The 109,470-nt window shown below is 69.3% G+C and carries 104 protein-coding genes and 2 pseudogenes; 36 read left to right on the top strand and 70 right to left on the bottom strand.

Annotated elements, in window-relative coordinates; translation table 11 throughout:
* The 5 genes from PROPJV5_RS12935 to PROPJV5_RS09455 all read right to left on the bottom strand — a co-directional run.
* Positions 1 to 459 (bottom strand): DeoR/GlpR family DNA-binding transcription regulator (locus PROPJV5_RS12935; RefSeq protein WP_239018458.1); only part of this gene is annotated, 459 nt, incomplete at its 3' end.
* Positions 460 to 547: 88 nt separating this feature from the next.
* Positions 548 to 1,513 (bottom strand): glycyl-radical enzyme activating protein, encoded by a 966-nt coding sequence (locus PROPJV5_RS09470; protein ID WP_220474400.1) that lies wholly within the window; start codon positions 1,511 to 1,513, stop codon positions 548 to 550.
* The gene (locus PROPJV5_RS09465; RefSeq protein WP_220474399.1) at positions 1,514 to 3,889 is read right to left on the bottom strand and encodes a glycyl radical protein; all 2,376 of its coding nucleotides are present in this window, start codon (positions 3,887 to 3,889) and stop codon (positions 1,514 to 1,516) included. It abuts the gene before it with no gap.
* Positions 3,886 to 4,584 (bottom strand): transaldolase family protein, encoded by a 699-nt coding sequence (locus PROPJV5_RS09460; protein WP_119716106.1) that lies wholly within the window; start codon positions 4,582 to 4,584, stop codon positions 3,886 to 3,888. The genes PROPJV5_RS09465 and PROPJV5_RS09460 overlap by 4 nt, the downstream gene beginning before the upstream one ends.
* Before the next feature lie 45 nt (positions 4,585 to 4,629).
* Entirely contained in the window at positions 4,630 to 6,615 is a 1,986-nt protein-coding gene (locus PROPJV5_RS09455) for a fructose-specific PTS transporter subunit EIIC (RefSeq protein ID WP_119716105.1), read from the bottom strand.
* Positions 6,616 to 7,056: 441 nt separating this feature from the next.
* On the opposite strand from PROPJV5_RS09455, the gene PROPJV5_RS09450 reads away from it, so the two are divergent.
* Both PROPJV5_RS09450 and PROPJV5_RS09445 read left to right on the top strand, forming a co-directional pair.
* Positions 7,057 to 7,389, top strand: coding sequence for a transcriptional regulator (locus tag PROPJV5_RS09450; RefSeq protein WP_119716104.1), 333 nt, complete (start codon positions 7,057 to 7,059; stop codon positions 7,387 to 7,389).
* Positions 7,386 to 8,045, top strand: coding sequence for a nucleotidyl transferase AbiEii/AbiGii toxin family protein (locus PROPJV5_RS09445; protein WP_119716103.1), 660 nt, complete (start codon positions 7,386 to 7,388; stop codon positions 8,043 to 8,045). Before PROPJV5_RS09450 ends, PROPJV5_RS09445 begins: the two co-directional genes overlap by 4 nt.
* A gap of 124 nt (positions 8,046 to 8,169) precedes the next feature.
* Here PROPJV5_RS09445 and PROPJV5_RS09440 read toward each other — a convergent pair whose 3' ends face one another.
* From PROPJV5_RS09440 to clpS, 8 genes and pseudogenes are all read right to left on the bottom strand, one after another.
* A complete protein-coding gene (locus tag PROPJV5_RS09440) occupies positions 8,170 to 9,594 on the bottom strand; it encodes a DNA polymerase IV (RefSeq protein WP_119716102.1) in 1,425 nt (474 codons plus the stop codon).
* A gap of 2 nt (positions 9,595 to 9,596) precedes the next feature.
* Positions 9,597 to 10,145 (bottom strand): dihydrofolate reductase, encoded by a 549-nt coding sequence (locus PROPJV5_RS09435; protein WP_239018457.1) that lies wholly within the window; start codon positions 10,143 to 10,145, stop codon positions 9,597 to 9,599.
* The gene (locus PROPJV5_RS09430) at positions 10,142 to 10,954 is read right to left on the bottom strand and encodes a thymidylate synthase (RefSeq protein WP_119716101.1); all 813 of its coding nucleotides are present in this window, start codon (positions 10,952 to 10,954) and stop codon (positions 10,142 to 10,144) included. Before PROPJV5_RS09430 ends, PROPJV5_RS09435 begins: the two co-directional genes overlap by 4 nt.
* Positions 10,955 to 11,312: 358 nt before the next feature.
* A pseudogene (locus tag PROPJV5_RS09425) lies at positions 11,313 to 11,933 on the bottom strand (non-canonical purine NTP pyrophosphatase); the annotation flags it as partial.
* On the bottom strand, positions 11,930 to 12,688 hold the full coding sequence (rph, locus tag PROPJV5_RS09420) for a ribonuclease PH (RefSeq protein ID WP_119716099.1): 759 nt from the start codon (positions 12,686 to 12,688) through the stop codon (positions 11,930 to 11,932). The gene rph and the pseudogene PROPJV5_RS09425, both read right to left, overlap by 4 nt.
* Positions 12,689 to 12,783: 95 nt before the next feature.
* Positions 12,784 to 13,620 (bottom strand): glutamate racemase, encoded by an 837-nt coding sequence (gene murI / locus PROPJV5_RS09415; RefSeq protein WP_239018459.1) that lies wholly within the window; start codon positions 13,618 to 13,620, stop codon positions 12,784 to 12,786.
* Between the two features lie 134 nt (positions 13,621 to 13,754).
* A complete protein-coding gene (locus tag PROPJV5_RS09410) occupies positions 13,755 to 14,342 on the bottom strand; it encodes a DUF2017 domain-containing protein (RefSeq protein ID WP_119716097.1) in 588 nt (195 codons plus the stop codon).
* Positions 14,343 to 14,651 (bottom strand): ATP-dependent Clp protease adapter ClpS, encoded by a 309-nt coding sequence (clpS, locus tag PROPJV5_RS09405; RefSeq protein WP_119716096.1) that lies wholly within the window; start codon positions 14,649 to 14,651, stop codon positions 14,343 to 14,345. It abuts the gene before it with no gap.
* 358 nt (positions 14,652 to 15,009) lie between these two features.
* Here clpS and PROPJV5_RS09400 point away from each other — a divergent pair, with 358 nt between their 5' ends.
* The 4 genes from PROPJV5_RS09400 to PROPJV5_RS09385 all read left to right on the top strand — a co-directional run bounded on the left by PROPJV5_RS09400 (position 15,010) and on the right by PROPJV5_RS09385 (position 20,324).
* Positions 15,010 to 16,365: a nicotinate phosphoribosyltransferase gene (locus PROPJV5_RS09400; protein ID WP_119716095.1), complete on the top strand. Its 1,356-nt coding sequence runs from the start codon at positions 15,010 to 15,012 to the stop codon at positions 16,363 to 16,365.
* Positions 16,366 to 16,659: 294 nt separating this feature from the next.
* Positions 16,660 to 17,667, top strand: coding sequence for a 1,4-dihydroxy-2-naphthoyl-CoA synthase (locus PROPJV5_RS09395; protein ID WP_119716094.1), 1,008 nt, complete (start codon positions 16,660 to 16,662; stop codon positions 17,665 to 17,667).
* Positions 17,667 to 18,899, top strand: coding sequence for an AMP-binding protein (locus tag PROPJV5_RS09390; protein ID WP_119716093.1), 1,233 nt, complete (start codon positions 17,667 to 17,669; stop codon positions 18,897 to 18,899). The genes PROPJV5_RS09395 and PROPJV5_RS09390 overlap by 1 nt, the downstream gene beginning before the upstream one ends.
* A gap of 189 nt (positions 18,900 to 19,088) precedes the next feature.
* The gene (locus PROPJV5_RS09385; RefSeq protein ID WP_119716092.1) at positions 19,089 to 20,324 is read left to right on the top strand and encodes an isochorismate synthase; all 1,236 of its coding nucleotides are present in this window, start codon (positions 19,089 to 19,091) and stop codon (positions 20,322 to 20,324) included.
* A 5-nt stretch (positions 20,325 to 20,329) separates the two neighbouring features.
* Here the strand turns inward: PROPJV5_RS09385 and menD are convergent, their stop codons facing one another.
* The 5 genes from menD to PROPJV5_RS09360 form a co-directional block, all read right to left on the bottom strand.
* Positions 20,330 to 21,874 (bottom strand): 2-succinyl-5-enolpyruvyl-6-hydroxy-3-cyclohexene-1-carboxylic-acid synthase, encoded by a 1,545-nt coding sequence (gene menD, locus PROPJV5_RS09380; protein WP_119716124.1) that lies wholly within the window; start codon positions 21,872 to 21,874, stop codon positions 20,330 to 20,332.
* A gap of 47 nt (positions 21,875 to 21,921) precedes the next feature.
* Positions 21,922 to 22,941, bottom strand: coding sequence for an o-succinylbenzoate synthase (locus PROPJV5_RS09375; RefSeq protein WP_119716091.1), 1,020 nt, complete (start codon positions 22,939 to 22,941; stop codon positions 21,922 to 21,924).
* Entirely contained in the window at positions 22,938 to 25,175 is a 2,238-nt protein-coding gene (malQ, locus tag PROPJV5_RS09370) for a 4-alpha-glucanotransferase (RefSeq protein ID WP_119716090.1), read from the bottom strand. The genes PROPJV5_RS09375 and malQ overlap by 4 nt, the downstream gene beginning before the upstream one ends.
* Before the next feature lie 96 nt (positions 25,176 to 25,271).
* The gene (locus tag PROPJV5_RS09365; RefSeq protein ID WP_119716089.1) at positions 25,272 to 26,246 is read right to left on the bottom strand and encodes an RDD family protein; all 975 of its coding nucleotides are present in this window, start codon (positions 26,244 to 26,246) and stop codon (positions 25,272 to 25,274) included.
* Between the two features lie 99 nt (positions 26,247 to 26,345).
* Positions 26,346 to 27,704, bottom strand: a complete 1,359-nt coding sequence (locus tag PROPJV5_RS09360; protein ID WP_182858666.1) for an MFS transporter — start codon at positions 27,702 to 27,704, stop codon at positions 26,346 to 26,348.
* A gap of 138 nt (positions 27,705 to 27,842) precedes the next feature.
* Here PROPJV5_RS09360 and PROPJV5_RS09355 point away from each other — a divergent pair, with 138 nt between their 5' ends.
* Positions 27,843 to 28,106: a DUF3039 domain-containing protein gene (locus tag PROPJV5_RS09355; RefSeq protein WP_119716087.1), complete on the top strand. Its 264-nt coding sequence runs from the start codon at positions 27,843 to 27,845 to the stop codon at positions 28,104 to 28,106.
* 81 nt (positions 28,107 to 28,187) lie between these two features.
* Here the strand turns inward: PROPJV5_RS09355 and PROPJV5_RS09350 are convergent, their stop codons facing one another.
* The 5 genes from PROPJV5_RS09350 to PROPJV5_RS09330 all read right to left on the bottom strand — a co-directional run bounded on the left by PROPJV5_RS09350 (position 28,188) and on the right by PROPJV5_RS09330 (position 31,867).
* The gene (locus PROPJV5_RS09350) at positions 28,188 to 29,150 is read right to left on the bottom strand and encodes a cation diffusion facilitator family transporter (RefSeq protein ID WP_119716086.1); all 963 of its coding nucleotides are present in this window, start codon (positions 29,148 to 29,150) and stop codon (positions 28,188 to 28,190) included.
* 107 nt (positions 29,151 to 29,257) lie between these two features.
* Complete coding sequence (locus tag PROPJV5_RS09345) at positions 29,258 to 30,271, bottom strand: SIS domain-containing protein (RefSeq protein WP_119716085.1); 1,014 nt, start codon at positions 30,269 to 30,271, stop codon at positions 29,258 to 29,260.
* A gap of 5 nt (positions 30,272 to 30,276) precedes the next feature.
* Complete coding sequence (locus PROPJV5_RS09340; protein WP_119716084.1) at positions 30,277 to 30,477, bottom strand: Trm112 family protein; 201 nt, start codon at positions 30,475 to 30,477, stop codon at positions 30,277 to 30,279.
* Positions 30,478 to 30,545: 68 nt separating this feature from the next.
* A complete protein-coding gene (locus tag PROPJV5_RS09335; RefSeq protein WP_119716083.1) occupies positions 30,546 to 31,373 on the bottom strand; it encodes an HAD-IIB family hydrolase in 828 nt (275 codons plus the stop codon).
* 131 nt (positions 31,374 to 31,504) lie between these two features.
* Positions 31,505 to 31,867, bottom strand: a complete 363-nt coding sequence (locus PROPJV5_RS09330; protein ID WP_119716082.1) for a DUF3499 domain-containing protein — start codon at positions 31,865 to 31,867, stop codon at positions 31,505 to 31,507.
* 108 nt (positions 31,868 to 31,975) lie between these two features.
* Between PROPJV5_RS09330 and PROPJV5_RS09325 the strand changes: the two genes are divergently transcribed.
* Both PROPJV5_RS09325 and PROPJV5_RS09320 read left to right on the top strand, forming a co-directional pair.
* A complete protein-coding gene (locus tag PROPJV5_RS09325; protein WP_119716081.1) occupies positions 31,976 to 32,560 on the top strand; it encodes an isochorismatase family protein in 585 nt (194 codons plus the stop codon).
* Between the two features lie 72 nt (positions 32,561 to 32,632).
* Positions 32,633 to 33,160, top strand: coding sequence for a hypothetical protein (locus tag PROPJV5_RS09320; protein ID WP_119716080.1), 528 nt, complete (start codon positions 32,633 to 32,635; stop codon positions 33,158 to 33,160).
* Positions 33,161 to 33,368: 208 nt separating this feature from the next.
* On the opposite strand, the gene PROPJV5_RS09315 is transcribed toward PROPJV5_RS09320, so the two are convergent.
* From PROPJV5_RS09315 to PROPJV5_RS09275, 9 genes are all read right to left on the bottom strand, one after another.
* Positions 33,369 to 34,298: a DUF3152 domain-containing protein gene (locus PROPJV5_RS09315; protein WP_147385418.1), complete on the bottom strand. Its 930-nt coding sequence runs from the start codon at positions 34,296 to 34,298 to the stop codon at positions 33,369 to 33,371.
* 100 nt (positions 34,299 to 34,398) lie between these two features.
* A complete protein-coding gene (locus PROPJV5_RS09310) occupies positions 34,399 to 35,892 on the bottom strand; it encodes a flotillin family protein (protein WP_119716078.1) in 1,494 nt (497 codons plus the stop codon).
* Between the two features lie 87 nt (positions 35,893 to 35,979).
* Complete coding sequence (locus PROPJV5_RS09305) at positions 35,980 to 36,516, bottom strand: NfeD family protein (protein ID WP_119716077.1); 537 nt, start codon at positions 36,514 to 36,516, stop codon at positions 35,980 to 35,982.
* A 145-nt stretch (positions 36,517 to 36,661) separates the two neighbouring features.
* The gene (locus PROPJV5_RS09300) at positions 36,662 to 38,017 is read right to left on the bottom strand and encodes an MFS transporter (RefSeq protein WP_119716076.1); all 1,356 of its coding nucleotides are present in this window, start codon (positions 38,015 to 38,017) and stop codon (positions 36,662 to 36,664) included.
* Between the two features lie 73 nt (positions 38,018 to 38,090).
* The gene (locus tag PROPJV5_RS09295) at positions 38,091 to 39,044 is read right to left on the bottom strand and encodes a sugar kinase (RefSeq protein ID WP_119716075.1); all 954 of its coding nucleotides are present in this window, start codon (positions 39,042 to 39,044) and stop codon (positions 38,091 to 38,093) included.
* Complete coding sequence (locus tag PROPJV5_RS09290) at positions 39,041 to 39,709, bottom strand: L-ribulose-5-phosphate 4-epimerase (RefSeq protein ID WP_119716074.1); 669 nt, start codon at positions 39,707 to 39,709, stop codon at positions 39,041 to 39,043. The genes PROPJV5_RS09295 and PROPJV5_RS09290 overlap by 4 nt, the downstream gene beginning before the upstream one ends.
* Positions 39,710 to 39,824: 115 nt before the next feature.
* Complete coding sequence (locus PROPJV5_RS09285; RefSeq protein ID WP_119716073.1) at positions 39,825 to 40,697, bottom strand: L-ribulose-5-phosphate 3-epimerase; 873 nt, start codon at positions 40,695 to 40,697, stop codon at positions 39,825 to 39,827.
* A complete protein-coding gene (locus tag PROPJV5_RS09280; protein ID WP_119716072.1) occupies positions 40,690 to 41,352 on the bottom strand; it encodes a 3-dehydro-L-gulonate-6-phosphate decarboxylase in 663 nt (220 codons plus the stop codon). Before PROPJV5_RS09280 ends, PROPJV5_RS09285 begins: the two co-directional genes overlap by 8 nt.
* A gap of 5 nt (positions 41,353 to 41,357) precedes the next feature.
* A complete protein-coding gene (locus tag PROPJV5_RS09275; protein WP_119716071.1) occupies positions 41,358 to 42,350 on the bottom strand; it encodes a phosphotriesterase family protein in 993 nt (330 codons plus the stop codon).
* 664 nt (positions 42,351 to 43,014) lie between these two features.
* Between PROPJV5_RS09275 and PROPJV5_RS09270 the strand changes: the two genes are divergently transcribed.
* A complete protein-coding gene (locus PROPJV5_RS09270; protein WP_119716070.1) occupies positions 43,015 to 44,931 on the top strand; it encodes an NAD(P)/FAD-dependent oxidoreductase in 1,917 nt (638 codons plus the stop codon).
* 93 nt (positions 44,932 to 45,024) lie between these two features.
* Here the strand turns inward: PROPJV5_RS09270 and PROPJV5_RS09265 are convergent, their stop codons facing one another.
* Positions 45,025 to 46,047 (bottom strand): hypothetical protein, encoded by a 1,023-nt coding sequence (locus PROPJV5_RS09265; RefSeq protein ID WP_119716069.1) that lies wholly within the window; start codon positions 46,045 to 46,047, stop codon positions 45,025 to 45,027.
* 322 nt (positions 46,048 to 46,369) lie between these two features.
* Between PROPJV5_RS09265 and PROPJV5_RS09260 the strand changes: the two genes are divergently transcribed.
* The gene (locus tag PROPJV5_RS09260; protein WP_119716123.1) at positions 46,370 to 47,317 is read left to right on the top strand and encodes a sugar-binding domain-containing protein; all 948 of its coding nucleotides are present in this window, start codon (positions 46,370 to 46,372) and stop codon (positions 47,315 to 47,317) included.
* 96 nt (positions 47,318 to 47,413) lie between these two features.
* Here the strand turns inward: PROPJV5_RS09260 and ilvC are convergent, their stop codons facing one another.
* From ilvC to PROPJV5_RS09230, 6 genes and pseudogenes are all read right to left on the bottom strand, one after another.
* The gene (ilvC, locus tag PROPJV5_RS09255) at positions 47,414 to 48,442 is read right to left on the bottom strand and encodes a ketol-acid reductoisomerase (RefSeq protein ID WP_119716068.1); all 1,029 of its coding nucleotides are present in this window, start codon (positions 48,440 to 48,442) and stop codon (positions 47,414 to 47,416) included.
* Positions 48,443 to 48,472: 30 nt separating this feature from the next.
* Positions 48,473 to 49,000 carry an acetolactate synthase small subunit gene (gene ilvN / locus PROPJV5_RS09250; protein ID WP_119716067.1) on the bottom strand — a complete coding sequence of 176 codons (528 nt, stop codon included), beginning with the start codon at positions 48,998 to 49,000 and terminating at the stop codon, positions 48,473 to 48,475.
* Positions 48,997 to 50,766: pseudogene (locus PROPJV5_RS09245) on the bottom strand (acetolactate synthase large subunit); the annotation flags it as partial. The pseudogene PROPJV5_RS09245 and the gene ilvN, both read right to left, overlap by 4 nt.
* A gap of 296 nt (positions 50,767 to 51,062) precedes the next feature.
* Positions 51,063 to 51,827: an imidazole glycerol phosphate synthase subunit HisF gene (gene hisF, locus PROPJV5_RS09240; protein ID WP_119716065.1), complete on the bottom strand. Its 765-nt coding sequence runs from the start codon at positions 51,825 to 51,827 to the stop codon at positions 51,063 to 51,065.
* Positions 51,828 to 51,886: 59 nt separating this feature from the next.
* The gene (locus PROPJV5_RS09235; protein WP_119716064.1) at positions 51,887 to 52,216 is read right to left on the bottom strand and encodes a putative quinol monooxygenase; all 330 of its coding nucleotides are present in this window, start codon (positions 52,214 to 52,216) and stop codon (positions 51,887 to 51,889) included.
* A 52-nt stretch (positions 52,217 to 52,268) separates the two neighbouring features.
* On the bottom strand, positions 52,269 to 55,010 hold the full coding sequence (locus tag PROPJV5_RS09230) for a DEAD/DEAH box helicase (protein WP_119716063.1): 2,742 nt from the start codon (positions 55,008 to 55,010) through the stop codon (positions 52,269 to 52,271).
* A gap of 209 nt (positions 55,011 to 55,219) precedes the next feature.
* Here PROPJV5_RS09230 and PROPJV5_RS09225 point away from each other — a divergent pair, with 209 nt between their 5' ends.
* Positions 55,220 to 56,086: a Cof-type HAD-IIB family hydrolase gene (locus tag PROPJV5_RS09225; protein WP_182858665.1), complete on the top strand. Its 867-nt coding sequence runs from the start codon at positions 55,220 to 55,222 to the stop codon at positions 56,084 to 56,086.
* A 40-nt stretch (positions 56,087 to 56,126) separates the two neighbouring features.
* Here PROPJV5_RS09225 and tatC read toward each other — a convergent pair whose 3' ends face one another.
* The 4 genes from tatC to PROPJV5_RS09205 all read right to left on the bottom strand — a co-directional run bounded on the left by tatC (position 56,127) and on the right by PROPJV5_RS09205 (position 59,405).
* Entirely contained in the window at positions 56,127 to 57,002 is an 876-nt protein-coding gene (gene tatC, locus PROPJV5_RS09220; RefSeq protein ID WP_119716061.1) for a twin-arginine translocase subunit TatC, read from the bottom strand.
* A gap of 14 nt (positions 57,003 to 57,016) precedes the next feature.
* The gene (locus PROPJV5_RS09215; protein ID WP_119716060.1) at positions 57,017 to 57,304 is read right to left on the bottom strand and encodes a twin-arginine translocase TatA/TatE family subunit; all 288 of its coding nucleotides are present in this window, start codon (positions 57,302 to 57,304) and stop codon (positions 57,017 to 57,019) included.
* A gap of 134 nt (positions 57,305 to 57,438) precedes the next feature.
* Entirely contained in the window at positions 57,439 to 58,449 is a 1,011-nt protein-coding gene (locus tag PROPJV5_RS09210) for a helix-turn-helix transcriptional regulator (protein ID WP_119716059.1), read from the bottom strand.
* Complete coding sequence (locus PROPJV5_RS09205) at positions 58,446 to 59,405, bottom strand: helix-turn-helix transcriptional regulator (RefSeq protein WP_119716058.1); 960 nt, start codon at positions 59,403 to 59,405, stop codon at positions 58,446 to 58,448. Before PROPJV5_RS09205 ends, PROPJV5_RS09210 begins: the two co-directional genes overlap by 4 nt.
* A gap of 70 nt (positions 59,406 to 59,475) precedes the next feature.
* Between PROPJV5_RS09205 and gluQRS the strand changes: the two genes are divergently transcribed.
* Positions 59,476 to 60,405 (top strand): tRNA glutamyl-Q(34) synthetase GluQRS, encoded by a 930-nt coding sequence (gene gluQRS / locus PROPJV5_RS09200; protein WP_119716057.1) that lies wholly within the window; start codon positions 59,476 to 59,478, stop codon positions 60,403 to 60,405.
* Positions 60,406 to 60,409: 4 nt separating this feature from the next.
* On the opposite strand, the gene PROPJV5_RS09195 is transcribed toward gluQRS, so the two are convergent.
* Positions 60,410 to 61,462, bottom strand: coding sequence for an FKBP-type peptidyl-prolyl cis-trans isomerase (locus tag PROPJV5_RS09195; protein WP_147385417.1), 1,053 nt, complete (start codon positions 61,460 to 61,462; stop codon positions 60,410 to 60,412).
* An 86-nt stretch (positions 61,463 to 61,548) separates the two neighbouring features.
* Entirely contained in the window at positions 61,549 to 62,070 is a 522-nt protein-coding gene (locus tag PROPJV5_RS09190) for a MarR family winged helix-turn-helix transcriptional regulator (protein ID WP_119716122.1), read from the bottom strand.
* Positions 62,071 to 62,196: 126 nt separating this feature from the next.
* Between PROPJV5_RS09190 and PROPJV5_RS09185 the strand changes: the two genes are divergently transcribed.
* Complete coding sequence (locus PROPJV5_RS09185) at positions 62,197 to 62,565, top strand: VOC family protein (RefSeq protein ID WP_119716055.1); 369 nt, start codon at positions 62,197 to 62,199, stop codon at positions 62,563 to 62,565.
* Positions 62,566 to 62,685: 120 nt separating this feature from the next.
* Here the strand turns inward: PROPJV5_RS09185 and PROPJV5_RS09180 are convergent, their stop codons facing one another.
* The 8 genes from PROPJV5_RS09180 to PROPJV5_RS09145 all read right to left on the bottom strand — a co-directional run bounded on the left by PROPJV5_RS09180 (position 62,686) and on the right by PROPJV5_RS09145 (position 68,686).
* The gene (locus PROPJV5_RS09180) at positions 62,686 to 63,435 is read right to left on the bottom strand and encodes a pseudouridine synthase (protein ID WP_119716054.1); all 750 of its coding nucleotides are present in this window, start codon (positions 63,433 to 63,435) and stop codon (positions 62,686 to 62,688) included.
* Positions 63,404 to 64,195, bottom strand: coding sequence for an SMC-Scp complex subunit ScpB (scpB, locus tag PROPJV5_RS09175; protein WP_239018454.1), 792 nt, complete (start codon positions 64,193 to 64,195; stop codon positions 63,404 to 63,406). The genes PROPJV5_RS09180 and scpB overlap by 32 nt, the downstream gene beginning before the upstream one ends.
* On the bottom strand, positions 64,192 to 65,115 hold the full coding sequence (locus PROPJV5_RS09170; RefSeq protein ID WP_119716053.1) for a segregation and condensation protein A: 924 nt from the start codon (positions 65,113 to 65,115) through the stop codon (positions 64,192 to 64,194). Before PROPJV5_RS09170 ends, scpB begins: the two co-directional genes overlap by 4 nt.
* A gap of 2 nt (positions 65,116 to 65,117) precedes the next feature.
* Positions 65,118 to 65,426 (bottom strand): hypothetical protein, encoded by a 309-nt coding sequence (locus tag PROPJV5_RS09165; RefSeq protein ID WP_119716052.1) that lies wholly within the window; start codon positions 65,424 to 65,426, stop codon positions 65,118 to 65,120.
* Positions 65,411 to 66,301, bottom strand: coding sequence for a ParA family protein (locus PROPJV5_RS09160; RefSeq protein WP_119716051.1), 891 nt, complete (start codon positions 66,299 to 66,301; stop codon positions 65,411 to 65,413). The genes PROPJV5_RS09165 and PROPJV5_RS09160 overlap by 16 nt, the downstream gene beginning before the upstream one ends.
* 154 nt (positions 66,302 to 66,455) lie before the next feature.
* Positions 66,456 to 67,217 (bottom strand): alpha/beta hydrolase family protein, encoded by a 762-nt coding sequence (locus PROPJV5_RS09155; protein ID WP_119716050.1) that lies wholly within the window; start codon positions 67,215 to 67,217, stop codon positions 66,456 to 66,458.
* Positions 67,214 to 67,798 carry a sugar O-acetyltransferase gene (locus PROPJV5_RS09150; protein ID WP_119716049.1) on the bottom strand — a complete coding sequence of 195 codons (585 nt, stop codon included), beginning with the start codon at positions 67,796 to 67,798 and terminating at the stop codon, positions 67,214 to 67,216. The genes PROPJV5_RS09155 and PROPJV5_RS09150 overlap by 4 nt, the downstream gene beginning before the upstream one ends.
* Before the next feature lie 111 nt (positions 67,799 to 67,909).
* The gene (locus PROPJV5_RS09145; protein ID WP_119716048.1) at positions 67,910 to 68,686 is read right to left on the bottom strand and encodes an SDR family NAD(P)-dependent oxidoreductase; all 777 of its coding nucleotides are present in this window, start codon (positions 68,684 to 68,686) and stop codon (positions 67,910 to 67,912) included.
* A 337-nt stretch (positions 68,687 to 69,023) separates the two neighbouring features.
* Between PROPJV5_RS09145 and PROPJV5_RS09140 the strand changes: the two genes are divergently transcribed.
* The 9 genes from PROPJV5_RS09140 (at position 69,024) to PROPJV5_RS09105 (ending at position 78,184) form a co-directional block, all read left to right on the top strand.
* Positions 69,024 to 70,100, top strand: a complete 1,077-nt coding sequence (locus PROPJV5_RS09140) for a threonine aldolase family protein (protein WP_119716047.1) — start codon at positions 69,024 to 69,026, stop codon at positions 70,098 to 70,100.
* A 192-nt stretch (positions 70,101 to 70,292) separates the two neighbouring features.
* Positions 70,293 to 72,263: a Spy0128 family protein gene (locus PROPJV5_RS09135; protein WP_119716046.1), complete on the top strand. Its 1,971-nt coding sequence runs from the start codon at positions 70,293 to 70,295 to the stop codon at positions 72,261 to 72,263.
* Between the two features lie 154 nt (positions 72,264 to 72,417).
* Entirely contained in the window at positions 72,418 to 73,476 is a 1,059-nt protein-coding gene (locus PROPJV5_RS09130) for a cytochrome P450 (RefSeq protein WP_119716045.1), read from the top strand.
* A 2-nt stretch (positions 73,477 to 73,478) separates the two neighbouring features.
* A complete protein-coding gene (locus PROPJV5_RS12565) occupies positions 73,479 to 73,631 on the top strand; it encodes a hypothetical protein (protein ID WP_182858664.1) in 153 nt (50 codons plus the stop codon).
* Positions 73,632 to 73,679: 48 nt separating this feature from the next.
* The gene (locus PROPJV5_RS09125; protein WP_119716044.1) at positions 73,680 to 74,567 is read left to right on the top strand and encodes a LysR family transcriptional regulator; all 888 of its coding nucleotides are present in this window, start codon (positions 73,680 to 73,682) and stop codon (positions 74,565 to 74,567) included.
* Positions 74,568 to 74,732: 165 nt separating this feature from the next.
* Entirely contained in the window at positions 74,733 to 75,149 is a 417-nt protein-coding gene (locus PROPJV5_RS09120; protein ID WP_119716043.1) for a cupin domain-containing protein, read from the top strand.
* Positions 75,150 to 75,193: 44 nt separating this feature from the next.
* Complete coding sequence (locus tag PROPJV5_RS09115) at positions 75,194 to 76,063, top strand: aldo/keto reductase (protein WP_119716042.1); 870 nt, start codon at positions 75,194 to 75,196, stop codon at positions 76,061 to 76,063.
* A 262-nt stretch (positions 76,064 to 76,325) separates the two neighbouring features.
* On the top strand, positions 76,326 to 76,772 hold the full coding sequence (locus PROPJV5_RS09110; protein WP_182858663.1) for a MarR family winged helix-turn-helix transcriptional regulator: 447 nt from the start codon (positions 76,326 to 76,328) through the stop codon (positions 76,770 to 76,772).
* 5 nt (positions 76,773 to 76,777) lie between these two features.
* Entirely contained in the window at positions 76,778 to 78,184 is a 1,407-nt protein-coding gene (locus PROPJV5_RS09105) for an MATE family efflux transporter (protein ID WP_119716040.1), read from the top strand.
* Positions 78,185 to 78,248: 64 nt separating this feature from the next.
* On the opposite strand, the gene PROPJV5_RS09100 is transcribed toward PROPJV5_RS09105, so the two are convergent.
* A complete protein-coding gene (locus PROPJV5_RS09100) occupies positions 78,249 to 79,091 on the bottom strand; it encodes a LysR family transcriptional regulator (protein ID WP_119716039.1) in 843 nt (280 codons plus the stop codon).
* A gap of 131 nt (positions 79,092 to 79,222) precedes the next feature.
* Here PROPJV5_RS09100 and PROPJV5_RS09095 point away from each other — a divergent pair, with 131 nt between their 5' ends.
* The 5 genes from PROPJV5_RS09095 (at position 79,223) to PROPJV5_RS13045 (ending at position 85,543) form a co-directional block, all read left to right on the top strand.
* Positions 79,223 to 80,092: an aldo/keto reductase gene (locus PROPJV5_RS09095; RefSeq protein ID WP_119716038.1), complete on the top strand. Its 870-nt coding sequence runs from the start codon at positions 79,223 to 79,225 to the stop codon at positions 80,090 to 80,092.
* 52 nt (positions 80,093 to 80,144) lie between these two features.
* The gene (locus tag PROPJV5_RS09090; protein WP_239018453.1) at positions 80,145 to 81,032 is read left to right on the top strand and encodes an aldo/keto reductase; all 888 of its coding nucleotides are present in this window, start codon (positions 80,145 to 80,147) and stop codon (positions 81,030 to 81,032) included.
* A gap of 184 nt (positions 81,033 to 81,216) precedes the next feature.
* On the top strand, positions 81,217 to 81,960 hold the full coding sequence (locus PROPJV5_RS09085) for an NAD(P)H-binding protein (RefSeq protein ID WP_119716037.1): 744 nt from the start codon (positions 81,217 to 81,219) through the stop codon (positions 81,958 to 81,960).
* Between the two features lie 185 nt (positions 81,961 to 82,145).
* Positions 82,146 to 82,883 (top strand): suppressor of fused domain protein, encoded by a 738-nt coding sequence (locus tag PROPJV5_RS09080; RefSeq protein ID WP_119716036.1) that lies wholly within the window; start codon positions 82,146 to 82,148, stop codon positions 82,881 to 82,883.
* 206 nt (positions 82,884 to 83,089) lie between these two features.
* The gene (locus tag PROPJV5_RS13045) at positions 83,090 to 85,543 is read left to right on the top strand and encodes a Cna B-type domain-containing protein (protein WP_147385416.1); all 2,454 of its coding nucleotides are present in this window, start codon (positions 83,090 to 83,092) and stop codon (positions 85,541 to 85,543) included.
* Between the two features lie 68 nt (positions 85,544 to 85,611).
* Here PROPJV5_RS13045 and PROPJV5_RS12415 read toward each other — a convergent pair whose 3' ends face one another.
* On the bottom strand, positions 85,612 to 86,361 hold the full coding sequence (locus PROPJV5_RS12415; RefSeq protein ID WP_147385415.1) for a hypothetical protein: 750 nt from the start codon (positions 86,359 to 86,361) through the stop codon (positions 85,612 to 85,614).
* Between the two features lie 468 nt (positions 86,362 to 86,829).
* A complete protein-coding gene (locus PROPJV5_RS09065) occupies positions 86,830 to 87,345 on the bottom strand; it encodes a basic helix-loop-helix domain-containing protein (protein WP_147385414.1) in 516 nt (171 codons plus the stop codon).
* Positions 87,346 to 87,709: 364 nt separating this feature from the next.
* Here PROPJV5_RS09065 and PROPJV5_RS09060 point away from each other — a divergent pair, with 364 nt between their 5' ends.
* Both PROPJV5_RS09060 and PROPJV5_RS09055 read left to right on the top strand, forming a co-directional pair.
* Positions 87,710 to 89,788, top strand: a complete 2,079-nt coding sequence (locus PROPJV5_RS09060) for a Spy0128 family protein (RefSeq protein WP_182858662.1) — start codon at positions 87,710 to 87,712, stop codon at positions 89,786 to 89,788.
* Between the two features lie 221 nt (positions 89,789 to 90,009).
* Positions 90,010 to 90,711 carry a DUF4253 domain-containing protein gene (locus PROPJV5_RS09055; RefSeq protein ID WP_182858661.1) on the top strand — a complete coding sequence of 234 codons (702 nt, stop codon included), beginning with the start codon at positions 90,010 to 90,012 and terminating at the stop codon, positions 90,709 to 90,711.
* 109 nt (positions 90,712 to 90,820) lie between these two features.
* On the opposite strand, the gene PROPJV5_RS09050 is transcribed toward PROPJV5_RS09055, so the two are convergent.
* Entirely contained in the window at positions 90,821 to 91,804 is a 984-nt protein-coding gene (locus PROPJV5_RS09050) for an alpha/beta hydrolase (protein ID WP_119716030.1), read from the bottom strand.
* 177 nt (positions 91,805 to 91,981) lie between these two features.
* On the opposite strand from PROPJV5_RS09050, the gene PROPJV5_RS09045 reads away from it, so the two are divergent.
* Complete coding sequence (locus tag PROPJV5_RS09045; protein WP_119716029.1) at positions 91,982 to 92,869, top strand: LysR family transcriptional regulator; 888 nt, start codon at positions 91,982 to 91,984, stop codon at positions 92,867 to 92,869.
* A gap of 69 nt (positions 92,870 to 92,938) precedes the next feature.
* Here the strand turns inward: PROPJV5_RS09045 and PROPJV5_RS09040 are convergent, their stop codons facing one another.
* Both PROPJV5_RS09040 and PROPJV5_RS09035 read right to left on the bottom strand, forming a co-directional pair.
* Positions 92,939 to 93,571 carry a response regulator transcription factor gene (locus PROPJV5_RS09040; protein WP_119716028.1) on the bottom strand — a complete coding sequence of 211 codons (633 nt, stop codon included), beginning with the start codon at positions 93,569 to 93,571 and terminating at the stop codon, positions 92,939 to 92,941.
* On the bottom strand, positions 93,568 to 94,671 hold the full coding sequence (locus PROPJV5_RS09035; RefSeq protein ID WP_119716027.1) for a sensor histidine kinase: 1,104 nt from the start codon (positions 94,669 to 94,671) through the stop codon (positions 93,568 to 93,570). Before PROPJV5_RS09035 ends, PROPJV5_RS09040 begins: the two co-directional genes overlap by 4 nt.
* Before the next feature lie 157 nt (positions 94,672 to 94,828).
* Here PROPJV5_RS09035 and PROPJV5_RS09030 point away from each other — a divergent pair, with 157 nt between their 5' ends.
* Genes PROPJV5_RS09030 through PROPJV5_RS09020 form a run of 3 tightly spaced genes read left to right on the top strand, consistent with a single transcriptional unit; the run spans position 94,829 to position 98,103 of the window.
* Positions 94,829 to 95,788 (top strand): ABC transporter ATP-binding protein, encoded by a 960-nt coding sequence (locus PROPJV5_RS09030; protein WP_119716026.1) that lies wholly within the window; start codon positions 94,829 to 94,831, stop codon positions 95,786 to 95,788.
* A 1-nt stretch (position 95,789) separates the two neighbouring features.
* Positions 95,790 to 96,935 (top strand): ABC transporter permease, encoded by a 1,146-nt coding sequence (locus PROPJV5_RS09025; RefSeq protein WP_119716025.1) that lies wholly within the window; start codon positions 95,790 to 95,792, stop codon positions 96,933 to 96,935.
* Entirely contained in the window at positions 96,922 to 98,103 is a 1,182-nt protein-coding gene (locus PROPJV5_RS09020) for an ABC transporter permease (protein ID WP_182858660.1), read from the top strand. Before PROPJV5_RS09025 ends, PROPJV5_RS09020 begins: the two co-directional genes overlap by 14 nt.
* Before the next feature lie 102 nt (positions 98,104 to 98,205).
* Here the strand turns inward: PROPJV5_RS09020 and PROPJV5_RS09015 are convergent, their stop codons facing one another.
* The 6 genes from PROPJV5_RS09015 to PROPJV5_RS08990 all read right to left on the bottom strand — a co-directional run bounded on the left by PROPJV5_RS09015 (position 98,206) and on the right by PROPJV5_RS08990 (position 104,895).
* Positions 98,206 to 99,228, bottom strand: coding sequence for an aldo/keto reductase (locus tag PROPJV5_RS09015; protein WP_119716024.1), 1,023 nt, complete (start codon positions 99,226 to 99,228; stop codon positions 98,206 to 98,208).
* Positions 99,229 to 99,496: 268 nt separating this feature from the next.
* Positions 99,497 to 100,276 carry a ZIP family metal transporter gene (locus PROPJV5_RS09010; protein ID WP_220474398.1) on the bottom strand — a complete coding sequence of 260 codons (780 nt, stop codon included), beginning with the start codon at positions 100,274 to 100,276 and terminating at the stop codon, positions 99,497 to 99,499.
* 598 nt (positions 100,277 to 100,874) lie between these two features.
* Positions 100,875 to 102,137 (bottom strand): ATP-binding protein, encoded by a 1,263-nt coding sequence (locus tag PROPJV5_RS09005; protein ID WP_119716023.1) that lies wholly within the window; start codon positions 102,135 to 102,137, stop codon positions 100,875 to 100,877.
* A gap of 399 nt (positions 102,138 to 102,536) precedes the next feature.
* The gene (locus tag PROPJV5_RS09000; protein WP_220474397.1) at positions 102,537 to 103,325 is read right to left on the bottom strand and encodes a carboxymuconolactone decarboxylase family protein; all 789 of its coding nucleotides are present in this window, start codon (positions 103,323 to 103,325) and stop codon (positions 102,537 to 102,539) included.
* Between the two features lie 45 nt (positions 103,326 to 103,370).
* Complete coding sequence (locus PROPJV5_RS08995; protein WP_239018452.1) at positions 103,371 to 104,231, bottom strand: SDR family oxidoreductase; 861 nt, start codon at positions 104,229 to 104,231, stop codon at positions 103,371 to 103,373.
* 307 nt (positions 104,232 to 104,538) lie between these two features.
* On the bottom strand, positions 104,539 to 104,895 hold the full coding sequence (locus PROPJV5_RS08990) for a winged helix-turn-helix transcriptional regulator (protein ID WP_119716021.1): 357 nt from the start codon (positions 104,893 to 104,895) through the stop codon (positions 104,539 to 104,541).
* A 135-nt stretch (positions 104,896 to 105,030) separates the two neighbouring features.
* Here PROPJV5_RS08990 and PROPJV5_RS08985 point away from each other — a divergent pair, with 135 nt between their 5' ends.
* Together PROPJV5_RS08985 and PROPJV5_RS08980 are read left to right on the top strand one after the other, a co-directional pair.
* On the top strand, positions 105,031 to 105,366 hold the full coding sequence (locus PROPJV5_RS08985; RefSeq protein WP_119716020.1) for a nuclear transport factor 2 family protein: 336 nt from the start codon (positions 105,031 to 105,033) through the stop codon (positions 105,364 to 105,366).
* 30 nt (positions 105,367 to 105,396) lie between these two features.
* Positions 105,397 to 106,035, top strand: coding sequence for an NAD(P)H-binding protein (locus PROPJV5_RS08980; RefSeq protein WP_119716019.1), 639 nt, complete (start codon positions 105,397 to 105,399; stop codon positions 106,033 to 106,035).
* Positions 106,036 to 106,065: 30 nt separating this feature from the next.
* On the opposite strand, the gene PROPJV5_RS08975 is transcribed toward PROPJV5_RS08980, so the two are convergent.
* The 5 genes from PROPJV5_RS08975 to PROPJV5_RS13170 form a co-directional block, all read right to left on the bottom strand.
* Positions 106,066 to 107,067 carry an NADP-dependent oxidoreductase gene (locus tag PROPJV5_RS08975; RefSeq protein WP_119716018.1) on the bottom strand — a complete coding sequence of 334 codons (1,002 nt, stop codon included), beginning with the start codon at positions 107,065 to 107,067 and terminating at the stop codon, positions 106,066 to 106,068.
* Complete coding sequence (locus PROPJV5_RS08970) at positions 107,064 to 107,528, bottom strand: RrF2 family transcriptional regulator (protein WP_119716017.1); 465 nt, start codon at positions 107,526 to 107,528, stop codon at positions 107,064 to 107,066. Before PROPJV5_RS08970 ends, PROPJV5_RS08975 begins: the two co-directional genes overlap by 4 nt.
* 283 nt (positions 107,529 to 107,811) lie before the next feature.
* Positions 107,812 to 108,591 (bottom strand): SDR family NAD(P)-dependent oxidoreductase, encoded by a 780-nt coding sequence (locus PROPJV5_RS08965; protein ID WP_119716016.1) that lies wholly within the window; start codon positions 108,589 to 108,591, stop codon positions 107,812 to 107,814.
* Between the two features lie 175 nt (positions 108,592 to 108,766).
* Positions 108,767 to 109,270 carry a TetR/AcrR family transcriptional regulator gene (locus tag PROPJV5_RS08960; protein ID WP_119716015.1) on the bottom strand — a complete coding sequence of 168 codons (504 nt, stop codon included), beginning with the start codon at positions 109,268 to 109,270 and terminating at the stop codon, positions 108,767 to 108,769.
* Between the two features lie 86 nt (positions 109,271 to 109,356).
* Positions 109,357 to 109,458, bottom strand: a complete 102-nt coding sequence (locus PROPJV5_RS13170) for a GMP synthase (glutamine-hydrolyzing) (RefSeq protein WP_420812729.1) — start codon at positions 109,456 to 109,458, stop codon at positions 109,357 to 109,359.
* Positions 109,459 to 109,470 lie beyond the last annotated feature (12 nt).

Below are 109,470 nucleotides of genomic sequence, written 5' to 3'. Positions count from 1 at the left end.
CGGGCCCACCATCGACTCCGACTCGGTGTCGAATTCACCGCCGGTGAGGGTGATTGACAGTCCGGGAACCTGCCGGGCGTAGGTGAGCACGAGCAGCGAGTTGGTGACGATCTGCACGCCATGGACCGCCGTGAGAAAACGCACGACCTGGGCGGTCGTGGTACCGGCCTCGATCATGATCCGGTCGTCGTCGTGGACCAGCGACGCGGCGGCGCGGGCGATCCGTTCCTTGGCCTGCGGGTGCTGGTGCGCACGTTCGAGGACGGACCGCATGGTGTTGGCCTGGGCGCCGCCGTGGGTGCGGGTGAGCAGGCCGCGTTCCTCCATCTCGCTCAGCTGGGATCGCACCGTGACCTCCGAGACCCCGAGGTCATGGGAGAGTGCCTTCACGGACAAGGACCCGTCACGGCCCAGCAGCGCCAGGATGCGTTTCTCCCTCTCACCACGGTCGACGCTCATCGTGCTCCCTCCCGAACCTGCGCTCATGCTATCGGCCCGGGCGGCATCGATGGCTCAGAAGCGGAAATCCTTGGAGCAGTGCACCATCTCAATCCTCCACCAGGTTCCTCACGCCGGCGTCGGCGGCGATCCGGCGGAAGTGCTCCATCTGCTGCGCCGTGTAGCGCTTCGGGTTCGTCTGCTCCGTGAACAGGAAGGAGTGGCCCGTCACCAGTTCGTACTTCGCGATGGCGAGCGGGTTGTAGTTGAGGAGCTCGTAGTGGACATCGGGGTACAGGTCCGTGATGAAACCGGCGATGCCGGCGATGTTCTCGTCGGTGGCCGTGACGCCCGGGATGAGCGGGGTCCGCACGATCACCCGGTCGCGCCACGGCGAGGTGAGCAGCACCCGCAGGTTGTCCAGGATCCGCTCGTTGGTGTGGCCGGTCCAACGGCGGTGGTCCTCCGGGTCGATGATCTTGAGATCGGCGAAGAACTGGTCGACGAGGGGCGCCGCTTCCAGCACGAACTCGGTGCGGACGTTCAGTGCCGTCTCGACGGCGGTGTGGATGCCCCTGTCGCGCAGCCGGGCGAAGACGGCTGCCGCGAAGTGCGGCACGAGGAGCGGTTCACCGCCCGAGAGGGTCACTCCCCCGCCGTGGCCGAAGAAGGCCCGGTCGGCCATCACGACGTCCACCAGTTCATCGACGGTGTAGGACCTGCCGTTGAGGGCGATCGCGCCGGTGGGACAGACGGCGGCGAGTTCCTCCCACTCGCCCTCGACCTCGAGGTGCGCGACCATGCCGTCCGGTCCGCGTGTCATCTCCCCGTTGCGGGACAGCGGCAGGCACAGGCCGCAGTCGATGCACTTCTTGGCGAAGAAGACCGGGCCCAGACGGGGCCTGATCGTCTCGGGATTCTGGCACCAGCCGCAGGCCAGCGAACAGCCCTTGATGAACACCGTGGTGCGGATGCCCCTGCCGTCGTGGGTGGAGAAACGGCGGATGTCCACCACGTTGGCGCGCAGCAAGCCGTCACGGGCCCGCTGCGCGCCGGCGGAGGCGGAACCATTCATTTACAGTTCCTGGGTGGTGCGAGCGATGATCTCGTCCTGCAGGTCACCGGCGAGTTCCACGAAGTAGGCCGTGTACCCGGCGACCCGGACCGTCAGGCTGCGGTACTGGTCGGGGTGGGCTTTCGCCGCGATGAGGTCCTCGGCACGCACCACGTTGAACTGGACGTGAGGGATCTCCAGATCGACGAAGGCCCTCAGGAACGAGACGAACTTCGCGATGTTCGTCTCCGAGTCGAAGAACTCTGGGAGGAACTTCAGGTTGAGCAGGCCCCCGTTGGACGTCCACGTGTTGTCCATCGCCGACACCGACTTGAGCACAGCGGTCGGCCCTGCCATGTCGCGCCCGTACACCGGGGACAGGCCACCATCGGCCAGCGGCGTACCGGCCCTGCGCCCGTCCGGGGATGCGCCGACGTTCTGGCCCATGGGGACGTGCGCGGACACGGTGTACATGCCGGTGTGGTAGCGCCCGCCCCGCGCGTTGGTGTAGGAGCGCAACTTCTCGGCGAAGTAGTCCGCCCACTTCGCGCCGAGCTCGTCCACGTACGCGATGTCATTGCCGTACTTGGGTGCCTTGTTGAGCATGAGGGCCTGCTCGACCTCGTAGCCCTGGAAGTCCGCCTTCAACGCGGCCATCATCGTCTGGGGGCTGATCCGCCGTTCCTCGAAGACGAGTTTCTTCAGGGCCGCCAGCGAGTCGGCGAGCGAGGCGACCTGGATCATCTGGATGCCGGACAGGTTGTACACGGCTCCCCCGGCGGTGACATCACGCCCGGTACTCAGGCAGTCGTCAATGACGGCCGACAGGAATGCGGTGGGCAGAACGTCCATGTGGGCCCGCTCGACCTGCTCGCAGGCAGCGATCATGGCATCGACGTAGTGGTCGATCATCTTCGCGAAGGAAGCCTCCAGTTCCTCGTAGGAGGCGTAGCTCTCCAGCGAGCCGAGGTCCGGGCCGATCCGCTCCCCCGTCAGCAGGTCAACGCCACCGGTGAGGGTCAGTTCCAGGGCCTTGTCGAGGTTGAACATCGCCGCGTCGCTCCAGCCCAGGTTGTTGCCCTGAGTGGTCAGTTCGACGCAGCCCACCACGGCGTAGTTGCGGGCGTCGTGTTCCGCGATCCCGACGGCCTTCAGAGCCGGTACGACCGACTTGTCGTTGAAGAACTGCGGCATGCCCGAGCCCTTGGCGACCACTCGCACGGCCTCGGTGAGCAGTTCCTCGCTGGTCCCCTCGTGCAGACGCACCGACAGATTGGGCTGGGGCATGCCCAGGTGGGACTGAGCGGCGAGGAACAGATAGGAGACGTCGTTCACCACGTCCTCGCCGTTCACGTCCTGCCCGCCGACGCAGATGTTGAAACCGATCGGGAAGCCGGCGAAGTACTTCGCGCTGGAGGCGTTGCGCATGTACACGATCTCGTTGAACTTCAGCCACAGGCACTCCACGAGCTCGAGTGCGGCCTCGTCGCTCAGTCCGTTCCCGCGGCTGTCCTCCAGGTAGGGCTGCAGGATGACGTCCAGGCGGCCGGGTGAGAAGGACGAGGCGTTGGACTCCATGTGCAGGATGACGAAGAGCATCCAGACGCTCTGGAGGGCCTCGTGGAATCCCTCGGCGGGCCGGCTCGCGAGCCCCTGGCAGACCCGGGCCACCTCGGTCAGCTCGCGCGCCCGCCGGTCCGGGGACTCGGCGGCCTGTGCCCTGGCGAGGGCGGCGTAGCGCTGCAGGAAGTCGCAGGCGCCGGACATGACGATACCGACGGCACGGTAGAAGTCCCTCTGCTCGCCGCTGGCGTCTTCTCCCAGCCGTTCCGCCTGGGCGCCGAGCCCGGCCGGCCCCATCCGCAGCCACAGGTCCACGTCGGGACAGATGTGCCCCTGGGCGTGATCGGTCTGGTTGATCTTGACGACTTTCGAGATCTCCTTGATCCGGGGACCGTGCCGCTCGGCGATGACGTCCTCCAACGAGACACCGGTCCAGAACGGGTAGATGTGCTCGCGGAACTCGTCAATGGTCCCCTGGTCCACGTCGAAGCGATCCTGGGGCCGGGTGGGCAGGGTCTCGATCTCCCGGTCCACCCAGGAGGCCCCGGCCTCGGGAGAGACCACGCCGGCCCTGGCCGTGGGGGTGCGGTTGCCCACGAGCAGTTCCCCGGGCCGGATGGTGATCTCCATCTCCCGCAGTGCCGCCGCCAGGGCCAGGGCCTTTTTGACGATGACCGGTTCGTCGGGGTTGTCCCGGTAGACCCTGGTGGTGATGCGGGCCTGCTCGATCGAGACCACGCGTGGCTCGTCGAGCATGGCGGTGCGCAGCGCGCCGATGCGTGGCGACTGCTCGATGTTCATGATGCTGGGTCGATGGGAAATGGTTGTCGTCATGATGTCTCCTCCGAGCCGACGAGATCGGCGAATGTGTGCCCCGCGCCGATGACGGATTCCAAGTCTGCGCGTTGTTCGGCCACGGCCGCATCGGTGGTGGCGTTGCGGAACAGATTTCTCAGCACCGCCGGCGCCGCCGTGACGGCACCGGCACCGAGCTTCGCGAGTTCGGTGATCTGCTGGGAGTTCTTGAACGAGGCGGCAAGCAGCTGCGTGTCCATGCGGTGAACGTCGAGGAGCGTCTGGATCTCGGCCGCAACCCGCACCCCGTCCGCGCCCAGGTTGTCGAGCCGGTTGATGTAGGGGGCCACATAACGCGCACCGGCCTTGGCGGCGAGGAAGGCTTGCATGGGTGCGTGGATCGCGGTGGCCGTGACGTTCACTCCCTGAGCACTCAGACGCCGCATGGCGACATAGCCTGCCTCGGTCACCGGGATCTTCACGAAGAGGTCCTCGCCCAGTTCTCCGCGCAACGCCAGGGCCTCGTTGACCATGACGTCGGGCTCGGTGCCCACCACCTGGGCGTGCAGCTGCGGGCCGGCGCCCAGCAGCTCGCGCAGCTCACGCAGTGTCCGCAGCGGGTCCCGGTGTTGGCGGGCCAGGATCGTGGGGTTGGTGGTGACCCCGTCCACGGGGAGTGTGGACCAGATCGCGGCCACGTCCTCGAGGTTCGCATCATCGATGAGGATCAGCATGTGTCAGTTCTTCTTCCGTACGGGGATGGGTGTTGTGGGCCGGGTTCACGCCCGGACTCGTCCGCTGAGGACGTCGATGACGTCCTTGGGGGTGCGTGCTGCGTACAGTTCCTCACGCACCCGTTCGTGCATGAGCGTGCGGGCGAGGGCGGCGAGGATCCTGAGATGTTCGTTCCCTGCCGCGGCCTCGGGCACCGCGATGAGGAAGACGAGGTCGACGGGTCCACCGTCGGCTGCTTCCCAGTCGATGCCCGCGGACAACCGGGCGAAGCCCAGGAAGGGCTCGATGGCGGCATCGCACTTGGCGTGGGGAATGGCCAGCGCGTCACCGACCGCGGTGGTGCCCATGGCCTCCCGGTCCATGGCCGTCGCGACGATCTGATCGGCGTCCTTGAGCTGTCCGGTGGCCGTGCCCCTCGCGGCGAGGGCTGCGATCACCTGCTCTCGGCCGATCAGCTTCTCGTCGAGGATGACCGAGTCGGGCCGCAGGTAGTCCGTGAAGGAGACCGCCCGGGTCGCAGGCTCAGCCTTGTCGGCGGTCTCGACTGGCGATCCGGCCGCATCGCCCGGGGCGTCGACGGCATCGGTCCTCGTGTCCTGATCCTGATCGGGAATGGCGCGATCGGTTCGGCGTGAGCGCAGATTGCCGAGGTCGAGCAGCAGGATGGCCAGGACCGCGTTGACGGCGACGCCCACGGCGAGTGCGCAGAAGAACTGGAGCGGCCTGTTCACCACTCCGAGCACGGCGACGATCCCTCCGCCCCACATGACCTCGTTGCTCACACCGAACAGGCCAGCCACCGCGGCGCCCACGGCCGAACCGATGACATTCGCCGGAATCACCTGGAGAGGATGCGCTGCGGCAAAGGGGATGGCGCCCTCGGTGATGCCGAAGAAACCCATGAAGATGGCGGCAATGCCATTCTCGCGTTCAGCATCGGTGAACAGGCGACGACGGACGAGCGTGGCCACTCCCATGCCAATGGGTGGCGTGGCGATGGCGACGGCGACCATGCCCATGGGCACGGAAGTTCCCGAAGCGATGAGACCACCGGCGAACAGGAAGGCGACCTTGTTCACCGGTCCGCCCATGTCGAATCCGATCATGGCTCCGAGCAGCAGGCCGAGCAGCCCCACCTGGGTGCCTCCCATCCCGGCGAGAGCCGTGGTGAGCCAGGTGAAGAACGCCGCGATGGGCGTGCCGAGGGCATAGACGAAGATCAGGCCGACCACGGTCGTGGTCAGCACCGGGATCACGATGATGGGCCAGATCGGTGCGATCCACTTGTGCACCTTGATCTTCTTGATCAGCAGTGCCACACAGCCCGACATGAACCCGGTGACGATGCCTCCCAGGAAACCGGCGCCCGCTTCTGAGTGGTAAAGGGCCGGCGTGGTAGCGATGAAACCAGTGATGAGCCCCGGCGCCAACCCGGGCCTGTCCGCAATCGCCATGGCAATGAAACCGGACAGCACCGGCACCATGAGGTTGAAGGCCAGTGTGCCGATCTGGCTGATCAGGTACCAGAAGCTCCCTTCAGGGATCACCAGGCCCTGCTGGGTGGGCGTGCCGCCGATGCTGTAGGCCAGTGCGAGCATCAACCCACCGGTCACGACGAAGGGGATCATGTGGGAGACGCCGTTCATCAACGCCTTGTAGATGACACCGGCACCAGTGTGCTCCGCCGACTTCGACGCCGACGCCTCACCCTCAAGCGGCTTCGCGACCAGGGCGTCATCGATGAGCCCGTCGGCGCGATTGATGCCCTCGGACACCGTCGACACGACCACCGGCTTTCCCCTGAAACGATCCAGCTCGATGTTCTTGTCGGCGGCGATGATCACCGCATCGGCACGATCGATGCTGTCCTGGGTGAAGGTCCCCTCCACACCGATCGAGCCGTGCGTCTCCACATCGATCGTGAAGCCCCGGGCGGCCGCGGCGTCGGTCAGGGCCTCCGCGGCCATGTAGGTGTGGGCCACTCCGCTGGGACAGGCGGTGATGGCCAAGAGATGCCTGGAATCAGTCATTGACTCCACTTCCTTTGGTCTCACTGCCGATGGCTGGTGCGCCATCGGCGCTCCTGGAAAGGATCCGACAACGAATAAGTTCCGTGTGCCTTACGTTTAATGCAGTTAACGTAACTTATATGAAAGGAATACGCAAATAATCGGGCGTGACGATCGACTGCCTGACATCACCGCGGCCCCACCTCCTGCCTAGCGCTGTGGGTGACACCCCGATGACTCTCGGCGGGCCAACGTTCGATCGGAACCGCTCCGCACGTTGGCCGACATACCCGACACAACGACGCAGCTGTGCTCATCGGACCGGGCCGACAGGACCGCCATGCCGCACGAAACGCACGGTGACGACGCCGTGCCTCCGATCAGCCCGCGGCCCGACACGCTGACTCAGGACAGCCGCCAGGCCCCAGACGAGTACGCTGTGAACGGGAAGGAGACCGGGCCATGGCAGAGACGACGGGGCGTCGGGTGCGGCTCCGCGACACCAAGCCCTACGAGGCCCCCGACTCGCTCGACGAACTGCGCGGTCCTCATGACGGGACCATCGACCTGCCCCACGCCGTGCGCTGGCAGCCCGACCGGTTCGCCGTGAACGTGAGTGAGCCGGGGTGGCGGCGCATGGCCTACCAGGCCCTTCTCGCCGAGGGCACCGCCGAGGAGCAACGCCGGCTCGTGAACCGTACCCGGCTCATCGAGACGTGGCCGATCCTCACCATGGATCCGCGGCTCCGCGAGCTGTGGGAGGACCGGTTCCCCGAGCTTGTGAAATCCTCGTGAGCGGCGGCCACGCCGAGCAGCGACGCGTCGCCCGCATCGCCCTGACGGCGACTGGCGATGGCTCCGGTTTCGCTCTCGCCGGCTCGGGCGCGATACGCGAGCACGGCCTGATCGACCGGTCGACCGAGGACGTCGACCTGTTCACCACCCAGCAGGCCGCGGCCACGTTCGACCAGTCCCTCGACAGGGTCATCGCCGCGCTGCGCTCACAGGGGTATTCCATCGATATCCGCCGTCATCAGGGCACGTTCGCCCAGCTCACGGTGACCGGCGCGCAAGGATTCCTGACGGGGATCAATCTCGCCGTGGACTGGCGGGCACACGAGCCCGTGCGTCTGGGGATCGGTCCCGTCCTCTCCCTCGAGGACGCCGTGGGAAACAAGGTCGCCGCCCTGTTCTCGCGTGCCGAGGCGCGTGACCAAGTGGACGTCGATGCGATCCGCCGATCGGGACGATTCACCGATGAGGAGTTGTTTCGTCTCGCCCGGCAGACTGATCCCGGCTTCGACCTGGAGTGGTTCGCCAGGAGCCTTGACACGGTGGAACGCATCCACCCGGAGGAGGTCCGTGTCTACGGGGTGAGCCCCGAGGAGCTCGACGGCGTGAAAACACGCATGGAGGAATGGGCTGCCGACATCCGCGCGCATCTTCACTGAGCGGCACCACCGGGCAGGGGCCATCGCGTATGAGCTTCCGGTGCGCGATCCGGTGACCGGCGACCTGGAGTGGTTCGCCGCCGTTGTCGACCGGGACGCGTTGTACCCCCGGTTCGGTCGGGCCTCACACGGCCGGGCCCGGGGCCGTGGACCCCAGGTCGTGCACCTGACGGGCCCAGCCGGGCCCGCGCTGCTCCGCCTCGTCGTCCTCGGGCACGGCGAAGGGCAGCGGCAGGGGCTCGACGGGGTGCAGCAGGGGGTCGTCCAGCTTGAAGGAACGGACCGGGCCGACAGGACCGCCGCGCTGCTCGAAGCGGACGGTGACGACGCCGTGCCCCGAGCCCCACACCCAGCCGCGGCCCCACTGCTCGTGCTCGACATCCATGCCGGGCAGGTAGCCGGCGCCGGCGCGGCGCACGGTGACCGGCGGGGCGGGCTCGTCGCGACTGACGAGTGTCCCCGCCGCGGGTTCGGCGTCATTGGTCTCGAACAACTCCTCCTGGGCGGCCTGGGTGAAATTCGAGACGCCGACACCGACCAGCCGTACGCCGGCGCGCGGGTTGAGGGCGGCCGCCAGGCCCTGGGCGACGTCCGCGATGCGTTCGGGGCGGTCGGTGGCGCCCAGCAGGGTGCGGGACCTGCTCACCGTGCTGAAGTCGGCCATGCGGACCTTGAGGGTGATGGTGCGGGCGAACAGGCCGGCCCTGGTGAGCCGCGCGGCGACCAGCCGGGCGTCCTTGGCGATGACCTCCGCGATGACGCTCCGCTGGGTGATGTCCTCCTCGAAGGTGTCCTCGACCGAGATGGACTTGGCCTCGCCGCGCGGGGCGACGGGGCGGTCGTCGCGGGCGAAGGCGATGTCGTGCACGTGCTGTCCCACCGCCTGGCCGAGTTCACGGACGAGCTCGTGCCGGCTCGCCTCGCGCAGCTGCGCGACCGTCTGGATGCCGAGACGGCCCAGTTTCTCGGTGGTCGCCGGGCCGATGCCGGGGATGGCCCGCACGTTGAGCGGTGCGATGAAGTCGAGCTCCTGGCCGGGCTCGACGATGCGGCTGCCGTCGGGCTTGGCGGCCTCGGAGGCGAGTTTGGCGATGAACTTGCTGGAGCCGACGCCGACCGATGCGTGCAGACCCTCGGTCCGCTCGGTGATCTCGCGGCGCAGGCGTTCCACGAGTTCGGTGAGCGCGGCCGGCGAGGTGGCCTGCCCACCGACCGCGAGGTCGGCGTAGGCCTCGTCGATGCTGACGGGCTCGACGAGCGGGCTGAGTTCGCCGAGCAGGGCCATGACGATACGGCTCGACTCGCGGTAGGCGCTGAAACGCCCGACCAGGTAGGCGGCGTGCGGGGCGAGGTGCCGGGCCTGGCTGGTGCTCATGGCCGAGTGCACGCCGAACACGCGGGCCTCGTAGCTGGCGGTCGCGACGACGCCGCGGCCGCCGACGCCCCCGACGATGACCGGCTTGCCGGCCAGCGAGGGCTTGTCGCGCTGCTCGACGGACGCGAAGAAGGCGTCGAGGTCGAGGTGCAGCACGCTGGCCGTCGCCCGCACGGTCAGCCCCCGGTGGTCGGGTCGGGGATCGGGCGCGGGGCGCCGATGCGCTCGTAGCGGACGAAGTCGAACTGCTCCCCGGCGGTGCGCTCGACCTCGCGCCAGGTGGCGGGGTCGATCGCCGGGAAGGTGACCTGCCCGTCGGCGTCGGCGTGCACGCAGGTGATGTCGAGTTCACCGACCCAGTCCATGGCGGCGCGGTAGACCTGCCCGCCGCCGCAGATGAAGACCTTGTCCTGGTCGAGCCCGGCGGCGACCCGCAGGGCCTCCTCGAGGCCGGCCACGGCGATGCCGCGCGCGCCGGGGGGCGGGACGTCGGGGAACCGCACCGAGGCCGGGTCGTGGCTGATGACGATGCTGGTGCGCCCGGTGAGCAGGCCCATGGCCCGGTGCGTGGCGTGCCCGAGGATCAGCGGGTGGCCGAGCGTGGTGGCCTTGAACCTTGCCCAGTCCTCACGGAATGTGAAGGGCTGGGTGTCGCCGTCGCCGATCACCCCGTTGGCCGCGACCATCGCGATGGCGATGATCCTCGGGCCGGGTGTGGCGTTCACACCGCCACCGGGGCCTTGATCGCGGGATGCGGGTCGTAGCCGGACAGTTCGATGTCGCTCAGTTCGAACTCGTCGATGCTGCGCACCGCGGGGTTGAGCCGCAGTGTCGGCAGCGAGCGCGGCTCGCGGGACAGCTGCTCGCGCACCTGGTCGACGTGGTTGTGGTAGATGTGTGCGTCCCCCAGGGTGTGGACGAAGTCGCCGACGCCCAGGCCGCAGACCTGCGCCACCATGTGCGTGAGCAGGGAGTACGAGGCGATGTTGAAGGGCACCCCGAGGAACAGGTCGGCCGACCGCTGGTAGAGGCTGCAGCTCAGCGTGCCGGGCCCGCCGTCGGCGCCTGGGGCCACGTAGAACTGGAAGAGCATGTGGCACGGCGGCAGGGCCATGCTGCCCACCTCGGCGACGTTCCAGGCCGAGACGACCAGGCGCCGCGAACTCGGGTTGTGCCTGATCTGGTCGATCACCTGGGCGAGCTGGTCGATGGTGCCGCCGTCGTAGTCGGGCCAGCTGCGCCACTGGTGGCCGTAGATGGGGCCGAGGTCGCCGTTCTCGTCGGCCCACTCGTCCCAGATGTGGACGTTGTTCTCGTGCAGCCAGCCGATGTTCGTGTCGCCGCGCAGGAACCACAGCAGCTCGCCGAAGACGCCCCGCGTGTAGACCTTCTTCGTGGTGACGAGCGGGAAGCCGTCGTCGAGGTGGAAGCGCATCTGGTGGCCGAAGACGCTGCGCGTGCCGGTGCCGGTGCGGTCGGGCCGGTCGACGCCCTCGGTCATCACGCGGTTGAGCAGATCGAGGTATTGCTGCATGACGTCTCCTTCTGTCGTCTCGTCGCGCACGGGTGAGGCGGCGCCCCTCGTCACCGGCCCGCCGCGGGCCCCGAGCCCGGGCCGACCAGTCCTTGCCCACAAGGTTATGCGCGGGCACTGACAGCTCCGCCGCGCCACTCGCCGGCACGCAGAACCGCCCAGCTCAGGGCTCCAGGGGGGTCACGCCGCTGGACGGGACGCCGGGCGGGGCCGGTTTCGCGCCGCCCTGCTCGGGGCGGCCGATGACGGGGATCTGGGCCGTCCACTCGCTGGCGGGCAGTGTCGGCTCCGGGCCCTCGCGGTCGGCGCCGGGGAGTGCGCCGGGTTCCACGCGCAGGCCCTCGGGCACGGGCAGCCCGAGCTCGCGGGCGAGGATCGGCAGGATGGCGCGCACGGCCCGGCCGCGGTGGCTGATCGCGTCCTTCTCGTCGGCGGTCATCTCGGCCGAGGTGCGCAGCCGGCCGTCGGCGTCGGGCACCTGCTCGTCGGGCACGAAGATCGGGTCGTAGCCGAAGCCGCGCGATCCCTTGGAGCGGTTGGTCAGGTGACCGGTCATCTCGCCGCGGGTGGTGAACTCGCGCCCGTCGGGCATGACGAGGGCCATGACCGCGACGAACTGGGCCTGGCGGCGTCCGCGCGGCACGTCCTCGATCTGGCGCAGGACGAGCTCGAGGTTGGCGATGTCCTCCTGCTCGGGCCCGTTCCAGCGGGAGCTGCGCACGCCGGGCATGCCGCCCAGCGCATCGACGCACAGGCCGGAGTCGTCGGCCAGCGACGGCAGGCCGGAGTGAATCATGCCCTCGCGGGCCTTGATCAGGGCGTTGCCCTCGAAGGTCCACTCGGACTCGACCGGGTCCGGGTACGGGTCGATGTCGCGCAGCCCAACGACCTCGAGGTCGAGGTCGTTGTCGGCGATGATGCGGCGCAGCTCGGTGAGCTTCTTCGTGTTGCCGGTGGCCAGGAGCACTCGCTGGGTCACAGGGAGGCCCTCCCCTCGGGATCGGCCAGCGCCCTGGCCTGGAGGTCCGCCAGCTGGGCGCAGCCGGCCTGGCCGAGGTCGAGCAGACGGCCGAGCACATCCCGGCCGAAGGCGGCGCCCTCGCCGGTGCCCTGCACCTCGACGAAGTCGCCGGAGCCGGTGCACACGATGTTCATGTCGACGTCGGCGCGCGAGTCCTCGGCGTATGCCAGGTCACTCATCGGGACACCGCCGACGACGCCCACGCTGATCGCCGACACCGAGCCGGTCAGCGGCTCACCGGCCAGCGCGCCTCGGGCCCGCAGCCACTCGACGGCGTCGTGCAGGGCGACGTAGGCGCCGGTGATCGAGGCGGTGCGGGTGCCGCCGTCGGCCTGGAGCACGTCGCAGTCGATGACGATCGTGTTCTCGCCGAGGGCCCGGTAGTCGATGATGCCGCGCAGACTGCGGCCGATGAGGCGGCTGATCTCGTGGGTTCGGCCGCCGATCCTGCCGCGGCGCGACTCCCGGTCGGAGCGGGTGTTGGTGGCCCGCGGGAGCATTTCGTACTCGCTGGTCACCCAGCCGAGCCCGGAGTCCTTGCGCCACCGCGGGACGCCCTCGGTGACGGATGCCGCGACGAGCACGCGGGTCCGGCCGAACTCGATGAGGCAGGAGCCCTCGGCGTGGTCGAGCCAGCCGCGGGTGATGGTCACGGGACGCAGTTGATCCAGGGCGCGGCCGTCGGCACGCGCCGTCTTCGCGGAGTCAGACACGCTTGGCAAGACTACCCGCCGTCCCTTTGCCGGTTTGCCCTGCGTCCCTCGTGTGTCATTTCACGGGCACCGCAGGACGATCGGCGGCCAACTCCTCAGCCGATGCGGGTGGACCGCACCTGGTCGACGAAGCTGCCCATGAGCCGCCGTCCCAGGCCCTGGAAGCGCTCGGCGTCACCGGTGGTGATGAACTGGCGGACCGGCTCGTGGTCGAGGTCGTCGCGCAGCAGCCCCAGCCGGGTCAGTTCGGCGAAGACGGTGCGGGCGCACTCGTCCGAGCTGGAGACGAGGGCGACCTGCTCGCCCATGACATAGCTGATGACGCCCGACAGCAGCGGGTAGTGCGTGCAGCCGAGGACGAGCGTGTCGATCCCGGCCTGCTGCAGCGGGGCGAGGTAGTCCCGGACCGTGGCCAGGATCTCGGGCCCGGTGGTGATGCCCTCCTCGACGTACTCGACGAGCTTCGGGCAGACCTGGGTGACCAGCTGCACCGGCGAGGCGCCGAGGGCGTCGTCGTAGGCGAGCGAGCTCGCGGTGGCCTGCGTACAGATGACGCCGACGCGGTTGTTGCGGGTGATGCCGGCCGCCTTGCGGGCCGCGGGGACGACCACCTCGATGACGGGCACGTCGTAGCGTTCGCGGGCGTCGCGCAGCGCCGCGGCAGACCCGGTGTTGCACGCGATGACGAGGGCCTTCACCCCTCGGGAGACCAGATCGTCGAGGGCCTCCAGGACGAAGCCGCGCACCTGGGCGATCGGGCGGGGGCCGTAGGGGGCGCGGGCGGTGTCACCCAGGTAGATGATGTCCTCGTGGGGCAGCAGGTCGACGACCGCGCGCGCCACAGTCAGCCCGCCGAAACCTGAGTCGAAGACGCCGATCGGCGCCTTCGACTCGCCCTCGCCGCACGGTGCGTCGGGCGTGGGCGGGGTCACCGCGTCGAGTTCCGGATTGAGCACGCCATCGATCATAGCCAGCAGGGGTCCGTGGCCCGCCTGGACGGTGGTGCCGTGCGCGTCGGCGACCTGTCCGGGCCCGCGCGGCGCACGGGCCCGCCCCGGTGGGTCCCTCAGTGGAGGCAGTCGAGCAGGGACTCCTGCACCCAGCCGAGCCACTCGTAGACCGAGAAGATCGCGGCCCGCGGCTCGTTCTCGGGCAGCTCGGCGAGCCGGTCGATGTCGTCGGCGGTCAGGATGTCCAGGCGCACGGACAGGGCGAGCCGGACGGCGGTGAGGGTCTTGAGCCAGGCGTCCACGTGTTCGTCGGGCACGGTGCAGCGCATGTCGTCGCCGACCTGGTTGAGGTCGGCGAGCATCTCGACGGCGGCGTCGAACTTGGCGTCGCGCTGTTCGGCCTGGCTGAAACGACGGAACTCCGCCGCGGCCCGCGGATCGTCCTGGTAGGCGTCGGGGAAGAGCCGGCGCAGGGCCGGGTCGACGTCGGGGTTCTGGTTGAAGTCGTCGGTCGTCGCCCCGTTGAGGTCCCTCTCGAGCTCGGCGAACAGGTCCTGCTCCCCCAGCCCGTTCGAGGCCGGCCGGGGCATGCCGTCACCGGTGAGCAGTTCCATGAGCTGGTTGACGAGGCTGGTCATGACGCTGAGCTCGGCCTCCTCGAAGGTGCAGGTGAGCTGACCACGGCGACGACGGAAGGAGTGCACTTACTCGCCCCTGCCCACGGTGGCCCACAGGCCGAAGCCGTGCATGGCGTTGACGTCACGCTCCATGCGCTCACGGCTGCCCGCGCTGACGACGGCCCGGCCCTCCATGTGCACCTGCATCATGAGGCGCTCGGCACGATCACGGGAGTAGTGGAAGTAGGTGCAGAACACGTGCGTGACGTAGCTCATGAGGTTGACCGGGTCGTCCCAGACGATCGTCACCCAGTTCTGCTGGCCAACGGCCTCTTGAGCAGGCCGCTCGACGACGGCAGTGCCGCCGGAGGGCACCTGTGAAGGGGTTTCCGCCATGGCTCCCATTCTGTCGCACGACTCAACAAAAACCACGGCCCGGCCTCGGCCCCGGACCCGCCGCGCGCATCCTTGGGCCAGTCGTCCTCGGCGACTCCAGCCAATCCCCCGATCAACCCGCCATGCACCCGCTGGCCCGTCGCGTCAAGGGGACGGACGTCGCACCCGAGCGCTCAGAACCGCACGCCCTCCGGCCGCACACCCTCCAGGTGTCACCCGGCGGGCCGGCGCCGCATCCGTGCGTACGGGGCCGCGTCCGGCCCGGCCCCTCGGCGACACGACCCGGGCAGAGGAACACCGACTGACAGGTTTTCGACCACCAATCGAATCCAGGCCTGATTGCCCGTATGGTGGGTCCATGGCTACCACGTCACTGCTGACCGACATGTACGAGCTCACGATGGTCAAGGCGGCTCTCCACGCGGGCCGCGCGAACCGTCACGTGCTCTTCGAGCTGTTCCCCCGCCGCCTGCCCTCCGGCCGGTCCTACGGCGTCGTCGCCGGCACCGGACGCGCCCTCGAGGCCCTCGAGAACTTCCGCTTCAGCGCCGAGGAGATCGACTACCTGCTGCGGGCCGGCGTCGCCGACGACACCCTCGCCGAGTACCTGTCCGGCTACCGCTTCCACGGCACCATCGTCGGATACCCCGAGGGTGAGCTCTACTTCGGCGGTTCCCCGCTGCTGCAGGTCGAGGGCTCGTTCGCCGACGCGGTGCTGCTCGAGACACTCCTGCTGTCGATCTACAACCACGACTGCGCGATCGCGGCGGCCGCCTCCCGCATGACGATGGCAGCCCAGGGGCGCCCGATCGCCGAGTTCGGGGCCCGGCGCACCCACGAGGCCTCGGCCGTCGCGGCCGCCCGTGCGGCCTGGATCGCCGGTTTCAGTTCCACGTCGGACCTGGAGGCCGGCCGCACCTGGGGCATCCCCGTGTCGGGCACCGCGGCCCACGCGTTCACGATGCTCTTCGACTCCGAGGACGAGGCCTTCGCCGCTCAGCTCGAGTGGCTGGGCGAGGACACGACGCTGCTGGTCGACACCTACGACATCGACACCGCGATCGTGAAGGCCGTCGAACTGACCGGCGGGGACCTCGGCGGCGTGCGGATCGACTCGGGCGACCTGTTCACCGAGGTGAAGCACGTCCGCGAGCTGCTCGACCGGCTCGGCGCCACCCGCACGAAGATCATCGTCACCAATGACCTGGACGAGTACCAGATCGCCGCCCTGCGCGGCGCCCCCGTCGACGGCTTCGGCGTCGGCACGAGCCTGGTCACCGGCTCGGGCCATCCCACCTGCGGTTTCGTCTACAAGCTCGTCGCCCGCGCCGCCGCCGACTCCCCCGACGCGCCCATGATCGACGTGGCGAAGAAGTCGGCGAACAAGAAGACGATCGGCGGCCGCAAGTTCGCGCTTCGCTCCATCGACGACGACGGCCTGGCCCAGGCCGAGGTGATCGGCGTCAACGCGGCGCCGCGCGCCGGTTCGAAGGACCGCACGCTGCTCGTCGACCTGGTGCGCAACGGCGAGGTGGTCGGCGCCGAGCCGCTCGCCGCCGCCCGCGACCGTCACGAGGCCGCCCGCGCAGAGCTGCCGATCGACGCCCAGCGCATCTCGAACGCCGAGCCGGCGGTCCCAACGATCATCCTCGACGAACTCGGCCGCGAACTCGACAACGTCTACGCCGCGGGCCAGCCGGCGAAGAACATCTGATCGCGGCCGGGAGCATCCGGTCCACGGTGACACCATGAGCGATGAGCGGATCCGGGCCCGGGCTGACGAGGCCGAGGGCCCGGTCACCTGATCGGAAGCAATCCGCGCCGCCTTACGTGAATGGCTGCGCGGTGGCTGAGCCCCACGCTTCCGCCCGTCGACACCATCGGCGCGACCATCTCGGCGGACATCCATGATCCGCCGGCTGAGCCCGCGATGCACGCCGGCCATGACATCGGTTGCCTCCCACGGCGGGCGGCGCCGACTCGGTGGGGGCGGTGATACCTTCACCCCATGAGCAGTCTTCCCGGCGTTTCCGACACCTTCGACGCCTCGCGCTGGCGCGAGGCGACCCCCGACGACGTTCCGCTCCGCGAGACCACCTACCACCGTCTCGTCTCCCGCGGCGACGTCGACGGCGCACCGCAGGGCCACGACCTGCCCGTGGTGCGGATCGCCATCGACCGTCCCGAGCTGCGCAACGCCTTCGGGCCGCAGACCGTCGACGAGCTGTACCGCTGCATCGACGACGCCCGCTCAACGCCCGACGTCGCGGCGATCGTGCTCACCGGAAACGGTCCCTCCCCCAAGGACGGCGGCTACGCCTTCTCCTCGGGCGGCAACCAGCTGCAGCGCGGCGCCGACGGCTACCAGTACCAGTCCGACGAGACCCCGCACGGGGCCGGGCACGAGGGCCGGGAGCAGGGCATGACGCCCGAACGCGCCGCCCGCATCGACCGGGGCCGGCGGGCCCGTATGCACATCCTCGAGGTGCAGCGCCTCATGCGGTCCACCCCGAAACCCATCATCGCGGCGATCCCCGGCTGGACGACCGGCGGCGGGCACTCGCTCATGGTCGTCTGCGACCTGGCCATCGCCAGCGCCGAGCACGCCGTCTTCAAGCAGGTCGACGCCAACGTCGGCTCCTTCGACGCCGGCTACGGCGCGGGGCTGCTGGCCCGCCAGATCGGCGACAAGCGCGCCCGCCAGATCTTCTACCTGGCCGAGCCCTACACGCCGGCCGAGGCCGAGGCCTGGGGCGTCATCAACAAGGTCGTCCCGCACGCCGAACTCGAGGACACCGCCATCGAGTGGGGCCTGACCGTCGCCACGAAGTCGCCGCAGTCGATCCGCATGCTCAAGTACGCGTTCAACATGATCGACGACGGCATCGCGGGCCAGCAGGCCTTCGCCGGCGAGGCCACCCGGCTGGCCTACATGACCGAGGAGGCCCAGGAGGGCCGCGACGCCTTCCTGCAGCACCGCGCGCCGGACTGGTCGCGGTACCCGTACTACTTCTGATGACCGGCTCCCCCGCGCCCGACGTCCTCGTCGCCGACCGCACCGATACGTCGGCCGGGGCGCTGGCGCGCGCCCTGGAACCGGTCCTGGCCGGCGGTGACGGGCCGCTGCTCATGCCCGCCGGGCCGCACGAGGACGCCGGCGCCCTGGCCGGGGACGCCGCCTCGCGCATCGTGCGCAGGCCGCCCGGGGCGCGTCTGGTGGTGCGCACCTCCGGGTCGACGACCGGACGGGGGCGGCTCGTCGGCCTGTCGGGGGCGCAGCTGCGGGCCTCGGCCGAGGCCACCCATGCCAGGCTCGGCGGTGCGGGCAGCTGGGTGCTCGCGCTGCCGCCGCACCACATCGCCGGCCTGCAGGTGGTCGCGCGCTCGCTCGTGGCGGGCCGCCCGCCCCTCGTCGTCGAGGGGCGGGCCACGCCCCGGCTCGTCGGCGAGGCCGTGCGGCGGGCCGCCCGGCGGGACCCGGACGGGCGCGCCTACGTCTCGCTGGTGCCGACCCAGCTGTCCGATGCGCTGGCCGACGCCGAGGCGACGAGGGCCCTGGCCGAGGCGACGGCCGTCCTGGTCGGCGGCGCCGCCACCCCGGCCCCGCTCGTGGCGGCCGCCCGGGCCGCCGGGCTCGCGCTGCGCCTGACCTACGGCATGAGCGAGACCTGCGGCGGCTGCGTCTACGACGGGCGCCCGCTGGCCGGGGTCCACGTGGCGTTCAGCGCCCCGGATGACCGGGACCGCCCCGGGGACGGCGAGGCGGGGCGGGTCTGGCTGGGCGGGCCGATGGTGATGAGCGACTACCTCGACGGCGCCCCGGGCGTGCGGCTGATCGACGGTGAGCGGTGGCTGGCCACGAACGACCTCGGCGCGACGACCGACGGCGTCCTGTCGATCCGCGGGCGCACCGATGACGTCATCGTCAGCGGCGGCCTCAAGATCAGCGCCCCCGACGTCGCCGAGGCGGTGCTGGGCACCGGCCTGGTGAGCGACTGCGTCGTCGTCGGGCTGGAGGACGCCCGCTGGGGCCAGGTCGTCGCCGCCGCCGTCGCCGCACCCGCAGGCCTCGACGCGAGGCGGCTGCGCGAGGCGACCGGACGGGCCGTCGGACGCGAGCGGGCGCCGCGGGTCGTCCTGCGCCTGGACGAGCTGCCCGCCCTGGCCTCGGGCAAACCCGACCGGGCGGCGGTCAGGGCGCTGCTGGCACGGGCCCGGGCCGACGGGGAGGCATGGGAACACGGCTGAGCCCCGGGTCGTCGCGCCGGCCGGCGAACCCGCCCGATCCCACCCCTGTTGAGGGCCGGGCCCGCCGGGGGAATCGGCCGTGACCCGTGGAACGCCGGGCACGGCGGACTCCGACGCCCCCCGCCGCCGAGGGCCGCTGGGACCGCGGGGCGGGTGGTTCGGGCCGCTCCACTAGACTCGGCGGATGTGATGGAGGTGGCCGATGTCAGCGCGCTGACGCGCCGTCGTGCCGCCGCCCTCGACGACCGGCGCGGGCTCGGCAGCGCGCAGTGGCTGAGCGCCGCGCTGAGCCTCGTACCCGCCGACGTGGAACGCCCCTGGGTGTGGGTCGCCCCGGACGGCGGGCCGGCCCTGGTCGGCTGGGGCGAGCTCGCCCGGTTCGAGGCCGTCGGCCCCGGGCCCGTCGCCTCCGCATGGCGGCGCTTCCGAGACTGGGCCGCCGGGCACCGGGCGGGCCCCCTCGCCTTCGGCTCGTTCCCGTTCGACCCGGCCCAGAGCGGTTTCCTCGTCGTCCCGCGGTTCACCCTCGTCCGCGCCGCCGCCGGCGAGCCGACCTGGCTCATCGCACCCGCCGGCGAGCCGGAGCCGCGGCCCCGCGACCACGTGCACCGCGACGCGCCCCGCCTCGAGTTCACCACCGCGCCCGGCGCCGAGCAGGCATGGGCGCGGGCCATCGACGCGAGTCGCGCCGTCCTCGCCGACCCCGACCGGGTCGAGGAGAAGGTCGTCCTGGCCCGCAGCGTCGACGCCGCCGCCGACCGTCCGCTCAGCCAGGTGGGCGTGCTCGACTGGCTCGGCACGCGCTTCCCCGACTGCTGGATCTACGCGGACGACGGCCTGGTGGGGGCGACACCCGAGCTGCTCGTCGACGTGCACGACGGCGTCTTCCGCTGCCGGATCCTGGCCGGCACCCGCAAGCCCGGATGGGTGCAGGAGCTGCTCACCGACCCGAAGGAGCAGCACGAGCACGCGCTGGCCGTCGCCTCCGTCACGGCCCACCTGGAGCAGGCCGGGCTCAGCGCCCCGCTGCTGCACGGCCCCTACCTGCTCGAACTGCCCAATGTGACGCACCTGGCGACCGACATCACGGCGCGCGTGGCGCCGGGGCGCAGCGCGGCCGACGTGGCGGACGTCCTCTACCCCACCGCGGCGATCTGCGGCACGCCGAGGGCCGAGGCCTTCGCCCAGATCAAGGCCGTCGAACGGCTCGACCGGGGACGCTTCTCGGGCCCGGTGGGCTGGATGGGCGCCGACGGCTCGGGCCAGTGGGGTCTGGCGCTGCGCTGCGCCCAGTTCGAGCCGGGCTCGCGCAGGGCGCGGCTCTTCGCCGGGGCGGGCATCCTGCCCGACTCCCGCGCCGAGCTGGAGTGGGACGAGACGGGTTCCAAGATGACGCCGATGCGCCAGGGCTTGGCCCGGGGCTGAGATCCTTACGGTCCCAGCCGGACCTCGACGAGTGAGCAGCCCCGGACGGGTTCGGCGAGCAGCGCACCGAGCCCGGCCGTGTCGTCGACCGCGTGGTGGGCGGCACCGGTCGCCGCGGCCAGGGCGGCGAAGTCGACGCCCTGGCGGGTGGTGAAGTAGCGGGCGAACAGGCCGGGCGGGGCCGCGTCGGCGTGCTCGAGCCGGGTGAAGATGGTCCCGCCGCCGTCGTTGAGCACGACGACCTGCACGTCGGGTTGGGTCTCGAGGGTGCCGTGGAGCAGGCCGAGCCCGTCGTGGGCCGCGGTGAGGTCACCGACGACGGCGCGGACCGGGCGGCCCAGGCCCAGGCCGAGACCGACGGCGGTGGCGACGGTGCCGTCGATCCCGGCCAGTCCCCTGTTCGAGACGACACGTGGGCCGCGTCCGGCGGGGGCGGCGTTGCGGTCGAAGGCGCGAATGACGTCGGAGGCCCCGATCACCAAGGCGGGGGCGTCCGGCGCGCAGTGGGCGACCCAGATCATGGCGGCCGCCTCGTCCTTGGGTCTTCCTGCGGGACGCGCGGCGTCGGCGTCGAGCCAGGTGCGCAGCCAGCCGCCGGCCGGCCGGTGGTTCACCTCGACCGGCCCCGCCACCACCTCGGCTAGGCCTGCGACATCGGTCCAGCGTGAGCCGTCGGCGGCGACGACGACCCGCAGGTCCCGGCGGGCCAGCAGCCTGGAGACGGGACGGGACAGGGTGGGGTGGCCCAGCACGAGGACGGCCTCGGCCGGGTCGGCGAGCCCGTCGTCCAGCAGCCGCTGGTAGTCGCACACGGCGTGCGGGCCGAAGCGGGCGCCGGAGGAGGGCTCGGCCAGCAGGGGCCACCCGCCGGCCCGGGCGAGCGTCTCGGCCCGCGGGCCTGCCGTGTCGCCCGCGACGACGAGGGTGCGTTCGGGCAGGTCGAGGACGCCTGCCGGGCGCTGCGGCGGGGCGGGCGGGCGGCTCGCGCCGGCGGGAGGACGCCCGGTCGGGGCCCAGCCCGAGGCGGGCACCAGGGGTTCGCGCAGCCCCACGTTGAACTGCACCGGCCCGGGGTCGCCGGTCAGCGCGCCGAGGGCCGGCGCGAGGGTCCGGCCGACCGCCGCGTCGAGGCGCTCGTCGGCCGGGAAGCCGGCGGGGATGTCGATGGCGGCGCGGGCCATGGCGCCGAAGAGGCCGCTCTGTCTCGTCACCTGGTTGGCGCCGGTGCCCCACATCTCATGGGGGCGGTCCGCGGTGACGGCGACGAGGGGCGTGCCGGAGGCGTCGGCCTCGGCGACGGCCGGGTGCAGATTGGTCGCCGCCGTGCCCGAGGTGGTGACCACGGCGACGGGTTCGGTGCGTCCGGCCAGCCTGGCCGCCTTGGCGATGCCCAGCGCGACGAAGGCGGCGTCGCGCTCGTCGAGGTGGACGCGCACCCGCAGCCATCCGGCCCGCTCGGCGGCGTCGAGCGCGTAGGCGAAGGGGGCGTCGCGTGAGCCCGGGCAGTAGACGACGTGCCGGACGCCGCCGGCGGCCAGCGCCGTGACCATGCGCCGGGCGAGCCGGGTGGACTCGTTCTCGGCGGTCGCGTCCGGGGTCACCGCAGTTCCCCGCACAGCGCGTCGAGACGCTCGGCCCACCGCTCGGCGAGCCGCCCCGGCGGGGCGGCGGCGTCGCCGACCGGCGTCTCGACCGTGGCCCTGGTGACCGGGATCACCCCGCCGGCGGGCAGGACCGGGTGGTCGGTGACGTCGCCGTCGAACAGTTCGACGGTCGCCAGGCCGCAGGCGTGGTTCAGTTCCGGCAGGCAGCCGGCGAGAGTGGCCGCCACCGAGATGCCGATGGAGGTGTCCAGGGCCGAGGAGACCACGGCGTCCAGCCCGGCCTGCTCGACCACGTCGAGGGCGCGCAGCACGCCGCCGAGCGGCTGCACCTTGACGACGATGACGTCGGCAGCGCCGGCGCGGGCGACGGCGAGCGGGTCCTCGGCGCGGCGCACTGACTCGTCGGCGGCGATCGGCACGTCGACCCGGGCCCGCACCCGGGCGAGTTCCGGCACCGTGGGACAGGGCTGCTCGGCGTACTCGAGGCCGCCCGCGGCGGCGTCGAGTTCGGTGAGGGCGGCCACCGCCTCGTCGACGGTCCAGGCGGCGTTGGCGTCCACCCGGATCCGGCCTTCGGGGCCCAGCGCCTGGCGGACGGCCTCGACGCGGGCGCAGTCCTCGGCCAGGGTGCTGCGCGGATCGGCGACCTTCACCTTGGCCGTCGTGCAGCCGCCGGAGGCGGCGACGAGCCCGGCCGCCTCGGGCGGGCCGACGACGGGGATCGTCACGTTCACCGGGATCTCGTCGCGCAGCGGCGCCGGCAGCGGCGCGGTGGCGGCCTCGAGTCCGGCGTGCAGCCAGGCCGCGGACTCGGTGACGTCGTAGTCCCAGAAGGGCGAGCACTCCCCCCAGCCGTGCGGGCCGTGCAGCAGCAGGCCGTCGCGCACGTCGATGCGGCGGAAGCGGTGCCGCAGCGGCACCCGGAAGACGAGGACCTCGTCGATGCCGGCGCGCGCCAACCGGCCGGGGACGCGCAGCCTCCCCAGCTCCAACCGTCCGCTCCCGGCGTTCATGCCCGTGACGTCCGTGGCAGGCCGTGGCGTCCCGGCGCGGCCCGCAGCGGAACGCGCCGGCTGACGGGCCGCGACTCGACCTCGTCGGAGCGCTCCCACGGCGCCGGCACCTGGGTGAAGCCGTTGAGCACGGCTGCCAGCCGCATCGGCCGCTCCATCGCGTAGATGTCCTCGAGCAGCAGCGGTTGCCCGTCCGGGCCGCCCAGCGGCACCCGCCAGTTCGGGTACTCGTCGATCGTGCCGGGCTGGTTCTGGATGCGTTTCTCGCCGACCGCGTCGACGAGCGTGGCGCACAGCACCCGGCTCGGGGTGCGGGTGAGCATGCGGTACAGGCCGAGCACCCTGGCCTCGGTGACGTCGTCCGGTGACTCGTCGAGGGCCCCGACGGCGCGGAGGTAGGCCATCCAGCGTTCCTGCTCCTCGTCCGCGAGGCGCTCCTCCTCCTCGAGCGACTCGGTGAGCAGACCCAGCCCGTGGCGCAGCCGCACGTGCGACTTGTCGAGGTAGCCGGCCGTCGGGGGCAGGTCGTGGGTGTTGACCGAGGCCATCGCGTACTCCCGCCAGGACTCCATGGCCCTGGGGTGGCCGTCCTCCTCCTCGAACCACAGCACGGATGTGCCGAGGATGCCGCGGCTCGCGAGGTACTCGCGCACCCACGGCTCGACCGTGCCCAGGTCCTCGCCGATGACCATCGCCTGGGCGCGGTACGCCTCGAGGGCGATGATGCCGATGAGCGCCTCGTGGTCGTAGCGCACATAGGTGCCCTCGCGCGGGCCGCTGCCGGCCGGCACCCACCACAGGCGGAACATGCCGATGATGTGGTCCATGCGCATGCCGCCGGCGTGACGCAGGGCGTTGCGCACCATCGTGCGGAAGGGGGCGTAGGCGAGGTCCTCGAGGCGGTCGGGGCGCCACGGCGGCTGGCCCCAGTCCTGTCCCAGCTGGTTGTAGGCGTCCGGCGGTGCGCCCACCGTCATGTTCTCGGCGTAGACGTCGTTCATCATCCACGTGTCGGCCCCGGCCGCGCTGACCCCCACGGCCAGGTCGGTGACGACCCCCACCGCCATGCCGGCGTCGAGCGCCGTCTGCTGGGCCCTGCCGGCCTGCACCGAGGCGATCCACTGCAGCCAGCACTGGAAGTCGATCTCGTCGGCGTGTTCGACGCGGAAGGCGTCCACCTCCGGCGACGTCGGCCGCTGGTACTGCGGCGGCCACAGGCGCCAGTCGCGGCCGAGTTCCTGGGTGAGCGCCGCCCAGGTGGCGTAGTCGCGCAGCATGCGGCCCTCGCGGCGGCGGTACGCCTCGAACATCATCTGCCGGTGGTCGTCGCGCCCGGCCGCCCAGATGATGCGCAGGGCACGCCGCTTGAGGGACCAGCAGATGTCCCGCTCGATGCGCTCGGAGCCGGCCAGCCGCCCGGCCAGCTCGGCCTTCGCGCTCTGGACGCGGGCGCGGTCGGTCTCTTCGAGGAAGGCGTATTCGGCGATGGCCTCGGGGCGGATGTACATCGGGTTGACGAAGAGCCTGCTCGTCGGCAGGTACGGGCTCGATTCGAGTGGTTCGACCGGCTCGGCGGCGTGCACCGGGTTGATGAGGACGTAGCCCGCGTACTGCTGCGAGGCGGACCAGCCGGCCAGGGCGCCGAGATCGTAGAAGTCCCCGGTTCCCCACGAGTCGGCCGAACGCACCGAGTAGAGCTGCGCGGCGTAGCCCCAGATGCGCTGGTCCCCCATGGCGCGAGGGAAGCCGAGGAAGGCGGGTGAGACGATGAGCGTCGTCTCGGCCTGCAGGTCATCGGAGAACAGCTGGATGCGGTGATAGCCCAGCGGCAGGTCCGCGGGCAGCGCGAAACTGGCCTCGCCGATCATGCGTCCGTCGATGGGGCGTGCCGGTTCCCAGTTGTCGACCTGCTGCAGATCGCGGAGGCCCCCGTCCTCGAGGCGGACCCTGACCTGGGCCGGGTGGCCGTCCTCGACGTGCACATTGATCGTCGAGGCGCTCCCGGCGCGCGTGACGACGACCGGTGGCAGCACGCGGCGCCACGGCTTGTCGAGTTGCGCCAGGACGGCCTCGTCCGCGGCCTTGGGCGTGGAGGCGTCGACACCGAGCGCGGCGAGCACCTTGATGACCGTCTCGTCGGTCACGTCGACGCGGCGGCCCTTCCAGTCCCAGAACTGAGTGGCGATGCCGAAGAGTTCGGCGAGACGGTTCAGCGCGGGGTCACTCAGGGCCATGGCCCCACCCTAGCGAGTGCTCCCCCGCAGGCCCCTGCAGGCCCGGCAGGCGACCACGCAGACGGGCGTCCGCCGACGACGAGTCGAGCGGCGGGATCACGGGCGGGTCGAGATGACCTGGGTGCCGGAGAACCGGCAGTGCAGGGTCTGGCGTTTCTTGTTGGCGAGGCCATAGATGACGTCGGCGAGCTGCACCAGGTTGCCCAGGAAACCGATGACGGGCAGCAGGCCGATGACACGGCCGACCCACAGCACGCCGATACGGATCAGGCTGGGGCCCCAGGGCAGGCCGGCGGGCACGCGGCCCCGGTCGACCGGTACGACGCGCAGGCCGAGGGCCTGCTGGCCGAGGGTGGCGCCCCGGTAGTGCGTCAGGAGCAGGAAGTAGACGAAGCCGATGATCAGGACGACGACCTGGAACACGTACCACTGGGTCGTCACGCCGTAGACCGGGTCGAGGGGGCTCGGGACGTCGGTGGAGCCATTGTTGAAGGCGGAGATGACGTCCTGCTGCCATTGCATCATCGCGGTGACGATGTCGCGGAAGAAGAGCTGCAGGACGATGGTCTGGATGACGACCAGCAGGATGCCGTCGATGATCCACGCGACGAATCGGGCGCCCCAGCCGCCGAGCCGCACGCCGTCGGCGGTGACAGGGCCGCTCGGGTAGGCGAAACCCGCCTCGGTGCGCCAGGGCTGCTGGTAACCGCCGACGTAGGGATAGCCGCCCTGGCCGTAGTCGGGCTGGGCCTGGGGGTAACCCGGCTGGGGCTGAACCTGACCCGGCCGGCCCTGGGGATAGCCGGGCTGGGGCTGAGCCTGCTGCACCGGGGCGGTGGGAGCGGCCTCGGCAGGGCCCGCAACCCCAGCGGCGGTGGCCGGATCGGGGCGCGTGCTGTGCGTCCACCGGGCGCCGTCCCAGTACCGCTGGCCGATGCCCTGCGGGTGCGGGTCGGAGTACCACCCGGCCGGGGGCAGCTGCTGGGCGGGCCGGCCGTCCTGCTGACCCGCCTGCAGGTCGTGGCCGTACCCGGAGCCCTGGTTCTGGTCGTTGCGGGAATCTTCGCTCACGCCTCAAGAATGCCATGAGCGAATCGGCCCGCCCCAGTTGTGCACAGGGGCCGGCCGGGAATCCGGGGGCATCCCCGGCCCGGGCGCACGACACCGGGGTCAGGCCGGGTCGTGCACCGGGCCGACGCGCAGGGCGGCGACGAGACCGACGGCCGCGGCGGTGGTCGTCACGGCGAGCACCGAGCCGAAGACGATCGGCCAGTTGCCGCCGGCTGCACCCAGCGCGTAGGCCGAGCCGGCGACACCGGTGATGAGGGAGTTGAGCAGGCCCTCGGAGACCTGCAGCGACGAGGTGGACCGGCCGAGCACCGCCGGGTCCGACAGGGCCATGACGGCCAGCGAGGTGCTGGAGGCGATGAGCCCCATGCCGAAGCCCCCGGTGGCGTAGCCGGCGATGAGCACGGGCACCGGCAGGGCCTCGACCAGGGCGCAGACGAGCATGACCGCGACACCGATCGTGCACAGCCAGGCGCCCAGCACGATGATCCGGTCGCGGCGCATCCGCCCGCGCATCCACTGCTGGGACTGCGCCCACGAGCTGAGGGCCCAGGTGATCGACCCGGTGCACAGCAGGATGCTCGCCCGGCCCAGGTCCATGCCGTGCTCCTGGGTGAGGATGAGCAGCAGATAGGTCTCGGAGGCGATGAAGGCGCCGTTCTCGAGCCCGCGGGTGACCATGACCGAGGGCAGGCCCCTGCCCAGCCGCAGGAAACCGGCCGGCATGAGCGCGGGGATCGCCAGGCGGAGCAGGACGAGCCCGGCCAGGGCGACGACCGCGGCCACCAGGTCGAGCCGGTGCCCGGCGTACTGGATCATCGCGGCACCGAGCGCCGCGCAGACGGCCGCCCACAGCGGGACGGGCGCGTTGGCCGGGTCCTCGTTGCCCTCGTCGATTGCGTCGAGGTCACGGCCGCGCACCCGCATGAGGGGCGCCCAGCCGGTGGCGAGGGAGAAGACGACGACGGGGATCAGGCCCCAGAAGACCCAGTGCCAGCCGAAGTGCTCGGTGATGAAGGCGGCGACCGGTGGGCCGGCGAAGCTCGGCAGGACCCAGCAGAACGAGAAGGCCGACATCATCGCCGGTTTGCGCTCGTCGGAGAAGACCCGGCCGATGAGCACCATGAGGGCGACATTGCTCATGCCGGCGCCGAGGCCCTGCACGGCGCGCGTGGCCAGCAGCATGTGCATCGACACCGAGAGGCCGGCTGCCGCCAGGCCGAGCACGAAGACGACCATCCCACCGGCCAGGGGGATGACGGAACCGATCCGGTCGCACAGGCGCCCGCCGATGACGATGGCCATCACCTGGAAGATCATGAACGTCGTGAACGCCCAGTCGTACAGGTCCATGCGCCCGAACTGCGAGGCGGCCGATGGCATGGCCGTCAGCGTGCCGTAGCTCTCGAACGCGGTCGCCAGGACGGCGGCGAGAATGCCGACGACGAGCAGGGGACTCACCCCCGCAGCGCTGGTTCTGCTGACTCCACCGGTCACAAGGGTCCATCAAAGCACGCCCTGCCGGCATCGTGCACCAGCGCCGGGAAAGCCTCCCGCCGTCCCGGCCGCACCGCTTGGCCGGTGTGGGACGATGAGCCCATGAGTCAGTTGGCACCGGGGTCTGAAACCATCGTCAAGGAACGCACCCAGCCCACCTACGAGGAGGGTGATGAGGAGCGCTTCAGCCACTACGTCCCCAAGGCGAAACTCACCGAGGCGCTCGTGACGGGCACTCCCGTCGTGGCCCTGTGCGGGAAGGTCTGGGTGCCCACCCGCAATCCCGACCGGTTCCCCGTCTGCCCCACCTGCAAGGAGATCTGGGAGCAGATGAAGCCGGGTGAGGACAAGGGGCCCGACCGCTGAGCCGTTCCCGACCCGGGGGCGCCGGACCACAGCAGTGCGGTCCGGCGCCCCCGGTCACCTCCCCGCATTGCCGCGGGGGGTTCAGAACTTGCGTCGGGCCGGGCGGTAGCTCGACCGCCTGATGTCCGGTTCCAGGTAGATGTACTCGCACCGGGGCTCGTTCCAGCGCACATTGCGTTCGGCGACGTCGATGACGGCGGCGATGTACTCGGCGCTCTCGGTTCTCGTGACGGCGATCTTGGCGGCGACCAGGATCTGCTCGGGCCCGGTGTGCACCGTCTTCATGTGGATGACGCTCTCGACGCCGGGCGTGCTCGTCAAGGCGGTCACGATACGGGCCTGTGTCTCGGGGTCGGCCGACTCGCCGAGCAGCAGTGACTGCATCTCGTGGCCGAGCAGGACCGCGACAGCGATGAGCAGCACGCCGATGAGCCCGGACCCGATGCAGTCGTAGATCCCGTTGCCGGTGACCAGGGTCAGGACGATGCCGATGAGGGCCAGGGCGAGACCGGCCAGCGCCGCGGTGTCCTCGAGCAGGACCGCAGGGAGCTCCGGCGACTTGGTGGCCCGGACGAAACCGATGATCCCCTTGCCCCTGCGCTGCTCCCGGGTCTCGGCGAGGGCGGTGCGCAGGCTGAGGGACTCGGCCACCGCGCTGACGAGCAGCACGGCGAGTGGCACCCACCACCAGCGTGAGGCCATCAGCTCGTCCCCGCCCCCGGAGAGCACCTCCGCGGCCTTGTGCAGGGCCTCGTAGAGGGCGAACAGGCCGCCGACGCTGAACAGGATGACGGAGACGAGGAAGGCGTTGACGTAGCGCTGGCGTCCGTGGCCGAACGGGTGCGCCTCGCTGGGACCCCTGGAGCCCTGCCTGCCCCCGACGAGCAGCAGCACCTGGTTGCCGGTGTCGGCCAGCGAGTGGATGGCCTCGGACAGCATCGAGCTGGCCCCGGTGAGCAGCCAGGCGAGGAACTTGGTGAGGGCGATCGCCAGATTGGCGGCGAGCGCGGCGATGGTGGCCCTGATGCCGCCTTCTTCACTCATGCGTGGGAGCCTTCGGTCGTGGTTTCAAGCAGGGCGCGGGGATGTGCCGTGCAGCGAGCACCCATTGTTCCTCATCTCTGTCTCCCTGACGGGCCGTGACGGCCCGATCAGTTCTGGACGGACAACCCGAGTTCGAGATAGGCGGCTCCGTAGAGGCCCTTCTGGCGAAGCGTGACGTAGCGGTCGAGCCTCTCCCCCGCCGTGGCGTTGATGGTGCACACGCGCACCTCGTGCAGGCCCGCTGCGGCGACCAGCCGGTCGCGTTGCTCGTCGATGGATGAGCTGTGCTCGTCGTCGTCGAAGATCACGAGCACGGGCCGCAGCTCGGTGGGGCCGTCGTCGGGGTCGGCGAACCGGTCGCGCACCGGCGCCCCCTCGATGACCGGCAGCAGTTCCCCGCTGACGGCCGACAGCGCCGGACGGCTGCTCGCCCGGCGCAGGGCCTCGGCGACGCGGCGGGCCGCCCTGGCGGCGAGCACGGAACCGCCCCAGGTCAGTGGCATGGCGTCCGCCAGCGCCAGGGCCAGGTCCTTGGCGGGGTTGTCGGACAGGTCGTGGAAGGGGCTGGACTCCTCGGCGACCATGTCGGCGGTCTCCGCGACATCGCCGGGACGCACCAGCGGACCCAGGTCGAGTTCGTGCAGGACACTCATCGCCGCAACGGCGCTGCCGAGGGCGTCGGCGCTGCGGGTACGGATGTGCATCGTCGCGGACGACCCGGCGGCCCGGGTGACCTGCGAGCCCTCGGGGGCCGCGGCGAGCACGGCCGCGCCGCGGCGCACCGCCTCGGAGGCGCTGGAGACCTCGTCGGCGCCGGAACCGGCGGCACCGGCGAGGACGACGACGAGGTCGAGCGGGCCGGTCCAGGCCGGCAGGCCGGCGAAGGGCCAGGCCACGACGGGCACCGGGCAGCAGGGTTCGAGCAGGGCGCGCACGAGACGCGCCTCGGGGCCGACGATGACGACGCCACGCGGGCGATACCCGGCCCCGAAGTCCGGGCGGCCCAGCTCCGCGGCGTCCATGCGGATGCGCGCACCGGTTCCGGCCAGGGCGCGCAGCTGCTCGTCGATCCGGGCCAGGGCGTCCTGGTCGTCGAGGAGGGAGTCGTCGAAGTCGCTCATCGGCCTCACCTGGACTGGGTCGGGCGCGCCTCGTCGATCAGCAGGACGGGGATGCCATCGATGATCGGGTAGGCCAGGGCGCAGTCCGTGCTGGTGCACACGAGCTCACTGTGGTCGTAGTCGACGGCGAGCTTGGCATGGCAGCTCGGGCAGGCCGCGACCTGCAGGAAGTCCGGGGAGAGGGTCACATCGGCCTCAGTGGGCATCGCGCTGGCTCCTAACGTTGTGTTCACGATCAATGATGCCCCGGCCTCCGGGGCGCCCGGCCACCGGCTCAGGCGAGTGGTTCGAGCAGGTCGAGGAGCTCGGCGCCGGGCGTGTCACCGGCGGCGAGCACCGGGATCAGTCGGTTCAGGTAGGCCAGCGTCTCATCATGGTCCGCCACCTGGTGGCATGGCACGTCGAGGGTCCGCACCGGGTAGTCGTTGCCGCCGGGTGCGAGCCGGTCACCGACGAAGAGCATGTCGCCCAGCGCGATGCCGGTCTGCCCGGCCAGCTGCTCGATGCCGTATGCCTTGTCGATGCCGTGCCGGGTGATGTCGATGGACGTCGAGCCGCCGGCCCGCACCTCGAGGGTGGGCAGGTCGGCGGCGATGGCCTCGCGGAGGGCCTCGCGTTTGGCGCCGTCGGGGTCCCACGCCTTCTTGTCGTCGACGGCCGCCTCCTGGCCGAGCGCCGAGTAGGTGATCTGGCTGCCGCGGTCCTCGATGCGGTCGCCTGCGACGGCCTCGTCCGGTTCCCACAGGCCGAGTTCAGCGGCGCGGCGCTCGATCGACTCGATGGCGGCCCGGCGCTGGGCGGGCTCCAGGTCGTGGGCGTACAGCTCGCGCCAGGCGCCGTCGACGAACCGCATGTACCGGGTGCCGCAGGTGGGCATGAGGTGGAGCCCGCTCAGGTCCGTGTCGGCCGGCAGCCGGTCGAGCACCTGGGTCTTGAACTGGCCGAACTGGCCGCCCGAGATGATGCACACGGGGCGTACCGCCAGCAGATCGCGCATCGTGGCGCCCATGGCGGCCGGAAGGGGGGACTTGCTGGGGGCCAGGGTGTCGTCCAGGTCGAAGGCGATGAGGGCGGGGAAGCCTTCGGCGTACTCGTTAACCATGGGGACCACCCTAGACCAGCAGGGCCGGCGCCCCGGCGAACCGGCCGGCGACCAGGGTGCGGTCAGGAACGAGTCCGGGCGTGACCCGGTCCGGCCGGCCGCGCCGATCGCCGGCTGCATGCCGACCCGGCTCAGCGGGGCCGGTCCGCGATGACGCGCAGATGCCCCCGGTGGGCCAGCTCGACGACACCGTCCTCGTCCGGGGTGGCCGGGGCGGGTTCTGCGGCCAGTCCGACCTCGCGGACGGCGTCGGCCAGCGCGAACAGGTCGTCCTCGTCGGGGGCGGGGGGACGCCCATCGGGCGCCTCCACCCGGATGACGTCCCAGCCCCTCGGCACGCTCATGGACTCGGCGTGCCGTTCGCACAGGTCGTAGCTGCCGGGCTCGGCCGCCACGGCGAGAGGGCCGAGAACGGCCGTGGAATCGGCATAGGCGAACGTGAGGGTGGCGACTGCACGCTCGTTGCAGCCATTGCGCGAGCACCGACGATCCATCACCCGGTCAACGGTAGCCCTTCGCGGAGGCCGGACAACTGACCGACCCGCACCGGCCGTCTGAACAATCGTGCTGCCGGCGCGGGGAGACCGGCGTAGGCTCCGGGCATGAACCCACCTCAGACCCGCCGCGCCCTCCTCGTCGTCGACGTCCAGCCGACCTTCTGCGAGGGCGGTTCCCTGGCCGTCGCCGGGGGCGACGCCGTCGCCCACCGCATAGCCGACTACGCCGCTGCGCACCGGGGCGACTACGACCTGGTGGTCACCACCCAGGACTGGCACATCGACCCCGGGGAGCACTTCTCCGAGAACCCGGACTTCGTCGACAGCTGGCCGCCCCACGGGATCGCGGGCAGCGCCGAGGCCCAGCTCCACCCGGCCCTGTCCGGCCTGCGCCCCGACGCCCAGGTGAGGAAGGGCCAGTACGCGGCCGCCTACTCCGGTTTCGAGGGTGTCGACGACGGCGGCACGGCCCTGGACGAGATCCTCACCGGGCAGCGGATCACCGCCGTGGACGTCGTCGGCCTGGCCGAGTCGCACTGCGTCAAGGACACCGCGCTGGACGCCGCCGGACGCGGCTACCGGGTTCGCGTGCTGACCGACCTCACCGAACCGGTCAGCCCCGAACTCGGCCGGGCAGCACGCGAGGCGATGGCCGCGGCCGGGGTCGAGCTGGTCGAGTCGGCCCCCTGACCCGATGAGGCCCCGGACCCGGCAGGTCGGTCCCGTGGATCCTTCCGAGGGCGCAGGAGATGGAGGCGGATCATGATCGTGGGACGCGCCTCAGTAGCCCCCGTCCTGGACCCCTCGCGCCCGGTCGTCGGCCGTGGCTGGTTGAGCCGGGGCGAGGGGCCGACCGCGTCCCTGGTGACCACCCCCGGTGAGCTGCCGGTCGCGGGAGTCCGGCTCGACCGGCCGCTCATGCCGCTGAACCCGGCCCTGCGCTGGCAGATCAGCGGGATGCTGCACGACGGGGTGCTGCGGGTCGACGGCTGCCGGCCGGCCGACCGCCAGATGCGCCCCGACGAGCCCTGGCTGCTCCCGGTCGGACCCACCGCGCCGCTGGCCGAGATGAGCAGGGCCGTCCCCCTGCTGGAGGGCTCGCCCCTGGACGAGATGGCCGGCTGCGGCTGGTCCGTCAGCACACTCGGCGACGAGCACTTCCAGATGGTCACGATGATGTGGTGGATCACCGCGGAGCTGGTGGAGTGGCTCCGGCTGCACCCCGAGGCGACCATCGGGCACCGCATCGTGCCCATCATCGCCAACGACCCCGCCGACCTCATCGACTGATGTGTGGGGTTTTCTGTCAGGTAGCAGGGTCGGGTGCCCCGTGCTGGTTGCGCGGGGGCACCTGTTCGTTGCCGGTGCCGAGGCGCGACATATCGCGCGACGCGTGGGCAGGGATGCCGAATCCAACAGGATCTGGCCGTTTCCTCGCTTCTCGGCCTGAAACGGCCAGATCCTGTTGGAAAAAGCACGCCCCGATGGATCGTTCGTCTCAGGTGTAGCCGACCTCGGCCGGCCACCAGGCCGGCACGCAGCCCTGCAGGTCGATGGTCTGCTGCACCATGATCGGGGAGGGCTGGCCATCGCCGGGACAGGGCACGTGCCCGAAGCCGATGTAGTGGCCGACCTCGTGGTTGACCAGGTAGGTGCGGTAGGCGTCGATGGTCTGGCCGCCGTACGGCGGCGCGGCGAACAGCCAGCGGTCGATGTTGAGGGCGATCCGGTCCCCGTTGCGGCAGTCCACCAGGCCCTCGGTGTCATCGGGCCAGCACAGCTCGTCGACCGTGCCGGCGCTGCCCACGTAGATCGTGAAGTCAGCCCTCGCCGGGTCCGAGACCAGCTGGAAGCTGTTGTCCCGGAACCCGGTCCAGCCCCGCTCGTCGTTGAGGATCGAGGAGATCTGGGTGGCCGTGGCCTCGACGTCCAGCGGAAGGCCCTCCTCGACCTGGACCGCGTAGGTGTGCACGGTGGCGGTCTGCTGGGACGGGGCGACGTCCAGGCCGGCGATCCGCCACTGGCCGGTCGAGGCGATGTTCGAGTGCCAGTAGCCCTGCTCGTCACGGGAGGCCTTGAGGGTCACGCCGTTGATGATGACGGTCGCGGTGGTCGGGTTGCCGGCCATGGCGGAGGGCAGCGGGGCGTCACTGGACCCCACCGAGATGCTGGGGACCGCACTGGCCTCCTGCGGGGCGCTGCTCGCCGGGGCCGCACCCTGCTCCTGCTGCCCGCCGCCCCTGCCGGTGCACCGGACCAGGACGAGCACGACGACCAGGACGAGGGCCAGGGCGACGAGCACGGCCCGGTACCAGGGCCTTCGGGACCACTGCGCACGGAGCGAACCGACGAGGGTGGTGGCGCTGCCGGGAGCAGACCTCTCGGGTCCGCCCCCGGCGCGCCGTCGGGGCTCGCGTGGGGAAGTCACGGGACCCATCTTACGAAGACGGGCCCGCGCCATGAGTCACCCCATGGCGCGGGCCCGCAGGCCGCGACCGGCCGCCCTCAGACGGCCGCCGCAGTGCCGGTCACTGGGCCAGCTGGTCACCCTCGACCCGCTTGCGGGCGTAGTTCGAGGCGAGTTCCTGCAGATCGACGCCGGTGGCGTTCTTGATCATCTCCATGGTCTCGACGACGGTGCCGGTGACCTGCCGGGGGCCGGAGCCGGCGCCGTCGGCGCTGATGACCGTGTACTTGTCGATGTTGCCCATCGGGGCGGCGATCTTCTCGGCCACCTGGGGCAGGGCGTTGACGAGCATCTCGACGATGGCGGCGTCGTTGTACCGGGCGTACGCATCGGCCTTCTTGTGCATGGCCTCGGCCTCGGCCTGACCGGTGGCCAGGATGGCGGCCGCCTGCGCCTCGCCCTCGGCGCGGACCGCCTCTGCCTCGGCCACACGGCGGGACTTCTCGGCCTCGCCCTGCTTGGCGCCCTCGATGGCGGCCGCCTCGGCGAGGGCCGTCCGGCGGGACTTGTCACCGACACCGATCAGGCGCGACTTCTCGGCGTCGGCCTCGGCGGAGGCGATGGCGGCGGCCTTGGCGGCCTCCGCCTCGAAGATCTCGGAGTTCTTGCGGCCCTCGGCCTCGGTCTCCATGCGGTACCGCTCGGCGTCGGCGGGCTTGCGGATCTCGGTGTCGAGCTGGCGGTCCTTCAGGGCCGCCTGACGCACGGCCACCTTCTCCTGCTCGGCGAGGATGGCCTGGTCGCGGTCGGCCTGGGCCAGCGGGCCGGCCGCCGCCGCCTGCGCTGCAGCCGCGTCGGTCTCGGCCTTGATCTCGGCCTGCTTCAGCATGAGCGCCCGCTCGGAGATCGCGATCTCCTGCTGGGCGATGATGCGGGCCTGCTCCGCCTCCTGCCGCGAGGAGGCCTCGGCGACCGCGGCCTGCTGCTGCACCTTCGCCGCCTCGGGGCGTCCCAGGTCGCTCAGGTAGGTGCCGTCGTCGGTGATGTCCTGGATCTGGAAGGTGTCCAGCACCAGGCCCTGACCGGTGAGGGAGGTCTCGGACTCGTCGGCGACGCGCTGGGCGAAGGCCGCGCGGTCGCGGATGATCTGCTCAACGGTCAGGCCGCCGACGATGGAACGCAGCGAGCCGGCGAGGGTCTCCTGGGTGAAGGACTCGATCTGCTCCTGCTGGGTGAGGAAGCGCTGCGCGGCAGCGCGGATGGAGTCCTCGTTGCCGCCCACCTTCACGATGGCGACGCCGTCGAGGTTCAACTTGATGCCCTGGCCCGAGACGGCGCCGCGGATCTGAACCATGATGCGCCGGCTGGACAGGTCCATGATGTACAGCCGCTGGATGAACGGGATGACGAAGACGCCCCCGCCCATGACGACCTTCTGCCCCGACAGGTCGGTGGACACGATGCCGGTCTCGGGATTGATGACCTCCTTGCCGCGGCGTCCGGTGACGATGAACGCCTCGTTCGGACCGGCCACGCGGTAGCGGCTCGCGATGAGCAGGCCGATGAGCACGAGGAGGACGATCACCCCGATGATTGCTGTGACGATGCCTTGCACTGTTCTCCTTCACTGGTGGGTGGTGGACCGGGTCACGCTACTGGACGCCGCGCCCGGCACGCCAGGGGTTGGCGCCCGGAACCCTCCCTAACGTTCCTGCTCCGCGTCACCGGCGGGCAGGGCGTCGATCGGGTGCACGCCGACGGCGGTCGGCGTGAGGACCTCGCTGATCCACACCCGCGAGCCCGCCTCGATGGCGGTGTCGCAGCGCGCCGAGATGGTGACCAGGTGCCCGTTGTGGGACAGCCGGATCTGGCCGTAGCCGTTGGCGGGGATGGCGGTGATGACGCTCGCCTCCGAGCCGACCAGCGAGTCCGTGCGGACGGTGTTGGAGCTGCCCTGGTGGCGCAGCGCCCGGGTGAGCTTCGTCGCCCCGTACGCCAGCGAGACGCCGAGCACCAGACCGCACAGGACGCCGATCATCGTGACGCCGCTGACGCCCAGGCCGATGGCGCCGCCGAAACCAAAACCGCCGACCAGGCCGGCGAGCCCGGCCGTGGAGAAGACGTCCGAGTCGAGGAGGCCCTCGGTGGAGCCGAGGACGCCGTCGAGCACGTCACCGACGATGAGCGCGAGCAGGAGCAGTGCCACGCCCGCGCCGCCGATGATGAGAAATGTCGTCACGTCAGATCGCCCTCCCGCCCTTAGCCTAAGGGGCGCCTCGGCGGCCCAACCAGCCCCGCCGCGAGCTGGACACGGGCCGGGGCCGGGCCACGTCCGCCACAGGACGTGCCCGGCCCCGGTCACACGCTCACCTCAAGGTGGCGACTCAGATCTCCTCCAGCGCGACCCCCTTCGTCTCCTTGGCGAACAGGTAGATGACGCCGCCGAGCAGGAGCAGCCCGGCGAACAGCAGGAAGGCGGGGAACACCGCGTCGAGCGTGACGTTCTGCTGCACGGCGTTACCGCCGATCATCGCACCCATGAGGGCCGGGCCGAAGATCTTGGCACTCGACCCGATGCCGTAGCCCAGGCCCAGACCGGTGGACCGCACCTCGTTGGGGAACTGCTCGCCGCCGAAGGCGTTGAGGATCCCGAAGGCGCCGTCACCGAAGCCCATGGTCACCAGGATGCCGATGAAGAAGATCACCCAGCTCGCCTGCAGGTGTGCCGAGAACGCCACGACGAGCGATCCGGCGGCGCCGATGAGGCCGTACAGGAACATCGTCCAGCGCCGCCCGATCCGGTCGGCGAGCCAGGCCGAACCCAGCCTGCCGAGCAGGTCGGCCAGCGAGACCACCATGAACAGCGAACCCACCGTGCTGGCGCTCTTGGCGTAGCCGGTCTGCAGCAGGGTCTGCCCCCAGGACTGCACGGTGAAGGAGCCGAGGATGAAGCAGAACGAGCCGAGCGTCACGATGACCAGCGGCTTCAGGTGCTTGCGCAGCAGCGTCCCGTACGAGGCGGAGGCCTCCTGCTTGACCTCGGGCAGGGAACCCAGCTCCTCGACGGGGATCTCCAGAGCCCAGGCCAGCGAGGCGCGTGCCTCGTCGAGGCGGCCCTTGGTCTGCAGGAAGCGCGGGGACTCGGGCACGGCGCGGATCCAGATGAGCAGGAACACGGGTAGCGCGCCGAGGCCGATGAGCAGACGCCAGTTCTCGTGGAAGGCCTTCTGGGCCAGGGAGCCGAGGAACAGGCCGAGCGGGATGAACACGGAGGCGAGCCCGGACAGCAGGCCGCGCTGCTTGGCGGGCACGAACTCCTGGACGTACGGGATCGAGGTGATGTTCAGACCGCCGACGCCGATGCCGACGCCGACGCGCAGCACGGCGAGCATGGCCCAGCCGCGGTCGGGGGTGAACACCGAGATGACGGTGAAGGTGACGAACAGCAGGACGCACCAGAAGAAGGTGCGCCTGCGACCCATCTTGTCGGCCAGACGGCCCCACATGATGGCGCCCACGACCGTGCCCAGGCCGGAGCAGGCGAGGATGATGCCGGTCTCGGTGCCGGTCAGGTTCCAGGGCTTGGTGAGCAGGGACACGACGAATCCGATGAGGAACATGTCGAAGAACTCCGAGATGTTCCCGACGATGGCGAGCCCGATGAGGCTCTTCTGATGGCCGGTCAACGGCCTCGAGTCGATCTGTTGCAGAGCGGTCTGCTCCGCATTCACAGCACTCATTGATCAGTTCTTTCTGTGGAAATGGACATGCCCGCCCCGGAACGGCTCCGGGGCGGTCGCCGGGCCAGGTGGCTCAGCGGACGATGTCCGTGGTGGTGGGAATGTCCAGTTCACTCGGCGACAGCCGCGTCAGGTCGCCGTAGTGGGTCAGGGCGAACGCGCTGGTGCGCTGCCCGTACTTGATGCCCTGTTCGACGTCGCCGGCCAGGAAGCCGTGCAGGGTTCCCGCGACGAATGCGTCGCCGGCACCGGGACGGTCGAGGACCGGCACGCGGGTGACCTCGAAGGTCTTGTCGCCTCTGGTCTCGTCCGACAGGTAGACGCCGTCGACCTGGTCGGTGGAGACGACGGTGGGCACCCCGAACAGCTCGCGCAACGCACGGCAGGCGCCCTGCCCGGGAGCCTCCACGCCGAACACGGCCTCGCCGTCACGTCGGGAGCAGAACACGATGCTCGACTTGCGGGCGATCGGCTCCAGCACCTGGCGCGCCCGGTCGGTGTCCCACAGCAGTGAGCGGTAGTTCACGTCGAGTGCGATCTTCACTCCCCGGTCGGCGGCGCGGTCGACGAACTCGGTGATGACAGCCGCCGTGTTCTGGGTCAGGGCCGCGGTGATGCCGGTGACGAACACCAGTTCGGTGTCGAGCATGTCGTCCCAGTTCAGGTCGGCGCTGGTCACCGAGCGGAAGGGCGTGTGCTCGCGGTCGTAGACCACCTTCGCGGGCATCGGGTACTCGCCGGGCTCCATGAAGTAGAGGGCGACCCGGCCCTCGGGCTTGATGACGACGTTGGACACGTCCACGCCCACGCCGCGGAACTCGTTGACCACCCGGTCGGCGAGTTCGCCACGGGGCATCACCGAAGCCCACGAGGCCCTGCGCCCGAGCTGACTGAGCAGGCCGGCGACGTTCGCCTCGGAGCAGGCCGCGGTCATGCGCAGCTGGTGAGCGCTCATGAGGCGCTCGCCCTTGAAGCAGGTCAGGCGGATCTGCCCCTCGCCGATGGTTGAGATCTCGTACTTGCTCATTCGCTCACCCCCGTGGATGCGGCAGCGGTGCCGTAGCGGTTCATGTAACGGTCGTGGTTGGCATCGATGGCCTCCTGGGGGAGGTCCTCGATCTGGCCGACGATCTTGGCGTAGGTGATGGTGCGTGCCACGTCCTCGACCATGACGGCGGCCTTCACCGCCTTCTCGATGGTGGTCCCGATGGTGAACACGCCGTGCTGCTTGAGCAGGATGGCCGGCGAGTCGCCGATGTGCGCCATGATCTGCTCGCCGATCTCCTCGGTGCCGATGTTCGCGTAGCCGCCGCACGGTACGGGGCCGCCGAACTCGTCGGCGACCGCGGTGAGGCAGCACGGGATGGGCTGGCCGGTGGCCGCCCACGCGGTGGCGAAGGTCGAGTGGGTGTGAATCACCGACCGCACGTCCTCACGGTGACGGTAGACGTACAGGTGAGAGGCCGTGTCCGAGGACGGGCCGTGACTGCCCTCGACGACCTTGCCGTCGAGGTCGACGACGACCATGTCGTCGGGGCTCATGTGGTCGTACAGCACGCCCGATGGCTTGATGACGACCAGACCCGTCTGCGGGTCGCGGGCCGACAGGTTGCCTCCGGTCCAGATGACCAGGCCGTGGCGCGGAAGGGCCATGTTGCCCTCGCACACCTCTTCTTTGAGTGCTTCCAGCATGGGAACGTTCCTCCTCGAACGTCAAAACGATGATGGTTGGGGTTTCGGGGTGCGCCCTGCGGCCGGGTTCCGGTCGCCGGCCGCAGGGGCACGAGACGGGGCGCCGTGGGCGCCGTTACAGGACCGGTATGCCGGCCTTCGTGAGGTGCTCGGTGATGAACTCCCGTGCCCGGCTGGAGCGCTCGTTGGAGTCAGGAGCGTCGTCGTTCCACATCTCGATCATCATGCGGCCGGCCCAGCCCTGGGCCTTGAGCAGGTCGAAGCTGTGGTCCCAGTCGACGATTCCGGTGCCCATGTCGACCCGCCGGGGTTCCCCGACGCGCACGTCCTTGGCGTGCAGGGCCACCATGTGGCCGCGTCCGGCCGCCAGCTCGATGTCGGGATCCAGGCCCTGCTCGGCGATGTTGCCGAGGTCGGGGTACACCTGCAGGTACGGGGAGTCGACCTCGCGGACGAACTGCATCGCCTTGCACACGGAGGTCACGTCGGTGCCGTCGACGTTCTCGATGCCCATGACGACGCCCAGCCGGGCGGCCATCGGTACCGCGTCGGCCAGCAGCTGTGCGTAGTGGCGCTCCGCGTCGGGGTTGGGGTCCTCGTAGTAGCAGTAGTAGCCGGCCACCTGCAGGACGCCGATGCCCAGGTCGTGGCAGAGCCGCAGGCCCTGGGCCATGACCCGCCGGGCGTGCGCGCGCACCGCCGGATCCGCCGAGCCGGGGCCGATCCTGCGATGCAGCGACAGGCACAGCCCGCCGATCATCGTGCCGACCGATTCGACGGCGCCCCTGACCATGCGACGCATGTCCTGGTCCCAGTCGAGTCTGGCCTCGCGTTCGGGGCTCTCGTCGATCGAGATGTCCAGGTAGCTGAATCCGGCTGCCGGCACCTGGTCGAGGAAGCGGCACCACTGGTCACTGGTCTGCAGCGGGTTCCCGACGAGTGCCTTCTCGTAGATGCCCAGCGTGATGCCGTCGGCCAGTTCACTCATGCCACACCTGCTCGATGGTGCTCTTGAGCTCGTGGGCGGCCGCGGCGGGGTCGTCCGCCTCGACGATGGAGCGCCCGGCAATGACGATGCCCACCGGGTGCCCGGCGAAGACGGGCAGGTCCTTCGGGGAGATGCCGCCGGTGATCGTGACCGTGAACCCGAGTGCGGCGAGTTCGTCGATCCGGGCGATGTCGTCGGGCTTCCAGCTCAGGTCGCCGGCCGCCTCACGGTCGCGGGAGCGTTTGACGATGACGTGCTGCACGCCCGCCGCGCGCCATGCCCTGGCCCGTTCGACGTCGTACCACTCGTCGGCCAGCTCCACCTGCACCTCGCCCCCGAACTCGGCGGCGACCTTGCAGACCTGCTGGATCGTCGTCAGCGAGGCGCCGGCCACGCAGGAGACCATGTCGGCGCCGGCCTCGAACGCCAGCCGGGAGATCTTCGCGCCCGCCTCGGCGATGCGCACGTCGGCAAGGATCTTCTTGTCGGGGAACAGGGCACGGATGGCCCGCACCGCGTGGTAGCCCTCGCACAGCACCAGGATGGTGCCGCACTCGATGACGTCGACGTCCCCTGCAGCCTTCTGCAGCGGGCCGAGGGCGGACGGCAGGTCGAAGGTGTCCAGGGCGATCTGTAGACGCGGACTGTTCGCCATGTCGGTCAGCCCCTCTGCGGGTCGAAGGCGAAGAACGTCTTGGCGTTGTTGATCAGCAGGTCCTCGACATAGGACTCCTCGAAGCCCTCGTCGTCGAGCAGGCGCGGGGCGAAGACCGCGGGGTCGTAGTCAAGACCCGAGACCGAGCCGTAGACCTTCTGGTACGAGGCCTTGCCGGAGTCCGTGCCGAGCAGGATCTGCTTGCCGTAGCCCTTCTCGCCGAGTACCCGCAGCAGGTTGACGCGGGCGTTGTCGGGCACGTACTTGATGCGGTTGGTGCCGTCGAACTCCACGTAGCAGCCGAGCTTGGTGATCTGCTCGCTGACCCACGGGTCCCAGTTGCGCTGGATGTGGCCGATGGCGATCTTGGCGGGGTCGACGCCCTCGTCAACCAGGAAACGGGCCTGCTCCGGCCCGCAGGTGCCCGCGGTGACATGGGTGTTGATCGGCGCCCCGGTCTCCTTGGAGGCGATGGCGACGGCCTTGCCCGACTTGCGCTCCCAGTCGGTGATCTTTCCGTAGGCGGTGGCCCACTTGATGACGCCGGCCTTGACGGTGGTGCGCTCGACGATCGGGCCCATGTAGTCGAAACGGTCGATGCCCTCGACGATGTCGGCGATGAGCAGGTCGGCGATCTGGTTGACGGTGTACTGGTTGACCCAGCTCTGGCGCCACTCGAGGTAGACCTTCTGCTGGTGGAAGCCGGTGGCCTGCACCACGTGCAGGCCGGGGACCTTCTCGACGACCTCGAGGGTCTTGAGGACGCCGCGGCCGCTGGAGGCCGGACACATGTCGATGACTGTTGCATTGGGCGACCAGCGCTTGGCGGCCTCGACGAAGTAGCGGGCCTCCTGGGCCGCCTTGTCGACGTCGTCGAGCAGGTGATCGGGGTCGATGTAGACCTCGCCGGCTCCGACGCGGATGAGGTGATCGTGGGCATTGACGACACCGAGGCTCTCGGGCGCCACGTCGCCGGTGATCGTACGGACGATGGCCATGGTTTGAGTTCCTTCCTCGCAGTGCGATTGCTACGGCTCCCGCCACGTCGCGGGGCGTGCGCCGCACCTCCTTTATCGCCCGCCACACCTCCTGCCAGCAACACCGACTGTGAACATATGTGAATCCAAACTCATTGAATATTAACGTGACGAGGGGAAAACGCCGATCACTCGGGTGCAGCCCTCTTCAAGAGCCTTCAAATGATGAACATTTGTGAACCAGCTCTCACCCTGGGTCGACCGCCGGCGCGGGGCGGCGGGGTCGCCGCCGCGGAACAGGATGAGCTCGGGACCGAGCCTGCAGCCCACGCGGGGCGGCAGGCTGCTGCTGGAATGGCGAACTGTCTGCGGAGTCCGGGGAGGGATCAGCCGCCACGCGGCACCACGGACCGGCAGGGCCTCGGTCCTCGCCTCGGAAGAGGATCCCGTGCCGGGCCAACCGGGAGTCCTGAGCAACAGGAGCCATCGACCAGCGCAAATACATCGAGAAGAATTCCCCGGGATGAGGAAAGGCTTTTCTGACGTCGAAGAATTGAGCGGAGACGGGGCTTCAGAAGTTTAACAGAATCAGCGGGAATTCTTCGTTCATTTTCGATGCGCAGGAAAACAACCGCGTCTTACCATGCCCACAAGAATGGCTCCGTGCCAGAGGGAGGGGAGAGCCATGAGAACCCTGTTCGACCGCACGCGCATCGGCACAATGAGACTCAAGAACCGGATCTTCATGTCCCCCATGGGAACGACCGGCGAGGCCGACGGCGCCTACTGCAACGAGGGCATCGACTACTTCGAGGAACGCGCGAAGGGCGGCGCCGGCCTGCTCATCACCGGGGCCAACGTGGTCTCCACCCGGTACGAGCCCCGCCCCTGCACGGAGCTCTCGGACTTCCACCACGTGGAACGCCTCAACATGCTCATCGACCGCTGCCACCACTGGGGGGCGAAGGTCTGCGTTCAGCTCTCCCCCGGTCTCGGCCGCCAGCAGTTCACCGATCCCTTCACCCCGCCCTACTCGGCCGGTTCGGTGAGCTCCTTCTGGTTCCCCGACCTGATCTGCAAGCCATTCGCCGTCGACGACATCCACTACCTCGTCGAACGCGTCGGCTATTCCTCGAGCCTCGCCGTCAATGCCGGCGCGGACGCCGTGATGCTGCACGCCTATGGCGGATATCTGCTCGACCAGTTCCACTCCCCCCAGTGGAACAACCGCACCGACGAGTACGGCGGCAGCCTCGAGAACCGCATGCGCTTCACACTCGAGTGCATCGAGGCCATGCGCTCGAACATCCCGGCGGGCATGCCCCTCATCGTCAAGTTCACCCCGCATCAGCGCGTGGAGGGTTTCCGCACCCTCGACGAGGGGGTCGAGATGGCCAGGATCCTGGAGCGGGCCGGTGTCGACGCGCTGCTCGTCGACGCGGGCTGCTACGAGGAGTGGTTCCAGGCGATCACGACCGTCTACTCGGCACCCGGTCACAAACTCGACGTCCAGCGGGCCATCCGCGAGGTCGTGTCCGTTCCGCTGATGGGCGACGGCAAACTCATCGAACCCGACCTCGCCAGGAAGGTGGTCGAGGAGGGCACCCTCGACTACGTCGGTCTCGCCCACCAGCTGCTGGCAGACCCGTACTGGCCGAGGAAGGTCCAACAGGGACGGTATGAGGACATCCGTCCCTGCATCGGCTGCAACGAGTGCCTGCTCGCCGGTTTCTCGGGCAAGCACTACTACTGCGCGGTAAACCCCCAGTGCTACGCGGAGAAGGCCTACGCCCTGCCGAAGCCGGACGGCACCAAACGGTCGGTGCTCGTGATCGGCGGCGGCCCCGGGGGCATGGAGGCGGCCATCACCGCGCGTCAGCGGGGTTTCGACGTCGAATTGCTGGAGAAGTCCGAAAGACTCGGCGGTACCCTGTGGCCCGCCGGCGGCCCCGACTTCAAGCGCGACATCATCCGCCTCATCGAGTCCATGGAGACCCAGTGCCGCAAGCTGGGCGTGACCATCACGCTGGGCAAGGAGGCGACACCCGAGACGCTGGCGGAGGTCAAGGCCGACAAGATCATCCTGGCGACGGGATCGGTTCCGGCGGTGCCGCCGATCCCGGGCATCGAGAACGCCATTCCCGTCACGAAGTACCTCACGCACCAGGCCGAGGTCGGGCGGAACGTCGTGGTCATCGGTGGCGGCTTGGCCGGCACCGAGGCGGCGTGCGCCATCGCACCCGACGCCGACAGCGTGACCATCGTGGAGATGCTCCCCGACATCCTCGCCACCGCTGCGCACTGCCTCAACAACGACCAGCACCTGCGCAAGATGGTGGCCGATCGGGGTGTGACCGTCGTCACCGGCGCCACGGTGTCCGATATCGCGCCCGACTCGCTCAGCTACGAGAAGGACGGCGAGACCGTGACGATCCCGGCCGACACCGTCCTGAACGCCGTCGGTTTCACCGCCTTCGATGAACTGGAGGAGGCCTGCCTGGCGGTCTGCGACGACGTCGCCGTCATCGGTGACGCGGTCGGCCCGCGCAAGATCCTCGACGCCATCCACGAGGGCTACCACGCCATCCGCATCATGGAATGACCCGGCGGACGGCCCCGCCCTGCGCACTACCGCACGGGGCGGGGCCGTCTGTTCCGAGGCCCTCGGAGCCGCATCGGTGGTGCGGAACGGTCCTCACGTGGCCGAGGGTTCGACCACGACCACGAATGTCTCGTCACCGATCGTGACCGGCCCGACGGTGACGGGTGCTGCGGTGTCGGCGGTGGCGGGGAGGACCATCCGGCGGCCGATGACGCGCTGAAGGTTCGTCAGCATCTCGTCCAGCGCGTCGCTCCCGGGCAGCGTCACCTGCAGACGCGCGGGGGCATGGTGTGAGCCGGCCGTGTGGGTGACGGTGCAGTCGTAGTCGTCGCGAAGCGTCTGGATGATCGCGTCGAGCGTCGGCTGGGCGCCGCAGGAGTCGCAGTACCAGGCCTCGTCGCGGCGGGCGGTGGGCAGACCACACTGGTGGCACTCGGGGTTCCCCCGTCGTGCCTCCCAGTCGATGAACCCGTCCGCATGCAGCTCGGCGTGGAGTTGGCGCGCGTCCGCTCCCACCAGTGCCCGCAATGTGCGGACGACCCGCCAGGCGACGAATGTGTCCAGGTCGCGGCACACGTCCTTCGGGTCGAGAGAGCCCTCGAGGTCGCTGGCCTGAACGTGGGGGTCGGGGAGCAGATCGCCGACCCGGAACAATGTGTCGCCCCGGTACAGGCCGCGGAGCGGGTCCTCGATCTCGAGCGCGACCCACGGGCTGTACCTGCTGACGACGTCGTCCTCGTCCTCCACGATCTGGTACGTCATCATGCCGGGGGCGTAGTGCGCCTCCAGGGCACCGATGACGTGCACGACGTCCCGGACGTTGGTGGTGAGCGCCGGTTCGTCGCCGAAGGCCTCGTCGAGCACCTTCCTGAGCTCGTCCCAACTCGGATTGGGGAACGGCACGATCTGCCGAGCCGAGACGATGACCAGCTGGGGGAAGTCGCGCTCGGCCGCCTCGACGGCCTGCGCGACCGTCTCGGCCTCCCGGAGGATCGTCATCGGCAGATCGAGGTAGTAGTGCCATCTCCCGTGCTGTCGACACGGGAGGAGGAACTCCCGCAGGAGCGTCGCCTTGGTGTCGGGTTCGGGGTCGAACGCGATCTCATAGGTGTTCATGTCGATTCCTCCGGCCATGATTCATCGCGATGATCATTATTGCCGCACCGACCCACGAGCAGGTACGCGGCGCCCGGTGCCGCAACGCTCAGGGCCGCGCCCGGCCGGGCACGACGAGGCCGGGGCCGTTCCCGCACTCCGCGGCTGCATTGCCCGCTCGGGGTGGTCGTCGCCTCGCGCCCAGCGGCGGGCACGCGGCGCCGTTTCTCACACACGTGCATCCCGCTGCGGCATGAGAGAGCCAGACCAGCCGGGAACCGCCCTAGACTGGACGGTGAGGGCGTTCGCTCCCCTCACCGACGTGCACACCCGCGAGGCAGACATGGTTGACCGTGACCAGCTCCCCCTGCTGCTGCAGGTGGCGCGCGCCTATTGGATCGACGACCGCAGCCAGGCCGACATCGCCGCCGAGATCGGCTACTCCCGCTCGATGGTCTCCCGCATGCTGCGGCAGGCCCGCGAGCTCGGCATCATCCGGTTCACCGTCGGGCACCCGCTCGAACGCGCCTTCGAACTGGAGCAGGCGCTCACCGACAGGTTCGGTCTCACGCAGGTGCGCGTCTCGGCCGAGGACGCCGGGCAGGACGTCTCGGACGTCTCCCGCCTGGCGGCCGGCCTGCTCGGCGAGGCCATCAGCCCCGACTGCGTGCTGGCCATCACCAACGGGCACTCGGTGCCCCACGTCGTGCATGCGATGGCCCCGCTGCACCGCCCGGACGCGACCATCGTCCAGTCCATCGGCACGATCGCCCAGGACAACAACTCGGTGGACTCCCCCGAGATCTGCCGGCAGCTGGCCCAGCACCTGAAGGCCTCCTACCGGCTGCTGCCGGCCCCGCTGGTCGTCCGCTCCCCCAGGGTGGCCGTCGCGCTGCGGCGTGAGGAATCGGTGTCGATGACCCTGGCCATGGCCGGGCACGCCGATGTCATGCTCACCGGTATCGGCGCCACCACCCGCAGCCACGACGGCGTCATCTTCGACAGCTACATCACCGCCGCCGAGCACGACGAACTGCTCAGGGCCGGTTCGGTGGGGCACATCTGCGGCCACCACATCGACGAGCAGGGCAACCACGTGGACTCCCGTTTCTGCCAGCGCCTGCTCGCGGTGCCCTTCGAGCGGCTGAAGGGCATTCAGAACGTCATCGCGGTGGCCTGGGGCCGGAGCAAGGCCCCCGCCATCCTGGGCTGCCTGCGCGGCGGGCTCATGTCGACCCTCGTGACGGACGTGCCCACGGCCCGGGCGGTGCTGGCGCTGGCCGGCGACTGAGCCGGGCCGCCCGCCCGGGCACGGCCAGGGCCCCGCACCGTCGTGGTGCGGGGCCCTGGCCGGTTGCTCTGCGATCGGACGAACGCCGCAGCGCGGTCAGCGCGCGGCGGAACCCTCGACGTAGTCCTTGTCGATGTCCTCGCTCCAGCTGAACAGCGAGCGGATCTGCTTGCCGACGGCCTCGATCGGGTGCGCCTCGCCCTCGGCACGCAGGCGCTTGAACTCCGGGGCGCCGGCGGCCTGGTCGTCCATGAAGCGCTTGGCGAAGGAGCCGTCCTGGATGTCGGACAGGACACCCTTCATGTGCTCCTTGACCTCCGGGCCGATCACGCGCGGGCCGGAGATGTAGTCGCCATACTCGGCGGTGTCGGAGCAGGACCAGCGCTGCTTGGAGATGCCGCCCTCGTTGATGAGGTCGACGATCAGCTTCATCTCGTGGCAGACCTCGAAGTAGGCCATCTCGGGCTGGTAGCCGGCCTCCACGAGCACCTCGAAGCCGGTCTGGATCAGCTTGGACAGGCCGCCGCACAGGACGCTCTGCTCGCCGAACAGGTCGGTCTCGGTTTCCTCTCGGAAGGTCGTCTTGAAGGCCCCTGCGCGGGTGCCCCCGATGGCCTTGGCGTAGGACAGGACCAGCGGCCAGGCCTGCCCGGAGGCGTCCTGCTCGACGCAGACCAGCACCGGGACACCACGGCCGGCCTCGTACTCGCGGCGCACGGTGTGGCCGGGGCCCTTGGGGGCGACCATGATGACGTCGTGGCCGGCGGCGGGCTTGATGTAACCGAAGTGGATGTTGAAACCGTGAGCGAACAGCAGGGCCGCGCCGGGCTTCAGGTTGGGCTCGATCTGCTCGGTGTAGATCGTGGACTGGACCTGGTCGGGGGCGAGGATGACGACGACATCGCCTTCCTTGACGGCGTCCTCGACCGACTTGACGGTCAGGCCCACCTCCTCGGCCTTCGCGACGGAGCTGGACCCGGCGCGCAGGCCGACGACGACGTTGACGCCCGAGTCGCGCAGGTTGAGCGCATGGGCGTGGCCCTGTGAGCCGTAACCGATGACGGCCACCGTCTTCGACTGGATCACCGAAAGGTCGGCGTCATCCTCGTGGAACAATTCTGCCATTGCTACTCCTGTTGTGTGTGGTTCCCGCGCTCAGCCCTTGTGCTTGGCCAGAGCCGGACGTTTCTTCTCGTTGATGCTTCTGCTCCCGCGGCCCAGGGCGACCTGGCCCGACTGCACCATCTCGATGATGCCGTAGGAGGAGACCATCGCGCTGAAGGAGTCGATCTTCTGCCGCCCCCCGGTGACCTCAATGGTCACAGAATCCGGGCTCACGTCGACGATGTGTCCGCGGAACAGATTGGTGATGTCGATCACGGCCGACCGCGTCGAATCGGTGCAGCTCACCTTGACGAGCAGCATCTCGTGGTTGACCGCGTTGGCCTCGAGCTCGACGATCTTGTAGACCTCGATGAGCTTGTTCAGCTGCTTGACGACCTGCTCGATGACCCGCTCGTCCTCGACGGCCATGACGATGGTCATGCGCGAGACGTCGGGGTGCTCGGTGGTGCCCACGGACAGGGAATCGATGTTGAAGCCGCGCCTGGAGATCAGGCCCACGACGCGCGCGAGCACGCCGGACTTGTTGCTCACCAGAACACTGAGCGTATGAGTTCTCACAGCTCGTCCTCCCCCCAGTTCGGCGCCATGTCGCGCGCGATCTTGATGTCATCGTTGCTTGTGCCGGCGGCGACCATCGGCCAGACCATGGCGTCCTTCTCGCAGACGAACTCCATGACGACCGGGGCGTCGTTGATCTCGGCGGCCCGGGCCAGGACCTCGTCGACCTCGGTCTCGGTGGTCGCCCGCAGACCGACCGCGCCCATGGCCTCGGCCAGTTTCGGGATGTCCGGCAGCTGGTCGGAGTTCAGGTCGGTGTGCGAGTAGCGCTCGTTGTAGAACAGCGACTGCCACTGCCGCACCATGCCGAGAGCGCTGTTGTTGATCACCGCGATCTTCACCGGGATGTGGTTGAGCGCGCAGGTGACGAGCTCCTGGTTGGTCATCTGGAAGCAGCCGTCGCCGTCGACGCCGACGACCACCTTGTCGGGCGCACCCACCTTGGCGCCCATCGCCGCCGGCACGCAGTAGCCCATGGTGCCGGCGCCGCCGCTGGTCAGGAAGTGGTTGGGCTGGTCGACCGGCAGCAGGTGCGCGGCCCACATCTGGTGCTGGCCGACGCCGGTGGCGTAGATGGCGTCGGGGCCGAACTTCTCGCCGATCCGCTCGATCACCCACTGCGGGCTGAGCGTGCCGTCGGCCGAGCGCTCCTTGGCCACCTGGTAGCGGTCCTTCAGGCCCTGCAGGTACTCGTGCCAGGAACTCAGGTCCTGCAGCTTCTTGCCCTCGAGACGGTCGATGAGGCCGGCGAGCACCTTGCGGGCGTCGCCGACGATAGGCACATCGGCGTTGATGTTCTTGCTGATCTCGGCCGGATCGATGTCGGCGTGGATCACCGTGGCGTGCGGCGCGAAGGTCGACAGCTCACCGGTGACGCGGTCGTCGAACCGCATGCCCACGGCGAGCACCACGTCGGCGCGCTGGATGGCGCCGACCGCCGCCACCGTGCCGTGCATGCCGGGCATGCCCAGGTAGAGCGGGTCGGTGCTGGGGAAGACGCCCTTGGCGGTCAGCGTGGTGGCGACCGGGACGCCGGTGGCCTCGACGAAGGCCTTGAGTTCCTTGGCGGCCCTGGCGCGGATGATGCCGCCGCCGGCGATGAGCACGGGCCGTTCGGCCGCGGCCAGCACGCGCGCGGCCGACGACATCTGCTTGGCGTGGGGCGACACGGTGGGCTTGTAGCCGGGCAGCGTGATCTTCTCGGGCCACACGAAGGGCACGACCTGCCTGAGGGCGTCGCCGGCGACGTCGACGAGGACCGGCCCCGGACGGCCCGTGCGGGCGATGTGGTGGGCCTCGGCCAGTGCGGCGGGGATGTCCTCGGCGTGCGTGATGAGGAAGTTGTGCTTGGTGATCGGGGTGGTGATGCCCCTGATGTCGGCCTCCTGGAAGGCGTCGGTGCCGATCGCCGTCGACTTCACCTGTCCGGTGATGGCGATGAGCGGCACCGAGTCCATGTAGGCGTCGCCGATGGGCGTCACGAGATTGGTGGCGCCCGGCCCCGAGGTGGCGATGCAGACACCGACCCGACCGGTCGCGACGGCGTAGCCCTCGGCCGCATGGCCGGCGGCCTGCTCATGGCGGACCAGGATGTGCCGGATGTCCGAGTCGAACAGGGGATCGTACAGCGGCAGGATTGCGCCGCCGGGAAGACCGAACACGGTGTCGACCCCGAGTTTCTCGAGGGACTTGAGCAGCGCTTGTGCGCCGGTGAGCTCGGTCGCGCCTGTCTCGCGCGACCTCGGTTCGCCTGCCATGGCGTTCTCCTTCTCGGCTCGTGAGCCTGAGGCCCACTCGTGGCAGCGCCGCCCCTCAGCGACGCCCGGTGCGTGCCCGCCGCTCGTGGTGGAAGCACGAGCTGGGCGTGAAATGTCCCGACCAACAAAAAACCCCCGCTGCCTGCTGGCATACGAGGGAGCGCTCCGTCTGGACGGACGAAGCGCTAGGCGAGTACGAGAATTCGACTTGCGAGCACGGGCTCATTATTGCACGACTCGTTCACGTGGTGACACGGGGTGTCCGCACAACGGGCTCGCCGGCCCGCTCCCCGCCCGACAGGGGCTCACAGGCGCACCGGGAATCCCGCGCGGTCGAGTTCCTGCTTGACCTGTTCGATGGTGAGCACGCCGTAGTGGAAGACGGATGCGGCCAGCACCGCGTCGGCGCCGGCACGCACGGCCTCGACGAAGTCCTCGGCCTTGCCGGCTCCGCCGGAGGCGATGAGTGGCACGTCGACGGCCTCGCGGACGGCGGCGGTCATCTCGGTGTCGAAGCCGTCCCGGGTGCCGTCGGCGTCCATGGAGTTGAGGAGGACCTCGCCGCAGCCTCGCGAGACCGCCTCGACGGCCCATTCGATGGCGTCCAGGCCGGCCGAGCGAGTCCCCCCGTGGGTGGTGACGCCGTAGCCGGACGGCATTCCCGGTTCGCGCCGGGCGTCGAGGCTGAGGACGAGCACCTGGTTGCCGAAACGGCCGGTGATCTCGTCGATGACCTGGGGGTTCGCGATGGCACCGGTGTTGATGCTCACCTTGTCGGCGCCGCAGCGCAGCAGGGCGTCGACGTCCTCGACGGTGCGTACGCCCCCTCCGACGGTGAGCGGAATGAAGACGGTCGAGGCGCACCGGGTGACCACCTCGCGCGTCGTGGCGCGCCCCTGCGAGCTGGCCGAGATGTCGAGGAAGGTGAGTTCGTCGGCGCCGGCCGCGCCATAGGCCCGGGCCAGCTCGACGGGGTCGCCCGCGTCACGCAGTCTGGTGAAGTTCACGCCCTTGACCACCCGCCCGTCGGTGACGTCCAGGCAGGGGATCACTCGGATTGCCACGGTCATGGGGCCAGCCTATCGAGCGGCGCCCGGCCCGGGACGCGGACCTCAGGGGCGGCGCGGGACTACTCGTCGGGCATGGTGATCTCGCCGAGCGGCGCCCAGCCCTGCTGCTCGGTGGAGACCGAGACCACCTGCGGGCGGCGGCTGACGTACTGGCCCAGCGTGGCCATGGCCTTGGCGAAGTGATCCGACTCAACGTGCGCCGTGCCGGCCACGGCATCGCGGTAGGCCTCGATGAGGATGTACTGGTCGGGCGTCTCGACCGATGTCGACCACTCGAACCACAGGCAGCCGGGCTCGGCGCGGCAACCCTGGGTGAACTCTCTGGTCAGGTTCATGAAGTCGGCTGAGTATTCGGGTTTGACGTCCCATTTGACGGTGATGGCGATCATGGGTTCATTCTCCCCCGATCGGGGCCCTGCCGGGGCGCCGGTGAAGGACTGGTCAGTCCAGGCCGGCCTGGTCGACGTCGACGATGTCGCGGCGCAGCGCGCTGACCACGCCCCGGCACGCGACGACGAGGCCGCCCGGCCCCAGTTCGTCGACCCCGGGCGCGTTCGAGACCTGGGAGGCGAGGTCGATGACCTGCCGGGTCCAGCGGACGAAGTCACCGGCCGTCATGTCGGACGCGTCGAGCACCTGCGCGAGGCCGGCGCCCTGGGCCCACATGTGAACGGGGGCGGCGAAACCCATGTCGAGGCTGCGGGCGCGCTCCACGCGCTCGTCGCGTTCGACGAGGCCGACCTGGCGCCAGACGGCGCGCAGGGCGCTCTGGGCCTGCTCGCTTCTCTCGTCGGGCATGCGGTACGGCGACGGTCCCCCGGCCCGCGCCTCGTAGACGAGGGTGCTCAGCACGGCGGCCAGTGCGGGCACCGGCAGATCGGCCAGGACGCCGGCGCGGATGGCCTCGGCGATCACCAGGTCGAGTTCGCTGTAGATGCGGGCGAGCATCGCACCGGCCCGGGTGATCTCGTCGGGGTGCTCGGGGTCGAGGTAGCCGAGGGCGTCGAGCACCCCGCAGATGCGGTCGAACTGGGCGGCGATGGAGTTGCGCGACTCCCCCGCCCGACGCTCGCCCCCGGCCAGGGACCGTTCCAGGCGCAGGGCGCGTTCGGCCGCCCGGGCATGCTGCTCACGGTCGGGGCAGTCGTGACAGGGGTGCGCGGCGAGCTCCGCACGCAGCTGCTCGACCTGGGCCGCCAGGTCAGCGTCGACCCTCGGCCTGGTCACGGTCCGCGGCCCCTCGCCGAGGCCGGCGAGGCGGGCGTCGAAGGAACGGGCAAGGGCCCGCCGGTCCGCCGCGGAGTGGCGGTCGAAGCGCTTGGGCACTCGCACCCTGCTGGCGGCCGAGACCGGCGCGGCGACGTCGCGGACGTCGAGTCTGGCGAGCTGGTGCTCGGGCGTCATGATGAGCGGGTTCGGCTCCGGCGAGCCGGGGCGGGCCGGCTCGACGACGAGCACCCAGCCGTCGTGCCTGCCTGCGGGCAGCCAGCAGACGTCGCCGGGCTCGAGGCGGGCGAGCGCCTCGGCGATCTCGGCGCGTCCCTCCTGCCTGCGGGCCCGTGAGATCTCCTTCTGCAGCGCGGTGATGCGGTCGCGCAGGCGGGCGTAGTGGACGAAGTCCCCCCGCCCGCAGGCGGCCTCGGCCCAGGCCTGCTCGATCTCGGTGGCAACGGCACCGGCCCGGCGGGAGTGCGCGACGACGTGACGGTCGGTCTGGAACTGGGCGAAGCTCTGTTCGAGGAGCGCTCGTGCGCGCACCCGCCCGACGCTGCGCACGAGGTTGACAGCCATGTTGTAGTTCGGGGTGAAGCTGGAGCGCAGCGGGTAGGTGCGCCTGCTGGCCAGTCCGGCGACGGCGCGCGGGTCCATGCCCGGCTGCCACAGCACCACGGCGTGGCCTTGGTCGTCGATGCCACGACGGCCGGCGCGGCCGGTGAGCTGGGTGTACTCCCCCGGCGTGATGTCGGCGTGCGTCTGGCCGTTGTACTTCACCAGGCGTTCCAGCACGACGGTCCGCGCCGGCATGTTGATGCCCAGCGCAAGGGTCTCGGTGGCGAAGACGATCTTGAGCAGCCCCCTGGTGAAGGCCTCCTCGACGATCGCCTTGAAGGCGGGCAGCAGGCCCGCGTGGTGAGCGGCGATACCACGGCGCAGGGCCTCGACGAAGGGCCCCCAGCCAAGGGCGCGGCGGTCCTCGGCGTCCAGCCCGGCGCCGTGCCGGTGGGCGATGCGTTCGAGTTCGGCGGCCTCGTCGTGGCTGGTCAGGCGGATGTTGGCGTTGAGCAGCTGACGAACCGCCCCGTCACAGCCCGACCGGCTGAAGACGAAGTAGATGGCCGGCAGCAGGTGTGCCCGTTCGAGTCCGACGACGACCGCGGCCCGACTCGGCGTCAGGGTGTTGCGTCCGGAGCCCCTCGCCGCGTACCGGCGGCTGGTGGCGCCGCCGAACCGGCCGGATCCGTAGTTGATGGTCTTCTTGCCGCGTCCGCTGCGCCCCCGGGGACGGCGTGAGTCGTCGCGCATTCGACGGGCCTCGCCCTTGGCGAGTTGCACCAGACGCGGGTTGACCCGGCCGCCCGGCCCGTCGAAGAGATCGATGATCTCGTGCCCCGCCATGACGTGCTGCTGCAGCGGCACCGGGCGCTGTTCCCATACGACGACGTCGACATGGCCGCGGACGGTGTCGAGCCACTCGCCGAACTCCTCGGCATTGCTGACGGTGGCCGACAGCGAGACGATCTGCACCGACGAGGCGAGGCCCAGGATGACCTCCTCCCAGACGGCGCCTCGGAAGCGGTCGGACAGGTAGTGCACCTCGTCGAGGACGACGTAGGAGAGGGTGTCGAGTGAGTGCGAGGCCGCGTAGAGCATGTTGCGCAGCACCTCGGTGGTCATGACGACGATGGGCGCGTCACCGTTGACGGAGATGTCACCGGTGAGCAGTCCGACGTTGTCGGCGCCGTGACGGGCCACGAGGTCGTGGTACTTCTGGTTGCTCAGGGCCTTGATCGGTGTGGTGTAGAAGCAGCGGCGCCCCTCGGCCAGTGCCACGTGACAGGCGTACTCGCCGACGACCGTCTTGCCTGACCCGGTGGGCGCTGCGACGAGCACGCTGTGGCCGGCGTCGATGCTGGCGCAGGCCTCCCGCTGGAACGGGTCGAAGGTGAAGCCGTAACCGGCCATGAAGACTCCCAGCCGTGCGCTGGGCGCTGGGGTCGGGGACTCGCGCGGCTGCTCATCACTCACACGTCAAGCCTAGAGCGGTCCCCCACCGGACCACGGGTACGGGACGGCTCACCCGGCCGGACGTCGCACGCCCGCACCGGACGTCGGCACCAGGGCAGGGCCCGTTCCGGGGGTCTGCCGGGCGAATGCTGTGCGAGGATTGCGGGGTGAGCGCAGTCGAGTTCTCTCCCAGCAGCCTCCCCTCGGCGTCCGACCGCCGTTCGATCCGCGCCGTGATGTCCGACCTGGACGGCACCCTGCTCGACCAGGCGTCCTGGGTCAGTGAGCACACCCGCCGCACGCTGGAGTCCCTGCACGCGGCCGGCATCCCGTTCGGCATCGCCTCGGGACGCGACGTCGTCTCGATCGAGCGGCTCATGGAGCAGTGGGGCATCACCGCCCTGGTCGACTTCGTCTCGGGCCTGAACGGCTCGGAGTTCCACGATCGCCGCACGGGTGAGGTGAGCCGCGGCCACCTGATCGAGGCGGGCCTGTTCCGTGAGGTCATGGACTTCTTCGCCGGCCTGCCCGTGGCGTTCTCGATCATCGAGGACGGCGTCTTCCTCACCCCGAGGGCGACCGAGCTGATGGATGAGATGACGGCGTGGGCGCGCGTGAAGGTGCACGAGGATCCGGACTTCGACCGTCTCCTGGACACCCCGCAGGCCAAGCTCCACATCTTCTGCGACCCGGCCCAGATGGGTCTGCTGCAGGAACGCGCCGCCGGCTGGGACGACCCGCGCGTGGCCTGTCTGCGGACCGGGCCGAACCTCATCGAGTTCATGGCCCCCGACGTGGACAAGACACTCGGCCTGGACGCCATGGCGCAGACCCTCGGCCTGGACGTCGGGGCGATCATGGCCTTCGGCGACGCCGAGAACGACACCCGGATGGTCGAGCGGGCCGGGGTGGGGGTGGCGATGACCAACGGCTGTGACGACACCCGCGAGGCCGCGGACTACATCGCGCCGCCGAACACCGAGGACGGCTTCGCCCGGTTCGCGGGCACCTGGTTCGGCCTCCCCCGGCCCTGAGCGGGGCCGTCCGAGGGGCCGGCGCTGGGTTCAGGGCGGCTCACTCGGCAGCAGAGCCGGCCTCGAGCCGACCGGCGCGGCGCTTGTCGTTGCGTTTGCAGATGATCTCGGCGACGACGTACAGCCCCGACATGGGCACGGCGAGCACGGCCATGGAGATCGGGTCGGTCGAGGGGGTCGCCACCGCCGCGAACAGGAAGCAGCCGAAGACGGCGATGGAACGGTACTTGCCCAGCGCTGCGCCGGTGATGAGGCCGAACTTGTCGAGCATGACCAGCACGACCGGCAGCAGGAAGCTGAGGCCGAAGACGAGCAGCAGGGTGATTTCGAAGGTGAGGAACTCGTTGGCGTCGTTGAGGTTCGTCACGCCCGAGGGGTTGAACTCCAGCAGGACGGCGAAGCCCTTGGGGCAGACCCAGTAGCCGAGCACGATGCCGGCCAGGAACAGCGGGACGGCCGGCCCGAGGAAGGTGAGTGCGGCCTTGCGTTCGTTGGCGAGCAGGCCGGGGGCGATGAACCGCCACAGCTGGTAGAGCCACACGGGGCACGACAGGATGAAGCCGGCGACGACCGGGATCTTCATCCACAGCCGGAAGCCGCCGGTGATGTTCGAGGTGGTGATGGCCACCTGGGCCTCGGGGTTGTTGGCCTGGTAGGTGGCGATCGCGGTGTTGATCGGGTGGAAGAAGACCTCGATCAGCTGGTCGAAGAAGACGAAACAGCACAGGGCGGCGACGATGAGGGCGACGATCGACACGAGGATGCGGTAGCGCAGTTCGCGAAGATGATCGACGAGTTCCATCGAGCCGTCCTCGGCGATCTCGGGAGGACGCCAGGACTCGGGCAGGATGTGGCGGCGCTTGCGCTTGCGGTGCGCAGCACCGTCGGCCTGCCCCTGGTCGATCGACGTGGCCATGTCGCCCTGGCCGGTCAGGCGTTGTCGGTGGTCGGGTTGACGACCTCGCCCTCGACGACCTGACCGTCCTGCTGGGCCGGCGGCTGGGGCTGAACGGGCTGCTGGGCCTGCGGCTGGGCCGGGGCCTGGGTCACGGCAGGGGCCTCCTCGGCCTTCTTCTTGGCGCTGAGACCCTCGGTCTCCTCCTTGAACTCGCGGATGGCCTTGCCCGAGGCGCGGCCGAGGCCGGCCAGCTTGGTACCGCCGAAGAGCAGGACGGCGATGACCAGGACGATGAGGAGCTCCTGCCAGCCGAGATTCATGTCACGTCTCCCTTGTAGGGCGCCGGCGAGCCGACGCGGGTGTTCTGCTGCCACCGACATCGGCGGCTCTGGTGTCCGTCGGCATTGGGAGGGCCGCCCGGGCCCACGCTGCTCACAATGCCTGCACGCCAAGATTACGCGGAATCCCCAAAGAGGTCCCGGTTGATCTCCAGTGCGCGGACCGCCCGGTCACGGGCTCCGCGCGCCGCCTCGGCCGGGTCCACGGCAAGTACCTGGTCGCCCAGACGCAGCAGCACGCCGTCGACCCAGCCGGGGTCGCCCACCGGGAAGACGGCGCGCACGGCCCCGCCGCCCAGTTCCTCGACGCTCGTCGTCGGGTAGTACTCGACGATCCAGCGGGCGGAGGCCGCCAGGTCGAGGGTGACGGTCTGCTGGGCGTCATCGAACCAGGGGCGCTGCACGGGCGCATCGCCGTGGTCCGCTGCCGGCTCGGCGGTCTGCTCGATCCCGTTGATGCGGTCGAGCCGGTAGGTGCGCCAGCCCCCACCCGTCGCGTCCTCGTCCTCGCCCGACGGCCCGCGCCCCGGGTCGTCCTCGGCCAGGGACCAGGCGTGCAGGTAGGCGGCGCCCTCACGCACCTCGATGACGGCCGGGTCGACGAGCGGACGTGTCGTGCGCCCGCGGCGGGCGTTGTCGTAGACCAGCCGCACCCGTTCTCCAGACTCGATGGCCTGCCGCAGCCGGGCCCGGATGGTGTCGTCGCCCGTGGCCAGACGCAGGTCGACGCGGTCGGTCGGCGCCTCGGCGACGAGGTTCTCGAGGGTGCGGCCGGCGCGGACCGCGGCGTCGGCGAGCGCACCGGTGGCGACCTCGGCCACGGCCCTGAGGGCGACGATCAGGCTCGTCGCCTCGTCGGGAGTGAAGCGCATCGGGCGTGAGAGGTAGTCGGCGTTGCTCAGGCGGATGACGCCGGCGTCCTCGACGGCGTCCATGTCGATCTCGATGAGGTCTCCCCCGCCCTGGCCGGGAAGCCCGCACATCCACAGGGCCTGCAGGTCCTTGCCGACCTGCGCCGGGGTGATGCCGAAGGTCCTGGCGACCTCGTCGACGGTGGCGCCGGGGTTGCTCATCAGGTAGGGGACCTCGGCGAGCATGCGCTGGACCTGTTCCGCACTGGTGCTCATGCCGGCCTCCCCGCACTGGTCTTGAGCAGCCGGACGACCTCGGCACGCAGGTCATCCGGCTCCAGGACGACCGCGTCCGGCCCGGCCGCGGCGATCTGCGCGGCGAGGTCGTCGCCGGAGGCGTAGGGGATCCGCCAGCACTGGAAGTCCTCGGGCAGGTCGATGCCGCTGCTGGTCAGGGTCCCGCGCCGCGTCAGCCAGGGCTGGAACCCGCTCCGCACGGCGATGAGGGCACTCGCGTCGGGCTCGGAGGGCTCCAGCGAGCGCGAGAGGGCGTCCACGTCGGTGCCGGCGGGGATGGTGAAGGCCCCGGATTCGCCGATCGTGTCCGGGCCGGAGCTGATGCGTCCGAGTTTGAACATCCGCGGGGCCCGCCTGGCCTCGTCGAGCCCGAGCAGGTACCAGCTGCCGCGGCGCCAGGTGAGTTTCCAGGGCTGGACGGTGCGCAGCTCGTCGCCGCCGCGGTACCGGAATCCGATGCGGGTGCGGTCGAGGGTGGCCTGCCAGCACACGTCGAAGGCCGGTTCACTTGCGCTGATGCGCGGCGCCAGGGCCTCGAAGCGGTGCGAGTCCACCTGGGCGCCGGCTGCGCGCAGCTTCGCGATGGCGCTGATCGTGTCGTCGGCCGCGGTGGCCTCGCGCCAGACGCGGGAGGCCAGCGCCAGGGCCGACAGTTCGTCGGAGTCGAAGCTGACCGGCGGCAGCTCGAAGTCGCGACGGGAGATGCGGTACCCCGGCTCGTCCTTGAAGTAGCCGTCATCGCTGCCGGTGATGATCGGCACGCCCAGTGACCGCAGCGCCTTCTTGTCGCGTTCGAAGGTGCGGTTGAAGTTGGTGGGGCTCATGTCGCGGTAGTCGGAGACGAGCTCGCGCAGTTGGTCCTTGCTCACCCAGTGGCGGGCGCTGAGCAGGGCGATCGTCAGGTTGACGAGCCTCTCGGATGTTCGTTGCGCCACACCGTGAACGGTACCAGCGCCCCTGCCGCAGCATGCGGGGCCCGCACGGCGACCGCCGTGCCACCATGGTCTGGTGAGTACTTCCAGCCGCCGCGGGGCGGGGCGGTTCGCCCCATCGCCGACCAGCGACCTGCACCTGGGCAATCTGCGCACGGCTCTGCTGGCCTGGCTCTTCGCCCGCGCGGACGGACTCGACTTCATCGTGCGCCTCGAGGACCTCGACCGGGCCCGGGTGGCGGCCGCCCCCGGGGTCGCCGACCGGCAGCTGCGCGACCTGGAGGCCATCGGCCTGGACTGGGACGGCCCCGTCGTGCGCCAGAGCGAGCGGCTGGACCTGTACCGGGACGCCACGGCGGGCCTGGACGGCTACGAGTGCTTCTGCACCCGCCGTGAGATCGCCGAGGCGTCCAGCGCGCCCCACGCCGGCCGGCGCCCCTATCCCGGCACGTGCGCGAACCTCAGCGAGGAGGAGCGCCGGGTCAGGCGCCGCACCCGGCCGCCGGCGTTCCGCGTATGGGCCGGCGGTGCCGTCCAGCAGGCCTGGGACCGCTTCGCCGGCACCGTATCGGCCGAGGTGGACGACTTCGTCCTGTGGCGCAACGACGGGGCGCCCGCCTACAACCTGGCGGTCGTCGTGGACGACATGGTCCAGGGGGTCACCCAGGTGACGCGGGGCGCCGACCTGCTCGACTCGGCCCCGCGCCAGGCGTGGCTGACCGAGAGGCTCGGCGGCCGGGCGCCGCAGTACGCCCATGTCGGTCTCGTCGTGAACGCCCGCGGTGAGCGCCTGGCCAAGCGCGACGGCGCCGTGACGCTCACCGAGCTGGAGGCATCCGGCATGGACGCGCGTCGGGTCTTCTGGCTGCTGTGCGACTCCTGCGGGCTGCCGCGCGCCGAGAGCCCCCGGGCCCTGCTGGGGATGCTGGCCGGCGACGCCGGGCGGCTCACCGACCCGGCGCTGGCGCAGCAGTGGGTCGCCCCCGTCCCCGCCGCGCCCTGACGGGTCAGGCGGTCTGCTGGTAGAGGATGTCGACGACGAAGACGAGGGTCGCATTCGGGTCGATCGCCGGGCTCTCGTTGCCGTCCGGGTAGGCCAGTGAGCCGGGAACGACGAGCAGGACACGGCTGCCGACCGTCTGCCCGACGAGGCCCTGCTGCCACCCGTCGATGAGCGAGCTGAGGACACCGGTCTCGGGGGCCGGGTCGCCGTCGTTGTAGGTCGACTCGATGACGTGCCCGTCGGAGTAGGCCACCTCGAGGTAGTTGACGGTGATCGTCGCACTGGTGTCGGCGATCTCGGCCCCGTCGCCCTTGATGAGGGTCTGCACCGTGAGCTCGCTCGGGGCGTCGACGCCGGAGGGGATCGACACGGAGGGCTTGTTGATGCCGTCGCCCCAGGAGACGGTGGGCAGGTTCGCGTCATCGACGGTGACCGTGTCGCCGGCCGGCTCGGTCAGGACGGTCGAGACGATGTCGACGACGAAGAAGAGCGTGTCACCCACCTCGATGCCGGCGCTCGTCGCACCTCCGGCGGAGTCGTAGCCGTCGGCGCCGGAGACGCCGATGAGGACCCGGTCGCCCACGTGCTTGCCGGCCAGGCCCTTCGAGAAGCCGGTGATGACCTGGTCGAGTGAGAAGGTGGCGGTCTGGCCCGAACTGTAGTTCTCGTCGAAGACGTCGCCGGTACGCCCGTTGACCCCGTAGTAGCTGACCTCGACGGTGCCGCCCTCGGCGACCTGTGTGCCGTCGCCCTGCTCGAGGACCGTGCTCATCGTCTCGTCGACGCCCAGCGGCCACGTGGCACTGACGGTCGGGGCCTGTCCGACCTCGCCCTCGACGCTGATCTGGTCGAGGTTGTCGATGATCGTCGGGGGAGCCTGGCTCGTCGACTCACTGGGCTCGGCGCTCGTGGCCGGGGACGACGAGGCGTCCGAGGACTCCTCGTCGCTGCCGCATCCTGAGGCGCCCACCAGGACGAGCGGGACGAGCAGGATCGCGGCGAGCCACCTTTGGGCCCGCGCGCGGCGTGGGTCGGATCCGCTGGGATGAACTAGCACGCGGTCATGCTACTAGCTGCCGTTGGTCATGACGTTGGTAACGGGTGTTGATGTCCTGTGTCGGGCCTTCCGGCAGCGCCGCCCACCTACGCGTGCTCTGCGCAGGAACCCTCGAGCGCCTCGGCGCAGGCGGTCAGCGCCCTGTGGAGGTCACGGCCCTGCTCATCACTGAGCCGGCTTACCATCAGCGCCTCGACCCCTGCCACACGCTGCGCGGCACGCCGCCACAGCTCGTCCCCCTGTGACGTCAGCTCCAGGGGCTGAGCCCGGCCACCGCCCATCCTTCGTGAGTGCGCAACGAGACCCTGGTCCTGGAGGCTGCGCAGCACGACATTCATGGTCTGACGTGACACGAAGGCACCTCTGGCAAGCTCCGCCCCGGAGGCCCCGGGACTGCGGCCCAGCAGCTCCAGACAGGCATACTGCGGCGTCGTCAGTCCCAGTGGGCGCAGCACCGCGTCAATACGGGATCGCAGGGCGGCCTGCACCTGTTTGAGCCGATACCCCACCAGGGCGCCCAAGCCGCTCTCGTCCTCGATGCGGCGGTCACCACCGGCCCGATCGCCGAACCCGGCCCGGCCGGCATCGCGGCGTTCCGTGTCTGCCATGTCGCCATTGTGCATGTCAGTATCTTGACCCAAAATCATCATGTCAGTACCTTGACATGAAGTGAACTGACCGTTCCCGAGCCACATCCAGGCAGGGCTCGGGTCACCCCGGAGAGGAGACCACTCATGACCATCACCGGCCCAGACTTCATCGCGCTGCAGGTCAGCGACATCGAGCGTTCCGCCGCCTTCTACGAAGACCGTCTCGGTCTGCGCCGGGCCCCGGTGTCACAGCCGGGAGCCGTCGTCTTCGACACCACGCCCATCCCCTTCGCCGTGCGCACACCACTGCCCGGAACCGACCTGGACGGCGTCGGCCGTCCGGGCACGGGCGTGTCCCTGTGGCTGCACTGCGCTGACGCGCAGGCCCTGCACGACGCCCTGAGCGAGTTCGGGGTGCCGATTCTCCGTCCACCGGAGAAGGGACCCTTCGGCGTGTTCTTCACCTTCGCCGACCCGGACGGGTACGCCGTCACGGTCCACGACCGGGCGTAGGCCCGGTTCTGCTGCCGTGCCGCCCCACCTCCGATCCAGACCCTGCGCTCGACCCGGGTCGTCCGCGCCGGGAGCCGATGAAGCAAGAACGGCCGTGCGGCCCGCGGACGCGGGCAGGTGTCACATGCCGATGATGTCGAGCAGGGTGCCCAGTTCCTCGCGCGTGAGTTCGCGGGTGTCGCCGCTGGCCAGGTCGCCGAGCCTGACCGGGCCGATCCCGATGCGGGCCAGCCTTCGTACCGGGTGACCGACCGAGTCCATCATGCGCCGCACGATGCGGTTGCGCCCCGAGTGAAGGGTGATCTGGACGAGTGTGCGGGAGGGGCCGCGCGAGACGAGCTTCACCCGGTCCGGTTTGATCGGCCCGTCCTCCAGGCGCAGGCCCTTCTCGAGGCGGCGCAGGGTCTTGCTGTCCATGACCCCCTCTGTCTCGACCAGGTAGGTCTTGCGCACCTCGTAGCTGGGGTGGGCCAGGCGGTGGGCGAACTCGCCGTCGTTGGTCAGGATGATGAGGCCCTCGGTGTCGGTGTCGAGACGCCCCACGTGGTAGAGACGCTGGTGACGGGGCACGTACTGGGCGAGCGTCCCGCGGTCCTGCGACTCGTCCATGGTCGAGACGACCCCGCGGGGCTTGTTGAGCAGCAGGTACATGTGGCGGCGCGGGGCGGGGATGCGGGCGCCGTCGACACGGATCGTGTCGCGCTCGGGGTCGACGCGCATGCCCTGCTCGGTCACGATGCGCCCGTTCACCTCGACGCGGCCCTCGTCGATCATGATCTCGCTGGCCCGACGCGACGCCACGCCCGCCTGCGAGAGCACCTTCTGCAGTCGGATCCCCTCACTCGCCTGGCTGCTGTTGGTCTGGCTCATCGTGCGTTCGCTCCTCTTCCTTCCCCGGCGCGCCCATCGCCGGTCCGGCCCCGGGCGCGCCGGGGCCTGACTCGTCCTCGTGCCCGTCCTGCTCCTCGGTGTCCTCGGCGGGTCGCGCGAGATGGGCGAGTTCCGCTTCGAGCACGGAGGCCTCAGGTAGGAGCGGCGCGATGTCGGGCAGCTGCTCCAGGCTGTCCAAGCCTAGCCGCGCGAGGAAGTAGTCGGTCGTCACGAGCAGGCCGGCGCCGGTGGACGCGTCGGCCCCCTGTTCGTCGATGAGGCCCCGGGCGAGCAGCGTGCGCACGACGCCGTCGACGTTGACGCCTCGCACGGCCGAGACGCGCGATCGGGGCACCGGCTGCAGGTAGGCGATGACGGCGAGGGTCTCCATGGACGCCTGGGTGAGCCGGTTCTGGCCGCCGGAACGCACCCAGGCCGCGATCGTGTCGTGGTGTTCGGGCCGGGTGTGGTAGCGCCATCCCCCGCCGACGCGCCGCAGCTGGAAGCCGCGACCGCTCTCGTCGTAGAAGCGGGCGAGCCCGTCGAGCGCCTCCCTGACGACCTCGGTCGGGGCGCCGACGGCCTCGGCGAGCGCCGTCTCGTCGGCGGGTTCCTCGCTCATGATGAGCAGGGCCTCGAGCAGCCCGGATATCTCCTCCGGGCGTGGCACGCGGTCGCCGCCGGCGGCGTCCGCGGACTCGGCCGCGGTGGTGTCCGGCTGGTGAGCGGTCCCCGGCATCGGCTGTCCCTCATCACTCATGGTCGTGCTCCTGCCAACTCCCCGGGCCCCTCGCCGGGGCCCTTGTCGTCTGCGTCGTCCGTCCCGCCCGGCGCTGACTCGGCCGGTTCCTGGCCGGCCGGCACGTCGAACTCGTCGCTGATGGTCAGTTCCCCGTCGGCCTGGCCGGTCCAGCGCACGGTCAGCTCCCCCAGGGGGGTCAACTGTTCGAAGGCCACCGCGGCCTGGCGGAAGAGTTCGAGCAGGGCCAGGAACCGGGCGACGACGGTCATCCTGTCGGCGTCGGCTGTCAGCGAGCGGAAGCTCGCCTGGCCGAGGCGGCGCAGCCTGTCGACGAGGATCCGGGCCTGCTCGCCGACGTTGACGGTCACGACGTGCAGCTGTTCCAATGGCATCGTCACGACCTCGGGCGGGGAGAAGACCCGGACGGCCAGGCGGGCCAGGCGCTCCGCGCCGCCGGGGATGCTCACCTCGGGCAGCAGCCCGCGGAAGTCGTCCTCGAGCCCGCCGGGCCTGGCGAATCGGCGTGCCTCGGCGTCCATGAGGGCCGCGAAGCGTGCCGAGACCTGCTTGAACGCGCGGTACTGCAGCAGCCTGGCGAACAGCAGGTCGCGGGCCTCCAGCAGGGCGAGGTCCTCGGGGTCGTCCACCTCACCGCTGGGCAGCAGCCGGGCGGCCTTCAGGTCGAGCAGGGTCGCCGCGACGACCAGGAAGCTGCTCGTGCGCTCCAGGTCCCATCGCTCGCCGGCGGCCCTGACCTGGGCGATGAACTCGTCGGTCACCCGGGACAGGGCGACCTCGGTGATGTCGAGCTTGTGTTTGTTGATCAGTTGCAGAAGCAGGTCGAAGGGGCCGTCGAAGTTGTCGAGGCTCACGTGGAAGTCGTGCTCGGCGCCGCGGTCGGCCCTCTGGTCCTGCACGTCGTCGGGGGCCCGGGTCATCCTCAGCCCTTCAACCGCTTGACCAGCTGGGAGTTCTCGCCGTTCTCGGCGAGGTCGGCCAGTGTGATGGCGATGGCCTCGCGGACGACACGGCCCCGGTCCGCCGCGGCCCCGTACTGGGCGCGCAGGCTCAGCCGGGCCTGTTCCAGTTCGAGGAGTTCGGCGCCGGACAGATAGATGGTGATCTTCTCGTCGTGGCGCACGCGCCCGCTCGTGCCTGAGGTCTCCTCGGGCGTGGCGCGGGATGAGGCGGCCCCCTGGGTGGGGCGGAAGAACTCCTCCGCCCCGGGCAGGCTCACCCTTCGTGGCACCGGACCAGCACCTCCTTGGCGAGCGTGCGGTACGCGGCTGCGCCCGGTGAGCTCGAGGCGTAGGTGGTGATGGGTTCGCCGGCAACAGTGGTCTCGGGGAACCGGATCGTGCGCCGGATGACGGTGTGGAAGACGTCATCGCCGAAGACCTCCAGGACCCGGTCGAGCACCTCTCGGGTGTGCACGGTGCGGCTGTCGAACATGGTGGCCAGGACGCCGAGCACCCGCAGGTCGGGGTTGAGCCGGTCGATGACCTTGTTGATGGTGTCGGACAGCAGGGCGACGCCGCGCAGGGCGAAGTACTCGCACTCGAGCGGGATGATGACGCGGTCGGAGGCGGTCAGCGCGTTGATGGTGAGCAGGCCCAGGGAGGGGGCGCAGTCGATGAGGATGAAGTCGTAGCGGTCGCGCACCGGGTCGAGGACACGTTTGAGGGTCTGCTCGCGGGCCACCTCGCCGACGAGCTGCACCTCGGCGGCCGACAGGTCGATGTTGGCGGGCATGAGGTCCATGCCGGGGACATTGGTGGGCAGGACGACGTCGTCGAAGGTGTCCTGGTCGCTCAGCAGCAGGTTGTAGATGCTCTTGTCGAGGGTGTGCGGGTGCACGCCGAGGCCGAGGGAGGCAGAGCCCTGGGGGTCGAAGTCGACGAGCAGCACCGTGCGGCCCAGCTCGGTCAGTGCGGCACCGAGGTTGATCGTCGTCGTGGTCTTGCCGACGCCGCCCTTCTGGTTGCACAGGGCGATGACCGTCGCCCTGCCCGGACCATCGGGCTGCTCGGGCACGACGAGTTCCGGCATGGGCCGGCCCATCGCATCGAACTCCTCGGCCTGGTCGGCTGCCTCATCCAGTCCGGGTAGATTCTCCGATGTCATCAATTGGCTCCTCGTGACGCTCCTGGGCCCAGAGTAGCGGCGCCGGGCGACGGTGCGCACACCCTCAAGTAGTGGGTGACCCTGCGCCCGGCGGCAGCGCCCGGGAACACACCGGGAGAGGCCCGGGCCGGCACGTCCCTCCCCCGCCGGGCAGTCAGCCCAGCGCCGTGACGACCAGGTCGAGGATCGCCCGCTCGGCCGTGCTCAGCGCCTCGCCGTGGAAGCCGTGGCCGGCCCCGGGGATCGACACCAGCCGGGCCCGGGGGTAGCGACCGGCCGCCCGCTCGGAGTACCGGAGCGGGACGGTCTCGTCCTGCTCGCCGTGGACGATGAGGACCTCTCCCTCGTAGCCGGCCAGGTCCCGGTCGGGGTCGAGGCCCCAGGCGTCCGTGTAGTAGCGCCGCCCGATCGGCACGCCGAACAGCACGGGGCGCTCGGGCACGTCGTCCGGGCTCGCGTATCGCTCGTGGGCGTCGTCGGGGATGACCAGCGCCGGGTAGAGCATGACCAGCCCCCGCACCGCGGACGGGTGCCGCGCGGCGACGATGCCCGAGACGTACCCTCCCTGGCTGGCTCCCAGTAGGAAGACCTCGTCGGGCCGGACGAGCGGCTGGGCCCTGATCCCGTCGAGAACGGCCTCGAGGTCGGCGGCCTCGGTGAGCACCGACTGGTCGCTCAGGCTCCCGTCGCTGCGGCTGTGACTGGATCCGCCGCAGAAGTCGAACCGGTAGCCGGCCACGCCGTGCTCGGCGAGGAAGCGTGCATAGGGTTCGACGGTGGCGCTGGTCGCCCCGAAGCCGTGGCTGCAGATGGTGGCCGGGAACGGGCCGTCGCCGGCGGGCAGGTGGAGTTCGCCGCGGATGCGCAGCCCGTCGCGTTCGAAGCAGAGCTCCAGCGCCCGCCGGCCGGTGCTCATCGTGCCGTGCCCCTGGTGTCGACGTCGTCGTCGATGGCGCGGACGACTCGGGCGGGCACCCCGGCCACGATCACGTTGTCGGGGACGTCCTTCGTGACGACGGCCCCGGCAGCGATGACCACGTTGGATCCGATCGTGACGCCGGGCATCACGGCCACGTTGGCGCCCATCCACACGTCGTCGCCAATCGTCACCGGCTCGCCCTTGGCCAGGTGCGCGCGGCGGCCGGCCGGCGAGAGCGGATGGCCGACGGTGGAGATCGTCGTGCCGGGACCGATCATGCAGTAGTCGCCGATGTGCACCGGCATGATGTCAAGAATCGTCACGTTGTAGTTGGTGAGGAAGGCCTCGCCGACGTGGATGTTCTGGCCGTTGTCGCACCGGAACCCCGGCTGCAGGTAGACGTGCTCCCCGGTGGAGCCGAGCAGCCTCTTGGCGACGACCTCCTGGGCCGGGAAGTCAGCGGCGTCCACCCGCTCGAGTTCCTGGCACAGGCGCAGGGCGTTCTCCTTGCGCGCGGCCACCTCCGCGTCGAGGAAGTCGTACTCCTGCCCGGCGTCCAGTTTCTCCAGTTCCGTCATCTCACGTTCCTTGCCCATACGCCACGATGATTCGCCCCACCATGGCCCGTCACCCGATCGCGGGTCACCGTGACCGGTCATGGGTCCCGGTCACGGTGACCCGATGCGAGCTCAGATCGCGGTGTATCCCCCGTCGACCGGGATGGCCGTGCCATTGACGTAGCTAGAGGCCGGTGAGGCGAGGAAGAGCGCCGCCGTGTCGAGCTCCCCGGACTGCCCGTAGCGCTGGGCCGGGATGGTGACCTTGGCGTGCTCCTGGAAGAAGTCGCTGTCGAGCGTCTCCGTGGTCAGGTCGGTGTAGAAGTAGCCGGGGCAGATCGCGTTCACGGTGATGCCGTGCCTGCCCCACTCGGCGGCGAGGGCCCTCGTCAGGTTGACCACACCGCCCTTGGCGGCGTGGTAGGGGGCCGAACCGGCGACCATGTTGCCCACCAGACCGTACATCGAGGCGATGTTGATGACGCGACCGTAGCCGGCCGGGATCATCGCCTTCTTCGCCACGGCGCGGGCCACGCGGAAGGTGCCGAACAGGTCGACCTCGAGCTCATGGGCGAACTGCTCGTCGGTGATGTCCTCGGCGTTACCGATGGCACCGGTGCCGGCATTGTTGACGAGGACGTCGATCCGCCCGAAGTGCTCCAACACCTTGTCGACCACGGCGTCGACCTCGTCGGTGCTGGTGATGTCGCAGCGGATCGGCAGGGTCTCGACACCGAACTCGTCGGAGATCTGCTTGGCGACGGAGTTGATGAGTTCGGTACGCCGGGCCACGGGGACGATCTTCGCCCCGGCCGCAGCGAGGGCCTCGGCCATCTGAACTCCGAGACCGGTCGAGCAGCCGGTGACGAGCGCAACGCGCCCATCCAGGTCGAAGTAATTCCTGTCCATGAAGAACTCCTGTCTCCGCGGAGGGTTCGCGGGATCATCATTCACACTGTGCCACTGGCACCTCCGGCGTCCTTCCGGGCGCCGCGCGCATCATCGCACACCGTCCGGCGACAGAATCGTCAGAACCGCCTGCCCGGCCCGTGTCTCGATGAGTGACGGGATCGGTGCCTCAGGCAGACATATTCGGTGACGGCGGCCGAGCACAAGACCCTGTCCGCAGTTCGGGCGGCAGGACGTGCCGGACGCCCCGACGATGGACAGTCGGAGGAGCCCACGAGCCGGTGCACTATCGTGTCAGGTCGCGACGATGAGGCGGCCGCCGATACGGGGGTGCGCGTTGATCCTGTTCACCAATGACTACAACCGCGGTGCCCACCCCGCGGTCCTGCAGGCGATCGCCGACGCCAACGAGTCGAGTTTCCCCGGTTACGGCGCCGACGAGATCTGCGCCCGCGCAGCCGGCCTGATCCGGGCCGCGCTGGGCGGGGCCGACGCCGATGTCCACTTCCTGGTGGGCGGCACCCAGGTGAACTACACGATCATCGCAGCCGCGCTGCGCCCCTGGCAGAGCGTTCTCAGCGCCGACACCGGCCACATCGCCCAGCACGAGGCGGGGGCCGTCGAACACACCGGCCACAAGGTCGAGGTCGTTCCCGGGGTCGACGGCAAGCTGAGCGCCGCCCAGGTAGAACGCGCCGCACTCGACTCCCAGGAGAGCACCGTCGCCGAGCACATCACCCAGCCGGCGTTGGTGTACCTGTCACAGCCCACCGAGTTCGGGACCCTCTACTCCAGGGACGAACTGGCCGCGATCTCGCGGACCGCTCACGAGCACGGACTGCTCCTGTTCATCGACGGCGCCCGGCTGGCCTACGGGCTCGGCTCGCCGGGCAATGACGTCGCCATGGCCGACATGGCGGCCCTGGCCGACGTCTTCACGATCGGCGGCACCAAGTGCGGGGCCCTGTTCGGCGAGGCAGCCGTGCTCGTCAACCCGGCCATGCGCACCGGTTTCCGCAACCAGATGAAGCAGAACGGCGCCATGCTGGCCAAGGGCTGGCTGCTGGGCCTTCAGTTCGAGGCGCTTTTCACCGATGGCCTCTACCGGCGGATCGGGGCCGAGGCCGACGCCAGGGCCCTGCGCATCGCGCGGGTCTTCGCCGAGGCGGGCGTCCCGGCATTCCTGGACAGCCCGACCAATCAGCAGTTCGTCGTCCTCACCTCGGCACAGCTGGAGGCCCTGTCCGAAGGCTTCGGTTTCGAGTACTGGCAGCGGGTGGACGAGGACCACCACTGTGTCCGCTTCTGCACCAGCTGGAGCACCCGTGACCATGAGGTCGACTCCCTGGCCGCAGCGGTGGCCGCGCTGCCCGCAGACGTCGGCACCCGCGCGATGTCGACTGGCCGTGAGTGACCCGGCGCACCGTCGGCCCCACGCAACCTCTCGGGATCGAATGAGGGGAACACCCTGGTGCACCATCCCCAGACTGCCCCTCCCGGCCAGGGAGTCCCCCGGCTCCGAGCCATGGACACCCTTAATTTTTCTCAGGGTCATTGATAAGATCCTGTGCGGATCATTTCACCGGAGTATCGATTGGCGGATTCTATGAGCTCGACTGGTCGCCGGCTCGCAGCGCTCGCCCGCTCCTGGGCCGCGCGTGCCGGCATCGCCGCCATCACGGTACTCACGTGCCTGCTCGGGGTGAGCACGCCGGCCGCCATGGCTGATCCCACCACTGCCATTTACACCGGCACGGACACCACGACCGCCGCACTCACCGATGGCTCCCTGACGCACACCACGTACTTCACCGCGTCGAACCGCGGCGGCGGCATCGCGGAGTCCAACCGCTCCGCGGCAGCCGGTTCCTCACCGGCCCTGTCGATCGTCGACATCGACGAGTTCGTCGACCTCAACGCCGTGGTCGAGCTGTCGAACACCGGCGACGAGCCGATCGACGACCTCGATGTGGCCGTGGCCCTGCCGTCCTCGTACCCGGCCGAGACTGGAGCCCCCCGGCTCCTCGTCGACGCCGCACGGCTCGGAACCGGCAAGGATGGCCTGAGCCCGGACTCAGACACCACCGGCGTCGAGATCGCCTATGGCTCGTCCACCGAGTCGTTCAGTCCCTACGACGAATGGTCGGCCTCGACCGGTGGCGACTGGTCTGCGCTTCAGGCACTCGAATTCACCGGCACCCTCTCCCCCGGGGAGACGTTCACGCTGACCATCCCCCTGTCACTGGCCAACCAGGATGAACTTGACCTCACTCGCGTCTCGTGGGTCGGCATCGACGAGAGGGTCCTCTCCCCCGCCGGCGCCGATGCGTCGACACGCATCCGTTTCGCCCGCCGCGTGACCGACGCCGAGGGCACCAGTCCCCTCACCAGCACGGGCCAGTACCGGGCGTCCTCCAACGCGCCCGATGCCATCCAGTCCCTCATGCCCACGATGCAGGCCTCTGACCTGACGGTTTCGAACATCGCGACGGACGACGCCTCTGACGCCCATGCCGCCAGCGCCGACGACAGGCTCTTCACCGGCGGGACGGTCTCGCTCGACCTCGCCCGGGTTAAGTCGGCCATCCGCGACGCCGGATGGCAAGTCGAGCCCGACGAGAGCACGAGCGACGGCCTGGCCGCCTCGTACACCTATGCGAGCGACGTCCTTCACTTCACCGACGCAACCAGCAACGGCGCCACGGTGCAGGTGCGCCAGGTGATCAGCGCCGTGAGCAGCACGGTACCGCTCGGCGCCTCGTGGTCTCCCGCGGACAATCTGGGCTGGATCCATGACCACGCCGGATCGGACGTCGGCGTCGACAGCTCCGACGTGCGCGTCGAGACCAACGTCGACACGGCCACGCCCGGGGTCTACCAGGCCACCTACTACTACGCGCCCCGCGCCTACTACGGATCCGGCGGCTACGAGGCCGCCGTGACCGTCGAGGTCGCCGTGACGGCCAGCGCCAGCGCCACCATCACGGGCACGACGACGCTTGAGGGCGGTGAGCTGCAGGAAGGCCAGTTCACCTTCCAGATGACTGACGCGTCCGGCGACCTGGTCGCCACGACGACCAACCTCGCCGACGGCTCGTTCGCCTTCACCCCGCCCCAGTTCGACCACGACAGCATCGGTTCGAGCACCGAGTACACGATCGTCGAGGTCGTCCCCGACGGCGCCGGGGACGCCGGGGACGACGGCACCGTCACCAGGGACCAGATCACCTACGACACGCACACCGAGCATGTCGAGGTGCGCGTGAGCGCCGACGAATCGGGCACCAACCCGGTGGCGACGATCATCACCGATCCCGATGGCGTCGTGTTCTCGAACATCCAGGGCTCGGACACCCCGTCACCGTCGCCTTCGGCCAGCAGTGCTCCGTCCCCGGGCGCGTCCCCCGACCCCGACGCATCCGCCTCAGGCGGCCCCGCGGCCGAGTCGACCCAGGAAGAGCCCTCCGGCGGGACCATCCCGCTGATCAGTGCCGAGAGCTCCGCGCTGGTCATGGGCGCCGGGGTCGTCATGGTGACGGTCGGCACGGCGATGGGCCTGCACGGCAAGCGCCACTGACGCCGCGGCGGACGACGGCGCCCGGTGCGTGGCGAGGCCTCGATTCACGTACTCACCACTGCGTGAGCGTTCCTACGCGGAAGTAATTTCTCCGGTAATCTTAGGGAAAAAGAACCGCAGGTGGCCCGGGCCGGGCCGCACCAGGAGGCACACCATGACCGACCAGCAGACCGAGCGTCCAGTCATCGACACCCATGCCGAGGCCGTCGCCGTGGCGCAGGACCCGGTCACCTACTCGAGTCACGTCTCGCGTTTCCTTCAGGTGCCCAATGGCATGGATGGGACCGAGCACACGGCGATGCGCCGGCTCCTGGCCCCGTTCTTCTCGCCCGAGCGGATGGCCGCGCTGCGCCCGCTCCTGGAGAGGGTCTGCGCCGGCCTGCTCGACCCGCTCTTCGACGGCGCCGCGCTGGACGCGGTGAACGACCTGGGCTCCAGGTACGCGGTCCGCAGCCAGTCGGCGTGGCTGGGCTGGTCGCCCGACCTCGAGGACGAACTCATCGAGTGGATGGGCGCCAACCACGAGGCCACGCGCTCGGGCGAGCTGGCCCGAACCCGCGAGGTGGCCGAGTGGTTCGACCGCATCATCACCTCGATCGTCACCGCGCACCGGGCCCCGGACGCCCCGCACGATCTGACCTGGGAACTCGTCCACCTTCGCGACGGGGATGGCCAACCGCTGCCCGATCCGGCACTCGTGTCGATCCTGCGCAACTGGACCGGCGGCGATCTCGGCTCGCTGGCCCTGTGCGTCGGTGTCCTCGCGCACTGGCTCGTCACCCACTCTCAGATGCAGGACGAGTGGGAGGGCCTCGACGACGCCGGACTCGACGCGGCCATCGACGAGGTGCTGCGGATCGACGACCCGTTCACCTCGAACCGCCGCGTCACCACGCGGGACGTCCACGTCGCCGGCCGCGACGTGCCGGCCGGCACCCAGGTGGTCATCAACTGGACCAGGGCGAACCGCGACCCCGAGGCCTTCGGCGACCCCGACCGCTACGACCCCGAGGGGAACGCCGACAAGAACCTCGTCTACGGCACGGGGCCGCACGCCTGCCCCGGCCGACCGCTGGCGACCCTGGAGCTGCGGGTCCTGACCCGCGCCCTGCTGTCGCGTTTCCGCGTCGAGGCGGCCGGCGAGGGCGTCCGGGCACAGTTCCCGCTGGGCGGCTGGGAGTCACTGCCCATCGTGCTGCGCGCCCGAGGGTGACTGTGGCCGCCGCGCTGTTCGCCCTGCACGTGGCCGGATCGTTCGCTCATGCGAGCATGCCCCTGTACGAGACGAGCATCGTCATGATCGGCGCGCTGCTCGTCACGGCGACCATCGCCTACGCGGTGACCTGGGTGATCGGCTACCGCCGCTAGAACCGCGCCATCGGCAGGTGTCACGCCCCCACCGGTAGATTTGGCGCCATGGAGCTGCGGGTGCTGCGCTACTACCTGACGGTCGTCCGCGAGGAGAACATGTCCCGGGCAGCCGAGGCACTGCACCTGACCCAGCCGACACTGAGCCGCCAGATCGCCTCCCTCGAGAAGGAGCTCGGCACGAGCCTGTTCAGGCGCGGCCGACGTCTTGAGCTCACCGATGCCGGGCGGCGCCTGGCACGGCGCGCCGAGGAACTGCTCGCACTGGCCGACAAGGTCGAGACCGAGTTCCGGGACGGCACCGAGCTGACCGGCACCGTCTCGATCGGCAGCGGTGATCTGTCGTCAACCCGGATCCTGCCCGCCGCGATGGGCACGTTCCGCCGCCGACACCCGGGTGTCGGCTTCGAGCTCTACACGAACAGCGCCGAGTACGTGAAGGAGCGTCTCGACGCCGGCCTGCTCGACTTCGCGATCATGCTGGAACCGGTCGACGTCTCGCACTACGCCTACATCCGGCTCGGCGTCAGGGAGCGCTGGGGGCTGCTCACCCGCAGCGACGACGAGCTGGCGCGCAGGGACTCGATCGTGCCCCAGGACCTGGTCGGCCGGCCCCTGGTGAGCAGTGGCCGCCCGGAACTGGCCGGCGAGATCATCAGCTGGCTGGGCATGCCGGTTGAGCGTCTCGACATCACCTGCACCGTCAACCTGCTGCCCACGGCGCTCACACTGGTCGAGTCGGGCACGGCCTCGGCCCTGACCATCGATGGTGCGGTGACACACCTGGATCCGCGCCGCTTCGCCTTCCGTCCGCTGTCCCCGGCTCTGACCATGAGCTCAGTGTTCGCCTGGAAGAAGGGCGGTCCCGGGGGCGCTGTCCCCACGGCATTCCTCGACCTGCTACGCGTCATGCAGTCCGGGCATGGCGGACTCTAGGACATGGGTATTGGATGCCGGGACACGTGCGTCCCAGAATGGGCTGTGGGAGAGAACCCTCCCGGAACCACCCGACCCGTGACCCGGCCGTCATCTCGGCGCCGTACCTGGCCACGGCGTGAGGGCCCTGCCGGGCAGGATGACCGGCACCGCAGAAAGGCACCCATGATGACCAACGAGATCGACACCGGCCCCTTCCCCCTCGGTGAGGAGAACACGGCATACGCGAAGTACTTCATCGGCACGAGTTACCTGGCCCCGATCTCGACCGAGCAGGTGCAGATCTCGAACGTGACCTTCGAGCCCGGCTGCCGCAACAACTGGCACATCCACCACGCCAGCTCCGGCGGCGGCCAGATCCTGCTCGCCACCGCGGGCCGCGGCTACTACCAGGAGTGGGGCGCCGAACCCGTCGAGCTGCGCCCCGGCGACGTCGTCAACGTGCCCGCCGGCACGAAGCACTGGCACGGCGCGGCGCCCGACTCCTGGTTCACCCACATCGCCATCATGGTCCCCGGCGAGGGCATCGACAACGAGTGGCTCGAGCCCGTCACCGACGAGGAGTACAGCGCTCTCGCGTGAGTCCACCGCCGCCAGTACGTCTGGGCGGCAAGGAAAGGAAGACCATGGCATACGACAAGCAGATCCGACTCAACGACGGCACCTCGATCCCCGCGCTCGGTCTGGGCACCTGGCTCATCGACGACGCCGACGCGGCACAGGCGGTCAAGGACGCGGTGGCCGTCGGCTACCGCCACATCGACACGGCGCAGGCCTACGGCAACGAGACCGGCGTCGGAGCCGGCATCCGCGAATGCGGCGTCGCCCGTGAGGAGTTGTTCGTCACGACGAAGGTCGCGGCAGAGCACAAGTCGTACGACTCGGCCGCCGCCTCGATCGACGAGTCGCTTGCCAGGCTGGGGCTGGACTACGTCGACCTGCTCATCATCCACAGCCCCCAGCCGTGGGCCGAGTTCCGCGCCGACGACAACCACTACTACGCGGAGAACCTCGATGCCTGGCGGGCCCTGGAAGACGCTCAGGCGGCGGGTAAGGTGCGGTCGATCGGCGTGAGCAACTTCCTCGTCGACGACGTGCGCAACATCATCGACAACGCCCGCGTCAAGCCGGCCGTCAACCAGGTGCTCGCCCACGTGGGGAACACCCCGTTCGAGCTCATCGACTTCTGCCAGTCGAACGACGTGGTGGTCGAGGCCTACTCCCCCGTGGCGCACGGCGCGATCCTCGACAACGAGGAGGTTGCGGCCATCGCCGCCCGGTACGGCGCATCGGTGCCGCAGCTGTGTATCCGGTACGTCCTGCAGCTGGGGCTGGTCGCCCTGCCCAAGACCGCCAACCGGGCCCACATGGAGCAGAACGCCGCGCTCGACTTCACGATCGGCGAGGACGACATGGCGGCCCTGCGATCGGTCGGACGGCTCGCCAGTTACGGCGAGCACAGCTTCTTCCCCGTGTTCCGGACCCAGCTGGGCTGAGGCCGAAACCGCCCCGCCGGGCAGGAATCTGTCGCAGCGGTGCACTCGTCGTGGCGCACACTCGGCCCGGGCCATCCGCCCGGGCCGAGTCGTCGCGCCCCCCTTCCACCGCGAGCCGCCGCGTCACGCCGCACGGCGGCTCTTCGGTGACCGTGATGGCTGCGTTGTTGCCATGGGCTTGTGTTCCGGCATCCGCCGCATAGGGTGATGAACCGGATCCTTTATGTCCGAAATCGGACTCGAATGCGGTGGAGAAGACCCCATGACGACAGATCTGATGACTCTGCAGAGAGCCATCAACGCGGCGAGCAAGCGCATCGACGAGGCCTACCACCGCGCCGCCCGCGCGGCAGGGCTCTCGGACAGCTCCTTCGACATCCTCTACGCGCTGCACGTGGCCGGCGAGGGCTGCTCGCAACGGCGGCTGTGTGAGCTGTGCTTCACCGGCAAGCAGACGGTCAACTCGGCCATCAAGAGGCTTCAGGACGAGGGCACCATCCGTGTCGAGCCCGGCGCCGGGCGCATGACGCATGTCTTCCTCACGGCACGGGGCCGGCGGATCGTCGGCGAACGCATCGTCCCGGTCATCGACGCCGAGCTGGCCGCACTGGCCGCCATTCCCAGCGGGCAACGCGCCGCGCTCGTCTCCGCCCTGACCACCTACTCCACCGCCCTGTCGGATGAACTCGACGCGATCTGGAGCGACTGACGGCCATGGACATGTCACGCCACTTCAGCGTCCGCGCCCTGCTGCGCTTCACGCTGCCCTCGATCTCGATGATGATCTTCACCTCGATCTACGGCATCGTCGACGGCCTGTTCGTCTCGAACTTCGCCGGCAAGACGGCTTTCGCCGCCGTCAACCTCATCATGCCGTTCATCATGATCCTGGGCACCCTCGGTTTCATGATGGGGTCAGGCGGCAGCGCGCTGGTCTCCCACACCCGCGGACGGGGTCGCGGCGAGCTGGCCGACCGGTACTTCTCGATGATCGTCTACGTCACGCTCGGCGCAGGCATCGCCCTGGCGGTGGTCGGCGCCCTCGTCATGCGCCCCGTCGCCCAGCTCCTCGGCGCGTCGGGCGAGATGCTGGAGCTGAGCGTGCTGTACGGGCGGATCCTCATGGTCTCGCTGCCGGCGTTCATGCTCCAGTACGCCTTCCAGGCCTTCGCCTCGACGGCCGGCAGGCCCCGGCTCGGCCTGTACGTGACCCTCGCGGCGGGGCTGGCCAACATGTCGCTGGACATCCTGTTCGTCGGCGTCCTCGGCCGGGGCGTGGCCGGCGCGGCCTGGGCCACTGTCGTCTCCGAGCTCGTCGGAGGCCTCGTGCCACTGGCCTGGTTCGCACGGCCGAACCCGAGCTTCCTGAGGCTGGGACGCCCCGCAGGGGATCCGGCCGCGCTCGGCAGGGCCTGCGTGAACGGCTCGTCCGAGATGATGGCCGCGATCTCCATCTCGGTGGTGAGCATCATCTACAACCTGCAGCTGCTGAGGTTCATCGGCCAGGACGGGGTGGCCGCCTACGGCACGGTCATGTACGTCAGCATGATCTTCACCGCGATCTTCGAGGGCTTCTGCATGGGTTCGGCCCCGCTCATGAGTTTCCAGCACGGCGCCGCGAACGATGTCGAGAAGCGCAGCCTCATGCGCAGATCACTCGCCATCATCACCATCACCGGCGCATTCATGATGGTCGCCTCGCAGCTGCTCGCCCACCCGCTGGCGTTCATCTTCGCCGGCTACGACACGAGGCTCATGCAACTGACCGAGACGGCCTTCCGCATCTTCTCGCTCTCGTTCCTGTCGGTGGGCGTGGGCATGTACGGCTCGTCGCTGTTCACCGCCCTCGGCAACGGTCTCGTCTCGGCGGCCCTGGCGGCTGGCCGGACCCTCGGTCTGGAGGTCTGCTCGGTGCTGCTGCTGCCGACACTCATCGGGCCCGTGGGCATCTGGTCCTCGATCATCGTGGCCGAGACGATCGCGGCCCTGGTCGTGCTGGTGCTCATCAGGACGCTCGGCCCCCGGTACGGCCTCGTGGGCCGCAGGTCCGGCCAAGCCGGCCCTCAGACTGCCCCGGTACTGACGGCTGCCACGCCCACGACCGAACCGGCCCTCGACTGATCGTTGGTCGGTGACGGGTCTCGCCCCATCGGGCCGGCCCCGATGGGGCTGGGCGCCTGCCCGGCTACTGGCGGCTGACCCAGTCGAACACGTCGGTGGCCTCCCGGCGCCCGTCGGCCAGCGCCAGCAGGTAGAAGGTGGCGTGCGCCATGGCGTCGCGGATCGGCACCACGACGCGGCCCTGTCGTGGCGCCGAGAGCGAGGGGGCGTCGGTGACGAAGTAGGCCATCTCGGTGCTCAGGGTCAGCTGCTCGAAGACGTCCCGGTCCTCCTGGATGATGAATTCCGAGTGCGGGAAGGCCCGGTCGCACATCTCGCGCCAGAAACCGATGGCGCCCAGCAGAAGGAAGCTCTCGCCGTCGAGGTCCGCGGCGGTGAGGTCCCCGCGGTCGGCAAGACGGTGCTGCTGCGGCAGCGAGACCGACAGGTTCTCGACCATGAGCTGGCGGGAGCGCACGCCGGGCAGTGTGTGCGGGCGCAGGGCGATCCCCAGGTCGAGCGTCCCGTCGAGGATGCCCGCCTCGACCTGGGCCTCGGAGATCATCTTCGAGGTGAGCACCGTCTGCGGGAAGCGTTCCACGATGAGGGCTGTCAGGCGCCACAGCGGCGCGGGGGCGACCGTGCCGACGCGCAGCGCCCTGGTGCGGCGGGCCAGGGCATCGAGGGCGTCGCGCATGAGTCGTTCGTCGCGCAGGATCTGCCGGGCGTGGTCGAGCGCGACCTGCCCGGCCTCGTTGAGTTCGAGACGTCGGCCGACCCGGTCGAACAGGGGCTGGCCGAGCTCGGCCTCGAGGCGGGCGATCGACCTGCTCAGAGCCGGCTGGGAGATGTGGACGGCCACCGCCGCCGCGCTCATGGTGCCCTCGCGGGCGATGGCGTCGAGTTGACGCAACTGCTCCAGCTCCATGCCCCACCTTCCCGTCAGACTCACCCTACTTATGCATTCGAAGCATAAGCGCTGGTGTGAAAAGCATTTCACACGGGGCGCGCCGGGGTGAAGACTGAAGGTGAGAAAACCATCGAGCACAGGAGCACCCGATGCAGAGCTTCACGATGAACGACGGCCACCAGATCCCCGCTCTCGGCTACGGCGTCTTCCAGATGACCTCCGCCGAGGTCACAGAGCACCTGCCGCAGGCCCTCGAACTGGGCTACCGGCACATCGACACCGCCAACGCCTATTTCAACGAGGTCGCCGTCGGCGAGGTGGTGCGCGACGCCATCGCCGCCGGCGCCGTGACGCGCGAGGACCTGTTCATCACCACCAAGCTCTTCCCCCAGAGCTATCCCTACGCGCAGTGCGGCAAGGACATCGACGCCACCCTGGAGCGGCTCGGCCTGGACTACGTGGACCTGCTGCTCTTCCACCAGCCCTACGGCGAGTACGTGGCCGGCTGGAAGGCCATGGAGGAAGCCGTGGCAGCGGGCAAGGTCCGCTCGATCGGCCTGTCGAACTTCCCGATCGCGAAGTTCCAGGAGATCCTCGACGTCGCCGAGATCATCCCGGCAGTCAACCAGGTGGAGGCCCACCCCCGCTGGAACCAGCACGAGCTGAAGGCCGAGATGGAGCAGGCGGCCGGCACCGAGGTGCTCGTCGAGGCCTGGTACCCGCTCGGCCACGGCGACAAGACACTGCTCGACGAGCCGGCCATCACCGCCGCCGCGCGACGCACCGGCGCCACCCCGGCCCAGGTGATCCTCGCCTGGCACCTCGCGGAGAAGAACGTCACCTTCCCCAAGACCCTCAGCCGCGCCCACATGGCCGACAACCTCGCCGTCCTCGACGTGGAGCTGACGCCCGACGAGATCGCAGCGATCAACCAGATCCCGCAGCAGCCCTACTACGTGATTCCGGACGAGCCGCCCGCCTTCACGACGACCGTCATGGACTACTCCCAGCAGGCCTGAGCGCAGAATCAGCCGGATCCGTCACGAAGATCACCACCAGGAAGGAGTCCCTGTGACCACCACCGTTCCCACCACGACCCTCAACAACGGCGTCGAGATGCCCGTCCTCGGCTACGGCGTCTTCCAGACCCCGCCCGATGAGACCGAGCGCTGCGTGCGCGAGGCCCTCGAGGTCGGCTACCGGCTCATCGACACCGCCCAGGCCTACGCCAACGAGGAGGGCGTGGGGGCCGCCGTCGCGAAGAGCGGCCTGCCGCGTGACGAGGTGTTCATCACCTCCAAGATCTGGGTGTCCAACATGAACTACGAGCGCGCCGCCGCCTCCATCGACGAGTCGCTGGCCAAGCTCGGCACCGACCACATCGATCTCATGCTGCTGCACCAGGCGATGGGTGACTACCCGGGCGCCTACCGGGCCATGGAGGACGCCTACAAGGCCGGCAAGCTGCGCGCCATCGGCGTGTCCAACTTCTACCCCGAGCGCCTGGTGGACGTCGCCGCGCTGGCCGAGATCCCGCCGGCAGTCAACCAGATCGAGACCCACCCCTTCCGCCAGCAGGACGCCGCCCACGCGGTCATGGCCGAACTGGGTGTCGTGCACGAGGCCTGGGCGCCCTTCGCCGAGGGCCAGAACAACATCTTCGCCAACCCGGTACTCGCCGAGATCGGCGCCAAGTACGGCAAGAAGCCCGGGCAGGTGATCCTGCGGGCGCTGATCCAGAAGGACGTCGTGGTCATCCCGAAGTCCACCCACCGTGAGCGCATGGCGGAGAACTTCGACGTCTTCGACTTCGAACTCACCGAGGAGGACCTGGCGACCTTCTCCGCCCTGGACGACGGCACGCTGCCGCGCATCTTCGACCACTACGACCCGAAGGTCGTCGGCTGGCTGCTGCGCGACATGGTCAAGCAGCAGATCGGCGGCGGCTCACTGTACTGAGCACCGGCGGGATGAGGCTGACGCGCAGGGGGTTCGCCCTGACGGCGGGCAGCGCCGTGTTCGCGACGGTCATGGGCTGCCGGCTCGGGCGCAGGGGCTTCTCACCACTTCGACGTGACCGCCCCGACCACCCCGGCAGCCCAGACAATCACAGAGCAAACGATTCCATGGAAGGAACACCAGCATGTCCGCATCCCGCACGATCCTCGTCATCGGCGCCACCGGCCAGGTGGGCCGCGTCGTCGTCGAGGAGGCCCTGGCCCGCGGGTTGAGCGTGCGCGCCCAGTCCCGCAACGCGACCCGGGCCGCCCGCTCCCTGCCCGTCGGGGCCGAGGTCGTCGAGGCCTCCCCCACCGAAGCCGCCTCTCTGGCCGCGGTCCTGGACGGCGTCGACGTCGTCATCCTCACCCACGGCGGGGACGCCGACCTGGAGAACAACTACTACGCCGTCCTCCCCGCGCTGCTGGAGGCGCTCGCCGGCCGGCAGGAGGTTCACATCAGTCTCATGACCTCCATGTACATCTCCCACCCGTCGGGCGAGTCCTGGGACTGGAAGCGCCGCGCCGAGCGACTCGTGCGCGTCTCCGGGCATCCCTACACGATCGTCCGGCCCGGCTGGTTCGACTACCAGGGGCCCGCGGACACCCGGATCGACCTCAAGCAGGGCGACCGCATCGGCGGCCGGCCCGGCGTCGACCGCCACCACATCGCCCAGCTGCTCATCGAGGGCGCCCTCAACCCGTCCGGCGAGCACCGCACCGTGGAGGTCTTCTCCCAGCAGGGCGAGCCGGTCACCGACTTCGAGGAGCTCTTCGCCGCCGCCCAGCCCGACACCGAGACCGGCCGCGGCGTCCTCGACGAGGTCCTCGTCCCGCTGGACGACGAGCCCGCCAGGGTGCGGGCCGACGTCTCCCGATTCGGCGCCTGAACGGCGCTCTGCCGTCTCACCGCAACCATGGCTGGCGACCCGCCAAGCAGGTCATCTGCGAGTCGTGGCAGGTAGCGCACAGCTCGTTCCTCCAGCTTCCGAAACCCGCATGTTTCCGCCACTGGCCTACCCGGCTGCGTGACTTGGACGGGATTCATTGCGTCAGTTGGCGCTATGTTGCGACCATGACGAACACCCCGGGCTCCCAGCACCCCTCCCGGCCGGCTTCCCGACCGGCGCAGACATCCCCGGCACCCGGGATGAAGCGGGAGGAGTTCCTGGCCTACGCCGAGAGCCACCGCGACTGGACGCCCGGCTGGGACGCCATCGACGCCGAGCTGGCCCGTCTCTACCCGGGCCAGGAACCGGAGCACTTCGCCACGCTCGCCCCCGATCGTGTGCGCTTCGGCGGCGACCAGGTCCTGGAGGGCCTGTCCCTGTACACCTCACCCAAGGGTTACCGTCACATCGTCACCTACGGGCTGAGCACCCTGGCCGCCGACGTCGACGCCCTGGGCGGGGACCACAGCGGCTGGGGCTACGAGCTGACGATGAAGCCGGCCGAGACGGACACCGCCCGGTGCATGTGGGCCCTCGACACCCTGGCGAGTCTCGCCCGGTACACGGACACCACTGCCCGGCCGCTGACCCCTGGCTACTCCCTGGCGGGAAGCGGCTCCCCGGTCTGCCCCGGCGCGCCCGCCGAGCTGACCGGGCTGTTCGTGGTCCCCGACACCGAGGCCCGCACCACTGACACCCTCTTCGGCGAGCTCGCCTTCAACCAGGTGACGGCCATCACCACCCACGACATCAGCGTCCTGTCCCTGGAGCCCCACCGCGCGCCCGAGCTGCACCGGCGCATCCTGGCTGACAGCCCGGACGCCGTCATCGACGTCTCCCGCCCGCCCCGCTCCTACCTGTAGCCACAGCGGGGCCAACGTGTCCTCGTAGTCCTTGGCGAAGCCGGGGATGACTCGCCACGGACCCGGCGCCACGCCGCGGAGCCAACGTGATTTCACTTTCGTTCACGAGCGGTTATGATCGTCACGGTTTCTTTCAATACATCCACACCCTTGCCGCCCCCTGAAGAGTTCCGGAGACACGAAGCAGACCAGGAAGGGCTGCATCCATGAGAAGAAGGCTTTGTTATCTGCTGGGCGCGGTCCTCGCGTTCAGCGTCGTGGCACCGGGAGGGGCGACGACAGCGACCGCGCAGAACACCCCGGTGCCAGCACAGGTGCTCCAACAGGGGACGGCTGCCGACGCCCCCGGGCAGGACGCGTCGACTCCCCGGCCGCGGACGGCGCTCTTCGACGCCGTGACGGTCACGGTGGGCGATGAGGCCGCCCTGCGGCAGGCCATAGCGGACGCCACCGACGGTGACGTGACGACGATCAAACTCACCGGCGACATCGCCCTCAACGGCACCGTGACCATTCCCGCCGGCAAGGTCATCACCATCACGGGTGACGATGGCGCGTCGCCGACCGTTACGAGCAACGCCAAGCCCTTCTTCCAGGTGGAGGCCGGCGGGACCCTCACCCTCAGTGGTGACGTGACCCTGGACGGCCAGGGCAGGAACAACAGCTTCGTCGTCACCGAGGGCTCCTTCATCCTGGACGGCGCCACCCTGCGCAATCTGCTGGCCTCGCGGCAGAACTTCAACGACGACAATGTGGGGGCCGTGATCGTCACGGGCAGCGATGCCACGTTCGCCATGGCCAGCGGCCTCATCACCGACACCACCATCGACCGTGACCGCGGCGCGGCCGTCTACGTCCGCAACGGCGCGACCGCCACGATGAGCGGCGGCACCATCACCAACACGACGATCGACAACCAGCTCGCCGGGTCGGTCGTGGTCGACGGAGCGACCTTCACCATGGAGGGCGGCGAGATCTCCAACGGAAACGCCGGGAACCAGATCCAGACCTCCGGTGGCGTGCTCGTGCTGGCGCTCAACCGGACGGGCGCCACCCCCGACAACGCCGTCGAGTCCACCTTCACGATGAACGGCGGCACGATCACCAACTGCTCCGCTCCGCGCGGCGGCGGCGTCTACCTCTACGGCGGCTCAGCCCAGGTCAGCGACTGGTGGTCGAAGGCGCACTTCACGATGAACGGCGGCGAGATCTCCAACTGCCAGGGGACCGGCCTGGTCATGGCGAACGGTGAGGTTTCCGACGGCGCAGGCGGCGGCGTCTACGTCGAGAGCGGCAGCGACTTCGTCATGAACGACGGCACCATCACGGGCAATACCGCCACCGGCATGGGCGGGGGCGTCGCCACCTACGACACCTACGTCAACTACTTCGGCAAGACCCCCTACGAGGACGGGTTCGCCCAGTGGCCCAACTTCTTCCCCGCCTCGTTCACCATGAACGGCGGCACGATCTCGGGCAACAGCGCCCAGGCCGGGCAGACTGAGGACGGCGACAGGGGCTGCGGCGGCGGCGTCTACTCGGCCTCCAGCGAGGTGCGCATCAACGCCGGAGTCATCGAGAACAACACTGCCAGCAAGCAGGGCGGTGGTCTCTACGTCGGCTCGGTCCCGTACTCCCTGTACATCAATGACTCCCTCATCACCGACAACGAGGCGTCCGTGCTCGGCGGCGGCGTGTGGTTCTGCCCGACCGGCGAGGCCAGCATCAACGTGAACAGCGGCACCGCGCTCTACGGCAACAGCGCGCAGGGCGCCGGCGATGACGTCTCGATCGTGCGCTTCCCCGACAACGAGGAACCGACGACGGCGACCATCGCCGACCGCATGCTGGGCGGCGGCCTGGCCGACTGGCACCGCGACGGCGCGGCCATCGAGTCAACCGATGACCAGCTCGGCGTCCCCGACCCGGACGTGCCCCGCTACTCCGCCGGCACGGCAGACCAGACGGCGGTGTCGGGAATCGTCGACGACCCGGCTTCTTATCAGCTCAAGGCCACGCCGAGCGATCAGGCCGTCCAGCTCAGCTCCGGGCTCGCCAAGGTGATCGTGCGGAACAACTCGTCCACCCGTGGCGGCGGCATCGGCTCGAACGGCAAGGTCGTGCTCGGCAACGAGCACGAGTACACCGAGAGCCTCACCGTGACCAAGCAGTGGAACCCTGGCCAGACGGGGCTCAGCGCCCCCGAGAGCATCACGGTCTGGCTGACCATCGACGGCTACCGCGTGGAGAGCGTCGTACTCGACGAGTCGAACGAGTGGACCCACACCTTCGAGGGCCTGCCGCTGGACTCGGGTGCCTACATCGAGGAGGACGCGCCCGAGGGCTGGTCTGCCGATTACCGGCGCGAGTACGACCCGGACACCCGGGTGATCTCCGTCGTCGTCGTGAACGAGGCCATCGAGGTGACACCCGAGCCGACCCCGACACCGGAACCTGCCCCCGATGTGACGCCGACGCCCGATGTGACCCCGACGGCGCCCGCTGAGACAGGCACTCCGACGCCGGAAACGCCGTCCAAGACGAGACCGGCCAAGATGCCGCGGACCGGTGAGGATGCTTTCGCCGGGCTGCTCGGGGCCGTGGCATTGATCGCCGCCTGTGCCGGCGCCCAGACGCTGCGCAAACGCAAGCAGTCATAACGAGAGATGACCGGTCGGGTGCGGAACGGGTATCCGCACCCGACCGGTCTTTTCCACGTCCGGCCTACTCAGCGCGGGGCCGTCATGCCCGAGCGGCGCTCGAAGACCTCACGCTCACGCTGCATCGGGGCAGAATCAAGCCGGACGTAGCACCCGTCCTCACTCGTCACACCATTGGCCACACCCCAGCACCAGATCTCCTCACACTGGGCAGCAGCGAGCCGCTCCCGCTGCTCGAAGCCGCCCCGGGCGCCGCCAGTCCCCGGCAGGGGAACGGCTTTCCCGTCGGGTCCCGCCACAAGGACGCGGGCACCCGCAACGAACAGGCTGGACCGTGAAGTCGGCCAAGCGATCGTCGTTTTGCGATCCACCTTGATTCCTGTCCGGTCCACGACCGTCCGGCTGAAGCTCAGCGAGGCCTCACCCAGCGCGAACAGGATGCAGACGACTCCGAACAGGAGCCCGAGCACGCCGACCACCGCGTGCCAGAAGCCTTCGGGCTCCACCAGCATCGACACAGCGGTCACCGTGAGGGGAAACACCGAAGAGGAGAAGGGCGATCCCTGAATCGCAGGCGAACTCCCACAGCCGGTGCCATGCCGGAGCCCGGTAGACCAGCATCGGTTCACGCCCGATGACGGCGGCACGTCCAACGGCAGGCGCACGAGCCAGGAGCGAGTCCACAGCGACAGTCCCCGGATCGGGGGCCAGCCCTGTTCGACGGCGAAGCGCCAGATCGCGTCCAGGGCTTGTCGGGCCTGGTCACCCGCTTTCTCCCCACGCCACCGGAAGGTGCCGCCGAAGACCCCTCCAGGCATCCTGATGGTGTCGTCTGTCGTCCGGCGTCCCGTTGTTCAGGACGAGGCGGTACCGCTCGACACCGCGCGTTACGGGCCAAGGACGCCATTGCCTGCGAACCATCCGGTGCAGCTCGATGCCGCGCCCGCTCAGGACGGTCCGGTACCGCGCCACATTGACCGCCCACAGGGTGACGGGGACAACGACGAAGAAGGCCCGAGCATCCCGGAGCCGCGCCAATCCCCTCATCGCGTCAGGACAACAGCCGTTGATCGGGCCGGTCAAGCGCGCGGGACAGCGAAGACCTCGGCACTGGGCGATTACCGGGGAGGACCCGGTTCCGTGTCAGGGATCGCCAGGGCTGTGACCCGGCACTCTTGTCCGCCCAGGAACCCTGACCGTGGAGCACGGCATCGCCTTCAAGGAATGGGCAGGTCGTCATCTCCCACGAAGCAGCACACGCCGAGGGATTCTCGCACCACCATGCATCATGCCAGTGTCATCAGCATGTCGAGAACTCGTCGATCCCCGAAGGTGTCAACGGCATGCTGCGCCAGTTCGGCCAAGCCTCTTCCATTCGACTCGACCCGAGTGTCAGCACCCTGTTCGACAAGGAACTTCGCAACTTCATACGCGCCGAACCAGGCGGCACTGGCGAGTGCCTTGTCCAACACGGACTGTCTGTCGTCCTCAGGTACGAATGGCAACAGTCCCCTGAGGATCACGACCTGCTCGGATTCCTTCTCCGGGCGCTGCCTGAAACGCACCGTATGATCAATCAGGATCGGCGCCTCATCCCGCAGGTCGGCCCTCCCCTGCATCCTCAGGAACAGACCACTTTCGGCATTGCCGCAGAGCGGCACCAGCAGCTTGGCCCACTCCTTGGGAGTCAGGCCATGCTTACGATCTTCTTCTTCAAGACGTGACAGGATTTCTTCATCGGTCTGCCCCTGCGGTCTCTTCCCGATGTATCGCTGCAGCCTTCTCAGTCCCTCTGCGTCCACGACAAGCCTCCAGTGGTCCGATTGCTCACCCGCGGGGTCCAGCGCCGGCGAGCGGCGATTCGTCCGAGTCGCTCGAAGCGTAACAGTCCGGCGCATGCCTTCCATCCAGGGCGAGAGACGGCAGAGCCGGCTGTCCTGCAGCTGTTCCTCATGCGCCAACGCCTGACCGTCAATGCCGGTTCGGGCCAGCCGGCCGCCGCGCCGGACTGCGAATCGCCCCGGGCCCGAGCATCCCGCCGATCCGCACAGCCGTTCTCGGCGGGTCAAGTTCAGAGAACAGAGCAGATGTCCAGGTACACTAACCCTGAACTACCCCGGATCCTCACCTCCGGGCCCACGTAACACGAACCCGAAGGGAAGGACGATGAGAAGACGTTTGCGCCGGCTCGCAGCAGTGCTGCTCCTCGTGGTGAGTCTCACCGCATTCGGCGGCACGACCACGGCGAACGCCGAGGGGAATGATGCCGCGGCCCACTTCCACGCGACGATCACGACCGAGAACGAGTCCATCGCGAATGGCCAGTACGCGGCGTTCAACGTCTCGTACACGCTCGATCGCGGCCAGATCAGTGCCGGCGACTACGTGAACGTCACCGTTCCCGACACGCTGCGGAACGTCTCGTTCGCCGTGAGTCAGCAGGTCTTCTCCGACGTGGAGGATCTGGGAGGCGGCCAGTACCGGCTCGTCTTCAACGAGAACGCCCCGAACGGCATCTCCGGGTCGTTCTCGATCTCGGCCTTCGGCAACAACAACTCCGATTCGGCCACGACGGCCACGGTGACCGTCGGTGACGCCTCCAAGACGATCACCGTGGGCGCCGGCAGCCACGGCGGCGGCGTGGGCCCTGAGACGCGGGGCATCATCAAGTGGGGGTACGAGGGTGACGGCTACACGCAGGACACGGCGAGTTCCGGCGTGTACGACCAGAACAGGGACGTGACCGTCACCTACGCCATCGAGGTCGATCCCCGGATGAGCAGGATGACTGGTGTCACGGTGAGCGACACCCTGCCCGCGGAGATGGTGCTCGATCCCTCCTCGATCAGGATCGTGACCGAACTCCCCGATGCCCAGACCGGCCCAGAGTTGTCGGCCGAGGAGGTCGCGCAGATCGTCTCGGTCTCGGGCAACACCATGACCTTCGACTTCGGCGACCGGCTCGACGGCACGAAGTATTACCGCATCTACTACGACGCGACGGTGCCGGCCGGCACGTCGGTCAGGCTCACGAACAATTCGAGCATCACCTACACGGGCCCGAACGGCCCCGACGTCGAGACCTCGTCCTTCACACTCAAACCCCAGTCCGGATACAGCAGCTCGCTCGGCTACAAGAGCGTCGACAAGACCGAGATCAGCGATGACCCGGAGGACCAGACGGTCACCTACACCATCACCTTCGAGAACGACCAGGCCTTCGCCGCCGGCGAGATCAACCTCACCGACGAACTCGACTCCAACGTCACGTACGTCGACTCCTACGCCTCCAACTACTTCTCGCTGAGCTACGACGAGGCGAAGAACACGGTGAGCATCACGAACACCGAGGCCATTCCCGCCAGCTCGCGGCAGACGGTCACCATCGTGACGGACTTCACCGGGGTGCCCGCCGGAACGACCATCGAGAACACTGTCGGCGGCAACACGACGAAGACGACGAAGGTCGCCGGGTCACTCGTTCTCACCGCCACGAAGACCGTCGATGGGGCAGCCCCCGGCGACAAGGTCTTCTCCTTCGAGCTGCTCGACGCCGACGGCATCGTTCTGCAGACCGCGCAGAACACCACGGACGGCACCGTCTCCTTCGACCCGATCAGCTACGGCCGCCAGGACATCGGTGTCACCCACACCTACACGGTCCGGGAGAATCCGGATGAGGGACCGCAGGGATACGAGAACGACACGGCGGTCTACACCGTGGCCGTGACCCCGACCGACACCGACGGTGACGGGATGCTGGAGTGTGATCCGGTCATCACCAAGGATGGCGAGCCTGCCGGTGACATGGTGTTCGACAACAAGCTCATCACCACGCCGGAACCAAGCAGCCCGACCCCGGAACCAAGCAGCCCGACCCCGGAACCAAGCAGCCCGACCCCGGAACCAAGCAGCCCGACCCCGGAACCAAGCAGCCCGACCCCGGAACCAAGCAGCCCGACCCCGGAACCAAGCAGCCCGACCCCGGAACCAAGCAGCCCAACTCCAGAGCCCAGCAGCCCGACCCCCGAACCCAGCAGCCCTGCTGCGAGTTCGCCCTCTGATGTTCCGAGCAGCAGCTCTCCAGAGGCGACCGACAGCAGCACCGCACCGGCCGCTGAAAGCACCACCTCCGGCAAGCGTCCTCAACGCCTGCCGAAGACGGGCGCCGATTCGGGCGGCCTCACGGTTGGGCTCCTGCTCGTCGCGACTGTCGGTGGCGCTCTCGCACTGCGCCGTCGCTGACGCACTGGGTAGCGACTGACCGCAAGGGTCCCGGCTCAGCAATGGCTGGGCCGGGACCCTTCATGTGCTGCGGACGCGGAGACCCTGCCCCTAGGATCGGGGACATGTCATTTCGTTCGCCGTCCCCAGGAACCGTCCCGCCCGAGGGGCCCCTCCGGCTCTGCGGAATCGATCTCCCGTCCGGTGTCCATCTGGGCCCGTTCGATACTGACCGCCGCATCGTGCCGCTGGCCTGGATGACCGCCGAGCCCGTCGAGCCGGAACTCCTTGGTGCGTGGATGCGCCGCCTCGCCGCGGATTTCGGGCGGACCGGGCTCTGGCCGGTGGCCCTGGCCGGTTTTGCCGGGGACCTGGAACGCCCCTGGCGCAACGGCGAGTTGTTCGAGCCGGGCGGGAACAGCGACTTCGACGTCGAGGACTTCCTGCTCTCCCCCACCGATCCACAGGACTTCGCCGATCCCGACGACATGGCCGCCCACCTGGGAAACATCGCCCCGATCGCCGCGGTGCGCCGGCTCGGCGGCCCGGTCGAGGCTCCACCGGCCGGCGCGGATGAGCTCATCGTCCCCTGGAACGGGAGCGAACCGCTGGCCCTGGGCCTCGTCCCGGCCACCTCGCCGGCCGGGGCGCTGAGCGGGCTCGGCTGGTGGGGGCCGACCAACTACGGTCTTGAGGGCGAGGCCATCGCGCGCATCGCGGCCTCATGGCAGGAGCGTTACCACCTCACCCTGGTGGGCATCGGCTTCGACACGCTCACGCTCCAGCTGCCCCCGGACGGCCTCATCCACCACGAACTCATGGACCTGCTCGCGGAGGTCTACCGGGTCTGCCCGGACGACTACGAGCAGAGCGACTTCCACGACCTCGAGTCCTACATCGAGTTCAGGGACTTCTCCCCCGTCCTCGGCCTGTGGTGGGACTGAGCGGCTGAACGCAAGACCCCCGGCCACGAGGAGTCCTCCGGGCCAGACACCCAGGGGCCCGCGCAACCTCGTGCGCGAGCCCCTGCGGTACGGGTCCGACCGCTGGTGATCAGACCAGGTGCGTCGTGAGGAACGCGGTGATCCGCTCCCACGGGATCGCGTTCTGCTCACCGCCGTCGTACAGGTCGGTGTGGGAGGCGCCGGGGATGGAGACGAACTCCTTGTTGTCCCCCTTCAGCCGGGCGAAGGCGTCCTTGCCCATGTAGTAGGAGTGGGCCGCCTCGCCGTGGACGATCATGACGGCGTTCTCGATCTCCTCGATGTAGCCCAGCAAGGTGGCGTTCATCAGAGAGGACCCGCCGATGACGGTCCAGCCGTCGTTGGAGTTCAGCGAGCGGGGGTGGTAGCCGCGGGGCGTCTTGTAGTAGGCGTGGTAGTCCTTGACGAAGTCGGGGGCATCTTCGGGCAGCGGGTCCACGACACCGCCGGCCATGGCGTAGCTGCCGGAACGGTAGTCGGCGGTGCGCTGGGCGGCGACGGTGGCACGTGCCTGGTTGCGGGCCTCGGCGCTGTCGGCCGAGTCGAAGTAGCCGTTGGCGGCCACTCGGCTCATGTCGTACATGGTCGAGGCGACGGTTGCCTTGATCCGCGGGTCGGCTGCCGCTGCGGCCAGCGCCATGCCGCCCCAGCCGCAGACACCGATGATGCCGATGCGCTCGGAGTCGACGTCGTCACGCACGGACAGGTAGTCGACTGCTGCCTGGAAGTCCTCGATGTTGATGTCCGGGGAGTTCATGAAGCGGGGCTCGCCGCCTGACTCACCGGTGAAGCTGGGGTCGAAGGCGATGGTGAGGAAGCCGCGTTCGGCCATGGCCTGGGCGTACAGTCCGCTGGACTGCTCCTTCACAGCGCCGAAGGGCCCGCTCACGGCGAGTGCCGGAAGAGTCCCATTGGTTCCCCTGGGCTTGTAGAGGTCGGCCGCCAGGGTGATGCCGAAGCGATTGTGGAAGGTGACCTTCTCGTGGTCCACCGCGTCGCTGGGCGGGAAGACCTTGTCCCACTCCTGGGTCAGGTTGAGCTGTTCGTTCTGCATGATCCTCGTCTCCTTCTGGCCTCTTCCTGCGGTGAGAGCGGCAGTCGGTGGTCCGTCGGCACGACCACAGGGCTTCTGGAACGATTCTCGTCATCCCAGTGTTATTTCTCCAATGGTTTTTCTGCATGTCAGATATGCTTGTTGCGCATCTCACATCACTGAAAATGAGGCGGGACCATGGAGATTCGCGTCCTGCGCTCCTTCCTCGCGATCGCGCGTGAGGGGAGCATGACCCGTGCCGCGGAACAGCTGCACGTGACCCAGCCCACGCTGTCCAAGCAGATGAAGTCATTGGAACGGGAGCTGGGCCAGAGACTGTTCGTGCGCCACAGCACCAGCGTGGACCTCACCGACGAGGGCGTGCTGCTGCGCGAGCGCGCCGCCGATCTCGTTCTCATGGCCGAGCGCATCGAGCAGGAGTTCTCGGGTCTGGGGGACGTCACGGGCGGCGACATCTACCTGGGCCTCGCCGAATCGCATCAGGTGAGTCTCATCGCCCGCGAGATCAAACGCCTCAAACAGGCGTGCCCGGGACTTCGGTACCACATCACCAGCGGTGACACCGAGCAGGTGACGGAGAAGCTCGACCGGGGTGTCCTGGACTTCGCCGCCCTGGTCGAGGAGCCCGACGACGAGAAGTACGAGCACCTCACGTTCCCCGGCGCCGACGTGTGGGGCGTGGTGGTGCGGGATGATCACGAGCTGGCGAGCAGGAGCGCCGTGACACTGGACGACCTGGTCGGTGTGCCGCTGTTCTGCTCCGAGCAGTCCTGGCGGAGGGACATCCCCCTCTGGGCCGCCGAGCGGATGCCCCAGCTGCACCTGGAGGGCACCTTCCGGCTCGCCTACAACGGCGCCGTCTTCGTCCGTGAGGGGCTGGGCTGCCTGCTCACCTTCGACCGGCTCGTCGGTACGGGTGAGGGCACCAGCCTCGTGTTCCTGCCGCTGGCCCCCGCGCTCACCACGACGATGCACCTCATCTGGCGCAGGCACCAGGTCTTCTCCCCCATGGCCGAACGCTTCCTGGCCCAGCTGCGTTCCTCTCTGACCGCCGCCGGGCAGTGACGCTCTGCGACCGCCATGGGCTCACCGATGGTGGGGTCCCCTCCGGGGCCGAGAGGCACGGCCGAACCGTCAGGAACCCGCCCGGTAGTAGAGCACGGCGATCTGGGTGCGGTTGCGCAGCCCGAGCTTGGCCAGCACCGCGCTGATGTGATTGCGCACGGTGCCCTCGCTCATGAAGAGCCGCTCGGCGATCTCGGCGTTGTCCAGGCCCTCGCAGACGGCCTCGACGACCTCGTACTCGCGGTCGGTGAGGGCGCTGAACGCCCCGTTGCGTGACGACCCGGCGGTGCCCCCGGTACTCAGGGCGGCGGTGCGTTCGAGCACTTCGCCCTCGAGCACCCGCATCCCGGCCATGACACTGCGCAGGGCCGGCGCGATCCGCGCGACGTCCTGCTTGATCAGGTAGCCCCGGGCGCCCATCCGCAGCGCCCGCACGATGTACTCGTCGTCGGAGAAGGTGGTGAGGAAGACGATGCGCGCCTGCTCGTCACCGGCCAGGATCCGTTCGGCCGCCGCCAGCCCGTCGCCTGCGGGCATCTGGATGTCCATGAGCCAGATGTCGGGCCGTTCGCGGGCGTGCAGCTCGACGGCCTCGGGGCCGCTGCCGGCTGTCCCGGCGACCTCGATGTCGTCCTCGGCATCGAGGATGGTGGCGAGTGAGCCGGCGACGATGGCGTCGTCATCGACGATGAGGACTCTCATGGGTTCTCCTTCGGCAGGGTGGCGAACACCGTGAATCGGGGGCTGGTGGTGATCCTCAGCACGCCCCCGAGCGACTCGATGCGTTCCCGCATCGAGCGCAGGCCCATGCCGCTGGCGTCGTGAAGCCGCTCGGGGGCGGGTGCGGCGCCGTCGTTTCCGATGGTGATCTGCCAGAACACCGGGTACTCGGCGAGCACGACCCGGGCCGAGCCGGCCCGGCCGTGCCGGGCGGCGTTCGTCAGTGCCTCACGGGTGACTGCGATGAGGCAGCGCGAGACGGCAGGCGGCGGCTCCCGGTCCAGGGTGCAGCGCACGGCCACGTTCTCGATGCCGCAGCGCGAGCCCAGCACGTTGAGGGAGGTCGCCAGGTCCTCACCCTCGTCCGACAGGGCGTGAACGCTGCGGCGCATCGAGTCGAGTGCCTCGTTGAGCGTGGCGTTCACCCCGCTCAGCTCCGCCACGACGGCCGGTTCGTCACGGTGAGCGAGCTGCAGCGCCTTCGTCTGGAGGACGAGGCGGGTGAGCAGGTGCCCCACGGTGTCGTGAATCTCACGGGCGATCCTGGTGCGCTCGGACAGGGTGGCGGCCCTCGTCTCGTGGTCCTGGGTCTCGAGCAGGCGGGCGTTCGAGTCCTCCAACTCGCCGATCTTCACCTGCAGGTCGTCCCGCAGGACGTGCAGGCGCCGCTGCATCGCCTCGCCCTGCGCGGTGCGGACGGCGAGGGCAGCGGCCAGCGCGGACACGATGGCACCCTGCCCCGCGGCGAGCAGGGGCAGACCGTGCCACGCCACGGCAGCAAGGACCGGGACGCAGCAGGCAGGGAGCAGCCATGCGCGGCACGACCCGCGGGCGACCGCACGGACCAGGTCGTGGACGAGCAGTGGCGCGCCGAACACCGACCACGGCGACAGGGCCCCCAGCAGCAGGTAGGCGACCGGCACGACGATCGCGGCACGGGCGCGCTCTGGAAGAGTGCAGGCAGCACTGAGCGCCAGCGCGCCGAGCAGCCACGAGATCCCGGCCGCCACCGGCGGGCCGGGGAGCAGCGCCAGGGCGATGCACCCGCACCAGATGACGCTCTTGTCCACCAGAACCCTCATGAGGGCGATTATCCGGCACACCGGAACCCGGTGGGCCCGCCGTCTGGACTCGTGACAGAAGTCATGGGTCGGGCCCTCGCCGCGTGACAACGCTCACTTCTGCGCACCGACCGAGGCACGGAATGATCATCGGGACGATCAACAGGAAGGAGCCGACATGGCCGACGAGGCGGTGTCCGTCGAGGGGCTGGTCAAGCGCTACGGGGAGATGGTCGCGGTGGACAATCTCTCGCTGCGCATCGAGTCCGGTGAGATCTTCGGCCTGCTCGGACCGAACGGCTCGGGCAAGACCACCACGATCAACTGCGTCCTGCAGCTGCTGAGCTACGACCGCGGCGAGGTCGCCGTCTTCGGCCGGCCGATGACGGCCACCTCCTACGAGCTCAAACGGCGCATCGGCGTCGTGCCGCAGGATGTGGCGGTCTTCGACGAGCTCACCGTCGCCGAGAACATCGACGCCTTCTGCGCCCTCTACGTGCCCGACCGCAGGCGGCGCAGGGCACTCGTTGCGGAGGCCATCGACTTCGTCGACCTCGGCGGGTTCACGAAGTTCCGGCCGAGGAAGCTCTCCGGCGGACTGCTGCGCAGGTTGAACATCGCCTGCGGCATCGCCCACCAGCCCGAGCTGATCATCCTCGACGAGCCGACGGTGGCCGTCGACCCGCAGAGCCGCAATGCGATCCTCGACGGCATCCGGGGGCTCAACGAGCGCGGCGCGACGGTCATCTACACGAGCCACTACATGGAGGAGGTCGAGCAGCTGTGCACCCGCATCATGATCATGGACGCCGGAAGGCAGCTGGCGATCGGCACGAATGACGAGCTGAAGTCGATGATCGGCACGGGCGAACGCATCCGGGTGGAGATCATCGGCACCGAGCCCCTCGGCGAGGACGTCGTCGAGCAGCTGCGGCGCCTCGGGCACGTGCGCACCGTCGACTACGAGATTCCCGAGCTGCACGTCGAGTGCACCTCCGGGGCGCACAACCTGTCCGACGTGCTCGGCGTGCTGAGCGGCCGGGGCGTCGCCTACGGGCGGGTCACATCCGAGCCGCCGACCCTCAACGACGTCTTCCTCGAGATCACCGGGCGCGCCCTGCGGGACGAGGCGGCCTGAGATGCTCACCATCGGCTCTTACCAGGTGCTGCGACTGCTGCGCGACAAGGTCCTGCTCGTGTGGACCCTGGCCTTCCCCATCATCATGTCCCTCATCTTCATGGCCGCGTTCTCGGCGCTCGACGACTCATACGAGGCCGACCCGATCGAGATGGGCGTCGTCCAGGACGACGCCTACGAGGCCGCCGAGGGATTCGACGCCTTCATCGCCGCCCTCTCGTCGGAGCAGGACGGGACCCACCTCATCAACACCCACCGGTACGCGACGGCGCACGAGGCCGAGACGGCAGCGAAGAACGGCGACACGGTCGGCTACATCGAGGTCGAGGACGGCACACCGGTGCTGCGCGTCCTGCCGAATGACAGCGCGGCGAACACGGTCCCCGTGCTGCGGGCCGCCCTCGACTCCTATGAGCAGACCAGGGCCCAGTACGCCGCCCTGGCTGCTCAGGGGGCCGGCCCCGAGCAGATCGCCGCCATGCAGGTGCAGCACGTGTCCACCCAGCGCGCCCAGATCACCGAGTCCCCCAGCAGCCCGACGGTGCGTTACTACTTCGCGCTGCTCGCCTTCGCCTGCGGCATGGGCATGCACATCTCGATGCTCGCCGTGCAGGAGGTCGTGGCCGGTTCCTCGCCGCTCGGCGCACGTCGCACGCTCGCGGGGATCCCGCGGTGGAAGGTGCTGGCGGGCACGCTCGGTGCCGCATGGCTCGGCATCCTCGTCTGCCTGCTCGCCGCCTTCTGGTTCATCCGCCTCGTCGTGGGCGTCGACTTCGGGGCGCACACCGGGATGTGTCACCTGGCGATCGGCGTCTCCAGCCTGCTGTCCTGCACCGCGGGCGCCGCCCTGGGAACCGTCCGCGGGATGAGGACGGGGGTCGTCTCCGGCATCACCTGCCTGCTGTCGCTGTTCACGGGTCTGTACGGCACGGCGGCGCAGGAGCTCGCCGACACGGTGCAGAACTCCCTGCCCCTGTTGGCGCAGCTCAATCCCCTGTGGCAGTCGGCGCACTGCTTCTTCTCGCTGCTCTACTACGACAGTCTTGCGCCCTTCGCGCACAGCTGCGCCGTCATGGGCGCCATGGCGTGCCTGTTCCTTTCGATCGCGCTGGTCCGGATGAGGAGGATGAGCCATGAGCATCTTTAAGTGCTCGCTGAGGATCATCGCCGCGCACCGCGGCTACATCCTCATCTACCTGTTCCTGCTGAGCATGCTGGGCCTGCTCACCGGGTTCTCCAGCGGGAACTACAACTCGCAGCTGCTCGAGGATGTGCCGACGGTGGCGGTCGTCGACCGGGACGGCTCGGTGGTGTCGCAGGCTCTGACCGACTACGTCGAGTCCTCGGGCGAGCCGGAGCCCCTGGACGACGACAAGCGTGCCATGCAGGACGCCACCGCCCAGAACCGCATCCAGTACATCCTCATCATCCCAGCCGGCTACGGGGACGCGTTCTTCGATGCGGCCCGCCAAGGCCAGGACGCACCGGTTCTGGACACGATCGTCAGCTACGATTCGGCGTCCGGCTCCCTCATGGACGTGCGCACCCGCGCCTGGCTCGACCAGGTCTACGCCCACCTGGCATCCGGCACCGCCGGGCCCGAGGGAGCCGTCGGGCTCGCCGACGAGGCGATGACCCAGGAGGCGCAGGCCGAGCTGATCACGCCCGACGGCGCGCCCCTGCCCGACAGCCTCGTCGTCTTCGCCAAGTTCTCCACCTACCCGCTGTTCGCCTTCTCCGTCGTGGCCGTCTCGACACTGACGACGGCGCTGGGCCGCCGCCCGGTGCGGTCGCGCATCAACGCGGCGCCGGTCGGCGGTCTGCCGCGGAGCACGGGCGTGCTGTGCGCCTGCCTGGTCGTCGGCGTCGTGGGCTGGGCCTGGATCATGGCTCTGGGCATCACCGCGTTCGGCCTCGAGCACGTGTCCGGCTCTGCGCCGCTGCTCGGTGTTCTCGCCCTGGCCCTGTTCTCCTACGTGCTCGTGGCCTCGGCGGTCGGTTTCCTGCTGGGGCAGCTCGGGCTCGGGGAGAACGCATCGAACGCCGTCGCGAACATCGCGGGCATGACCCTGTCGTTCCTGTCCGGGGCCTGGGTCCCGGTCGATTACCTGCCGAACGCGGTCATCACGGTGTCCCGCTTCACGCCCTGCTACTGGGTGAACCAGGCGATCAACGGTGCCGCCGACCCGACCTTGACCGCCACTGGATCGCTGGCCACGCTGGTGGGCGACTGCGGGGTGTGCGCCCTGTTCGCGGCGGCCATCCTGGGTGTCGGGCTGGCCCTCGGGCGCTCCCGGTCGAGCACCTCGCTGTGACCGCGTTGGGCCTGCGGCCGGGCTCTCATCCCCTCCGGCGCCCGGGGCGGTCGTTCTGACGAACACCTCCCCGGGCACGCGACGGAAACGACGAATCGGCTCTCACGAACGCCGCGGCGGCTCCTGGGTGGCCCCGGCGAGGGTTCTCTCGCCGGGGCGGGCGAGGGGGCCGACGAGTTCGTGGGGCTGGTAGGGCTCCTCCAGGTAGGTCACCTCGTCGGCGGTGAGTTCCACGTCGAGGGCGCGCACCGCGTCGTCGACCCTGCTCGGCTTCGAACAGCCGACGAGCGGTGCGGCAACACCCCTGGCCCAGTGCCAGGCCAACGCGATGTCGGACATCGGCACCTGGTGCCGTTCGGCGAGCTCGGCGACGCGCGTGACGATGGGCATGTCCGTCTCACGGTCACGGTCGTACTTGCTGCGCATCGTGGTATCGGTGGTGGACCGTACGCTGTCGGAGTCCCAGGTGGGGCGGGTCAGATGCCCCGAGGCGAGCGGACTGTACGGAGTCAGGGACATGCCGTACTGGCGGCACACCGGAATCAGCTCCCGCTCGTCTTCCCGGTAGAGCAGGTTGTAGTGATTCTGCATGCTGGAGAACCTCGTCCAGCCATTCTGGTCGGCGACCACCTGCATGTTGTGCAGCTGGTAGGCGTACATGGCAGAAGCCCCCAGCGCACGAACCCTGCCCGCCCTCACCAGGCCATCCAACGCCTCCATGGTCTCCTCGATGGGCGTGTCGTAGTCGAAGCGGTGAATGATGTACAGGTCGAGGTAGTCGGTGCCCAGGCGTTCGAGTGTTCCAGTGATCTCGCGTTCGATGGCCTCCCGTGACAGGTGCCCCTCGTTGAAGTAGACCTTCGATGCGAGCACCACGTCCTCTCGCCTGACGCCGAGGTTCTTCAACGACTGTCCGATGAACTCCTCGCTCGTGCCGTGGGCGTAGGTGTTGGCCGTGTCGATGAAGTTCACGCCCAGTTCCAGCGCCCGGGCGATGACGGCCTGGGTGGCGGGCTGGTCGATGACCCACTGGTGGAAATCGGGAAAGACCCTCCCGAAGCTCATGCCACCGATGCACAGCCGCGGGATCGTGATATCCGTGGTACCGAGCTTTGTGTACTCCATGTCTCCTCCTGCCGGGTGAAACAGGCCACGCGCATCGCTGCCGGCCGGTGACGCGCCGGTGCATGCCGTCCCGGCTGACCGGGCACGGCGAGCCGGCCATGCCGCATGGTCTCACGTCGTCGTGGGAATGGATTGTACGACTCACGGCCGGCATCGTCGATGCCCCGCCGCTGCACCTCCGGGGTGGCCGTAGGGGATGACCCGCCCCGGTCTCGCCCTGAACCTACCGGGCGCAGAAGCTCGTTCGCCGGACACGGGCAAGCCCATGTCACCCCAGCGCCACATCCAGGATCATCATCAAGACGAATCCCAGCGAGAAAGAAACCGTCCCGACATTCGAGTGCGTATCCGAGGACATGTCCGGGATCAGTTCCTCAACCACCACATACATCATTGCTGCAGCAGCGAAGGCCAGCAGGTAGGGCAGCACGATGACAGCCGCACTCGCGGTGACAACGGTCACCGCGGCAGCAATCGGCTCCACGACCCCGGAGAGGACGCCGCACAGAAAGGCTTTCGCCTTCGACATTCCCTCGACCCTGAGCGGCATTGACACGATGGCGCCCTCAGGATAATTCTGAATGGCGATGCCTAGCGACAGGGCCAAGGCGGCCGTCTGACTGATCCCGGTTTCCCCGGACAACCATCCGGCATACACCACGCCAACAGCCATCCCCTCGGGGATGTTGTGCAGGGTGACAGCCAGGATGAGCTTGGTCGTCCGTTTCAGACCGCCCACCGGCCCTTCGATTTTCTCGCCGACGTGCATGATGCGGTGCACCAAAACCAAGGAACAGGAGAATCCGATACCCACCAGAAAACCAATGGTGGCAGGTATGAAGGAAAATCTTCCCAGCTGAGCAGAACTTTCCAGGGCCGGTTGCAACAGACTCCAGAAGGAGGCCGCCACCATGACACCGGCGGCGAAACCGGTCAAGACCCGCCGCGCGACATCGGAGATACCCTCTCGCAAGAAGAATACGGTTGCCGCACCGAGGCCGGTCCCAAGAAGCGGTAAGAAGATTCCCAGCATCAACTGGGCGTTCACGGGGAACACCTCTATCACAGTTCCCACCGCCTCACTGGAAGCATGTGATGCTCGTTCACGCGCCGCCCATGACCTTCGACAGAAGAATGGTCGCCCCTGATTTCAACGTCATCGACTCGTCCGGCACTGTCCCCTGACGGCCACGCAGGACAGCCATTCCTCATCTGCCACGAGGACCCGGCTCATGGTCCGGATCATACGATAGCCACCACCAACCTCGCCGAGAAACACGTCAGTAACCCGCCGACAACGCCAATCCTGTTACCGGAAAGCCATGGCGTTCCGCGCGAGACCGCCGGAAGCAGTCCTCCTGGGGTTGTGCCTCCTCGGGCGCACCTTCGACCACGGCTTCGAACAACTCCCCCAAGCACGAGAGTCAACAACCGTTCTTGTGTCATGCCAGACGCATCCGCCGCGTCAGGGATCTGTGGGTGGACAGGAAATCCGGGAAGGACGACCCCTCACGGACAACTCTGGTCAAACGGTTGTAGGAGGATCTCTGCGCCCACCACTGGCACGCCGCCGGCGCTCCCCACGAGATGCGCGAGAAGACCCTGTCCCCGCAGCGACTCGGGTCCCTCGTCCAGCTGGTGCGCCACTACGGACGCAGCGCACTGAGTGGGAAGGTGAAGGCGCCGTTAGGCATCGTCATGGTGGGTCCGTCGGCGGTCACGACGGCAGTGAAGACCGGTGCGGGCGTATATCGCGTGTCAATGTCGGCCACGAACGCAGCCAGGGAGTCCTGTGCCTTCGGTATCTGCCGTTGCCCCAGCTTGACCTCGAAAGCAGCCCAACGGCCGTCGTCGAACTCGACGACGGCGTCGGCCTCCTTTCCCGACTTGTCCCTGTAGTGGTAGACGTGCCCACCTCGCAGTTCGGCGAAGGTCCGCAGATGCTGTACAGCCTGGGACTCGAACCACAACCCGGCGGTCTCCAAGTCATGCATCAGACGCTCCGCCGAGGTCCCGGTGATGGCTGCAGCCAAGGCGGGATCCACGAAATGGAGTTTTGATGAGGTGCGCACCGCGTAGCGTGAACGCAGGTGCGGAGCCCACGCGGGCTGCTCTTCGACAATGAAGAGCCGCCTCAGGGCGTTGACGTAGCTCGCGGTGGTCTCCGCGCTGAGCGCCTGAGTCGTCACATCCCTCGCGATGGTAGTGAACGAAGCCTCGGTGGCGATGTGGCGCGCCAGGGAGCGCAGGAGTGCGTGCAACCTGATCGGATCGCGGCGCGGCTCTCCATCGAGCCGCCCCACGTCGATGTTGACAACATCCTCCACGTAGTCGCGCAGGTGACGCTGCGCCTGCGCAGTGGTGGCATCGACGTCGCCCGGCCAGCCGCCGTGCACCAGCACATCCAGCGCCTCTGGGACGCTCGTGCCGGAGTCAAGCGCGGGCGGCGGCGCCTCGCCGTCGAACAGTGCCGCCAACGAGACGGTCCCCGCGCCCAGACCGCGCTCGAACAGGGTCATCGGACGCAGGCGCACCCTGGAGATCCGGTGGGCACCGGAATGCCGCGTAGCATCCTCGGCGGGAACCGAGGAACCGGTGAGTATGAACTGTCCAGGGCGTTGCCTGGCGTCGACCTCCCGCCGTACCGCATTCCACAGGTCCGGTGCGAGCTGCCACTCATCGATCAACCTGGGGGTGTCACCGTCCAGCAGCAGCGCAGGATCAAGGTCGAGCGCAGCGCGAATCTGCGGCAGACCCGAGTCCAGGGCGACCTCGGATGCCGCATGCTGGCGTCCAGTCATGGTCTTGCCACAGGCGCGCACGCCCTCAATCAGCAAGCCACCCGAGTAGCCCAGGACATCGTCGACGAGGGCATCAACGACACGAGGACGGTAGCTCACATCGGCCATCGATCTCCTCCTGCAATCCAGCGCAAGACCAACTTCAACCCAGGAGTTGGCGTCATTCTAGCCGGGCAGTTGGCGTCGTCCCAACCGGGCACTTGGCGTTCGGGGACGGCACAGCAGGACGCGGCAGGGGCCTCCCCCAACCAGTCCTCGCCCGAGGCTGCGCCGGGCTCATCATCTCCAGCCAGGCCGGCCACATGATGCGTCTGAGCGACAAGGTCGAACAGCAACCTCGGCGAACTGGCCACCGGCAGGACCGCTCATCGCCGGCGGTGCGATCGCCTCGATCAACGCCGGTCGCTACACGCTGGGCGGGTGACCGCCGACGGGCACAACGACGGCGGCCGACCGCCCTTCCTCACATGAGACGGTCGGCCGCCGCGCAGCTGGCGGGGAACTCCGTCAGGACTGCTCCTGCGCCTGCGAACCGCTGACGGCGTCGAGGGCCGCGAGGGCGTTGAGCGTGCGGGGGTAGCCGATGAAGGGCAGATTCGACTCGATGACCCGGATGAGTAGCCCGCGGGAATTACCCACCGAGAGATTCCCGGCGGCATGCCCGCGGGCCTGCGCGTCGGCACCGCCCTGGGCGACGATGACGCAGAAGGTGACGAGCTCGCGCTGCTTCAGGTCGAGCCCGCCACGGGTGTACCAGTCACCGAAGCAGTTGCCGACCAGCCACTCGTTGATCTTGGGATAGTCGGGGTTTCCCTTATCCTTGTAGCCGCGCATGCCCTCACCGAAGATGTCGACCTGAGCCCGTTCTCCCCCGGCGAGGCGGCTGTCCAGGTCCGGAGTCGTGCCGGCCTGGGGTTCGAGGGGTAGTTCGACGCCGGCCGCCTCGAGGATCTCGTTCGTGGCCTTCAGGAAGGGGAAGACACGACCGATCCCCAGGTAGGCGACCGCCTGGTAGACGATCTCCTTGAGCTGCACGGGGGTGATCCCGTTGCGCAGGGCGGCCGGGGCGATGGCACGGTACTCGTCGATGCCCTGGCAGCCGAGCAACGTCGCCAGCCAGCCGAGGTAGCGGGTGACCTCGTCGAGCTGGACGGCATCGACGACTTCGTCGAAGGCGAAGTTGTCGAAGCGCTCGATGAACTCGGGGTCGGTGCGCAGGAAGTCACTTTCGTACCCCGGGAACATCCTCTCGTGAAACGCCTGGGCGTCAGCCGTCAACCTCGTTTGGTAAACCATGGGGAATCTCCTCTCCGCTGTGACAGGATCGTCTGGCACCGATGTTCAGGACTGGCTCCAGCCCTCCTGCAGGTACTGTAGGTCGCCATACCAGTACGCAGCCGTGGATCCGCCGTCGCAGAGAATGTCGGTACCGGTGATGAAGGTGCCCTCCGGCCCCATGAGGAAGGCCACGAGCGCTCCCATCTCGTCCACGGTGCCGGCGCGCTTCGCAGGCATCAGGTCGAGCATCTTGCGGTAGCCCTCGCCGCGTGGGCCGTTCAGTTCATCGAAGGCGAGCGGCGTCATGATGATGCCGGGCGAGATGGAGAACACGCGCGCACCGCGCCTGCCCCACTCACACGCCTGGCTCTGCACGCGCAGCACGTTGCACCGTTTGGCGTACTGGTAGGCACGCAGCGTCGTGCCGACGCTGTCCTCGGCGAGGAGGGGCAGATTCAGCAGTTCCTCTGTCGGAGTCATGGCGAGCGCCCAGTTCTCCTCGGCGGAAAGAGCGGGCAGACGGTGGCCCGACTGGCTGGACACCACAACCCCCGAACCGCCCTGGGCGATGACCTTGCCGAACTCCTCAAGCAGGACGGATGTCCCGTAGAGATCGACGCGCAGGATCTCAGCAATAGGGGCCTGCGAGGGGCTCACCCCTCCCGCACAGATGACATTGGTGATGGGGCCGAATTGCTGACAGTGCGCTATCACCGCCAAGATGTCCTCCCGGCTGCCGAGATCACAGGCCATGGCCGAGCAGTCGAAACCATCCCTCTGCAGGTCCGCGGCAACACGATCGACCTCCTCCTGCGTACGGCTGGTCAGCACCAGGTGCTTGCCCTGAGCCACACGCCGGGCGATCGCGACGCCGATACCCCCGGCCCCCACCAACGCGACGACGTCCTTCATGACCTTGTCCATGCTCGTGTTCCCCTCTCCTGTTCGTGAATCGGCCGCTCAGGGCGAGTGCACCCGCATGCTGCTCGCCCCAGACGAAATCTGCGCTCACCGCCGACTCGCTCTGCTGCGACGACCAGACCTGCACCGTCCCGGACGTTCGATCGTGGCGGCCAAGGACCTGCCGCCGTGAGACCTGGGTGATGCGGCAGCGACGCGGCGTGCGCATGTGTCGCAGCATCGTGCGAATGACCTCGGTGAAGCAGGACGCTCCACCCTTCCACGCAGAGGTGCCCCGCGCGCAAGACCCGATGGCGTCCACCGCACCGGGTCATGGCGCCACCACTGACCCGCTCATGTGCGTCTCGCCCCAGGTGCACAGTTGGTCGAGCACTTCCATGAGGGACTCCCCCAGTTCGGTCAACGAGTACTCCACCTTCGGGGGAATCTGCGGATACTCCTGGCGCGCTATGAGGCCATCGGCCTCCAGTTCTTTCAGGTTCGCAGAGAGCGTCTTGTCGGTGATCCTCCCCAGGTAGCGGCGCATCTCGTTGAAGCGCACCGGTTGGAACTCCATCAGACAGTAGAGGATCGCCATCTTGTACTTGCCCCGGATGAGCGACATCGTGTAGCTGTAGCCGGTGCCCTCGAACTGTGCATCCGCGATGCTCGGCGCCTGATCAGACATCCCCCTGCTTTCTTCTGAGAAGGTACCTGTTCTCAAAAACAGTACTGGTTCAGGCTTCGTCGTCGCAATAGAGTGCGTCACCAGACGCGGACATCCGCCGCGACCGCACATCGATCATGAGAGAGGGCCCCTGACATGGCCAACGCATCCATCCGCGACTACCAGGACATCATCGACTGCGTGAGGATCTACACCGAGGGCGGCAACGTGAGCGGCGACGCGCAAAGGCCCGCCTTCTTGGCGGGGGCGACCATCAATGGGGACCCCATTCAAACGCTGTTCGACACCGTGGACGAACTCGGCCCCGGCGAGTCCACCGCGCAGATCGACGTACTCGACGTCGTGAACGACATCGCGGCCGTGCGCGTGACGATGGAGAACTTCCACGGGGCGGACTACGTGGACCTCCACGTGCTGAAGAAGACCGAGGACGGCTGGAAGATCGCCGCGAAGGTCTTCACCGACAAGTGATCGGCCAACGGCGCAACGAGGAGGAATGACATGAGGGTATTCGTGGCAGGAGCGTCCGGCCGTGTCGGGCAGGAGGTGGTGACGCGGCTGGCGGCACGCGGGCACGAGGTGGTCGCCGCATCGCGCAGCGCCGAGTCGCGGCAGTGGCCGGCGGGGGTCGTGGCCCGCAACCTCGATTTCCACGCCGACGTGGGGACGCTGACCGATCTGGTCCGTGGAAGCGACGCCGTCGTCTTCACCGCGGGCTCGCGCGGCAAGGACCTGTTGCAGACCGACGCATTCGGCGCCGTGAAACTCATGAGGGCCGCCGCCGCGGCAGATGCACGCCGCTTCATCATGCTCAGCTCGATCTTCTCGCTGCAGCCCGAGAAATGGGAGCACGAGGAGTCCTTGAAGAGCATCACCAATTACAACATCGCGAAGTTCTTCGCCGACGAATGGCTGACCAGGCTGTCGGGCCTGGAGTGGACCCTGGTGAGGCCCAGCGTCCTGAAGGACGAGCCCGGCACTGGACGCATCGAACTGAATCCAGAGCATGACGGCAGCATCCCCATCCCCGATGTGGCCGAGGTCCTGGTCGGCGTCCTCGACACGCCGAGGACCGTGGGCCGGATCATCGACATGCGCCGGGGCTCGGAGCCCATCGCCGAGGCGCTGGCGCGGGCCTGAACCCGGGCCGGTGCCGTCCTCCCCGCCGGCTCAGGGCACGAGGACGATCTTCCCGACGGCGCCGCCTGCGTCGACGCGGGCCAGAGCCTCGGACACCTGTGCCAGCGGCAGGGTGGGGCCGACCTGTGCGGGCACGTTCTGGCCGGCGAGGATCGTCGCGGCCCGGTCCAGCTGCTCGCCGTCGGCGTGGACGAAGACGAAGCGGTAGCGCTGCCCGCGCCTGGCGGCCGCGCGGTCCGCACCGGCGCCGGCCAGCGTGAACAGTGCCCTCTTGAGAGGGCCGTAGCCGGCCCGTCGGGCGAATTCGCCGTTGGGGCCGCCGCGCAGCGAGACCAGGGTGCCGCCGGAACGCATGATGCCCAGCTGACGCCTCATCTCGTCGCCGCCCAGGGAGTCGATGACGAAGTCGACGTCGTGGAGCACGTCGGCGTAGTCCTGGGTGCGGTAGTCGATGAAGCGCGCGGCGCCGAGCCGGCGGACCCGCTGCTCGTGCCGGGCATTGCCTGAGGTGATCACCTGCAGCCCGCGGGCCGCGGCGAGCGGGATGGCGGTGGCGCCCAGCGATCCGGTCCCGCCGGAGATGAACACGGTGTCCCCCTCACCGGCGCCCTCCAGCAGGTCGAGGGCCTGCATCGCGGTGAGCGCGGTCAGTGACAGGGTTGCGGCCTCCTCGAAGCCGTAGGCATCGGGAATCGGGGCGAGTGCGTCCTGGTCGACGGCGGCGTACTCGGCGAAGGCGCCGATCCCATCCAGCGGCATCCGGCACATGACCCGCTGCCCCACCCGCACCCGCGTCACCTCGGCACCGACGGCCTCCACCTCGCCGGCCAGTTCGTTGCCCATGATGAGCGGGGTGCGATAGCCGACCAGGAGGGCGACCTCCTTGCGGGCGATCATCGTGTCGAGGGGGTTCACGCCGGCGGCACGCACGCGCACCAGCACGTCCTTCGGCCCGACGTCGGGGTCGCGGACCTCGCTCACCTGCACGGCGTAGGGCGCCTTGCCGTGGCGCATGAGGACTGCTGCCTTCATCTGGTTCCTCCATGGTCGAGTTCGGCGCGCTCGGCGGGCGAAAGCCGGGCGCGCATGGCGGTGACGCAATCGGCGAGGGTGCGGGAGGCGAGTGCCCGACGGAGAGCCTCCTCAGCCTCGGCGAACATCGGGGTCAGCACCGGTTCGATGTGACGGCCGACGACGCAGGCGTCGTTCGGGTTGCGGTGCATGTCGATGGCATGCACCGGGTGGCCGCAGGCGGCGTCGTGAACTGCCAGAAGCGTGACCTCGCGCGGGTCCATGAGCATGTGGTAGCCGGCCGACCCCGAGTGGGAGCCGACGATTCCGGCCTGCCCGAGACCGGCCATGACCTTGCGGACATAGCTGGCATTCACGCCCGTGCTCGTCGCGATCCTGGCTGACGTGATGGGCCCGTCCGGCTCCTCCGCCTGCGAGACCAGCACCAGGGCGTGCACCGCCACTGAGAATCGCGTGTCCATCGCCACCTCCTGTATCACTAAGTAATACAGGTGCAGCGTAGCGCGGTCCCTCAACGGCGGGATCGACAGTGCTGCCACGCACGTGCCGGTAAGTGTTCACCGGCCAGTCGGGATACCTACGCGACGGCTGCAATGGGCGATGTCCACACCAAGGACGGTGCGCACGGCCGGTCTCGCGCAATTCCTGGAGCATGCGCCAGCATCATGAGGCGCCGTCCTCCGCCCCCTGAACTCCCGGGAACAGAGAGGGCACGTGCCCCGGCGGACAATGCCAGGTGAACCGTCACCGGTTGATGCGCATGGCCAGTTTGCGCGCGACCGAGCGGGGCACGAGGCGAGAGCCAAGCGCCATGGCCTTCGTGAACGCCCCTTGCAGGCAGACGGCCTTGCCCTTGCGCATGGCGGCCCAGCCGTCGCGGGCCACGTCGGCTGCGCTCGCGGCGTGGCGGAACATCGCAGAACCCGAGCTCATGGCGGCTGCGGACTCGAAGCCGGTGGCGGTGGGGCCCGGGCACAGCGCCGTCACGGTGACGCCCGTACCAGCCAACTCCTCATGAAGAGCCTCGGAGAAGCTGAGCACGTACGCCTTGGTGGCGTAGTAGGTACTCATGTACGGTCCTGCGCTGAACGCGGCGACCGACGAGAGGTTGAGGACCATGCCCGTCCCGCGTTCCACCATGGGCGGCACCAGCAGCCGGGTGAGCTGCATCAGTGCGACCACATTGACCTGCACCATGTCTCGCTGCCGGGCCCAATCGGCACGATGGAATGTCCCTGAGTCGCCGAAGCCCGCGTTGTTCACGAGCACATCGACGTTCAGCTCATGTTCGAGAACGAAATCGTATACATCGAGCGCCTCATTCTCGCGCGAGAGGTCTGCCGGGCAGACGTGAGCGTGTATGCCGTACCCGTCCTCCAGTTCGTTCTCCAAGGCGAGGAGCTTGCCCTCGTTACGGGCCACGAGCACGAGGTCGAAGCCCTCGCCTGCGAGTACGCGGGCGACCTCGGCCCCAAGACCGCCGGATGCACCCGTGACCAGGGCCGTCGGCCTGCTGTGTGCCATCGCTCATTTCCTTTCTCGTGACGGCCGTCTCGGCGGGACACGTGGACGTCGCCGCCCGCCAATGGGCGTCTCCCGCTCGCCGGTCATCGGAATGTGTCGACCCCATTCAACGTGAAGAAGGCGCCTGCGAACACGACACGGAGGGCGGGAGTGTTCGGACTTGGCGGGGGACGTTCTACAGCGTTGCCATGACAGCGGAGAGTGCCCGCTCGACGAGGCGCTTCGCGTCCTCGACGCCGGTCGTCTCAGGATGCTCCATCCACCAGGTGTAGGCGCCGATGGCAGCGGAGGCGCCCATCTCGGCGAGCAGGTCCCGGTTGGGTTGCATCCGCGATGACGGGTAGCGCCGGGCGAAGTTGGTCTTGATCGCGTCCTTCCACCTGGCCACGAAGCGGGCATCGGGCTGCACGACGAGCAGTGTCCGAAAATCCGACCACCTCTCCTCGACGAAGCCGAAGGTCTCGTCCAGGAAGACGCCGAAGTCCATGCCGGGAAGGTCGCCATCGGAGACGCGGTCCGTGACCTCGCCCAAGCCGGCGAGGAGTTCGTCCTCAACCTCGACGAGCACGTCGTCAAGATTGCGGTAGTGCGCGTAGAACGTGGTGCGGGCCACCGGAACTGCCGCGCAGAGGGCCTTCACCGTCATGCGGTCCAAGCGCTCGCGGGCGTAGATGTCCATGAACGTTTCCCGTATGGCGTCCCGAGTTCCCAATAGCGGCCGTCACCTTTCGCACGTACCCGCGGATGGTGGCTCATCCACGAGACTCACTCCCATTCGATGGTGCCCACGGGCTTGGGGGTGAGGTCGTAGGCCACGCGGCACACGCCGGACACCTGGGCCAGGATGCGGGCGGTGATCCGCTTCATGAGCGGCCAGTC

Source organism: Propionibacterium ruminifibrarum, from assembly GCF_900289195.1.
GTDB classification, from domain to species: Bacteria; Actinomycetota; Actinomycetes; order Propionibacteriales; family Propionibacteriaceae; genus Propionibacterium; species Propionibacterium ruminifibrarum.
Note: the sequence above shows the minus strand (reverse complement) of the source record. Positions and strands in the feature narration are given on the sequence as shown.

What these genes read in the sequence shown, in the direction of transcription:
- PROPJV5_RS09115 (WP_119716042.1), top strand. Translation starts at nt 75,194, where the DNA reads ATGGCATACGACAAGCAGATCCGACTCAACGACGGCACCTCGATCCCC.
- PROPJV5_RS09285 (WP_119716073.1), bottom strand. Translation starts at nt 40,697, where the DNA reads ATGAGTGAACTGGCCGACGGCATCACGCTGGGCATCTACGAGAAGGCA.
- PROPJV5_RS09335 (WP_119716083.1), bottom strand. Translation starts at nt 31,373, where the DNA reads ATGGTTAACGAGTACGCCGAAGGCTTCCCCGCCCTCATCGCCTTCGAC.
- PROPJV5_RS09470 (WP_220474400.1), bottom strand. Translation starts at nt 1,513, where the DNA reads ATGAATGGTTCCGCCTCCGCCGGCGCGCAGCGGGCCCGTGACGGCTTG.
- PROPJV5_RS09210 (WP_119716059.1), bottom strand. Translation starts at nt 58,449, where the DNA reads ATGAGCACCAGTGCGGAACAGGTCCAGCGCATGCTCGCCGAGGTCCCC.
- PROPJV5_RS09025 (WP_119716025.1), top strand. Translation starts at nt 95,790, where the DNA reads ATGCTCACCATCGGCTCTTACCAGGTGCTGCGACTGCTGCGCGACAAG.
- PROPJV5_RS09355 (WP_119716087.1), top strand. Translation starts at nt 27,843, where the DNA reads ATGAGTCAGTTGGCACCGGGGTCTGAAACCATCGTCAAGGAACGCACC.
- PROPJV5_RS09385 (WP_119716092.1), top strand. Translation starts at nt 19,089, where the DNA reads ATGGAGGTGGCCGATGTCAGCGCGCTGACGCGCCGTCGTGCCGCCGCC.
- PROPJV5_RS09280 (WP_119716072.1), bottom strand. Translation starts at nt 41,352, where the DNA reads ATGGCGAACAGTCCGCGTCTACAGATCGCCCTGGACACCTTCGACCTG.
- PROPJV5_RS09345 (WP_119716085.1), bottom strand. Translation starts at nt 30,271, where the DNA reads ATGAGCGACTTCGACGACTCCCTCCTCGACGACCAGGACGCCCTGGCC.
- clpS (WP_119716096.1), bottom strand. Translation starts at nt 14,651, where the DNA reads ATGGCGGAAACCCCTTCACAGGTGCCCTCCGGCGGCACTGCCGTCGTC.
- PROPJV5_RS09125 (WP_119716044.1), top strand. Translation starts at nt 73,680, where the DNA reads ATGGAGCTGCGGGTGCTGCGCTACTACCTGACGGTCGTCCGCGAGGAG.
- PROPJV5_RS09170 (WP_119716053.1), bottom strand. Translation starts at nt 65,115, where the DNA reads ATGACCCGGGCCCCCGACGACGTGCAGGACCAGAGGGCCGACCGCGGC.
- PROPJV5_RS09035 (WP_119716027.1), bottom strand. Translation starts at nt 94,671, where the DNA reads ATGAGGGTTCTGGTGGACAAGAGCGTCATCTGGTGCGGGTGCATCGCC.
- PROPJV5_RS09105 (WP_119716040.1), top strand. Translation starts at nt 76,778, where the DNA reads ATGGACATGTCACGCCACTTCAGCGTCCGCGCCCTGCTGCGCTTCACG.
- PROPJV5_RS09135 (WP_119716046.1), top strand. Translation starts at nt 70,293, where the DNA reads ATGAGCTCGACTGGTCGCCGGCTCGCAGCGCTCGCCCGCTCCTGGGCC.
- PROPJV5_RS09160 (WP_119716051.1), bottom strand. Translation starts at nt 66,301, where the DNA reads ATGACATCGGAGAATCTACCCGGACTGGATGAGGCAGCCGACCAGGCC.
- PROPJV5_RS09060 (WP_182858662.1), top strand. Translation starts at nt 87,710, where the DNA reads ATGAGAAGACGTTTGCGCCGGCTCGCAGCAGTGCTGCTCCTCGTGGTG.
- PROPJV5_RS08970 (WP_119716017.1), bottom strand. Translation starts at nt 107,528, where the DNA reads ATGGACACGCGATTCTCAGTGGCGGTGCACGCCCTGGTGCTGGTCTCG.
- PROPJV5_RS09100 (WP_119716039.1), bottom strand. Translation starts at nt 79,091, where the DNA reads ATGGAGCTGGAGCAGTTGCGTCAACTCGACGCCATCGCCCGCGAGGGC.
- PROPJV5_RS08985 (WP_119716020.1), top strand. Translation starts at nt 105,031, where the DNA reads ATGGCCAACGCATCCATCCGCGACTACCAGGACATCATCGACTGCGTG.
- PROPJV5_RS09085 (WP_119716037.1), top strand. Translation starts at nt 81,217, where the DNA reads ATGTCCGCATCCCGCACGATCCTCGTCATCGGCGCCACCGGCCAGGTG.
- PROPJV5_RS09180 (WP_119716054.1), bottom strand. Translation starts at nt 63,435, where the DNA reads ATGAGCCAGACCAACAGCAGCCAGGCGAGTGAGGGGATCCGACTGCAG.
- PROPJV5_RS12415 (WP_147385415.1), bottom strand. Translation starts at nt 86,361, where the DNA reads ATGCCTGGAGGGGTCTTCGGCGGCACCTTCCGGTGGCGTGGGGAGAAA.
- PROPJV5_RS09145 (WP_119716048.1), bottom strand. Translation starts at nt 68,686, where the DNA reads ATGGACAGGAATTACTTCGACCTGGATGGGCGCGTTGCGCTCGTCACC.
- PROPJV5_RS09375 (WP_119716091.1), bottom strand. Translation starts at nt 22,941, where the DNA reads ATGAACGCCGGGAGCGGACGGTTGGAGCTGGGGAGGCTGCGCGTCCCC.
- PROPJV5_RS09325 (WP_119716081.1), top strand. Translation starts at nt 31,976, where the DNA reads ATGAACCCACCTCAGACCCGCCGCGCCCTCCTCGTCGTCGACGTCCAG.
- PROPJV5_RS08975 (WP_119716018.1), bottom strand. Translation starts at nt 107,067, where the DNA reads ATGAAGGCAGCAGTCCTCATGCGCCACGGCAAGGCGCCCTACGCCGTG.
- ilvC (WP_119716068.1), bottom strand. Translation starts at nt 48,442, where the DNA reads ATGGCAGAATTGTTCCACGAGGATGACGCCGACCTTTCGGTGATCCAG.
- PROPJV5_RS09430 (WP_119716101.1), bottom strand. Translation starts at nt 10,954, where the DNA reads ATGCAGCAATACCTCGATCTGCTCAACCGCGTGATGACCGAGGGCGTC.
- PROPJV5_RS09110 (WP_182858663.1), top strand. Translation starts at nt 76,326, where the DNA reads ATGACGACAGATCTGATGACTCTGCAGAGAGCCATCAACGCGGCGAGC.
- PROPJV5_RS09000 (WP_220474397.1), bottom strand. Translation starts at nt 103,325, where the DNA reads ATGGTTTACCAAACGAGGTTGACGGCTGACGCCCAGGCGTTTCACGAG.
- PROPJV5_RS09015 (WP_119716024.1), bottom strand. Translation starts at nt 99,228, where the DNA reads ATGGAGTACACAAAGCTCGGTACCACGGATATCACGATCCCGCGGCTG.
- PROPJV5_RS09465 (WP_220474399.1), bottom strand. Translation starts at nt 3,889, where the DNA reads ATGACGACAACCATTTCCCATCGACCCAGCATCATGAACATCGAGCAG.
- PROPJV5_RS09265 (WP_119716069.1), bottom strand. Translation starts at nt 46,047, where the DNA reads ATGAACACCTATGAGATCGCGTTCGACCCCGAACCCGACACCAAGGCG.
- hisF (WP_119716065.1), bottom strand. Translation starts at nt 51,827, where the DNA reads ATGACCGTGGCAATCCGAGTGATCCCCTGCCTGGACGTCACCGACGGG.
- PROPJV5_RS09040 (WP_119716028.1), bottom strand. Translation starts at nt 93,571, where the DNA reads ATGAGAGTCCTCATCGTCGATGACGACGCCATCGTCGCCGGCTCACTC.
- PROPJV5_RS09130 (WP_119716045.1), top strand. Translation starts at nt 72,418, where the DNA reads ATGACCGACCAGCAGACCGAGCGTCCAGTCATCGACACCCATGCCGAG.
- PROPJV5_RS09050 (WP_119716030.1), bottom strand. Translation starts at nt 91,804, where the DNA reads ATGCAGAACGAACAGCTCAACCTGACCCAGGAGTGGGACAAGGTCTTC.
- PROPJV5_RS09340 (WP_119716084.1), bottom strand. Translation starts at nt 30,477, where the DNA reads ATGCCCACTGAGGCCGATGTGACCCTCTCCCCGGACTTCCTGCAGGTC.
- PROPJV5_RS08995 (WP_239018452.1), bottom strand. Translation starts at nt 104,231, where the DNA reads ATGGACAAGGTCATGAAGGACGTCGTCGCGTTGGTGGGGGCCGGGGGT.
- PROPJV5_RS09120 (WP_119716043.1), top strand. Translation starts at nt 74,733, where the DNA reads ATGATGACCAACGAGATCGACACCGGCCCCTTCCCCCTCGGTGAGGAG.
- PROPJV5_RS09450 (WP_119716104.1), top strand. Translation starts at nt 7,057, where the DNA reads ATGGCAGAGACGACGGGGCGTCGGGTGCGGCTCCGCGACACCAAGCCC.
- PROPJV5_RS09005 (WP_119716023.1), bottom strand. Translation starts at nt 102,137, where the DNA reads ATGGCCGATGTGAGCTACCGTCCTCGTGTCGTTGATGCCCTCGTCGAC.
- PROPJV5_RS09350 (WP_119716086.1), bottom strand. Translation starts at nt 29,150, where the DNA reads ATGAGTGAAGAAGGCGGCATCAGGGCCACCATCGCCGCGCTCGCCGCC.
- PROPJV5_RS09390 (WP_119716093.1), top strand. Translation starts at nt 17,667, where the DNA reads ATGACCGGCTCCCCCGCGCCCGACGTCCTCGTCGCCGACCGCACCGAT.
- PROPJV5_RS09460 (WP_119716106.1), bottom strand. Translation starts at nt 4,584, where the DNA reads ATGCTGATCCTCATCGATGATGCGAACCTCGAGGACGTGGCCGCGATC.
- PROPJV5_RS09155 (WP_119716050.1), bottom strand. Translation starts at nt 67,217, where the DNA reads ATGAGCACCGGCCGGCGGGCGCTGGAGCTCTGCTTCGAACGCGACGGG.
- menD (WP_119716124.1), bottom strand. Translation starts at nt 21,874, where the DNA reads ATGGTCACGGCGCTGGCCGCCGGCGGCGTCCGGCACGTCGTCTACTGC.
- PROPJV5_RS09230 (WP_119716063.1), bottom strand. Translation starts at nt 55,010, where the DNA reads ATGGCCGGTTACGGCTTCACCTTCGACCCGTTCCAGCGGGAGGCCTGC.
- PROPJV5_RS09300 (WP_119716076.1), bottom strand. Translation starts at nt 38,017, where the DNA reads ATGAGTGCTGTGAATGCGGAGCAGACCGCTCTGCAACAGATCGACTCG.
- PROPJV5_RS13170 (WP_420812729.1), bottom strand. Translation starts at nt 109,458, where the DNA reads ATGAAGCGGATCACCGCCCGCATCCTGGCCCAGGTGTCCGGCGTGTGC.
- malQ (WP_119716090.1), bottom strand. Translation starts at nt 25,175, where the DNA reads ATGGCCCTGAGTGACCCCGCGCTGAACCGTCTCGCCGAACTCTTCGGC.
- PROPJV5_RS09030 (WP_119716026.1), top strand. Translation starts at nt 94,829, where the DNA reads ATGGCCGACGAGGCGGTGTCCGTCGAGGGGCTGGTCAAGCGCTACGGG.
- PROPJV5_RS09455 (WP_119716105.1), bottom strand. Translation starts at nt 6,615, where the DNA reads ATGACTGATTCCAGGCATCTCTTGGCCATCACCGCCTGTCCCAGCGGA.
- PROPJV5_RS08960 (WP_119716015.1), bottom strand. Translation starts at nt 109,270, where the DNA reads ATGGACATCTACGCCCGCGAGCGCTTGGACCGCATGACGGTGAAGGCC.
- PROPJV5_RS09295 (WP_119716075.1), bottom strand. Translation starts at nt 39,044, where the DNA reads ATGAGCAAGTACGAGATCTCAACCATCGGCGAGGGGCAGATCCGCCTG.
- PROPJV5_RS09395 (WP_119716094.1), top strand. Translation starts at nt 16,660, where the DNA reads ATGAGCAGTCTTCCCGGCGTTTCCGACACCTTCGACGCCTCGCGCTGG.
- PROPJV5_RS09080 (WP_119716036.1), top strand. Translation starts at nt 82,146, where the DNA reads ATGACGAACACCCCGGGCTCCCAGCACCCCTCCCGGCCGGCTTCCCGA.
- PROPJV5_RS09095 (WP_119716038.1), top strand. Translation starts at nt 79,223, where the DNA reads ATGCAGAGCTTCACGATGAACGACGGCCACCAGATCCCCGCTCTCGGC.
- PROPJV5_RS09275 (WP_119716071.1), bottom strand. Translation starts at nt 42,350, where the DNA reads ATGGCCATCGTCCGTACGATCACCGGCGACGTGGCGCCCGAGAGCCTC.
- PROPJV5_RS09150 (WP_119716049.1), bottom strand. Translation starts at nt 67,798, where the DNA reads ATGACGGAACTGGAGAAACTGGACGCCGGGCAGGAGTACGACTTCCTC.
- PROPJV5_RS08965 (WP_119716016.1), bottom strand. Translation starts at nt 108,591, where the DNA reads ATGGCACACAGCAGGCCGACGGCCCTGGTCACGGGTGCATCCGGCGGT.
- PROPJV5_RS09330 (WP_119716082.1), bottom strand. Translation starts at nt 31,867, where the DNA reads ATGGATCGTCGGTGCTCGCGCAATGGCTGCAACGAGCGTGCAGTCGCC.
- PROPJV5_RS09190 (WP_119716122.1), bottom strand. Translation starts at nt 62,070, where the DNA reads ATGGCAGACACGGAACGCCGCGATGCCGGCCGGGCCGGGTTCGGCGAT.
- PROPJV5_RS09260 (WP_119716123.1), top strand. Translation starts at nt 46,370, where the DNA reads ATGGTTGACCGTGACCAGCTCCCCCTGCTGCTGCAGGTGGCGCGCGCC.
- PROPJV5_RS09400 (WP_119716095.1), top strand. Translation starts at nt 15,010, where the DNA reads ATGGCTACCACGTCACTGCTGACCGACATGTACGAGCTCACGATGGTC.
- scpB (WP_239018454.1), bottom strand. Translation starts at nt 64,195, where the DNA reads ATGAGTGATGAGGGACAGCCGATGCCGGGGACCGCTCACCAGCCGGAC.
- PROPJV5_RS09320 (WP_119716080.1), top strand. Translation starts at nt 32,633, where the DNA reads ATGATCGTGGGACGCGCCTCAGTAGCCCCCGTCCTGGACCCCTCGCGC.
- PROPJV5_RS08990 (WP_119716021.1), bottom strand. Translation starts at nt 104,895, where the DNA reads ATGTCTGATCAGGCGCCGAGCATCGCGGATGCACAGTTCGAGGGCACC.
- PROPJV5_RS09020 (WP_182858660.1), top strand. Translation starts at nt 96,922, where the DNA reads ATGAGCATCTTTAAGTGCTCGCTGAGGATCATCGCCGCGCACCGCGGC.
- tatC (WP_119716061.1), bottom strand. Translation starts at nt 57,002, where the DNA reads ATGGCCACGTCGATCGACCAGGGGCAGGCCGACGGTGCTGCGCACCGC.
- PROPJV5_RS09215 (WP_119716060.1), bottom strand. Translation starts at nt 57,304, where the DNA reads ATGAATCTCGGCTGGCAGGAGCTCCTCATCGTCCTGGTCATCGCCGTC.
- PROPJV5_RS09045 (WP_119716029.1), top strand. Translation starts at nt 91,982, where the DNA reads ATGGAGATTCGCGTCCTGCGCTCCTTCCTCGCGATCGCGCGTGAGGGG.
- PROPJV5_RS09185 (WP_119716055.1), top strand. Translation starts at nt 62,197, where the DNA reads ATGACCATCACCGGCCCAGACTTCATCGCGCTGCAGGTCAGCGACATC.
- PROPJV5_RS09270 (WP_119716070.1), top strand. Translation starts at nt 43,015, where the DNA reads ATGAGAACCCTGTTCGACCGCACGCGCATCGGCACAATGAGACTCAAG.
- PROPJV5_RS13045 (WP_147385416.1), top strand. Translation starts at nt 83,090, where the DNA reads ATGAGAAGAAGGCTTTGTTATCTGCTGGGCGCGGTCCTCGCGTTCAGC.
- PROPJV5_RS09290 (WP_119716074.1), bottom strand. Translation starts at nt 39,709, where the DNA reads ATGCTGGAAGCACTCAAAGAAGAGGTGTGCGAGGGCAACATGGCCCTT.
- PROPJV5_RS08980 (WP_119716019.1), top strand. Translation starts at nt 105,397, where the DNA reads ATGAGGGTATTCGTGGCAGGAGCGTCCGGCCGTGTCGGGCAGGAGGTG.
- PROPJV5_RS09235 (WP_119716064.1), bottom strand. Translation starts at nt 52,216, where the DNA reads ATGATCGCCATCACCGTCAAATGGGACGTCAAACCCGAATACTCAGCC.